Origin of the sequence: Moritella sp. 36 (assembly GCF_018219415.1) — a bacterium.
Taxonomy (GTDB): Bacteria; Pseudomonadota; Gammaproteobacteria; order Enterobacterales; family Moritellaceae; genus Moritella.
In genome coordinates this window covers 1,960,831-2,076,173 of record NZ_CP056120.1, presented here as the reverse complement: position 1 = coordinate 2,076,173, position 115,343 = coordinate 1,960,831, and the positions used below count along the sequence as shown (strand labels likewise).

Sequence of the window (115,343 nt, the reverse complement as noted above, 5' to 3'; positions counted from 1 at the left end):
ACGAACTATTCTCATTAAGACATAGTCTATTTTTAAAATAATGTAGTCTATATATAAAAATAAAAAGGATTTGTTGTGAAAAAATCTGCCCTTTGCTTTGCCATCTCTTCAGCGTTACTTACTGCTTCATTTGCATCACATGCTGCAAATGTAAAAGTACTTGATAAAACTCTTTCTCCTGCTGCAAACTTTCTTGCATATACAGAATTTGAATTATCAGGTGAACCACTTGCTGAAGCTCTCGGTTTAGACCTTGATGTTTTAGATCCGAACCAAGTTGATCAACCAACTGCATTCGATTACGCAGCGGGTATTGAAAGCTACGAGTATTCAGAAGAAGCGATGTACGCGTTAAACTACCAGTCTACTATGGGTCCTCACCTAGTTAATGGTCCCGTTAACCAAGCGCGTGGCGGCTCTCTTGCTGACTTAGGTAAACGCTTCATCTCACTTGCTGACGCAGTAGGCTTCCCAAGTGAAGAGATTCCATTAAACATGTATCCTATTTCGGTACCATACGTTTCAGGTAACCCTGAATTTGTAGGTAAAGTAGATATAACAAAAGTGGGTGGTGAAGAAATTGAAGTGTTATCTGCAACAGGTGTCGCAGCAACCCATAAAACAATTACTCCAGCATACTTCCGTGATTACAAAACACTAGCGTGGGACAGCGCAAGTTTCGATAAAGCCTTAAACCCAGGTGCAATCGGCAGCATTTTCCTTAAAGAAGTCATGTGGTCACAAGATTTCTTAGGCGGCATGCACGTTACAGCAACAGATGAAGAAGTTGAAGCAACATCAAGCACAATGGATCAAGACGGTAAACACAGTCTTGGTGTATCTGCTGCCGATGGTTTCAACGGCATGATATTAACTGAAATGTCAATCGATAAACTACTCATCCTTCAAGAACAGCTTGGCTTTGACGGTAAAAACTTAGGTGTTAAATTCGGTCCTAACTACGATGCATCTAAAAACCCAATCTGGTTTGCACACAAAGTAGCAGTTAAAGAAACACAAAAGAACAACGCAAATAACATCGGTAAATTAACAGTTACAGATGGTTCATCATCACTACGTGATACTTGGATGTTATTATGGCCTGTAAGTGAATTCTATGCATTTACTGACCAACGCACAGCGAATACTGCACAGAATCCAGCATTTAAAGCTGTATTTGATGGCAAGCCATTTGCTGCAGCACCGAAACAAAATATCGATGGTAAAACAAGCAACAATGTAGCTGCTGACGATGCATTTTCTCTTGCAAGTAACATTGCTAACCTATCGTTCCAAAATTTAGAAAATCTACACTTCAATAAGAAAGCTGGTACGTTTGTAACTAAATACGATGGCAAACAAAATGCAAAAGTTGAGACATTTGACGCTGCATACAGCATCGTAGCACTATCTATTTACCAACGTTCACAAGATGCACTACCTGTTGGTTATGCAGCTGCAGACGGCGGTGATGTTGACCTAGAAACACCTCAAGGTAAACAAGCACTAAGTCTAATAAAAGCACAAGCAAATTACATCGTTAATACATTAGTTGCGAAAAACGGTCTAGTATACGATGGCGCAACAGTTGGTAAATCAGTAGATAAAAACCAATCACTTGATGCACAATTTGCTGCAATCCGTGGTTTAGTTGCAGCTTACCTTGCAACACAAGATGACACTTACAAACAAGCTGCACGTTCTATCTTCCTAGCGGTAGAGAAAAACATGTTTGATTCAGAGTTAGGTACTTGGGCACAAACGCCAGGTAAAGCAACAATCCACACACCGTTAACTGCTGCGGCAATATCAGGTGGTTTACGTGAAACTATACTTCACCTTGCAAATGAAGAAGGCGAACATGTTCCAGCACTAGAACTACAACACTTAACAGAGCGTTATACAGCTTGGTTCAAGAAAGTAGTAAATGGTGGCCAACAATTAGCTGAATGGATTGGTGATTCAGGTGAAAATATGTTGGAAAACAGTACAACTACCGATTCAGATAATGACGGTGTACACCAAATCACAGGTGCTGGCGGTAAATACGGTACAGCACAAACAATGGCAGCAAAAGTATCGGTTAGTGCAAACTAGTCTCACCCTTTTGGCAATGAACGCCATCTCGCAACACACTTGTTAATTAACTTGTTTTGACTAATGAAAGTGTTGCGAAATTAAAATAAAAGTTGTAAAAAGGGATGAGAATTAACTCAGCCCTTTTTGCGTTTTCATTACGTCGATATGAATAAGGTTTTATCATGTCAGTTCAAGTAGCAACCCCAATCGGTGATAATATCTGGTCACGTTTACAGTGTCATTTTAAACGTCTCGCTTTTCATCATAAGAAAGCCGAAACGATATTATATTTGATGTTCCTGTCAGGACTTTTACTGTGGCCATTTATTACTATTCCATGGCAAATAGAGCGTACTGTATTACTGATGCATATGCTTGCAGGTATCAGTATCTTCCCTGTTTTTGTTGGTAGTTTCTGGCTCTCTCACCGAAACCTTATTCAAAACAGTAAAAAGAAATTCTTACGTCAAACCGGTACCATTATCGAATATTTGCTCATTGTTTGTACGCTTACCGGTATCTATCTTACTTTTTGGGGTAACACGGGTAATAATTTCAGTATACTCATGCAAGATGTTCATTTTTACAGCTCATGGCTACTTGCCCCGCTTGTTCTTCGCCATGCTTGGCGCTGGACTGTAATCAAATTCTTTAGGAAGTCTTAATATGTTTGCCAGTTTTTTAATCACTTTTCGTGAAGGACTTGAAGCCTTCCTACTCGTTGGCATTATACTTTCTTACTTAGCAAAGCTTGGCCAATCAAAACATAACAAACTTATCTATCTGGGTGTTGCGCTCGGTTTAATTGCCTCATTAATTGTCGCTTTCATTTTCCAGTTCGTTGTCGATCAGTTCGACTCGCATGAATACCGTAATTTATTAATGGCGGGTATTTTAGGCTTCGCGACCTTGGTACTCACCTACATGGCCATTTGGATGCAACGCCAAGCCAAAACCCAAGTCTCTAACATGCAAGAGAACATTCGCGAGATCTTAACCACAGGTAATGTCTTTGGTTTAATCTTTTTGGCTTTCCTTGCAGTAATGCGCGAAGGCTTTGAAACCGTGCTATTTTTCTCGGCGTTAATGTATTCAGGTCAAGGTAATTTCTCACTACAAGATGGGTTGATCGGTGCTGGCGCAGGTTTAATCGCATCGCTGGTATTGGTTGTCGTACTGATGCGTGGTAGCCGCAAAGTGCCACTACAAGCATTCTTTAAATGGACAAGCTTGTTGATTATCATTATTGCCGCAGGTCTATTGTCTTCGGCAAGTAACATGTTACAAAGCGCAGATGTATTACCGGTCTTCCAGACTGCCGTGTTTGATATTAGCCATATCCTTGATGACCAAGGCGTATTTGGTACTTTCTTGCGTGCTTTATTTGGCTATAATTCATCACCGAATTTATTACCGCTTGTTATTTGGTTCGCTTATTTAGCGATATTCACTGTGTTTTGGCATCGTGGATACCAAGCGCCAGCTAAAACAGCCACAACTTAGTTTTAAACAATAAAATGAGTGGCGAACATAAATACAATCTCTTTATGTTCGCCATGTAAGAATAAAAAGCATATTAATCATTGAGTAAATAATGTCGAAAGAAATTGTAATTTTAGGTGCTGGTCCAGCCGGACTAATGGCCGCATGGGAATTTAATCAAGCTGGTTACCAAGTAACTATCTTAGAACGTGAAGAGTTTGTTGGCGGCATGTGCGCAACGCAAACCTTCCAAGGTGAAAAAGGTGAATACCGCTTTGACTATGGTGGCCATCGCTTTATTACTAAAAACCCGAAACTATTACAGTTTATCGATGACTTAATGAGTGACGATTTGCTGTATGCAGAGCGTACCAGTGTGATCCGTTTTAAAGGACGTACCTACAACTACCCGCTTGCAATTGGCAACTTATTACGTAATGCACCGTTAAGTTTATTAGCTGGTGCGGCTGTAGACTTGGTATTCAAATTACCCTTCCAAAAACGCCCAAGTGAACAAAGTACCAGTAACTTTGCAGAATGGATTGAAACGCGCTTCGGTACCACCTTATACAAAAACTTTTTTGAAGGTTACACCGGTAAACTATGGGGTATCGACCCACGTCAATTATCAGCCGACTGGGCATCGCAACGCATTAGTTTGTTAGATTTAAAAGATGTTGCTCGACGTTTAATTCCAACGCGTGGCGCCACACCACGTACTTACGCAAAAAAATACCGTTATCCTAAACTCGGCTTTGGCCAAATGTACACCAAACTTGCAGAAAGACTGCAAGAACAAGGTGTAACGATTGTTCGAGGCGCTAACATCACCGCATTAGAACAAGGCCGAAATGCGCTTAAAAATAATCGTAGAATTGATGCCGTCACTTATGAACTTAACGGTGAGACATACTCAATTAACTGTGATCACGTTGTCGGCACTATTCCTTTACCTGTGGTTTGTACTTTAACAGGGTTTGATTCTGGCCTAACTTATCGTTCATTGCGCTTCTTCAACATGCCTATGGCAACAGAAAACGTGTCACAAAATACTTGGCAGTACCTGTCTGATCCAGAGTTAATCGGTACGCGTTTGCAAGAACCACGTCGTCGTTCGCCATTCATGGCACCCAAAGGACAAACATCGGTGATGATCGAGATCCCGTGTAATAAAGATGACGATGTTTGGCACATGGACAACGACAAACTATTAAAACGCGTAAAACAAGATCTTAATCACCTAGGAGTGCCAGATGTAAGTACCGGTGAGTTTTTTACCACTTACACCGAATACGCTTATCCAATGATGGACGTGAGTTATAACGCCAAACGCGAAGCCGCAATTACGCACCTTCACCAATTTGATAATTTAGTGATGACTGGACGCCAAGGTACTTTCCGTTACATCTTCACCGATACAGCAATGGAAATGGGCTTAATGGCGGCAGAAGGTATTATTAAGGGTGAAGATAATCGTCGCCAGATCTTTGATCACCGTAACGAAAAAACAGTGATTGAAGTACAAAGCATTATGGATGATAAAAAAACGCCAGAGGAAAAAAATGTCGCTTAAAACAATCAATAGAATTACGGTAAAATCATTTATCTTAAGCTTATTCGTATTATTATTTAGTGCGCAAAGCTTTGCTTATTCTTATGCTGCCGCAGGTAAAGAGCCATTAATAGAGGGTCGAGAAGCCTTGTTAAAAGCGTTATCGGCAAATGATTATACTGCAGTACAAACTGCCTATGATTCGATGCAGAAAGAATTCGTTTATTTCAACGAACACCATGGGCTCGCTGTCGATCAACAAATGCAAACAGCAATCACCAATAAAGATCAACAAGGTGTAACCACAGCATTAATCACCACGATAAAAGCAGAAGTTATGCGTCGTCTCAACGGTGCAGAGCAAAACATTAATGACTACCAAGTGGCTAAAGTCTTAGTGGTGAAAAGTAAATTATTTATTGATTTACTTGCTGCCGATTTAACCGCTGATAATCGTCAACAGGCCGATATTGCCATTCGCGGTGCCCTTGCGTCGATTGGTAATCCAGGTGTATTTGGTGTAGGTCAAAAGCCTGCAGATGTAACGCGCTACATTAAATACCGCACTAATTTACAAGCTGCATTACAATTTACATTGCCTGATGCTCCAACAAAGTAATAAACCTTGGCACCCTGGTTTAATCGTTAGTATTAGCTTAATAGCCTGCATTGCAGGCTATTTTGGCCTACTCAATTATTATAGCTTTGATATTAGCAGTGATGATGCGCTTTATTTTCAGCGTGCGCTGAGCCACTTTTCAGTATTAGAATTTAGCCCTCACTTTCCCGGTTACCCTGGTTTTGTTTGGCTAGAACGACTTATCAGTGCGATAAGTTCACATCCCAACAGTAATGTCTTACTCAGTTTCCTTTCTGCAATAGCGTTAACCTGCATTGTTTTTGTGTATTGCTATCAACGTATGCGAATAAAATCATTTGCATTATTCGCAGTTGTACTTTTTTTACTGCAAGGTAACATTGCAGAATTAGCCTTAAACGGTTTATCAGACGCTTCCGCTCTGTGGTTCTTTAGCTTATATTTATTATTAACCCGTTTTCATTTACCGCTCGGCTCAAACCTTTTATTAAAGACTAAATTACACCGTGTATTACAGCCTCTTTTACAAAGTCAAACATTCAGCGCGATTATCAGCGGATTATTACTGGCTGCATGCCTAGCAACCCGGCCTTCTTATTTACCCTTAGTCGCCAGCGCGCTCCTGCTCGCTCTCTGTTACAACAGCCAGCGATACTCAAACTACAAACGACTCGGTTGGCAGATATTAAGCATTACCCTGGTAGGCATCATTTGTGCGCTCTACGTATTCATGCAAGACGGTTGGGCGTATATAGAGGAAGGACAGCGATTCACCCAAGGTCACTTCACTATTTGGGGTAATACTACAAGTACAACAGATTCGCGACTGAGCCAGTGGCTGACGACATTAACAAATACCTACTCCACTCTCGGGGTAATATTATTAACTTCGATGCTTACCATTGGTTTATATCTACCAAAAACCCGTGGATTAAGTATTCTCGTGTGCTGTTGGTTTGCCTGGATCATCCGAGGCCAGAATCCAGAGAATATCCGTCACTTAGCTGTTTTTAGTTTATTACTACCGATTATCTGCGCGCAACTCTTGGAACACGTTTACCAAACGCAGCGTATTCGACCCGCTCTATATATATTAAGTATTACCTTACTCGTGACACTGGGTTATCACAGTATCAAACAATTCACCCAACAACAAAATGCCCCAGTATTACAAGCGACTCAGTTCTTTAACACAATAGAGAATCAGCAAATTATCATCAGTAATTATAATATTGATAATTTACGGTCTAACCTGCCACAACATGTTATCTTAGACCGTCATTATCAAAGTAGTAGCAATTACCAAGCCCAACAACAAGGCTACTGGCGACTAAGCAGTAATAAACTAAGCATTGATAAACGCGTTAACGACAATTTAGTGGCATTATTTAAAGGCCGCTTTCTTGGCGAACGAAATTTATACCTATATTACTTTGATCTAAATCATTTAAACACGCGATCATAGCTACAAATATTGCACTATGATCTCAACGCGATATAATGATAACCATTCTTAATCGTAATACCACTTTTCCCCACCAAGATGCCGTAGATCTATGAATATAAATATTTTTCCTAAATTAATGTTCGCCTTGCTACTCTTAGCAAGCCACTCGCTTTATGCTAGCACTACTTATTCAAATACAAAAAGTAACAGCTTATTACTATCTATAGATGGGACGCAGTTTATTAGTGCAAACATGGATGCAGGTAGCGTCAGTCTTATTAACGCAAAAACCGGTAAGCTAATAGCTGAACAAGCCCTCGGTAAAGACCTACGTCGACTTGCATTAGACCCTACTAACAATCAATTATTAGTCAGTGACTATCTTGCAGATCAACTGTACCTCATTGATGCTAAAAGCCTTAAACTCATTAAAACAATCAAAACAGGCTATCGCCCGTTTGGTATTGTTTATGATAAATATAACAAACAATACTACGTCACATTGTTTGAAGCGAAACAGCTAATAACCGTTTCAAGCGACGGTAAAATAACCGCGACAACACAAACGGCGGATACACCGCGTGGTCTTGCGTTAGCTAGCGATGGGCGTTTATTTGTTACTCACAGCATGACCGGCCAAGTGTCCATCTATAATACGCGCACACCAAACCTCGAATTAAACAAAATAATTCAACTTGCCGATACCCCAGAACATAGCTCTCGTGCAACACCACAAGGTAAACCGCGTGTATTAGATAACATTGCGATCTCTCCAGATGGCACACAAGCTTGGTTACCCCATGTACTGTGGTCATTTACACAAGACTTTCATTTTCAATCGACCGTCTTCCCAACGATTTCGTTACTTGATCTAACACCAGGTAAAGAAAAAGAACTAGTCGATAAACGTAAACAATTATTCAAACAAATAAACATCATTGAAAACAACAATACCACGCGTATTGTGTCTAACCCACATGACGTGGCGTTCCGTGAAGACGGCAAAAAAGTATTTATTACTCTATCTGGTTCAGAAGACCTGCTCGTGTTTGATTTATCTCGCCAAGGTAAAATAGGTAAAAAACCTAAACGCCATCGCCGTACCAAATTACAAGGCGGTGTGAAAGCGACACAAATTTACCGCCATATTCCCGGTACTAATCCGCGTAGCCTGATTGAAAAAGACGGTACACTCTATGTTCAAAACGCCATGTCTCACGACTTAGTGAGTTTTGATGTGAGTGGTAAAGGTCCATTTGCCAAAGTAAAATTAACGAACGCTCAATTTGCCAAATTAATTAATAAAGATCCCATCGCACCAGAATTACGTTTAGGTAAAACACTCTTTAATCTTGCCAACAGTGATAAATTTGAAAACAGCGCCATGGCAGGTGATTATTGGATGAGCTGTAACTCTTGTCATGTTGACGGATTTAACTTCACTAACAAATACTTATTAGCCGACGGCACCAAAGACGTTAAAGAAAATGCCATGACGGGACATGTAGGTTTAGCAACCATGATCGCTGGCGACCCTATCGAAGCCTATATCGATATGATTCAAAAAACCCAAGGTGGTATGGGGACCGACCCGAAAAAACCAGAACTACCTAAAGTTGATCCTAAATCACCGTCTGCAGAGATCGTACGCTTAATGTCAGCATTAAACATGTACGTGACAACAAAAGAAAACTTACCTTATCTATCAACCTGGTTACGTTTTGATGACGAACGTAAGTTCACTCACAAATCCGAATGGTTAAATTCAGCAAGCTGTGAATCATGCCATAGCACCCTCTACAAACAGTGGGCAGACTCTAACCATGGGATGCACATGGATAGCCCTTATTACCGCTTCCAAGAAAACTTAGCCGCAGAATCAGAAGGTGAACCATTTAGAAACTTATGCCGTGGCTGTCATGCACCGCAAACCTTACTTAACAACAATAAAGCACCCTTGACTCATCTTAACAACATGTATGAAAAAGAAGGACAGAGTCTACGTGATGCACTAAAGGAAGGTCTACCTGTTGATGAAACTGGCACCAGTTGTGTTTTCTGTCATCGAATAACTAAAGCGGAAGACGCTGGCGGTAATACCGACCTTACAGTTAACTTAAAAGATCGTGCTGAATACCTGTTTGAATTCTCAAGCAATCCAGTGCTAAAATTCGCTGCTGAAGCACAGATAAATGCATCACCACAGCAGCACAAAGACAGCTATTCGAACCCAGAACTGTACAAGAGCTCACTATATTGTGCAACCTGTCATAATGAATTCACCCCCGGCCAAGGTGCTAATGTGAATAACAATTATGGCGAATGGCAAGCGTCTAAATTTAACGCACCGGATAATCCAGAACAGAACAAAACCTGCATTGATTGCCACATGCGTATGGATATGACTGATTTTGATAAAAAGGTACCAGGACAAGCCACGGATAATGGGCCAATTAAACCAAACTTGATTGCGCATAACTTTATTGGTGGTAACTATTACTTCTCTGATATGCGCTCTAAAGAGCATGGAAAACTCAGTCGTGATATCTTGCGTAACGCCCTACTACTCGACGTTGAAACCAGCGAAGATGGCGGTACTATTGATGTAAAAATCACAAACCATAATACGGGTCACAAAATGCCTGGAGGCGCACGTCGTCAAGTATGGATCGATCTTGTTGTAACGGATAGCAAAGGCGTAAAACAATTGGTTAGTGGTCATCTTAATGATGGTTACCTGCCAAAAGACAGCCGCATATTCGTTAAAGAAGAGGGTTATATGCATGGCGAGTCTGTTGGTCTTAAACCTTGGCGGGTAGAAAAAATCTTAACTGATACGCGTATATCCCCAGATGAAACACGCGTGGAATCATTTAAATTACCAGAAGGAATGAGCTACCCAATCACAGTCGTCGCGAAAATCAACTATCGTGCATTTTCCAAGACACTAACGAGCAAGGTACGAGCAGCCTTCCCTAAACAAAACATTCCTTTTGCAGATGTTATTGAGATAAATAAAGTAACCAAGGTTTTCCCGTAACAAATAACATCTAACCACACGATTAGAATTGAGGCTGTAATCCTATTTTACAGCCTCAAATCAAAGCAGTAGTTTTACTGTATGATTCAATCACTATCTAACCTATGATTCTCCTCATCATCTAGGTCTATTTATAATATCCTTAATTTAGATGACCTTACTCGTGAAAAGTACTAACTAATTATTATTTTTATAACTTTATCTTCACGGTCCCGTAGAAAAATGAAAACAAATTTCATCAAGGTTTCTTATGTTTTATACAAAAATAAAAAATAAAAATTCATTTATATTGAAAAATACCACCAATAACTCCTCCGCTGAGTTCTATCTTGTAGCGCAACCCATTGTTCAACCTAAAAGTAGAAATGTGGTTGCAATTGAAGTATTGACCAATTTGATTAGCAGCTCGAATGGGACGATTCACGCTGAAGATTTTTTTAGTGACATTTCAAATGAATTTATAAAGTCATTAATCATGATTCAAATTGAAGAATTAAATAATATAAAGATTGCAATAAATAGTAAAAACATAGTTGCATCAATTAACATTCCATTTGATTTACTTTCTGATATCGAATTAATAAAATCAATCATTAATAAAAGTCAAGTTAAAATTGCGCTCGAGGTAACAAACTTCAAAAATTCAACCGTGATGACAGACAATATAAAAAAATCTGTCTCAATCATAAAAGAACATGGCTTTGAGCTGTGGTTGGATGATTTCACATCTGAAGATATACCAAGTAATGCGCTGTATTTATTAAAATGGGATCGAGTTAAAATAGATAAAACTTTCATCTATAGGCATATAAACAACCATTCTTTAATTTCAGATTTACTGAACTACATTTCTAATTTTTCATTTAATAGTATCGTATTCGAAGGTATTGAATCAGATTATCAGAATGATCAAATATCAAAATTTAACTGTCTCTGCCAAGGTTACCTTTATAGTCGTCCGTTAAGACTATCCCACATGGTACTGTAATTCTCTTATTAGGCTGCAACACCTAAAAATTGTAAATAATTATTTATACGCAATTATTGTTTGAAAACAGACTGTTAAGTTAATGCTAAGTTTTATGTAATTAAACACATCTATCATGTATAAATATGTATTTGCAGTATTTTTACTCTAGTACTCACCATTTATTTCAATAAAATACTTTAAACATTACTTATGTTTAGAATGAGATTTAATATGTCACACACTCAACACTCTAGCTTTGAAAAGTTAATGATTGATCAGTCAAACGCTTTAATGTCTAGTGACCCTAGAAAATTTATATCAACTTGGCGTAATACCTCTTTAAACGTTATGAATTGGTTTAATATTGATAGAATATGTCTACATCCGAATACAAAAGTATTAGTTACTAATTGTAAGGTAGAATCTGTCCAGCGGGATGGCATACCGCCTTTAAGCTTGGGTAATTTGATTGAAAGTGATTATTCCGACTATTTTAAATTATTTAGAGAAAAAAAAGATTGGGTAATTTTTAATGCCCAGGAGCTTAAAAAGCATAAAAACAATGTCTTAAGTAAGCTATATCAACAAGGAGGTCGTTGGCATTGCATCATTCTTTTACAAAGTTTCGGACAAAACTGGGGGCTTCTAACCGTGACTTGCTTTGAAAATAATAATAAAAAATTCAGCGCAATCGATCTACAACGTTTAAAATTATTATGTGAACTTTGGTTATGCTATTGGCAAAATTCAACATTAATACGAACTTTACATCAAGGTGAAGCCGTATCAATAAATGAAAGTGAGAAAATTTTTAGACTGACTAAAAAGCAACGTACTGTGCTTACATTACTGGCTCAAGGTAACACAGCAAAACAATGTGCAGATAAACTTAATTTGAGCTCTCGTACAATTGAATCTCATAAATACCGTATGCTCGATATACTGAACTTAGATAAGCACTCAAAATTAATCCAGTTTGCATTACGTAATGGATTAGGAATTTCAGAAGATTAAGTTATGCTGATGCGGTAAACTACTACTAGCGGATATAATTACCGCTATTACTCAAGCATAGTACCAACCAAGCGCTAACCCATAATGTTGAACTTTTACCTATATTTGCTAATTAATTCGCCTTTTTGATTATTATGCATAAGCTTATAGATATATTTGTAAATAAAGTAACCTCTATGCACGCATATATCGCTAAGCAACCGATCCTAAATAGCGCTCGTCACGTAGTGGCTTATGAACTTTTATATCGCGATAGTTTAGAAAATACATTTCCACTTATTAATGCAGAAGTTGCAACAGAGCGGTTGGTTTATGATCATTTGTTAAGTTCCAACATCGATAAATTAGTTGATAACAAGCCTTACTTTATTAATTTCACTGAAAAAAGCATTCTCAATGGTTTACCCAAAAAGCTCATAGATAAACCGATTGTAATTGAAGTACTTGAAGATGTACCACCTACACAGTCTGTATTATGGGCGTTAAAGAAATTAAAAAATGATGGATTTACGATTGCATTGGATGATTTTATTTATTCTGAAGACTGGCTACCATTTTTTGGTGTTGTCGATATTATTAAGTTTGATATTACCCTCACCTCATTTAACGAGATAAAAGAGTTAACACCATTATTAGAGAAATATGGAATCAGTATACTAATCGAAAAAATAGAGACTGAGGAGCAATTTAAACAAGCTAAAAAACTCCAAAGTACATATTTTCAAGGCTATCTGTTTGCAGAACCTGAAATTGTGCTAAACGATATTAATAAACCTAATTTAGAAATAATTAACGTTAATTAAATCGATTAACGGCTCGCATTACCATTCATGAAATGTTTACGGCACAGTGAGACGTAACGCTCATTACCGCCAATTTCAACTTGTTCACCTTCTCTTAGTACCACACCACTATCACTTACTCTAGCATTCATGTGTGCTTTATTTCCGCACCAGCAGACAGTTTTAAGCTCTTCAACTTTATCCGCTAGGCACATTAAGTGATACGAACCTTCAAACATCTCTAATTTAAAATCTGTTTTCAGCCCATAAACAATCACAGGAATATTAAGTTCGTCGACAACACTGGCTAATTGGTAAACCTGAGCTCGAGATAAGAATTGACCTTCATCAATAATAAATACATCAATCTTTTGATTTTCTAATCGTGTAGAAACAGTGGTAAATAAATTGGTCTCTTTCTCAAATACATCAACTTCTAGTTTTAATCCAACACGCGCACCTATAACACCCCTACCGTAACGACTATCACACTCAGGCGTCATCGCTAATGGGTGCATACCACGCTCAATATAATTAAAGTGAGCTTGGATCAATTGTGTTGATTTACCTGAATTCATTGCTGCAAATTTGAAATGCAAAGATGCCATTTTATACCCTCAAAAAAAACGCCTGTATCAACAGGCGTATATAATTACTTAACATTAATACCATTCATTATAAACAGCGTGTTATTAATGTCTTATTTATACTTTATGACTTAAGCGCGACATAATAGCAACCACAATTATAAATGCAATTGCTGAAGCGATAAAGCCCGATAGAACAGAACTTGTTATACCGAGTACCAAATAACCAATCGCACTTACTAACGCAATTGATAGCGCATATGGAAGCTGTGTCATTACGTGATCCATATGATGGCAGTTTGCCCCCGTTGACGATAGGATCGTAGTATCAGAGATAGGTGAACAATGATCGCCAAATACAGAACCCGCAAGCACAGATGCTAACATAGGTAACATCAACGAAATTTCAGTACCCGCAGCCATATCTCCCGCGATTGGTAACATGATACCGAATGTGCCCCAGCTTGTTCCCGTTGCAAATGCCATAAAGCCAGCTAATACAAACATGATAATCGGTAATACACTCATTGGGATTGAATCACCCACTAATGCAGCAAGGTATTTACCCGTTTCCATAGAACCAATAGTTGAACCAATAGCCCATGCGAAGAATAAGATATAAACCGCTGGTAGCATTGATTTAGCACCGTGGAAACTTGCTTGTGCGAGTAATGAAATAGACACACCAGAAATAAGGCTCAGCACAAGTGCCACAGCAAGACCAGATAAGGCACCATAAACTAAAGAACTACCTACATCTGTATTTTCAAATGCGCCGAGAATATCAAATGCTTTGCCATCCGCTGCTAGCGCCGATGCGCCCGAGTTCATCATAAAGAAGATAGTTGCAAAGATGAGCACTAAAATAGGTAAAATCAAACCTGAAATATGACCACCTTCAGCTTCTTCTAATTCTATTGTTGAACCCGCTGGGTTACCCTTTTTAGCATCAAACAACTCACCATTTGTTGCCGCTTTTTCTTCTTTTGCCATCAAGCCAAAATCAAGGTTGAAGCAAGCAACCGCAAATACCATGGCAATAGCAAAGATAGCGTAGAAGTTCATTGGTATCATTTGAACAAATGCCGCTAGAGGACTGATATCCGTAATAGCGTGACTGGCTAAAATACCACCGATAACAGCAATGATATAAGCACCCCAACTTGAGATTGGCATTAAAACACACATAGGAGCTGCGGTAGAATCAAGCAGATAAGCTAATTTAGCACGAGAAACTTTATAATGGTCTGTCAGTGGACGACTTACGCTACCCACCGCAAGGCTATTAAAGTAATCATCAACAAAGATGAAAACACCTAAAAAAGCTGTCAGTAATGTACTACCACGACGAGTCGTAATTCGCTGTTTTGCCCAGTCCGCAAACGCACTGGTTGCGCCGCTTACCATCATAATACTCGTTAACATACCCAGTATGAACAAGAATATGATGATTGATAAGTTCCAAGTATTGAACGAACCCACGTCCCAGAATGAGCCTTTGCTCGCATCACCCGATTCCCAAACCAAACTTAATGATAAGTCTACAAGGTGTTTAGCTGCACTAACAACATTAAAATCGGTTAGAAATAGTGCGCCAAGTAAGATACCACAACCAAGTGATAACAATACTTTACGTGTAAAAATTGCTAATGTAAGTGCAACTAGTGGTACAACTAGCGATAACGCTGAGTCTGAATAATTAATGAGTTCCATGATCCCTTTGACCTAATAATTTTTACAGGGAACGACTAAACAAGACAGATGAGATGTGCAATAAGGATATTTACAATATGATAGATGTAAAGATTACCCATATTCTCTTCTATTTCAGTAGCGCCCCATAGTTAATATAAAATTGACTATGACAGTGATGTCTCTATTCGAACACATCCCCAGAATGAATATCTTTAGCTTAAATGCTCATTCTTCGGCGCAATTCCCTTTTGTGTCGTTATTACCGGAGCTACCTAAACAACACTACTTATGAATTGCGCACCTCTACTTAGGAGGAAGCACAATAGTAGCAGGTAATTTCACCAATTCAAGACAATATCAGTTTCAACGTTCACAAAACAAACAAAAACCAATACAAAAATCCAATTGACAAACCCGTTATTACTAATGATAACTATATCGACTTTAAATAATAGACCATTAAATAGTTTAAAAAGTTACATGGCTAAACCTATTTAACTTACTTATTCTATTCTAGATAAGTTTAATAAATTAGTGTAAATAGATTATTGGTATTTATTTAACTATTGTATATTAACGGCATTAAAGTATATTAATATTATTGCAGTTTATTAATCCCACCATCTATATTTAGGTACTAATTATGAATGATTTTATTAAAGTGTTTTTAAATGCTCGTAGCCTACGCGCTGTAACAAAAGAATTAAGCGTTGTCCAACTTGAAGATGTTTTAATTAAATTCACAAAGATTGTTGAAGATAGAAAAGAGTCTGAAGCCGCTGAATTAGAAAAGCAGCAAGAAAAACAAGTAATGATGAACGAAATACTATTACAACTGAAAGAAAACGGTATCAGCCCTGAAGAATTAATGAATTTAACTGATTCAACAATTGAGAAAACAAAGACTAAACGTGGTCCTCGCCCTGCAAAATACTCGTATGACCTAAACGGTGAAACGAAAACATGGACAGGTCAAGGACGTATGCCCTTGCCACTTCAAGAAGTGATGAATGAGAAAGGTTCAATTGAAGAATTCTTAATATAGAGGGATTCGCGTGACTCAGTTTTTATTGCATCCACAACTTGCAGCTGATACAACCTTAATTGGTGAGTTCCCGCTATGTCAGGTACTGTTAGCAAACGACGGTAATTTCCCGTGGTTAATTTTAGTACCTAAAGTTAATGGCATCACTGAATTTCATGAATTAACAGATGAGCAGCAGGCTCAATTTTTAATTGAATCAAATACAGTAAGTCGGTTATTAAAAGATAGGCTAAGTGCAGATAAAATAAATATCGCAGCATTAGGGAATATGGTACCGCAATTACATATTCATCATGTTGCGCGTTTTAAAGAAGATGCTTGCTGGCCAAAACCGATTTGGGGTCAACTCCCTCCAATAAGCAGAACACAGCAGCAAGCAGCCCAGCTGATAACGATGATATCAACTACGCTGAAAGCTGGATTTATCAGCGAATCAAATTAATTGTTGGTATAACCATCCGGGTTATTTGATTGCCAGCGCCAAGTGTCAACCGTCAACCGTCATGTCTGATACTTGGCGTGTTGCTTTCCAACCGAGTTCTCGTCAGCTAGGTCTGTCGCAGCATAACATTTTGCCCTGCGGAGAATAACTCTAAAACTGTATGGCAACCAATATACCCAACCCCACCAGTTACTAAAATTGCCACTCTAAATTCCTTTTTAAAGCGTAAATATTAAATAAAGGTTTACTGCCCTTCGCTATTTAAATATTTCGATGGGCGCTTCAACAATGGCGCTAGCATAGACTCAAGTCCATTTAACTTCACTTCGTATATTAGTGCAAGTTGTTGGCCTAACTTAGAATCAGGAAAGCCGTTACTGTGAAACCAAACTAAATAAGGTTCAGGTAATTCAAGTAAAAGCCGTCCTCGGTATTTACCAAACGGCATCACAGTATTAATTGCTTCAATTAACTGTTGTTGTGACATATAAAATCCAATGTTAACGAATGATCTAGTGTAATACGACTCATTTAGCCATAATGTTTCACATTATTAAGCTGCTTATCTGACTGAGGTACTTTTATTTTATCTGAGAATATCTAAGACTATTTATAATTTTTATTAAATAAACCCGCTGGCATCTGTGCAATTTGAAAATTAATCATATATTCAAATGCAGTCAGCAAAGGCTGATATTTTATTTTATCTTTTTCTAATGTTGAAAGTAATAAGTAACCGGCTTCAACCGTCGATAACCCCCCTTCGATCGAGGTTTGTCTAATTGTATATTGGCTTTTTTCTTCAGCGCTCAATCGCACAGCAGGTATACCTTGTAAATTCATTGATGTTTGATACATTTTAAATGCTTTACGCCATGTACCATCCAATAAAATAAACGTGCGCTTCATGTTATGCTTTAAAATTGCACTGTTACTAACCATATCACTGCTTTTTGTAAGGCTCAATCGCTCCACCTCAATACTCTCTTCACTTGGGTAGAGTAAATAACATCGACGCGTTGGATCGTTTAATATTTCATTTAACTGCGTATTATCAGTAAAGTTCTCGCCAATTATAATTTGACATTGTGGTAATGAAAGATTGAGAATACGGGCGGTTCCGATCGCATTTTTAACTTCACCTGGGTGTTGTAATATAATTAATTCAATATCAGAATCAATAACCGTTATGTGCTGACATATACAGGCTGCTAATGCTTTATCACATACAGTACACTTTTTTCTTTTACTCACGACAAACCTAAATATTATGGATTGATAAGATATGCTAATTCAACATAGATGGCTAAGCTGGCTCATTCTCGGACTGTTATGCCTTATTATTTATGCCTTATCCACCGAAAATATAACCGCCTTAGATTATAACAGGGAATTGATTATCGATGGTGAATTATGGCGTTTAATCACTGGTAATTTTAACCATACAAATATCTATCATGTACTGCTAAACGTCTGTGCGTTGGCTGTTATTAGCGGACTACATTACCGTTATTATAGTGCGACGGTTTACCTTAGTTTAATTTTATTATTATCAATTGGCGTTGGCGCAGGTATATTCTTGCTATCGCCTAGCACGCATTTATATGTCGGATTATCAGGTATACTACATGGCATTATCATTGTCGGCGCGATTATTGACGTAACGAAAAAGTATTATTCCGGTTACATTTTAATTGCAGGTACGATTATCAAAATCATCAATGAACAATTTTTCAATAGCCCAATAGAGATGAGTAAGTTAATTCAAGCCCAAGTGCTCACCGAGGCGCACCTGTATGGTCTTGTAACAGGATTAATCATTGCCCCACTGTTTGTTTATCTAAACAAAAAAAAGAGCGCCTGAGCGCTCTTATCGAGATATATTGAATCAAATAAGAAGTTTAGCTCGCTAAACTTTCATTAATGTCAGTTAACACTTGCATTGGTGATTCAGCTTGTGTAATTGGTCGACCGATAACTAAGTAATCTGAACCAGCAGTAACCGCTTCAACAGGTGTCATTATACGACGTTGATCTCCAGCAGCACTACCTGCAGGACGAATACCTGGCGTGATCAATAAGAAAGAATCGCCCAATTCTTTTTTCAGCATTGATGCTTCTTGTGAAGAACACACTACACCGTCTAATCCACTTTTGTGTGTTAGCGTTGCTAAACGGATAACCTGTTCGGCTGGTGTAATATTAACACCCATTTGTGCGAGATCTTCTTGCTCCATACTTGTTAATACAGTAACAGCAATCAGAATCGGTGCTTTATCGCCATAAGGAACCAGCGCTGCTTTTGCCGCTTCCATCATACGTTGACCACCACAAGCATGTACATTCACCATCCACACACCCAACTCAGCAGCAGCAGCAACAGCTTTCGCTACTGTATTTGGAATATCATGAAACTTGAGGTCCAAGAATACATCAAAATCACGTGCAACTAATTTGCGAACAAATTCTGGTCCAAATAACGTGAACATTTCTTTGCCTACTTTCAGACGGCATTGGCTAGGATTGATTTTATCAACAAAATTCAATGCACTTGCTTCATCAGCATAATCAAGTGCGACAACTACTTTACTCTCTTGCAACATATTTTTTCCTAGGTCCGAGTTACTCATTATCGTATTACAAATTCGTTCTATATATACTATTCGCCATCTAAGCCTCGAATAGGTTTCACACTGCCCCAACGCTTACACGATGGACAATGCCAGTATATTCGTTTAGTACTAAAGCCACATTGGCTACATCGATAAATAGGCTTCAACTTAAGCTGTTCACCAACAAGATTGCGTAGCATAGCTAAACTTTCTTTTGCCTTACCTTCTTCTGCAGCTTGTTCTTGATACTGCATTAGATGATAAAAGCCTTTCATTGTCGGCGTGCGAACAATTTGATTTAACATCAGCTTTTCAGCTGGCTCTAACCCCACACTGCTCACTGTAAAATCAGCTAATGCAATCGCAACACTAATACCCGCTTTATTATTTTGGGCGTCGTTAAGAAAGTGAATAAAACCATCTTCATTATTAATTTCAGTGTAACAATCTTTTAGTTTCTGTAAAATCTCGGTGACAAAATCAATATCCTGAGTCATTACATGCTCAAGCCAGACAATGGCCTTTTTATAATCGTCTTGCTCAATGTAAAAATCTGCCAGCATGATACTCGCTCTGACACATTGCTTATCATACTGTAAGGCTTTTTTAAGACTCGCTAAACGTTTTTTAGGTTCATTTACTAATGATGTAGAGGCTGCTAGCGCACAATGAAAATGTGCAACTTTACGTTCAACTTTCGTATCGCCCATTTTCTTTAATCTAATTCCAATCGCAATGGCTTGCTCCCACTCCTTGGTCTGTTCATAAATAATAATAAGTTGTGATAAAGCGGTTTGACGGTGATCAGGTTCATCAATCAATTTCAAAAATAATTCTTCAGCGCGATCAACCAAACCCGCAGCAAGATAGTCACGCGCAAGTTGTAATAATGCAAGGTTACGCTGTTCATGCGTTAATGAAGGCCGTGCAATTAAATTTTGGTGGATCTTAATTGCACGTTGTACTTCACCACGTTGGCGGAATAAATTACCGAGTGCCAAATGCGTATCGATCGTTTCACTATCAACATCAAGTAAATCAATAAATAAATCCACCGCTTTATCAGGTTGGTCTGATAATAAAAAGTTAAGCCCCGTCACATACTCTCTAGACATAGTATGTTGCTTATCTTGTTGTAAATAGCGGCCATTTCTTCTACCCATATACCAGCCATACGCGGCGGCAACAGGAAGTAAAAGAAATAAAAGTTCAAACATACAGTAAATTAACCTTTAATATCAGCAGCACGTAATCGTTCAAGCTCTGTAACTTGACGTTTTGATTTACGTTTTAATTTCGACAGTGATAATTTTAATTTCATTAACAACAGCCCCATACAGACACCAGCCACGACTAAACCAGAAACGAATGCACCAACAAGCAGAGAAGATAATTTAAACGAATCTAGCGCAATTAGGTAATTAAAATCAACTAACTGATCGTTGCTAGAAGCAAATGCTGCAGCAAGCGCCAGTGTGCAAGCGATAATAATAAAAAAGATAAATGATTTCATCGACGTCCTCTGTGATATAAATAGCAATAAAGGGATTATCGCCAATTAATGGGCCAAGTGCTAGTAATATATGGTGTAATCCATAAACTATGGGTCCGTGTGAAAAAAAAGCAAAAAAAAACGACACACCAAAGTATGTCGTTTTTGCAAGTATCAACGGCTATAAAGAAGCGTTAACACGATCTCGAAGTTCTTTACCAGGTTTGAAATGAGGTACATATTTTCCCTCTAATTCAACCTTTTCACCTGATTTAGGATTACGCCCAATTCGAGGTTCACGGTAATGTAGAGAAAAACTTCCAAAACCCCGAATTTCAATTCGATCACCAGTTGCTAAAGTATCTACCATCTGATCAAGTATAGCTTTCACAGATAATTCAACATCTTTAGTCGCCAGCTGTGAATTTGCAGAGCAAAGACGTTCGATAAGTTCTGATTTTGTCATATAATCTCCATATAAGAATATTGTCGACATCGTACTAATGAGGGATGAATAAACATCCCTCCGGCTGATTATTCGCCTTTAGCAGCTTTAAATGCTTCTGCCATAGCAGATAGACCAGACTCTTGCGGTTGGCTGTTAACACTAGCCATTGCTTCTTTCTCGTCAGCTTCATCTTTAGCTTTAACTGAAAGACTAATTACGCGGTTTTTACGATCAACACCAACATATTTAGCTTCAAGTGATTCGCCTACAGATAATACTAGGCTTGCATCTTCGATACGGTCACGAGAGATATCGCCAACACGGATGTAACCTTCAACACCTTTAGCTAGTTCAATCGTTGCGCCTTTAGCGTCAACAGAAGAAACTGTACCATTAACAATAGCATTCTTCTTGTTATTCGCTAGGTATTCGTTGAACGGGTCTTCATCAATTTGCTTGATACCTAAAGAAATACGTTCACGCTCTGGGTCTACTTGTAGAACTACAGCTGTGATTTCGTCGCCTTTTTTGTACTCGCGAACTGCTTCTTCACCAGTAGCATCCCAAGAGATGTCTGAAAGATGAACTAGACCGTCGATGCCGCCGTCAAGACCGATGAAGATACCGAAATCTGTAATAGATTTGATCTTACCAGTAACTTGCTCGCCTTTGATACGTGAAGTTGAGAAGTTTTCCCAAGGATTAGCAATACATTGCTTAAGACCTAGAGAGATACGACGACGTTCTTCGTCGATATCAAGAACCATAACTTCAACAGAATCGCCAACGTTAACAACTTTAGAAGGGTGGATATTTTTGTTAGTCCAATCCATTTCTGAAACGTGAACTAGACCTTCAACGCCTTCTTCGATTTCAACGAAACAACCGTAGTCAGTTAGGTTCGTAACTTTACCCGTAAGCTTAGTGCTTTCAGGGTAACGTTTCGCGATAGCTACCCATGGATCTTCACCTAGCTGTTTAAGGCCTAGAGATACACGTGTACGTTCACGATCGAATTTAAGAACTTTAACATTGATTTCGTCACCAACATTAACGATTTCACTTGGGTGCTTAACGCGTTTCCAAGCCATATCAGTAATGTGAAGAAGACCATCAACACCACCAAGATCAACGAATGCGCCATAGTCCGTAAGGTTCTTAACGATACCTTTAACTTCTTGACCTTCTTGAAGGTTAGCAAGAAGTTCTTCACGTTCTGCACTGTTTTCAGTTTCGATAACTGCGCGACGAGAAACAACTACGTTGTTACGTTTTTGGTCAAGTTTGATTACTTTGAACTCTAACTCTTTGCCTTCAAGGTGAGTAGTGTCACGTACAGGACGAACGTCTACTAGAGAACCTGGTAAGAATGCGCGAATTGTGTTCACTTCAACCGTGAAACCACCTTTAACTTTACCGTTGATAACACCGATAACAGTTTCTTGATCTTCGTATGCTTTTTCAAGCTGAATCCAAGACTCATGACGTTTAGCTTTTTCACGAGAAAGTTGAGTTTCACCGAAACCGTCTTCAATTGATTCTAGTGCTACATCAACTTCTTGACCAACTTCAACTTCAAGTTCGCCAGCAGCGTTCTTGAATTCTTCAGCAGGAATAGAAGATTCTGATTTAAGACCAGCGTCAACTAAAACGTAACCGTTTTCGATTGCAACAACAGTTGCTTTGATGATGCTACCAGGAGCAGCAAGTTCTTGTAGTGACTCTTCAAAGAGTAAAGCGAAAGATTCATTCATAATGAGTTATTTGTACTTATAAAACGTTCACATAAGCAATCCGGCTAATGTGGGTTGTTAATCAAAAGTCATCATCATCCTTGATGCTTGACCGCTAAATAATCGATAGAATACCGACTACTTTAAATTTTACCTTCTGCAAAAGCCAACACACTAGCAAGTACGTCTTCGATCAACATAGATGTCGAATCGATAACAAGTGCATCATCTGCAGGCTTTAGTGGAGCGACCAATCGGTTGCGATCTTGATGATCACGTTTCTCGATCTCCTCCAGAAGGGCTGGCATGTTAACATCGAAGCCTTTGTCTTGCAACTGATTAAACCGGCGAATGGCTCTTTCTTCAGCAGAAGCATCTAAAAATATTTTCACACTGGCATCAGTGAAGACAACAGTGCCCATATCACGGCCGTCGGCAATTAAGCCAGGCGCAACACGGAAGTCACGTTGACGTTGTAACAACGCTGCACGAACTGCCGGATATACCGCTGTACGAGAGGCTGCAAAACCCGCTTCTTCTGTACGAATTTCACGTGATACATTCTCGCCTTCAAGGATCACTTGCAAGCCATCATCCGTTGGGACAAAACGTACGTCTAAGTTTGCAGCTAATGCAGTGAGTGCTTCTTCGTTATCTAAATTCACGTTATGGTGCATCGCAGCTAAGGCTAATACACGATAAATAGCGCCACTGTCTAGTATATGCCAACCTAGCTTAGCCGCAAGTAATTGGCATAAAGTACCTTTACCAGAGCCACTCGGCCCGTCAACTGTAATAATTGGTGCTACTGCTGTCATAAATTCTCCAAACTCGATATTTAACATACAACTTTAAACAGTGCTGTATGGATCTGGCCGCGATTATAACGGATCTTCATGAAAATAGTATGAAATAATAACCGCAAATAAAAAATAGCGAGGCATCACCTTATCAGTAATACCTCGCTATTTAAGAACAACGCTAATAACAGCATCAAATAGGGCAACGCTCAATTTAAGCTTGAACTAAACCTTTAAATTGCTCAAAATAATCTGGGAACGTTTTTGATGTACAGCCTGGATCATTAATCGTTACAGGAGCATCACTTAACGCAACTAATGAGAAACACATAGCCATACGGTGATCGTTATAAGTATCAATAGCAGCGTGAATCAATTTCGCAGGAGGGGTGATTTTAATGTAGTCATTACCCTCTTCTACTTCTGCACCCACTTTACGTAATTCAGTCGCCATTGCCGCTAAACGGTCAGTTTCTTTCACACGCCAATTGTATACATTACGAATAACCGTTGTACCTTTTGCAAACAATGCGGTTGTCGCGATTGTCATTGCTGCATCAGGAATATGGTTCATATCCATATCAACGGCATTTAATTCGCCGACTTCAGCTTCGATATAACTATCAGCCCAAGTGATTTTACCACCCATTGCTGCAATTACATCTGCAAACTGGATATCACCTTGGATTGATTTTTTACCAATACCCGTCACACGGATCTTACCACCTTTAATTGCCGCTGCAGCAAGGAAATAAGACGCAGAAGAAGCATCACCTTCAACTAAGAAGTCACCCGCGGCTTGATATGTTTGCTTACCTTTAATACTAAACGTCTGATAATTGTCATGACTTACCGTTACACCGAATTGCTGCATGATATGCAATGTAATTTCAATGTAAGGTTTAGAAACAAGCTCACCAAGGATCTCTATCCTTGTATCATTTTCTGCCAGTGGTGCAGCCATTAAAAATGCAGTTAAGAACTGGCTAGATACGCTGCCATCAATCTTAATATTACCACCTTTCAAGCCAGTGCCTTTAATAAGCACTGGTGGGTAATCTTCATTTTTCAAATAAGAAACATCTGCGCCAGCTTGACGTAAACTGTCAACTAAGCTGCCAATTGGACGCTCTTCCATACGTGGTTCGCCGGTCAATTCAAACTCACCTTCGCTCAAACATAACGCTGCGCATAATGGACGCATTGCCGTACCTGCGTTACCTAAAAATAGCTCAAGTTTTTCTTCTACAGAAAATGCACGACCCAAGCCAGTTACTGTACAAATTGTTTTACATGTAGACAGATCATACTGCACACCTAATTTTGTCAGTGCGTTTAACATATGACGAATATCATCACTGTCTAATAAATTTGTTAAACGCGTTGTGCCTTCAGCCAGCGCAGCAAGTAGCAATGCACGGTTTGAAACACTTTTAGAGCCTGGTAAGTTAATAGTACCTGATACTTTACCAATTGGTTGTAATGTTAATTTTTCCATAAATTTATTCACTTAATTTTTGATTAATACAACGAATAGTCGCTAGCGTTACTTGCTATGCGTCTAACTCAACCAACACTGTCAGTAGCGCCTTCATGAAGGTTTTATTTTCCCGTTCAGTGCCAATGCTCACTCGCAAATGCTTTGTTAAACCATAACCCGCAACAGGACGAACAATTACGCCCTTATGCAATAATGCTTGGTACACAATAGCCGGATCTTGAACAAGTTCCACGGTAATGAAATTACCTTTAGACGGTATATAACCAATACCCTGCTCACTGAAAAATGTTTCTAACACAGTCCGTTGTTCATTATTTAACGCCACACTCTCGGTTAAAAAATCATGATCAGACAATGCCGCTTGCGCAGCCGCTAATGCAAAACTATTACAATTAAATGGCTGACGAACGCGGTTTAAAATATCCGCTATATCCGGATGTGACATGCTATAACCAACACGTAAACCCGCAAGGCCATAAGCTTTAGAGAAAGTACGTGTGATAATTAAATTTGTAAACTGATTTAACCAAGTAATTGACGGCGCTTGTAGCTCTTTATCTACGTATTCAAAATACGCTTCGTCCAATACAACAATCACGTCTTCTGGCACTTTGCTTAAAAAGTCATATAAGGCTTCAGCTGTTAAAAACGTACCCGTCGGATTATTTGGATTTGCAATAAAGATAAGACGTGTACGCTCGGTAATTGCGGCCAGCATTGCAGGTAAATCATGCCCCCAATTTTTTGCTGGTACAGCCACTCCCCTTGCTCCAATCGCTTGTGTCACTAATGGATAAACCACAAATGCGTGCTGCGCAAAAATAACTTCATGCTCTGGCGTAACAAAGCTGCGAGCGATGAGTTCCAGTACATCATTTGAACCATTACCTAAGGTAAATTGTGCTGGCGCAAGATCGTATTTATCTGCTAACGCTTGCTTTAGATAGAAGCCATTCGCATCTGGATAACGGGTGATACCCGATAGTTCTTTCTCTAATGCTGCTTTAACTAATTCACCAACACCCAATGGATTCTCATTCGATGCCAATTTAACAATATCTGTTAGCCCTAGTTCACGCTCTAATTCATCAGTCGGTTTTCCCGCTTGATAAGGGTGTAAACCTTGTACCCCTGTATTTGCTAAAGCAAAAAAATCACAACTCATAATAAATCCTTGTAGACGGCACTCTTATTTAGTTGGCACGCTTGTCATCGACATTAACCATGCTCAACACATTTTTCCATTGCCTTTAAATACGTATTAATTGTTCTATTGCTAAGAACGCTTTCTTATCTATTCGCGATTAACGCTGTTGACGTTCAAATTTTTCCATAAAGCCAATAAGTGCTTTCACACCTTCGATTGGCATCGCATTATAAATACTTGCGCGCATACCACCGACAATACGGTGACCTTTTAATGCCATTAAATTCGCATCTTGAGATTGTTGTAAGAACGCCGCATCCAGATCACTTGATGCTAATGTAAACGGCACATTCATTTTTGAGCGGTTACCCGTCGCTACGTTGTTACTGTAGAAATCGCTGCTATCAATATAGCCATAAAGTAGCTTGGCTTTTTCTGCGTTAATTTCTTCAATAGCAGACAGACCACCTTGTGCTTTTAACCACTTGAACACAAGTCCTGCTAAATACCAAGAATAGGTCGGCGGCGTATTAAACATCGAGTCATTTTCAGCCATCAGCTTATAGTTAAAGATTGATGGGGTTTCTTGTTTGGCTTTACCGAGCAGATCATCACGTACAATCACGACACCCAAACCTGATGGGCCGATGTTCTTTTGCGCACCCGCATAAATAATACCGAACTTGCTAATATCTAATGGTTTAGAAAGGATATTTGATGACATATCAGCAACAAGCGGGATATCACCTGTGTCAGGGATATCATTAATCTCAATGCCTTCGATAGTTTCATTCGGGCAGTAATGTACATAAGCCGTGTTTTTGCTTGATACTTGCCATTGTGATGCAGGTTTAACTGCAACAATACCATCGGTACTTGGCATTAGAATATTGGATTCATTAATCTGGCAGTATTTCTTACCTTCAACAACCGCTGATTTTGACCACTGGCCAGTTAATAGGTAATCAGCTTCAGTTTTATCACCAAGGATATTCAGGGGCACAGCAGCAAACTGACCGCGACCGCCACCTTGTGAAAAGATAACCTTGTAGTTGTCTGGAATGGCTAATAGATCACGTAAGTCTTGCTCTGCGGCAGAAGCGACAGCCATGTAGTCTTTACTACGATGACTGAGTTCCATTACCGATACGCCGGTATTATTCCAATTAATAAATTCTTTTTGGGCTTGTTCCATCACTGCATGTGGCAACATTGCGGGACCAGCGCAAAAATTATAAGTCTGACTCATATCCATAATCCTTGTTAACAAAGCAGCTTAAACGTTTTAAACCCTTATTGAATGACTATCTAATGTAAGCCATTAATGTTGTTTTTCAAAGCAATTATTTAATTACCTTTATCGCCTTCTTAGGCAAAGCTGATCTCGCGAAAAAGATAACTATTGTGCCGATAGCCATTGATAACATAGCCAATCCAAACTGAGCGTCACTCCCTATTCCCATTATGAGTAAAAACAGACCGATAACAATAAGTAATGAGCCAGTGAACATAGATACACGAGGATGTGTACTAACAAAATCAGTCTGTTTAGCCGATGCCTTTAAACCTTGATGTTTATGCGAATGCTTTGCTGCTTTACGTTTATGCTTTCTTGTTGACATAACACACTCCAAAATTAACGAATTTAATATGCTATTAATTACTTAAAATAATGATTATTTAAGATAGTCATGGTCTTTACAGTCCTTTTACTCCCTCGATGATATCCATTGGTGTTAAAGCGTAATTATTCTTAGTATAGGTTTTTGCTGACATAGCGTGAGCGAGACTTGCCGTAATTGTCGCATTTATGACACTGTACCTTTGCGCTAACAATGCCGAAATCAATCCCGTTAACACATCTCCAGATCCACCTTTACTCAGAATATTACTTCCCAAAGGATTGATGTAAATAATATTATTATAGGTGATAAGCGAGTTCGCGCCTTTTAACAACAGCACAGTTTTGGGATAATTTATAGCAAAGAGTCTTACATACTTGAATCTATTATTTTGCAGCTCTGCTACGGTTATTTCTGCGAGATTGATTAACTTCAGCAGAGAGCAGAACTCTTTAGGGTGTGGCGTCAACACCACATTTTCATGATTTAAAACCGTTAGAATAATCTCGTCATGAAATAAATCTGCATCAACAACTTTTGGAATATCAATATCTAAAATCTGTTCTATTTCCGCTTTTATAAATTGGCCAAGTCCCATACCAATTGCGATCGCAGTGCATTTTTCAGGCAGGGTATGCTGTCGCATAATATGAAACGGTATATTTACATTGTCGTCTGTAATCACAGTGACCAAACCTGCACCAAATGCAAAAGCGGCTTCAGCTGCAATGATCCCCGCCCCTGTTTTATTACCGACAATGACGCTTAAATGCCCAAATGACCCTTTGTGCGAGTTTTGTTTTGTACGTAATGGCAATTGCATATCAAAGGGATCTAAAAGATAGGTATTAGTTGTCGTTTCATAAATACTGCGATGCACACCTAAGTCGCTGACAATAATATCTCCGGTATAATCCTTCGCGACATCACTGTAAAGTTGCGTTTTTAACGCCCCCATAGTGATGGTTATGTTCGCGCAAAAGCCGACGGTGGTTACTTTTCCCTGCTTATTTATCCCTGAAGGAATATCACATGCAATTTTATGCCCAGGCCAAGAATTTATTCGTGTGATCAGACGCTGCGACTCGTTATCCAGATCTCTGTTTAATCCGGAGCCAAAAAGGCAATCGACAATAACATCGGGCGTGTGTTCAAGTGCTAGTTCAGATAAGCTCTCGATGATCTTAACACCTAAAAGCTTGGCTCTTTTATATTGCAATTTTGCCATCGCAGATTTCACATGATACGGCATAAGCATACAGACATCGTATTGAGAGTATAAAAGTCTGGCAAGCGCGATTCCATCTGCACCATTATTTCCTGAACCGCAAACGATAAGTACCTTTTCATTACTTGAAAACTTACCGTGTATATATTGCATCATCGACGCAGCGGCATGCTCCATCAGTAAATCTTCACTTAACCCAAACAGATCAACACATCGCTTATCTAAAGCGTTCACATCATCAAATACCTTTTGCATTCGTTACTCCATTATTGAACGTCTTTAGACAAGTATGCTTTATGATCAGCCTGCTTGCTTGTGTTTTATTGATCTTCGATTAAGGCTACCAAATGCGTTAATTAACGCACCCAGAATAATTAAACTGCCTCCAAACCAAGTCCACAGGGAAGGTACTTCACTAAACAATAACCAACCGAATATAATTGAGAAAACAACTTGCACATAAGAATATGCCGTCGCTTTGCTCGCTACTTCTGTTTGCATTGCTTTGGTTAACCCCAGCTGCCCTATTTGAGTGAAAATACCAATAAAAATCAACAATACAAACGCTTCTGTATTGGGCAGAACAAAATCATCACCAAGTAAGATTAATGACAGGGGTAATGCAACAAGTGGAAAATAAAATATAATCACAGAACTATCTTCGGTACTACTAAGACGCTTAACAATCACATAAGCAATCGCACTCCCCAACGCACCCAGCAGTGCAACTGCAACGCTGAATAAAGGTAACTCGGCAGTCCCTGAAAATGTCAGGCTTGGGCTAACAATAAGTAATAGCCCTATGATGCAAAACAGAATGCAGATAATAGTCGAGCGTTGAATACGTTCTTTAAGAAAAATTAAGGCTAGTATTGCCGTAAATACGGGATGTAAATATTGTAGAATAGTGGCCTCAGCTAAAGGCAAAGTCGTTACCGCGAAATAAACACAGATGAGGGCTAATGAACCAACAGTACCACGCGCCATAAGTAGTTTTTTATTATTGCCCCAAACGGATATGCGTTTACGACGCACGTCCACGTAACTAATAATTAATGAAACAATTGCTCTTGCTGCAACAATTTCAAAAACAGGAATACCATAAGTACTGACTAATTTAACAAAGCTCGTCATAATCGAAAAAGCCAATGCTGACATCAGCATGAACCTTACACTAACAGGAATATTTTTTATAAATTGAGCTGGCATAGGGAGTGATTAACTTCAGATGGTTAGAAAAAATGATCTTATAAAAGAAATTGCTTAAATGAAAGTAGTTTTAAATATTCACGACTACAGTTTAGCGTTATGTTTGCGTATACTGCGCGATTAAATTAATACCAACACTAATACAAAGATGGTGCAACAGAATGATTATTTTTACCACAAACTTAGGTGACATCGAAATTGAACTGAATATGGAGAAAGCGCCAGTCACGTCAAAGAACTTTCTACGCTATTGCAAAGAAGGTTTTTATGAAGGCACTATTTTTCATCGCGTGATTAAAGACTTCATGATCCAAGGTGGTGGTTTTACTGAAAAAATGCAGGAAAAGAAGACTCGTCCAGCCATTGCTAACGAAGCTAATCGAGGCCTTAAAAATGTGATTGGTTCAATCGCAATGGCACGTACAGATTCGCCACACTCTGCGACAGCGCAGTTCTTTATTAACTTAGATGATAATGATTTTCTTGATCATACCGCAACGACAAACGCTGGCTGGGGCTACACGGCATTTGGTACTGTTACCGCGGGAATGGATGTAGTTAACATGATTGCATTTTCAAGAACGACAACAGTAAAAGGTCATGAAGATGTACCGAGCGAAGCTATCATTATTAAGAAAGTAGTTATTAAATAATGCATTAGGATGCCATAAATCGTTTATGGCATCCTTGTTATGAGTTCGAACGGACGCAGCTAAATCTTTATTACAGCATTCACAATTCGGTCTCAGTACTAACATTTTGACGTCCTTATCTAAATATCAATCAAATTCAAGTTGCTGAGGTAGATCATCAGTGATGTCATGCCATGCAGCCTTACTCCCCACGTAAACATGTCGTGTTGCTTTGACTTTTGGATCGGTATCGAGCGTCCCAAAAGGGAAACCAAGTATGTCAGGGTAAGCATCAAATTTTGTAAACAGACTCGAACCACATTCAGCACAAAAACCTTTATGTTCACCAGGTGAAGATTCGTAAAACTTAATGAATGCTTCACCTTCAAGAGTTTTCCAACTCTCGGTTTTTATCTTTGCTCTGGTTCTAAATGCCGACGCGTGTAATTTACGGCACATACTACAATGACAATTGAGTACATCGTCAAATTCGCCATCAATTTCGTATTGCACTATATTACACAAACAACTTCCTTTGTTGATCATCATTCTTCCTTAAATTTATAGATTACATAATTCACTGAGGTGTTTAATTTGTTGATAATTATCACTAACCTCTACCCCTGAGGCATCAGGCCTATACCAAATCGCATTCAATCCAGCCTCAATAGCTGGCACTATATCGCGATGTAACATATCACCGACCATGGTAACGTCGCTTGCATCAACACCAAGCGCTTCTACCACCGCTTGATAATAAGCCGCAGTTCCCTTACCAATACCTAAATTTGATTGGCAAAAAAATTCTAATATGTACCCTGCAAGCCCAACGCGTTCAAATGCAGCTTTAATATCCTCTTCACTTGAGTCCGCAGCACCAGTCGCGACATAAAGTTTACAACCCTGTTGCGACAGTAAAGCCAACGTATCATGTGCCCCGTTTATCGCTTCAACATGCTCCCAATTACACATCTTACCTTTCATATGCGCTGGATTAACCATTAAGGTATCACCCCAATCAAACAGATAAATCTTAGCCATCATGCACTCCTTTCCGTTTAATCGTTTTGTGCTTATTCTTTACGCTAGAGGGTATATTAAGCTTTACATACAATAACATGCACAAGCTTATCGACACTCTCACCAGTATTACTTAAACCATGTTCAGTAAATTCATGGACACTTTCAATGTTAAAACCCACTTCGCGCAGAAGATTACAAGCACTAGAGTCATCATACAATTCAAAACCATACTTCACAAAAGGAAGGTTTTTCATAAACTCTCGGTTTCCGAAAGCAATACAGAAAGTGCCGGATGGCTTCAATACTCGTCTAACTTCAGAAAGGTGTCCATAGGGGTTGTCCCAAAAATATAAGGTGTGAACCGTAAACACCTTGTCAAAGTAACCAGCTTCGAAAGGAAGATCCGCTGAGTCACCACACTCAAATTTGGCAACCCCTTTTCTAACCTGAGAGTCATTAAGCCTGCTAGCCTCGGCAACGAGCGCTGTTGAAATATCAATTCCCACATAATTAATGCCTTTGGCTTCTTGCAAGACTTCCTGCACGAATGCCCCATTACCGGGTCCAATTTCTAGCACCCTATTGTCGTCATTTAATTCTAATAGGTTTATGCATTCTCGATTAAGGTTATAATTTGCCTTATTCATACTAATACCAACTTCAAGCGCTTTATCTCCGCTCGGACATCGAAGTTGAGATGCTAAATGTTCAGGTTCCATATTGAACGTCCTTATAAATCATCAACAAAGTTTAAGTCTGCTTCACCGCGGATTCAGTGCTTGGTCTATGTTTACGTATTAACGCCTTTTCGTAATATTGACGCCAAATATCTGCATTTTTTTCCATAAAGTCTGCTTATTTACTCTTGCTCAAGGCCATTATCATGATTAAAAGATCATGACGTGATCGACTAAATATTTAGACCCGTCCATCAAGTTATCCATGATAGGCGTTGCTATCTCCCACAATTCTGCTTCTGACATACTTTCAAACGTCATGTTATATCCTTATTTTTGTGTCAGAATCATTGAACTGAAATATATCATGGCAGTGCCCGAAAGCCTTTGAACCCAATTTCCCATTCTGGTATTTTTAGCCGATGATTTTATTTTCTCTATTGCTAAGGTTACACCGACAAACCACATGAATATGATGCTTGCATGAATTGAAACTAACGAAAATGCATTCAAATACGAGAAATTGTCGGGTGATATAAATTGAGGAAAAGCTGCTAAGTAAAACATCGATACTTTTGGATTTAGGATTTGAGTGATGAACCCTTCATTAAAATAACCAACTCCGTTCTTCTGAGCATTGATTTTTTTATTCGTTTCGGTATCGCTGCTCTTTGTTTTGTAAGAGCTAATAATTGCCTTTACGCCGATATAAAACAGATACCCAGCACCGAGTATTTTAATGATGAAAAATAACTCTGCTGATTGCATCAATAATGCAGAAAATCCGAAAATAGACAGCGCGCCATGAAAGAAGGTTGCCGTGGTTAATCCGAAAATATTCAAGATGGAAGCTCGCTGTCCCTGTGACGACGCAGTTTTTAAAATTAACACGCCATTTGGGCCTGGTGATACAACTAAAAGTAACGCGATCAAGCTAAAAGCTAATATATCATTCACTATTATTTACTCCTTTTTAGTGACTATAAAAATATTCCTTCAATAACCAGTACACTTTGTAATATCGGTCTTCTAAGATAGGACGTTAACTAACGTCTTTACAGCCGGACTCAGCTGCAAGTTTCAACCCCCTAAGGGTATGAGGTAAGCCTTTGCTAATTCCAGTTCCGATCAAACGGCCAAATATTGGGGATAACAACCCTGTAAAAGACACCTTATGTAAAACAGCTGTATCTTTACCATTAGGTTCCAGTACATGCTCAAAGGTCATTTTACACAATGGCAAACGGCTAGTTACTGTGAATAATTTATCTTTCACAACTTCCGTGAGTAATATTTTAGATTCAGGACCGTTTATAGGTTTTAATTTACCCATTGCTCCAGCTTCAAATAGTCCATCGATAGATGCACTTTTAACATCAGGATCCCATGATGACCAAGCGTCCACATTTTCATAAATCGCGAATATATTTGCAGCCGATGCATTAATACTTATTTTATGTTCAAATTCCATTTTGATTTAACCTTATTCATTTTTTAGTTCGTCGATAAAATTAACAACTTGCGTAAGTAAAACATTCACCGTCAATTCAATGCTATCACTTTGGCTCTGACTAACATGGAAAAAACCACCTTGGATTGATAACTGTCTTACCTCGAGTTCTTTTACAGATAACTTATTTAACCAATATGGCGCTAATGAACATTGAGCTGACCCCGTGGCAATATCTTCATTAATCCCGATTTTAGGAGGAAAATACCTAAGTACATAACCACCAGCGCCTTTTTGAGCCGTTATGATTACGGCATGGTACTCACTGATACTTTTTATAACATCAAAGTCAGGTTCGAAGTCACGAACTTGCTCTTCACTATCTAGCACTAAAACCAAATCCCTTGTGCTGAATACATCAATAGCTTCCAAACCAAGTAATTTACTGTATTTTTTCAATTCGGGATTATGTTCTGACTGCCAGCTTGGCATAGTCATCGTATAACCATAAGTATATTTCTTGACTGAAATCACACCGTGCTTACTAACAAACTGGATATCAAGATCATGGTCAGGATCCATTTCGAAAATAGCGGCTGCAGCGGCTAAGCTACCATGTCCACATAGATTAATTTCGACACAACCCGCAAACCAACGGATTTCATAACTGTGTTTGATATAAACAATAAATGAAGTAATAGGTTGACCCAAGTTACGCGAAATAGTTTGTAACTCATGCTCTTGTAACCACGAAGTGAGTTTTACAACAGCTGCAGGATTACCCGTTGCGTTGTCACCAGTAAATACATTCAGTATATGTGCGTCGATAATCAATTCCTCCAATACATTAATGCCCAGTTAAATTATAAATCAGATACAAGCTTCCGATCAGCTGGATGGTTAACCCCATCATTAGTGACTATATCCTCGATATCAAAAGGATTAACGCCCTCGAGGCAACCAATGTTAAAACCATATTCACTTGGGTTAGAACGGCGTTGATGATGTGTATAAATACCACAATTAGAACAGAAATAGTGTTTAGCCGTATTGGTATTAAATTGATACAATCGCAGATCCTCAGCACCTTTAATAATACGAATACCATTAAGATCGACAGACCCAACAATTGCACCTTTCCGACGACAAATAGAACAGTCGCAACGCCTAGGTTTTTCAATGCCATTAGGTAACGACAATTCAAGCTCAACAGAACCACAATGACAGGTTAATTTATGCTTAGGCTGAATCTTAGCCTTCCCTACTTGCTTCAACATATTTAGAACTTCCCTATAAAATTAATACCGATGACTTTATTAACTAACGACTTCCATATTTAGACAACAGTCAAACAACAACGCATCACGCAATATTTAATCCAATATGATTTAATAACTTATCAGCATGCTCTTTTTCAATAAAGTCATCTTCACACGAGCAGTAAAGCATTTTTTGATAAGCCATACCGAGATATGCTATTGATACATGATGAAACACCAACGGTTCTCATTGGCCCCTACCTGTAACACTTGTATTTTTACGATAAAAGCCCCTCAGTAACAATAATCTGAGGGGCTATGTCAGTTTTCGTTACTGACTTTTAGCCTGAGGATATGTATTTGGTGTTATAAATGCGGGTGACGTCGTCACAAGTCGATTTGAGCCATCTTCATAGACAAACTCAATAAAACGTGAGGTGTAACCTGTCTTAGTCGTAATTGGTGCTAATTTATAAACACATTTTTGTTCAATACAAACACCTGCAATTTGTGTTTGTTTATACTCCATTTTTGCTGGATAAATACGGAAATCTCGATCCTTTGGATTATAACCTTCCCATAACGTTGCTTTAATTGGCTCAAAGTCTGTCGTTACGCTAATAACCTGATGATCTTTACTTGCATTCCAACGCACATCAGGCCTAGGAAGTTTATTAATAAACAAGGTGTAATATTCAATAAGCGCCGGATTCACGATCGAATAATCAATATAATGACGCTGATTAGGTAAAATCCGAAGTACGGTTTCTCCAGGTAAATCTTTCGCGTACTGTAAGTATGAATCCGGAACAAAAAAATCATCTGACGATGCGTTAATAATATATTTAGGCACAGCCAAACGTGAGGCATATTTTGAATAAGATAAATAAGCAATCGGATCTTCGATGCTCATTAATTTGTCGAATTCAAGACTCCCCATACGGTCCGTTACACCTTGCGCTTCATAATCATGAAATGCTAATGGCCAACCGTTTAGACTATTTTTTATATGAAGTAGGTTTTCTTTGGTGTTCAGAATATCGATAACAATAGGGATAATACCATTGACTCGGTCATCTACGATCGTTGTTAGCCACGCTGTCCAACCACGTTTGCTGGCACCCGATAACACAAAATCAGTCGGTTTTTGGTAATGACGTATATCGGCTTCCGATTGAATCATGTCCATTGCCTTAACAACCGCTTTCGTCATCGGTAAATGTGCAGGCCAATAAGCATTGTTTTCCGGATCATCCATGTATTGATTCCAAGTATAAGCAACAATATCGTCTTCACGTCTTGCTATGTCATCATCAAAACTTAAATACTGATCGGGGACATCTTGTAGATCTGCAACAACAGATTGAGTTGCCTTTACAAGCCCCTCAAAATCCACCTTTGCTGGTTTAGGGTTAGATTTACCCTTTTCTTCAAACCGCGTGCCACCATTAATATAAAGGAATGATTGCGATGAAGTGACATGATCTGGTACATAAAGCACTAGCGTGTGCTTCCAGTCACGTCCAGAGTTGCTTATTGTTTTATCAGGCCAAAATTGGCTCGTTAATGTATAGGTATATACGGTTAAAGCCGCTTCCTTTCTATATTCACTCTTTTCTAGCTTCCAGCTCGCCGGTGTCGACGAATCTGAATTTACAAAACACGACAACACATTTTGGGGATGCGTTTTTAACTCTGATTTTAAACATAACGTATTTTCATCCGCAAATACTGCGCTAGATATTAAACTAAGTGCACACCCAAATAGGAAACCTTTACTCGCTTTTTTTGTAAAACCAATGCTATACATTTCTGCATCCTTTCAAACATCAAAAAATAAAATAATTATCTAGCTCGGTGAACTAGAGCATTACGTTAACTTAAATCCAAAGACTAGTGATAAATAACCATATCACTAACGGAATAATAGAATGCTAAGATTGCACTGAATAACGATTTTAATCAATCAGTTATTTACTATTGTTGAGGTTCACCCATTCGTACATCTCCCCTCTTCAAACTTTATATTATTCTTTAAAACGTATCCAACCTGGTCTTATGTGTTAAGTTCGCATCACGAAAGCCATTTGAATCTCACCATTTTGACTACTGATTACGTCAAACCCAGCATCTTGGTATACTTTTATTGCACTTAAATTCGTTTGATACACAGTTAAAATAAGCGAATTACTGTTAAAGTGTTTGAGATAACACTTTGCTAAATCAAGTAATTTAAAAGCAATCCCTAGTCCTCTGTTCTTTTTTACTACGTACATTTGGATTATTTCGATTTTTTTCGATGTTGAAGGAGTTAGTCCACATAAACCAACCAACTCGTTACCAATAAATGCACCTAACATAGCGCTTTTTGTACTTCCTTGTTCAAGACAATCCTCAAAGTACAATTTAGGAAGCTTAGATTGTTCTGTATATCCCGAACCAAAACATTCAGGATGCAATTTCAAACTTTCTAATCTCAGTTCGCGATATGCTCGGCTATCCTCAGCCTTCAGTACTCTACAATATATTTCCATATAACCTCGTTAAATACTTACCAACTCAACCTTATCACCATCTACCAATATCACTTGCGCATTACTGAAAGGGATAAGATTAATCGCATCCATGTAATTTGACATTATTTTTTGCGTACTTTCTTGAAACGGAAAGTTTGTATAATGCGGTAACGGGTAAAAATCAATGACACTTAAAGAAGAAAAAGAGACTAGGTCTGCAACAGCGTTAAAGTCATCCATCTCTTTTACATATTCAATATTTGGAGACAGGATTACTGAACCCGCAGATTCGCCAATATACGGTTTACCTCGGTTAATTTGTTCCTTTATTAATTCATCGGCACCCGTTCTTCTTAGCTCTTTAAGCAAGAAAAATGTATTTCCTCCACTGATATAAATAAAGTCATTACTTTCTAGCTTACTTGATATTTCGTTTTTTGTAGCTGTAGAAATTTCTAACACATCAATAATTAAACCTAGATCTTGCAACACCTTTTTACCTGCATCCACATAAAAAGTGACTTCTTCATGAATACTCGCTGTAGGGATGAATGTAACAGTCTTCCCCTTTAGCTCAGTTTTTTCCGATTGAACAAATAACTCGACTACATCAGTAAACGATGATGCTAAAAACAATTTTTTCATTACTTTTCCCTAAAACTAAACAAGATAATCCAGATTAAAACCGAACGCATGACTAATTGAAATGATTACTTCGCACACAACCATGAATATTATCAATAAATTCAGACACTTGCTATACTGTTACATTACTTTCTATAATTTCATTTAATAACGCTGGGAGCCACTCAGGTTTAAAGCTGTCGTGACCTGCTACGCACATCTATTCTAAAGACCACCACTTCCATTTTTGAATCGTGCTTTTTTCTTCTTCAGTCCACAGTGCTGCAAAAAAAACCTTAAACACTCGGTACAACGGCTTCTTCACTCTTTTGCCAAATTTGATAGCAATAGTTAATATTCGATTCAAATTTTTGCTCAAACGCTAAACTAAATGAACCAGGGATTTCAGGAAAAACAATATCCCCTTCAGTTTCAATATCAATTGTTGATATATGCAAAGTATCAACTTTAGAAATCAAACTTCTATAAATCTCGCCGCCACCCGAAACAATAACGTGATCGGTAATATCTTCTAACTCTTTTAAAGCCCCCTCAATTGAAGAGAAAACCATTACATTTTCATCCTCTGAAACGAAATCAGATCGTGATATCACGGCGTACTTACGATTTGGTAGCGACCCCATAGACTCAAAAGTTTTGCGTCCAACTAAAAGCCATTGATTATATGTCATGGCTTTGAATAAAAGTTGCTCACCTTTAGCTCTCCATGGAATATCAGGACCATTGCCAATGATGCCATTCAGAGACTTTGCAGCCATTAATGATAACTTCATGATTAACTCCTTTGGTTAATACCTAATTATGCTCTACTAGAATTTTTTGATAACAACATGGGCACTTTTGAATTAAAAAAGAAGGAATTACAAAAATACACCTTTACTTACAGTACCTTACTCTACTTTAACCTAGTTGTATTGTTTTAAATTTAGTGTCATTTATAATCCAGCCATCAAAATAATCAATAATAAATATAAAGGTAAATAATGAAATCTATAACTGTACTTGGTGCCTTAGCTGCAATCGTATTAACGACACATGTTCAAGCAAACCAAGACGTCTCAGGCTTCTACATTGGTGGTGGTTTAGGCTCGACATTTAGTGATTCTGATAGCAGCTCATTTTATTCTGATACCCATGGTAATACACTAAAATTTATTGGTGGTTACCAATTTAACCGTATCGTTGCAATTGAAACTCAATATACAAAATACGGGGATGTCACACCACTTAACAACAAAAATGGCTATAAATGGGCGCCTACTACTCTATCTCTAACCGCTAATCTTGGTTACACTTTCCAAAATGGCTTACGTCCTTTTACTACCATTGGTTTGTCATCACTGGATCTACACCAAACAACGAAAAAAATAGACGATAGCAGTGCTACAGCCGCACGTTTAGGACTAGGTTTAGAATATACACCAGCGACTTTATCTAATATAAACTTCCGTGCAGGCTATGAAGCTGACGCTTTCACACTTAAGACTCCAGGTAAATCTGATACTGATGTTATTTTAAGTTCGCTATACCTAGCTGCATCTTACAAATTCTAACCTTGTAAATTTATTGTGTTGGGCTATATCTAGCTAGTCCGATTAAAATGATATGATAGTCTACAACGACAGTAGACTATCACTCTCCAGCTCCTTAAGCCTCCTCTTATTCTTTTTATAACCCATTTATAGCCCCCATAAATTTCATCCCCCTTCCATGACGATGAAGCCAACTAGGCTCACATTTAAAGCTATCTTGAGAAGGTATGTAAATAAAGTAAACAATGTAAAGTAGTGTAATGTAAATAATGTAAATGATAACAATTACCATTTAGATATGGTGCTAGAATGCGCGTCTCAAATATGACATACAACGAGACAGATAATAATATGAAATTAAAAGTATTACCTTCGGCAATAGCCATTGCGCTAACATCATTTTCAGCATTTTCAGATGATGGAAGTATGGTTGTCACAGCAACAGCTTTAGATCAGCTGGTTCAAACTGAGATTAACGCAACAACATTAGAGCAAAAACAAGCTTCCGACATCAAAGATATTCTAAACACTATGCCAAGTGTTACTGTTGATGGTAATGCTAGGTACTCACGTAAAGTATTTATTCGAGGAATGGAAGACAAGTTCGCAGTTGTAACCATCGATGGCGCTCGTCAGGAAGGTCAGCTTTTCCATCACTCCGGTGACCAAACTATCGACCCATCCCTTTTGAAAGTGGCTAAAATTGAGCTAGGGGCCAACTCTGCACTTAATGGCTCAGGTGTTGTCAACGGTTCGTTCAGCTACGAAACAAAAGACCCTGATGATTTACTTCAAGGCGATGATAAATTTGGTGCTCGTATCAAAACGAGTTACCAAAGTGCATACGAACGAAAAGGTGTTGACGTTGCCGTATATACAAAGCTGAATGACAAGCTTCAGTTTATGGCTATCGCAAACTATTCAGAAGATGGCGACCTACATATTCCAAACAAAGACGATGTTAGCTCTAAACAAGGCGAGCTAAAATCAGGTTTGGCAAAAGTCGTCTTTATTCCAAATAACAGCAACGAATTCAAACTAATGATAAACCACTATAGTGATGGTGGTAAACGTCAACTTTCAGGTGAAAAAAACGGCGCTTTATATGCAGACAAAGAGCATAATTACAATTCTATCAACCGAGATACAGTAACGCTTCAACACGCCTACAATCCAGACAATGATCTCGTTAATTTAAAGAGCAATCTATACTATAACCGCCAGTACATGAAACGCGACCCGCTGACAGATAGCATTTGGAAAAAAGATGCTAATGGAAAATGGATCAAAGATGGTCAAGTATCAATCCCAAATCGCGAATATAATGTAACAACTATCGGGGGTGATATTCGTAATGTTTCTTGGGTTTCTGATCACGAGTTAACATATGGCGTTGACGGTTACACAGCAAAACAGTGGATTGACGCCGAGAATGGCGAAATACTCTCGGGCCCACAAAAAGGTGAAACTAAAAAATATGGTTTTGATGGCGGTAAGATTACAGCTTATGGTCTTTACATTCAGGATTCATTCGAAATTAACGACTTCCGTTTAACGTCGGGACTACGTTACGATATTCATCAACTTGGTGGCATGTACTCTGGTACGCTAGACCAACTTTCACCAAAGTTCAAAGGTGAATACCAAGCAACAAATGATCTACGACTACGTGTAGGCTATGGTCGTTTATTCAAAGGCGCTTCATTACCAGAAGCCTTAATGATAGGAGACCCGAGTAAGGTAACTCAAGGTGATACAAAGGCCATGACGGGTAACAACTATGAAACGGGCTTCGATTACGATTTATCTAACTTACTTGGGGCTGACAACTCAATCATTGGGTTCACGGCGTATAAGTATAACCTTGATAACCAAATGCACCCAACTAAGAACACTAGTTTAACTAACAAGAACGATGCTGAAGTATGGGGTATCGAAACTGTATTCACTTACAAATTAGAAGACCTTAGCATTTATGCTAACCACTCGTATTCAGATGGCGATCAGAAGAACCTTAAAGACAACACGACTAGCGATATGAATAAAACAGGTATTCATAATATCAAGGCTGGTTTCAATTATGGCCTGAGCGAAGAGATCGTGCTTGGTTGGGATTCACGCTTCGTTCTAGGTAACGAATATACAGATGAAGAAAATGAAAAGATTAGTCGCCCGGGATTCGGTGTGCATAACATGTGGGCAGCCTATAACCCTACGTTTGCGAAAGATCTAACTATAAATCTTGGCGTAGACAACTTATTCAACAAGCAATATGCAGAACATACAGGCTTCGGTATTTCTTGGGGCTCAGATAAATACACCAGCTACGAAGTCGGTCGTAACTTCAAAGCAAGCCTTGCTTACGCGTTCTAATAGCGAAAGGTCTTAAATACAAGTGTGATGAAAAACTAAGTTTACAGACATATGTATACTTATAAGTAAGTTAATACTTGAATTTGAGTTAATCCCCCCCTTCTGCTTATGCAGAAGGGGGATTTCATTCATTTCAATACGGTCTAATTTTTTATTTCAAAGACAACACATAGACATCTTCTGCAGGTACTACTACCAACAACTTTCACTTATTTTCTTTGACATATTATAACCACTAATAGCAAAACCAACTTCCTGATATAACTTTAAAGCCCTTTGATTGTGGTAAGCAACTCTTAGTTTTATTTGTTCAATGCCAATTGATTTCAATTGTGATTCAAGCGCCTTAATTGCTAACTTTCCATAGCCTTTATTACGGCTATTAGGGAATATGAAAAAGTCATAAATAAATGTGGATTTATCACTTACCTTAATCGAGTGCCATAAATAGCCAACAAGGTTCGATTCTGATTCAATACACAACAGCTCGTGTTCATTGGTTTCCAATCCATTAGGAAAACAACGTATTAGGTCTTGCTGAGCTAATTCGACAGCCCGGTCCATTGCGTGACCATAGTTTTGAGAAATCTCATGACTGTAATCGTCAATGAAATAATCACAATACGCGGGATATTCATCTGATGTCATTGGCCTAAGTTGGATCATGCCCGCTCCTATTAAAAAGTGATTTTCTGCAAGTCTTGCAGTGGCAATGTACTATATCACCGACTTTTCCTGATATTTCGTCTTTAACTAAGCCACTCCCCGACTGCGTCACCCATAGTTAATCCTTGCGCACCTTTCATCCACAGCATGAAATTACGATCAAACTTAAAATTTTCGCCACACTTTAACTTAAAGAACCGACGAACATTTTGAGTGTTCTTATAAGACGATGTAATCAAAGTACTGTTAGAAATAGCATCTTTATGCCAATCAAATTCATTCACGTTACATCCTTAGGCTTTTCACCCAAGTGTTGAGTAAACCGTAATAAATAACCATCTGGGTCTTGAATCAAAAATTCACGCTCTCCAGAAAGCTTACTCCCGATGTCATACCACGTTTCTTTCAATTCACGATAATAAGAAACCTGATACTGTTCAAGACGGCCTATAAGCGGGGCTAGATCAGGTAGTTCGATTTGAAGGTTAATACCTCGGCCTAAGGGAGCAACGAGTTCACCCGTTACCCAAGCCGTCTCATTAATCTGCTCAAGCATAATTTGAACCTGGCCTTGCTCTAGATACACAAAATCGGGTTTGTCTCGCCTAATTCGAATAGAGAAACCTAACACTTGTGTATAAAAAGCTAACGACTTATCAAAATCAGTAACGAGTAATTCGGGAACCATCGGATTCCAATATTCTTCCATATCAATACCCTATTATTAAACTGATTCAAAACGCTATGCGCATAACATCATGTGTATTCAATTAATCCTATTCTTATAGACTATATCCGTTGTTCAACATTGAGTTCCATAGGCACATAACGAATGCCATTTATACTCAGCTCCTCCGACATTGCTTTAAACCCGACTTTCCCATAAAAACCAAGTGCATAAATAGATGCTTTGACTCGAATCAACCTTGCGCTACTAATTTGCTTCATTTCTTCGACTAGTCGTTTCGCTACACCAAAACCATGATATTCAGTTTTAACATAAAGATGACCAATGTAGTTCTCTTCCCGCCAAGCTATATAACCGATAATTTCGTTACCAATAGTTGCTTTAACTGCCGAATAAATGTCGGGATTTTTCACCTGTTCAATATCAGCCTTAAACGCAACTCTAATCGCCTCCTGACCTTCTGCATTAAGTAGAGGCACGACATGTTCTTCATTAACTGACTCACCTAATTTAAGGATTAAATCTAGATCCCTGAGAGTCACTTTTTCAAAAGTAAATTCCATTTTTTTCCTAGTACATAACGTCCAAATACCCACAATCAATATCATATTCCACCGACCAACACAACCACTTTAGAGGTAGTCTATGTTAATCCAATTCTAGTTAGAGTCCGCGAACACCTAGCCGAAAGGCGAATATAATAAGGATAATATAAATAACAAAATAAAAAGATTTATGACAAAAACAATTCCGTTATTAAGTTTCATATTAGGAATATCGGCTGCGATATAGTTCAGCATGTTCGATGCAATACTCACCTGTAAGTTCAACTTGAACCTCTCCAGGAACGACCATTTCCGGTAGTTTTACATAAGCAAAAACACTCAGTTCCTCACCGGATACTAAACAAGTAACCCATATCGTAATTTTACGATAGCCATCAGGTTCGTTAATTCGCTCCAGTACATCCATTAACTCTAGAGCATCGTTTGTCACTTCAAAAACTTGCCCTCTAACAGGCTGACCTTTACCTGGATTTAAAATCAACCAAGGCGAAAAACGCACACCGACTAAATAAAGTGGATAACTTTCCTTAGTATCAAAGTTTTGGCGATAACGAATTCCTTTATTGTTTTTAAAATTTGGGAAACCTTCTTTCAAAGTTCCAAATACGAAGACTTTGTGCACGAAATGCTCCCTACTCCTAGCACCAAAATAGCGGGCTAAGTAGTGCTTGCTAAAATGTTGAAACCGAGCAAGCTCTATGTGTCCCAGTTAATTGTCTTTGTTCGGCAATCACAACTTGTAGTCATTTTTATAAGAAACCTTATCTGATAAAACTTAATAACGCCTTGTTGAATCTTAATTCAGAAGCTTGTTAGCAGACAACTTACAACGCCAGTTTGAACCCTTCGTGAGTTGCTATAAAACCAAGTTTTTCATAAAACCTAATAGCATCAGGACGTTGTTTATCGCTAGTAAGTTGAACAACCTTACAATTCTTAGTTTTCGCTAGCTTAATGGCATGTTCAAACATTTGCTCACCGAATCCTCGACCACGAAAAGACTCATGGATTCGAACTCCTTCGATAAGACAACGCCAACTACCAATATGAGTGAGGTAAGGGATAAAAGTTAGCTGGAGCATACCGACTAGCTGCTCATCAACCTCGACTATTAGGAGCTCATTATTAGGGTCAACATCTATCGCTTTAAATGCGTCAACATAAGAGTTTTTCAATGGTATTGATGCGTCCTCCCTTTGGCTTCCAAGCGGATCTTCGATAAGTAATGACACGAGATTTTCCAAGTCATTCATCTTTGCTGAACGATACTTTAATTCCATAGATACATCCTTTTTACCTCGGTCTACTAACCAATAGTAACGATTAAATTTTCTTTATGAACAACACCTTACCAATTTTAGACTGCAAGGTAAACAACCCTATAATCGTCATAGTCGCATGAACTAAGCACCTTAGATAACTGTATCCATATACAGCACTAAGATCTAAACTTAGACTCTATGTGCAAATATAGCAATATTAATAACAACACAGAGTGCTTATTGCTACGCAATAATGACTTACACCACCGCCCTCAAGGGCAGTGTTTTTCGTCAGAGGTGATAAAGCTTAAATAACAGGCTTAAAACTGTTGATGAAAATTAATGACTAAGGAGAAAAATAAACTTTTTTTGCCCTTGTTTAACGCTTTATTAGGCATTACTACAATTTTGTAAAAACGGTTCAACCTCAGTTAGAAACAACTCAGGAGCCTCTGCAAAAGACGCATGCCCACAAGGTAACACAACGAACTCTGCAGACGGCATAGACTTAGCAGCAACTTTTCCATCTTTATTGGCTGAGACTGCTAGATCATGTTTACCGAATAATAAAGCAGGCGCTTTAATGTTAAGTGCAAGTTCTCGTAAATCGCTCTCCGGGCGAGAAAAACTACGCCACATGGAGCGATTGAGTGTAATACATGCATTAGTAGCTTGAATTGTAGAGGCTCGTTGCAACATAGCCTTTGCCGTAGAAGTACGCCGTTTAAGGTACATACTGGCAAAACGATGTGGAGAAATTGAAAATCGACTGCCTTGGATTTTGCAAAAAGAACGGCTCATTACGTTGTGCGGAGTAAACCCACCAGGAGAAACCAACACCAGACCACGCACAAGTTCAGGCGACTCACTAGCTAAACGAGCAGCAACATTACCACCAATGGAGTTACCTATAAAAAAAGCTGAAGGTAATGCTAACTCAGCCAAAAATTCGCGCAGAACGTCGTAGAAAAAAAGAACGGTTGCTAACTCAGGACGTTCTGGTTTTGTAGATTCACCATATCCAGGCCAATCTAGTGCAAGTACTCTATAATTTTTTGAAAGCGCCGGAATAACAGCCTCAAAATCCAGGCTATCACCAGGATTTGCATGAAGTAAAACCAAAGGCTCGCCCTGCCCATACTCAGAGTAATGAACTGAACCAGAAGAGATAGTAATTGAAGGCATAAACTACTCCGTTTTTAGGCCTAGACATAATGACTCCCACAAGGTGCTAGCCTCCAACTTCGTGGGTTAGTTTTAAAAACCAGAGCCATAATATATTTGTCAAAAATATAAAACTGGAGACTAGCATGAGTAAACATAACATAGTTTTTATTGGCATGGACACACACAAATCATTTATTGAGGTCGCTTATATTGAAGATGTGCGGGGCGTCAAACCTATTCACCTAGGTAAGAATCCATCAACTAAACAATCAGTTACAAAATTGGTGCGTCGGTTCGAATCAAAATACCCACATGCAACCCTACACTTCGTTTATGAAGCCGGTCCTTGTGGTTATTGGATCTACCGTTTGATCACATCACTCGGCCATTGTTGTTATGTCATCGCGCCTTCGCTTATCCCCAAGAAACCAGGCGATAAAATAAAAACCGACAAGCGTGATGCAATGAACCTCGCTAAATTGCTTAAATCAGAAGACTTAACCGCTATTTACGTACCCGAGCCTGAAGATGAAGCGGTACGAGATTTATCTCGTGCCAGAGAAACTGCAATGAAAGATCTTAAAGATGGTAAATATCAACTTAAAGCCTTGCTGCTGCGAAATAATGTTACAGCAAAAGTGAAAGACAATTGGTCAAAACAACATTTACGCTGGTTAACCGAATTGATCTTGCCGCACCCTGCTCAACAGATTGTTTTGCAGGAATACATACAAACAATAACTGAGCGTATGAATCGATTAAAACGGCTCGATAATGAACTTGAGCATCATGTGAAAAACTGGCGCTATTACCCCGTGGTAAAAGCGATCCAAGCGATGCGAGGTGTACGCTTACTTGTAGCAACTGGTGTTGTAGCAGAGCTCGGAGATCTAACCCGTTTCGACCATCCAAGAAAGCTCATGAGTTATCTTGGACTTGTCCCCAGTGAGCACAGCAGCGGTGGCAGCCGTAAGATTGGTTCTATTACCAAATGTGGTAATAGTCGAGCAAGACGCTTACTTGTTGAAGGAGCACACACCTATCGTTTTGCCGCAAACATCTCCACAGAACTGCAACTTCGACAGGAAGACCTAGGTAAAACCATTGTAGATATCGCATGGAAAGCACAGCTTAGGCTGTGCCGCAGATATCAAACCATGTTACGTCGAGGCAAACACTATAACGTGATTGTCACGGCAATAGCGCGAGAAATGATTGCCTATATCTGGGCGATATCGCGTGAAATAGTGCTGACACCCGTAGAGCCAAAATTACGGCTATCGAGAGTGCCTGCATGATAAAAGTTGTTGAGTTAGCGTATAGAATCAAGCATCGGGTGTGGCACAATCACCGACGGCGTTAGGATGGTAGCTAATGAAAGTTAGCTGATCCACGAACATAGACTGAAGACAGGTGTCACGACGAAATAAGTAAGGTAGGCGCTGCTTGCGAAAGCAAGTAATCCACGAATATCAGCATGATAACCGACGAATATACTTGCTTCATTCTTACGTTAACTCACTTTATTTAATGAAAGTGAATTTATGGCTATATTTTTTAGCAAGGATCTCTGCGTTTTACTTGACGTGGGGAGTCATACCAACGCCCATTTAAGGGGCAAAATAGGGTTGGCTAAAATTGGTGAACGGAGTGAACAAAAAGCCAACTGTATTTTGTCCCTCTTTAAATTATTGTTAGCAGGTTTACTACCAAGGTTGAACCGATATTGACGGCTCACGCTCTAATAAATTATTCCATATCAACTGAGTGATTGAACCACCCGCAATATAGAAATTCGGTAAACCAATACTTTCACATACCTTAGCTGTCTCTATTAATTCGGGAACTGATTCTATTAAAATTTTTAAACTATGATCCATATGACCCACTAACTGCTAACCTCGCGCTAAGCGGAAAACATTTTCACCACCGTTTTACATACTCACAGTGGCGATTAGCTGCTTAATAGTTATGTACTTCGGCCTTGAATCCGCTGGTTTTGAACCACTTTATTTTGCTTGTTGATAAAGGGAGTTCTATCGGATATGGTTCTGGAATGTATGGTTCTACGGGATGTGGTACTTCTATCGGATATGGTTCTAAAGTGTCAGATTCTATGGGATATGGTACTTCTATCGGATATGGTTCTGGAATGTATTGTTCCACGGGATGTGGTACTTCTATAGGATACGGTTCTAAAGTGTCAGATTCTATGGGATATGGTACTTCTACCGGATATGGTTCTGGAATGTATGGTTCTGTAGGATTTGCCAGTCTAATAAAACCTATATGTCTTTTAGAACGTACAGACGAGCTATCTTGCTGATTAACTAATTCATTTAATTTTTCTAACATTTCTTTTTTAGTAAATGACAAGTGATTTGAATTCATGATTATTATCTCCAAAAATACCATATGCTTAAAATTGTTAAAAGAGTAGTTGATGTAATTAAAACTACATCAAGACTATGTTTATATTGCATCAACCACACTACTACACCTTTACCTTTTTGTAACAAATAGTTAACAATAAAATTGAAAAAGCTATCGACAAAGACATCATCGGTACGAGCCATAATACCGTGACATTCAAATACAAAGACGGGAAAACACAAGCAACGAAAACCAGAACTTTACCAACGTTGAAATTTCTCTGGCTCATCTTGCAACATGTGCTTCCCAAAGGATTACAGCGAGTGCGGGATTATGGTTTTTTACATGGTAATGCCAAACGGCTGAGAGTGCGAATTCAAGCTATATTGCTGCATTTGTTCAATTGGAAAATACCTAAACTCGTCGCAACGTTCACTGCGAAAGCCATTAGAATTTGCCCTTGCTGTCAGCATGAAATGAAGTGCGTTGGTATTACACGAACGACCTAGCCGAAAGGTGAACATAATAGGAATAATGGCATTAACATTACAGTTGGAGATATTAAACTTATGGTAAACACTGGCTAGTTAATTGATAAGTAACAAGTCTGTTATTTATCTCAATTTCGCTCGTCTTGGGTTTAACCCCAAGACGAAGTCCCCACCAAGATCAAACACGTAATTTACTATATAAAGAAGGGCTTGGGCTTGCTCAACACTCGAATAAGATGTCGGCTGAACGACACCTATTCTTATATGTTAGCAAGTTGTAATTAACAGCCTGAACTAATGGTTGTTAATAAAGGCTCACCGGAAGCTTTCCAATGATATATAAAATAGCAATTGGTTGTTTTAACTTCACTTTCAGTCGGTTCAGCTTTATCGAGTACATTTCTCGGTGTGGCAACAACAGCATAACTACCACTTGATACATGAATACGATAAGCCCAGTCATCAACATTTAGCCCCGCCCCCTCGAATATTTCAGGAGGTGATGAGTAGTCTGCCGAAAAGCCTGTTGCAGTTGCTGTCGCCGCCCAAGGTTGATAATTACTACCTTTAACTCCTGAAAATTCTACTTGAGTTTTAAACTCATTTCCAGAAGTAAGCGTCTTACTCTTAAATAAAGAAACTGATGATTTAATTGCACCAATAGCACCTGATATTTTAGCTATATTGGCATCTGACTTTATATTTATATATTTAGGTAGAGCAGTAATAGACAGAATACCCAAAATGACAATTACAACTACCAACTCTATTAATGTAAAGCCAGAGCTTTTGGACAATAATAATTTGTTCTTAACTTTAAACACACGACTTCCTAAAATTAACGAGTAGAACAGAAATAACCTGACTAGCTAACGCCAACATAATATGTAGAGTAAGCTTGGCAGTTTTATTGCGCCTTTTGCAATAAGATTTGTCAAACTTAAGAAATCATAATTTATGTTCTTGTTAGCTCTGACTCAAGATTTACGTTTTAATGCTTTTGCAGCACAATAAAACAATATGGTTATAATTATCGCCGAGACAACATATGCAGGAAACGTTGTTTTCAACATCAATAAACTACTATCAATCCTCTGCTCTTCATGTAGAAAAGGGGTCGCTTGTGAATTAAATGAATAGTTATAGATAGTGAAATTAACGATAAAATTGACGACAGCTAAAGTTATATAAATTAAGAGTGATTTCATTCGCATCTATTTAACCTCCCAAAACCAAACTTCTCGGGATTCATTTAGATCACTTACGCGCCCAAGAAACTCAAGAATACCTCTTGTAAACATTGATGAACTAGTTATTTCATCTTTGTTCCACAGATCAATATGATCTCCACTTCGATTCGGGAAAGATTCATTTCCACGTTGCCAGTAGTCTTTAAAGAAAATAATGCCTGTTTTACTATCAAGATCATCTTGAAATGAAGCTGGGCTAATCTTTTCAACTTTACCTAACCAGTTAAAGCTAGATTTATTAAGCCAAACAGCCATCTCTTCAGCAAGAAGAATATGTTTCATACCCTCATGTCCCCAGCATTTTTTGACTTTGGCTCCGACGGTTGATACACCAGACTTAATTAAGGCATCGCTCAAGTTAATTGCGCAATAGTTTCCAAATGGACTAGATCTGGTCGGCTGCTTATTCTGACACCTTGCTCTTATCAGGCTTTTCTCAGGAAAGTTCTTCCATAATTCATTAAATTGAGACATCGTATATCCTTATACTTTAGATTTATGGTTGCTAACGCCGTTTTAAGCGGCGAGAAATAGTTGGCTAAAATAGTGAGGAACGGTAGCCAACTGTTAGCAGTCCTACTTAAAAACCCTTGTTGAACGAAGCCACTATGCGGCAGAGTAAGCAAGCCAGCATTCATACTAATAGCACCGCCATTATGGTGATATCTTATTGGAGTATTCAGTATGAATTATTCACAACAACGATTTAATTTTCTTTATGAACAACACCTTATCAATTTAAGGTTGCAAGGTAAATGCTCAGCGACCATTGATGCTTATTCTCGTGCAGTTCGACGGATTAGTGCGTATTTCGATAAATCTCCCGATGATTTAACTACCGCTAATCTAAAAGACTATTTCAATAGCCTGCTCCAAAGGCTAAACATAACAAGGATAATGGTATCAGCAGATTAAATTGGAGACATGGAATTATGATTAACATTGAATAACTAATTGATAAATAATAGGTCTATTATTTATCTCAATTTCGCTCGTCTTGGATTTAACCCAAAGACGAAGTACCCACCAAGATAAACACGTAATTTACTATATAAAGAAGGGCTTCGGCTTGCTCAACACTCGAATAAGGTGTCGCCTGTGCGATACCTATGCTTATTTGTTAGCATTCATTTGCACGGAACTAGAAAGTCTACATGGTAATGCTCGTCATGCCTTACCCACGAACGCTTTTTTGAAAACTGAATATTAGCTTTTAAATAGCTACCATATTTGGTTTTCAACAACTTAGGCTGCAACTTTGGATCAAATATAACACGCCAAAGTTCGAAACCTAACTTTTTAGCCTCTTTATGTAGCGTAACAATATGTGCAGCTAATGCAACATAGTCAATTGAATAATCATCATATTTATCCGTTTTATCAAACTCGATGTTATAACCAAATTTATTCAAAGGGTGCGTTGGTAAATGTACAGATATTCCTTGTTTGTTAACAACAGGTGTCATAAAGTCAACAGAAAGACCATTTCTATGTGTTTTGTGAGGTTTAAATTGCCCACCTTCCTCAAATCCTGTTTCAGCATATTTATATAGTTTATTAGGCTCAAGTATCTCTAATCGTTTATATGCGCCAATGACTATATTTCTAACTGCAGAATGCACATAAGTTCTTCCTGCAATTCTTGCAACAGTACTATAGCCCTCGAAATTTTCTCCTGAACTCGGCAATTTAACTCCGTTTTTCAGAGAACCACTTGATGTTGTTCCATAACAAATACTCTCAGCAGAATGAGAAGAAAAAGAAATCAAAACTAGCAGGATACAGATAAATTTCATATGAATGCTTAACGCCAATTTAATTAGTGAAGCACGTTAGCTAAGCTTTTTGCGGGTCTTCGTAAAAAGTGTGACAACTTGCTGAGTGCTTTTAAGTGACTTGTTGAACGAAGCCGCTGCGCGGCAGAGTAACCAAGCCAGCGTTCATACTAACCAATAGCATCACCATTAGGTAGTGCCTTATTGGAGTTATTAGTATGAATCATTCACAACAGCAACGATTTAATTATCATTATGAACAACACCTTACCAATTTAAGGCTACAAGGTAAACGCCCAGCAACCATTGATGGCTATTCTCGTGCGGTTCGACGCATTTCGGATTATTTTGATAAGTCCCCAGACACATTAACTACTGCTGATTTAAAAGTTTATTTCAATAGCCTGATCCAGACCCACTCTTGGAGTACCGTTAAATTAGACCGTAACGGTTTACAGTTTTTCTATCGTTATACGCTTGATAAACAATGGGACTAAGAAGCAGCGCCAGCTCCATCAAACTATTTTCAATTTCTAGTCTGGTTTTGATCCGCCAAATCTCCTCAAGCCGAAAAGGCTTTTTTACGCCGCTTCGTTTCTTTTTGTTGAAAGCTTCCATGATGACCTCCTTCTTTATTTGGTCATCACGATTGTAGTTGGAAGGAAATGAACAAAGACGTGTTTTAAGTTGACCTAATGAATGTCCGGAAATAACTTTAGCAACTAAATCTCTACTACATTCTCCCCTAATAGTGATAAAATCTCCGCACCAAAATAACCGAGAAACTCTATGTTTATCCATCATGTTAACGGCATCGACTGGCTGGTGATTACAGCTTTTGAAGAGCTGAAAACTATATTTATCGAAGAAGCTGGTGCGATCCCCTTTTGCTTATCTACCGCCAGCGACTTAAACCTGATTGATCAAACCAAGCGCACTTATGGATATTTGCCTACACTCAGCGGCGTAATCACCGATACCGGCACTTTTCAAAGTCAGGATAATGAAGAAGATTTGAACCCACAGCTTGCCTGCCTAGTCGAGGGGCGTGGTCGGGTATTTATCTATCACGGCGGCTTTGTGGCTTTTGTGGATGACGAGCAAACCTTTATTACCCGAATGGACTGAAAATTATTCAGTAAGTTGAAATCGGCGAGCTGCATCTCTAGCAAGGAATTGGGCAATTTTGAGTTAGCTAGGCTAGCTAACTCGTTCGTGGACAGAAATGCGTTAGATTTAATACTCTAACGCACTAAACTTAGATTAGGAAAAGTATCCTGAAGTATTAAATTTTGTTAGCTAATACTAATTGCGGGAAGCACTTCTGCGAAATCATTATCCAGCATATCTAATACACTCTCATAACCATATTTCGGCTGCCACCCTAATTCTAATTGCGCCAAACTAGAGTCATAAACTCGGTCGAGACTTTTAGGTAAATGCCAAGTTCGATCTGCGAAGTCTTTTACAAGCTTCGCAGCATACTCTTTTACGACATCATCAGCGTTTAAATAAAGCTGCTCACAACATGTCTTATTAAATGGTGTTTTTCCAGAAATAATATAACGCCTGAACCCCGAAAGACGTTTTTCGATGGCACAAGCATGAGCATTCGCTACATCTCGAGCATCAATACCACGCGTAAGACGATAGAGAGCCATTAAATTTGCAGGTTCAGGAAAGCAGCGAGACATTTGAAGTACAGTGACAGGTAAATTAAACAAGTTTGAGATATTTTCCAAAATCTGCTCTGCTTGTATCTTGGATTTGTGGTAAATCGTTTTAGGTCTAGGAGTAACCGTTTCATTGACCCATCCTGCAACGCCATCAGGCGTTGAAGAAAAACCATAGAGGGCTGTAGTGCTCGTAAACACAAAATGTTTAACCCCTTTTTTTACTGCTAATAGTGCTAGTTGCTCCGTTGCTTTTATGTTGATATCTTCGAATTCGAGGTCAGATACCAAGCCTACATGCGGCGCATGCAATGCAGCTGTATGAACAATGACATCCACATCCTCTACAGCCTCAGTTAACAAACCAATATCACGAATGTCTCCAACATAGTTTACTGTAGAGCAAGGAGTTTTATCTATTCCTACGACTTTGTGAGTCTTCATCAATTTTATATAAATTGCACGTCCTACTCGACCGGCTGATCCTGTAACTAAAATTTTCAACTTTTACTACCTGTTTGAATCCAAGAGTCTATTCTATCAGTTTACGAATGGTATGGTCTTCCTCTTCGGTATTGCATTGACCAAAAAATACCGCAAACAAGTATTTATGAATTAGAAAAATTCAGTCAAAATGCTGTTACTGGATAATGTGTGAGTTTTAACCCTAAGACTAAATGGGGCAATTTTGAGTTAGTAAGGCTAGCTAACTCATTCTTGGACATAAACGTGTTAGTTGGATCCGATGTGGGCCACTATGTATATAAGACTCTGTTGTATTTGTGTTGCTATGGAATAGTACAACTAAATTATGCGCTTTAATGTCAGGAAAGGATGTTGTGGATTTAAGGTTCGCTGTATAGTTTTGTCTATCTCTATCGCTGAGATTTCCATCTCCAAGCTATGATACATAATAGTTTACATTACTCTCAAATGTATTTTGATCTGATTCCGCACTAGCCAAATTATAATATGGCATATACCCCAATAAGAATTCGTTCGAAAGATCTGCCGGACATACGTTATTATAGCTTTTATTTGACTGGCCAACTTTTAAAATCAACCACATATTGGCCTAACGCCCCGCTAATAAGTGACCAAATGCTGGCGGGGGATTTGCTCCGCAAATGGCATGACAGTATTTGTGAATCTTGATTTATTTTCTTGTTAGCTATGTTAACTTCTTAGTGCATAACCTGTTAAACACTTTTTTATATAAAAATAATGACAGAATCGAGATCAGAATAAAGCAAGGTAATACATATAAAAATATATAGGGTGCATTTTCCACTCTTTGTTCCACAGATCAATATGATCTCCACTTCGATTCGGGATAGATTCATTTCCACGTTGCCAGTAGTCTTTAAAGAAAATAATTCCTGTTTTTCCATCAAGGTCATCTTGAAATGAACTTGGGCTGATCTTTTCAACTCCACCTAACCAGTTGAAGCTAGATTTATTAAGCCAAACAGCCATCTCTTCAGCAAGAAGAATATGTTTCATACCCTCATGTCCCCAGTATTTTTTGACTTTGGCTCCGACGGTTGATACTCCAGATTTAATTAAGGCATCACTCAAGTTAATTGCGCAATAATTCCCAAATGGACTAGATCTGGTTGGTTGCATATTCTGACACCTGCTCTTATCAGGTTTTTCTCAGGAAAGTTTTTCCATAATTAAATTGAGACATCGTATATCCTTATACTTTAGATTCATGGTTGCTAAAATTGTGTAGCGAAGCGAAGCGAAGTGAAACTGAGCAGACTGTTATCAGTCCCACTTTAAATTCTTGTTAGCAGAACTTTAACCGCGAACTGCTGTAACAGTTACCTCAATTAAAACTTGTCCTTCGAGATCTACACCTAAACATGCTCGTTGAGGCCAATGCTGCGGATTTATTCCAAGCCAAGTTTTCCAAACAGAATCCATGATTGGTTTATCCGACATATTAGCAATATACACTTGAGCGGAAACTATTTGAGTTTTATCTGAAGCAAGCTCCAACAAGTTGCTTTGAATTGCATCTAAGGTGAGCTTTGTTTGCTGCTCAATACCAACTGAAGTATCTGAAGAAGTTGCGACAGTCCAAACTAAATCTTTATAAGCAGATGACTTGCTACGTCCATCGTAAATCCCACCTTTTCTCTCGATCATAGAGACTTCCTTGTGCTGCTAACGCCCAACTAACCAGTGCGGTTTGCAAAACGCGTTATTGTAAACTGAATCTGCGTTCAGTTGCTTGTTAGTAGGTCAACTCCAAGGGAGCACCTTTACTTGCTGCCACCTAGCCTTATAGCCAGCGGTCATTTTGTTGTAATTTGCTTCCGTCATTGCTCGCTTATTTGGTTTTATCAACATATCAAATGCATCCTCTACTCCATATGGTGCAAACAACTTGATACTGCTCGAACTATCCAGAGTAAACCCGATGGCAAATGCAGAAAGCCAAGATTCTATGCCTTGTTCGACACGTTCGTATGCCTGAATGGAGCAATCGAACTTCTTGGAATAGCGCTCATGAATGATCGCTTGGTTCTTTACGTCAACGTCTACACAATGACTTAACCGCGAACTAATACGGCTTTTGAACTCATCTTCGGTGAAGATGCAAGTACTGTCGAAATAAACAACATCAAAGTCTTTAACTTGCTCAAGAAGCGGTTTACTTTCGATACTATTCCAGATTATTTGAGTAATAGCACCGCCTGCAATATAGAAGTTTGGCAAGCCTACTTCACGACATGCTTTGGCTGTTTCGATTAGCTCAGGAACTTGTTGAATTAGGTGCTTTAGTTTTTGTTTAATCATCCTGACCTACTAACGCCTGCCTCATGTGTCGCAGGTAAATGCAGGCACTTGTTATGTGTAAAACTCTTGTGAATCGCCATGTTCGACATAACCCCAAACCCTGACTCCAGAATTAGTTAAAGTAAACTTTGCCTTATTAGTCAGACAAATACCAATAATTTTCTCGGTTGCATCGATTAGATCAGGTTTCACTAGCTGGCCTACCGGTTTTTCTAATTTAGTGACAATTTCAAACCACATCATAGATTTAAAATCACCATAATATTGTTCAATTTCAGGTGTATGTGTATAACTAAATTCTTCGTCTGGAAAAATGATCCATCAACATTTTTAGACCGAAACAAGAGCATTTCATCAACGTTTTTCAAATCTTCAAACAATGATATCCATCTTGAATTGTTTGATAACGAAATCAAATTTTTCAAATTACAGTCCACTCCAAAATTACGTATAACGCCAGCTTCAGAGGCATATTTAGATAGACTATTTTTTGCGCTTTTGCTTTATTTGCAAAAAACGGGCTGGCTAAATATGTCCTACAGCAAGCTTTTGTTAGCCACTTTTTCAATTACGGAATACAAAGAATTCGAATTAGAAAGGTCAATACATTGCATAATGCTAAGATCTCTATTGTGCTTGCTTACATATTTATTCTTAACATGGTCATTAACAAAATTTCTTATTGATTCATACACATGCAGACCATAGCTACCTTTTTGTAAATATGCCCCTGAAATATAACCAGCATCTTTTGCAAATACTGAATCTGGGTAAGTGGTACTTAAACAGTAAGAAATAGCATATTTAATTTCATTGCTGTTATCACTAGCCGACATAGCAGTTACGCTAAAGCTACAAAAAAGTGAAAAAATAATTACTTTAAAGTCCATAACATAACCTTTTTTGAGAGCGGAAAATAACATTTATCAGAACAAAAACTACCATCCCATAAAGTCGTATGACCAGATGCATCATCCCAACCGTCAACTTCAAATACAATGATGCCTTTTTTACCCCTAAGCTCAGGTTGATACGGTTTACTTTTAACTACTATATCTGGCGGCCCAAACTTTTTGGTTAAGTATTTCACCATTTCTGTAACTCTATAGATATACCACTTTTTGTCATCCCCTGACACAGTTAAATTGGGTGGAATATAGCTGACAGGGTGTCCACTATAATTCAAAGATCGGCTCAATCTAATTGCACATGAATTTGTAAAATTATTTGCTTTTACTTTACCTCCAATAAGATCAAAAACATCTTCAGCACTACCTTTTGGGTATGCAGATAACATATTTATAAACATCGGTCTTGGTATACTCATCAATTTATCCTTATCGATTGGTAGTGGCTAACGCTTGGTTCAGGTGCGCCGTAGGTGTCACCTGAACCACTTGTTATGTTTCCCCACCTAGATGTGGAGGTAATATTTTAAATTTTGGAACACTGGCAGGGAAAACAGCGTTTTTTGGTGCAGACGCTGTATAAATTAGCATTGCAGGTAAACTGGTTTTATTATTTTTGAGTGTTGAGGCAGAAACTGAGTAGAAGTTTCCTACTGTAACTTCAGCACAGAGAACATCTCCGCACTCTTCGCAAGACATTTGGTGCATATCTTGACCAGAATCCCCTTTGCGTGTTGAGACAAATGGAGTTCCTTTTGTAAAAGTAAACGAATCCTTTGGAAACCATATGCCAAACCATTTATCTGAGCCAGATAAACTCTGGCATTCTGTGCAGTAGCAAAATACTGAATTAATAGGCTTGCCTGAGCAGGAGTACTCTATTGCACCACATTTGCAACCACCTTCCTGTGTATCCATAAAAATATATTCCTTATTTATTTGATGTTGTAAATATGTATTTGCTTTGAAACTATTTGTTCAAATTTTACTTAGATGTTGATTGATGCTGAAACATAGACATAATGACTCCCACAAGGTGCTAGCCTCCAACTTCGTGGGTTAGTTTTAAAAACCAGAGCCATAATATATTTGTCAAAAATATAAAACTGGAGACTAGCATGAGTAAACATAACATAGTTTTTATTGGCATGGACACACACAAATCATTTATTGAGGTCGCTTATATTGAAGATGTGCGGGGCGTCAAACCTATTCACCTAGGTAAGAATCCATCAACTAAACAATCAGTTACAAAATTGGTGCGTCGGTTCGAATCAAAATACCCACATGCAACCCTACACTTCGTTTATGAAGCCGGTCCTTGTGGTTATTGGATCTACCGTTTGATCACATCACTCGGCCATTGTTGTTATGTCATCGCGCCTTCGCTTATCCCCAAGAAACCAGGCGATAAAATAAAAACCGACAAGCGTGATGCAATGAACCTCGCTAAATTGCTTAAATCAGAAGACTTAACCGCTATTTACGTACCCGAGCCTGAAGATGAAGCGGTACGAGATTTATCTCGTGCCAGAGAAACTGCAATGAAAGATCTTAAAGATGGTAAATATCAACTTAAAGCCTTGCTGCTGCGAAATAATGTTACAGCAAAAGTGAAAGACAATTGGTCAAAACAACATTTACGCTGGTTAACCGAATTGATCTTGCCGCACCCTGCTCAACAGATTGTTTTGCAGGAATACATACAAACAATAACTGAGCGTATGAATCGATTAAAACGGCTCGATAATGAACTTGAGCATCATGTGAAAAACTGGCGCTATTACCCCGTGGTAAAAGCGATCCAAGCGATGCGAGGTGTACGCTTACTTGTAGCAACTGGTGTTGTAGCAGAGCTCGGAGATCTAACCCGTTTCGACCATCCAAGAAAGCTCATGAGTTATCTTGGACTTGTCCCCAGTGAGCACAGCAGCGGTGGCAGCCGTAAGATTGGTTCTATTACCAAATGTGGTAATAGTCGAGCAAGACGCTTACTTGTTGAAGGAGCACACACCTATCGTTTTGCCGCAAACATCTCCACAGAACTGCAACTTCGACAGGAAGACCTAGGTAAAACCATTGTAGATATCGCATGGAAAGCACAGCTTAGGCTGTGCCGCAGATATCAAACCATGTTACGTCGAGGCAAACACTATAACGTGATTGTCACGGCAATAGCGCGAGAAATGATTGCCTATATCTGGGCGATATCGCGTGAAATAGTGCTGACACCCGTAGAGCCAAAATTACGGCTATCGAGAGTGCCTGCATGATAAAAGTTGTTGAGTTAGCGTATAGAATCAAGCATCGGGTGTGGCACAATCACCGACGGCGTTAGGATGGTAGCTAATGAAAGTTAGCTGATCCACGAACATAGACTGAAGACAGGTGTCACGACGAAATAAGTAAGGTAGGCGCTGCTTGCGAAAGCAAGTAATCCACGAATATCAGCATGATAACCGACGAATATACTTGCTTCATTCTTACGTTAACTCACTTTATTTAATGAAAGTGAATTTATGGCTATATTTTTTAGCAAGGATCTCTGCGTTTTACTTGACGTGGGGAGTCATACCAACGCCCTAATAATAGGCAAAAAATTGTTGGCTAAAATGTTGAGGAACGAAAACAGCCAACTGTTTTTTGTCCTTATTAATTAGCTTGTTAGTTTGCTATTCTTCTACGCCGATTGAGGACTCCTGTTAGCATGTAAACTAGATACCCCTTCTATTTATCTATAAATACTTTATTTTTTAATTTTTACACCCCCGATTGAATTATTATCGCAATCATAAATAATACTCACAGATTTATCGGCAGCTAAAGCAGTTAAAAATGAAGACTTCATAGCTCCACCTCCTGCCTTCGCCACATCAAAAACATACCACTCGACAACCCCACAAGGTTTCCAAACTACATTACCTTTAAAAAAAAGCACTTCAACATTACCACCTATATGACTAATAATTGATGATACTTTTACAGATGAAAAGTCACCCCATGTAGGTGCCGCGAGAAGAGGCGAAGAAAAGGCCATTAAAATGAGACCTTGAGCTATTTTTTTCATGTTTATTACCTCGATACGACTTGTTCGCCGTTTACCAATTTAAATTTATAAGTTACACAGGCTTATCTTAAAACCTTACCTATGAAAGAAATTAAGTAACCTAAAATACAGCCCTTGCACTAGATTTTAACTTCTCACTTAGTGCAAAATAGACTTAAAGCTACATCAATATTGCCTAAGCCAACTAACAATGTATTTTACAGAATTCCGTAAAACACTTTTTTAAATTAATTAAAGAGCTAAAATACTAACAGTATAGTCTATTATTTACAATTACTTACAAAACAATTAATGCAATTTAACTTGTATCACATACACAGAATGGAATTATTTATACGGGTCCGTAAAAGTAAATTACGAGTACAAATAAAAATAAAATAATCAACACATTAAAAATATGACAAGGTTCAAAGAAAGCCAATTTCACTCCGTTAAAACCTCATATTGCTCCTCATATAAATAATCACACGCTATAACTGTATATAACACCAGTTGAAAAGCGTATTTTATATGACAGCATCACCTTTCTTAAAATCTATACGAACAGAAATAAAAACGAAACATTACAGCTATAAAACAGAGAAGGTTTACATTTATTGGGTTAAACAATTTATTATTTTTAACAATAAACGACACCCTGAAACGATGGGAAATACCGAAATTTAAGGCTTCCTCAAACATATGTCAGGCCAGTACTATTTGATTACAGCATTACTTTATGGAGGTGGGTTCAGACTAAATGAAGCTTTATCACTTAGAATCAAAGATATTGATTTAATAAATAAATCTATATTTATATTCAAAGGGAAAGGGAATAAAGATCGCTATACACTATTACCTGAATCATTAATTCCAATGATAAAACAACAGATGGAACACGCAAAAGCTATTCATGAAAAGGATATATCTCACGGTTTTGGAAGTACGTCTTTACCAACATCATTGCATCGAAAATATAAGTCATCATTACATACATATACTTGGCAATATCTATTCCCTTCAACCACAAGGTGTATCCACCCACACGACAATTATGTCTGCCGTCATCACATTCATGATACAGCCTATTCAAAAAAATTAAGAGCAGCAGTAGTCACAAGTAAAATAACGAAACGCGTAACAGCACATACATTCCGTCACTCATTTGCAACGCAGTTACTCAGCTCTGGTAGTGATATAAGAACAGTGCAGGAGTTGCTAGGTCACTCTGACATCAAAACCACAGAACTGTTACCCATGTGATCGGTAATAAACGAGCTGGGACACCAAGTCCAATAGATACATTACGATTTTTATAAAAAAGGCCTGTCACTCTAGGAGTAACAGGCCTTAAGAAGTTAATTTCGTTTAGTACATTACTGCACTACCCTTAATTACTCTTCAGTAGCTTCTTCTGCGCTGTCTGCAGCATCAGTTGGAGTAGCTGGAACTTCTGTTGGTGCTTCTGCATTTTCTGCATCAATAACAACTGCGTTCTCGTCTTCTTCAACTTCATCGATACGTTGTAAACCAACAACTTGCTCATCTTCACCAGTACGGATCAAACGAACACCTTGTGTATTACGACCAACCATAGATACTTCAGTTGCACGTGTTCTTACTAGCGTGCCGCCATTAGTAATAAGCATTAGCTCATCACCATCAAGTACCTGCGTTGCGCCAACAACTTTACCGTTACGTTCACTTACTTTAATTGATACAACACCCTTAGTACCACGACTCTTCGCAGGGTATTCTTCAAGTGCAGTTCGTTTACCGAAACCGTTTTCTGTTGCTGTTAAGATTGCACCATCGTTCTTCGGAACGATTAGCGATACTACTTTTTGGCCTTCATCAAGTTTGATACCACGAACACCCGTCGCTGTACGACCCATAGGACGTACACCTTTGAACTTAACTTCAGGTTTACCGTTTTCATCTAGAACCGGGTTACCGTCTTCATCAAGTACAGGTGTTTCTTCAAACTCGCAGAAACGTACTACTTTACCTTCATCCGAGAACAACATTATGTCGTTAGTACCATCAGTGATATCAACACCAATTAGTTCATTCCCTTCATTTAGGTTAACAGCGATGATACCGCCAGCACGAGGCTTGCTGTATGCACTTAGTGCTGTTTTCTTCACTGTACCGTTAGCCGTTGCCATGAAGACAAACTTATTATCTTCAAACTCAGACACAGGTAGGATAGCAGTAATACGCTCACCTTCTTCCAGTGGTAGTAAGTTAACAATTGGCTTACCACGGGCTTGACGACTAGCTAATGGTAATTGATATACCTTCATCCAGTACAAGCGGCCACGGCTTGAGAAGCACAGAATATGATCATGTGTATTAGCAACCAACAGACGTTCAATGAAATCTTCTTCTTTCATCTTCGTTGCTGACTTACCTTTACCACCACGACGCTGCGCTTCATAATCAGTAAGAGGCTGATACTTAACATAACCTTCGTGAGACAATGTTACTACAACATCTTCACGTTCAATTAAGTCTTCCAAATTAATGTCAGCACTGCTTGCCGAAATCTCGGTACGACGTTCGTCACCAAAGGCATCTTTTGAAGCTTGTAGCTCTTCAGTGATAACTTCTAGTAAACGCGAAGGCGTATTAAGAATATGTAATAGTTCAGCAATAACTTCGAGTAGTTCTTTGTATTCGTTAAGAATTTTCTCGTGTTCTAGACCTGTTAGTTTGTGTAAACGTAAGTCTAAGATCGCTTGTGCTTGTATCTCTGTTAAGAAATACGAACCTTCACGAATACCGTACTCAGGTTCTAACCATTCAGGACGCGCAGCATCATCACCAGCACGCTCTAGCATTGTAGCTACATCACCTAACTGCCAGCCGCGGCTGATCAAGGCTTGTTTTGCTTCTGCAGATGTTGCTGATTGCTTAATTAGCGCAATGATGTCATCAATATTTGCTAATGCAATCGCTAGCGACTCAAGGATATGAGCACGTTCACGAGCTTTACGCAGTTCAAATACTGTACGACGTGTAACAACTTCACGACGATGGCGTAAGAACGCATCTAGCATTTCTTTTAAAGTAAAGATTTTTGGTTGCTTGTCGATCAGTGCAACCATGTTGATACCGAATACAACTTGCATTTGCGTTTGAGCGTAGAGGTTGTTTAATACAACTTCGCCCACCGCGTCACGCTTAACTTCAACGACCATACGCATACCATCTTTATCAGATTCATCGCGTAGGGCACTGATGCCTTCAATTTTCTTATCTTTTACAAACTCAGCAATACGTTCAATCAAACGTGCTTTGTTTACTTGGTACGGTAGTTCATGAACAACAATCGTTTCACGACCACGGTCATTGGTTTCAATATCGGCGCGAGCTCGGATATGAACTTTACCACGACCAGTACGGTAAGCTTGCTCAATGCCCGCTTTGCCATTAATGATACCGTTCGTTGGGAAATCTGGGCCTGGAATGTATTCCATTAATTCTTCAAGACTTAGGTCTGGATTTTGAATTAATGCTAAACAACCATTGATAACCTCATTTAAATTATGAGGTGGGATATTCGTTGCCATACCCACGGCAATACCTGACGAACCATTAACCAATAGGTTAGGGATACGTGTAGGCATAACTTCCGGAATAAATTCAGTACCATCATAGTTAGGTACGAAATCTACCGTTTCCTTGTCTAAATCAGCAAGTAATTCATGCGCGATTTTTGACATTCTGATTTCGGTATAACGCATTGCGGCTGCAGAATCACCGTCAACAGAACCGAAGTTACCTTGACCATCAACAAGCATGTAGCGCAAAGAGAAAGGCTGCGCCATACGTACAATAGTGTCATAAACAGCTGTATCACCGTGTGGGTGATATTTACCGATTACGTCACCAACAACACGTGCTGATTTTTTATATGGTTTGTTCCAATCATTCTTCAATTCGTTCATCGCGAATAAAACGCGGCGATGAACTGGCTTCAAACCATCGCGAACATCAGGAAGAGCACGACCAACAATAACGCTCATAGCGTAATCTAAATAGGAATTTTTTAATTCTTCTTCAATATTGATAGGTGTGATTTCTGTGGCTAAATTACTCATATAAGCCTTTACCCCTAAGTTTTAAAGTGCTTTCTATTATATTTTTTAGAGAAAGCATTCTAGCATAATATTTACCAGCAAATACAATATATAAGAAAATTAACTCACTTGAATACAATTTTATTAGCTATTTATTCACTCATCTATAAATAATACTTCTGAAATCGTTTTCTCGTTATATACTATGCCCATATTTTTATGTTTCACCTTATTACTTTTCACCTTATTAACGTATCAAGAAGACATTGTATGAATGTAGATAAACAGGAAATCGCTAAATTTGAAGCCATGGCCAGTCGTTGGTGGGATCCAGCTGGTGACTTCAAGCCATTACATCAAATCAATCCATTACGCTTAGATTACATTGATGAGCGCTGTGGCGGCTTATTTGGCAAGAGAGTTCTTGATGTTGGCTGTGGCGGCGGGATCTTAACTGAGAGCATGGCTCGCCGTGGTGCAAAAGCGCTGGGTGTTGATATGGGTAAAGAACCCCTCAATGTGGCAAAATTGCATGCGCTTGAATCTGGTACTGAAGTTGAATACCGTCAAGTATTAATTGAAGAGTTAGCTGAAGAGCAACCAAACAGCTTTGATGTGATCACTTGTATGGAAATGCTAGAACACGTGCCTGACCCTGGTTCTGTGATTAACGCTTGCATGCGTCTTGTAAAACCAGGTGGCCATGTATTCTTCTCGACAATCAATCGTAATTTAAAATCGTATTTGTTTATGATTGTTGGTGCTGAGAAAGTCTTAAAAATGATGCCTAACGGGACCCATGACCATAAGAAATTTATTCGTCCATCAGAGCTATTACATTGGGTTGATCAATCGGGTCTATTCTGTCACCACATGACTGGCCTGCATTACATTCCATTAGTAGACCAGTTCAAGCTAGGCGAGAATGTTGACGTTAACTATATGCTACACACACAGCTTATCGATTAATGTAACAATTAATATAATTCTCCTTTTACCTAACAGCGCCTTTGCTGTTAGGTAAATAACTCAACACCTTTTTTCCTGCTTTAAATTCACTACCTCTATATAGCCATTTACAGTCATTTAACCCAAATAACTGGGCCTACTCTAATCAACACGCGCAAACAAAGTTATCTACTTTATAGGTAATATGAAACTTACTGCGTATAAAATGACGGTATTGTTTGCAATAACAGCCAGCTCAAAAAATAATAAATTAGTACTTGCGTGGTAGTTTTATAATCGAATTAGCTGTAAATATAATCAAAATTATTGAGGATCTCCTCACAACCTTGGCAACACTTTTTTTTCTTTTTTTTTTCACTTTTACTGTTGATTTTTGCTAACCGTAATTGATCACTGAGGCCAGAATGAAAGTCGCCACTAACTCACTAAATTATCCACATGTTGTTCAGTTTAGTGCTACTTGCCAAAACACGATTATCACACTATCTTGTATGCATAAATACAGGACAACACTACATCTTGTGTATTAACAAGAATATCAATACTAGTGTTGGTGGAAATGTTCTTAACATTGTTTTAAGGTCAGTCAGCTAAATGAATAAGAATTTACTAGTTACAAAACGCAGCGGTAAGCAAGAAACGATCGATCTTGAAAAGATCCACCGCGTGATCAAATGGGCAGCCAAAGGGTTGAATAATGTATCTGTTTCACTGGTTGAGTTAAAATCTCACATCCAGTTTTATGACGGCATACGTACTGAAGATATACATGAGACCATGATCAAAGCTGCAGCTGATTTAATTAGTGAAGAAGCACCAGATTACCAATATCTGTCTGCGCGTTTAGCCGTCTTCCACCTACGCAAGAAAGCATACGGTCAATTTGAACCACCTGCGCTTTATGAGCACGTAAAACTCAATGTTGATGCGCTTCGCTATGATGCACACCTACTTGCAGATTACACCGCGGAAGAATTCGCAGAAATGGATGAGTTAGTTGATCACTGGCGTGACATGAACTTCTCTTATGGTGCAATTAAGCAGTTAGAAGGTAAATACCTACTACAAAACCGTATTTCTGGTGACATCTTCGAAAGCCCACAATTTCTATATATCTTAGTGGCAGCGAGTTTATTCGCGACTTATGATAAATCTGTTCGTATGGACTACATTCGTCGTTTCTACGAAGCAACGTCAACGTTTAAAATTTCACTACCGACACCAATCATGGCGGGTGTTCGTACCCCTACTCGTCAATTCAGTTCGTGTGTACTGATTGAGTGTGACGATAGCCTAGATTCTATCAATGCAGTATCTAACTCTATTGTTAAATATGTATCGCAACGTGCTGGTATCGGTATCAATGCAGGTCGTATTCGTGCCCTAGGTAGCTCAATCCGTGGTGGTGAAGCATTCCACACTGGTTGTATCCCATTCTACAAGCACTTCCAGACAGCTGTTAAATCTTGCTCACAAGGCGGCGTACGTGGTGGTGCAGCAACATTATTCTATCCATTATGGCACTTAGAGGTTGAATCACTATTAGTACTTAAGAACAACCGTGGTGTTGAAGAAAACCGTGTGCGTCACCTTGACTATGGCGTGCAAATTAACCGTTTAATGTACCAACGCTTAATTGATAACAAAGACATTAGCTTATTCAGCCCATCAGATGTTGATGGTTTGTATGATGCATTCTTCCAAGATCAGGATGAATTTGAGCGTCTGTACACACTTTATGAACAAGACCCATCAATTCGTAAGCAAACAATTAAAGCCAGCGAACTGTTTGCTTTAGTAATGCAAGAGCGTGCAAGTACTGGTCGTATCTACATTCAACATGTAGATCACTGTAATACACACAGCCCGTTCAACCCAGCGGTTGCGCCTGTAAGACAAAGTAACTTATGTCTTGAAATTGCATTACCAACAAAACCAATGCAACACCCTGGTGATGAAAGTGGTGAAATTGCGCTATGTACATTATCAGCGTTCAACCTTGGTGCAATTAAAGACCTAAGTGAATTAGAAAACCTTGCAGACCTTGCAGTTCGCGCACTAGATAGCTTACTTGATTACCAAGACTATCCTATGCCTGCGGCTGAAAAGTCAACAATGGCGCGTCGTTCATTAGGTATAGGTGTGATTAACTACGCATACTACCTAGCGAAAAACGGTGTTAAATACTCAGACGGTAGCGCAAACAACCTAACGCATAAGACATTTGAAGCAATTCAATTCTACCTATTAAAAGCGTCAATGAACCTGTCGAAAGAACAAGGTCCGTGTTTAGCATTTAACGAAACAACTTACGCACAAGGTATCTTACCAATTGATACGTATAAGTCAGCGTTAGATGAAATTTGTGATGAAGAGTTACACCTAGATTGGGAAACATTACGTAGCGAAATTAAAGAACACGGCTTACGTAACTCAACACTAACAGCATTGATGCCATCAGAAACATCAAGCCAGATTTCAAATGCGACAAATGGTATTGAGCCACCACGTGGTTTAATCAGTATTAAAGCAAGTAAAGACGGTATCTTGAAACAAGTGGTACCTGATTACGAGAATCTGCGTGATAACTACGAACTACTTTGGAACATCCCAAATAACACGGGTTACTTACAACTTGTTGGTTTAATGCAGAAATTCGTAGACCAAGCGATTTCATCTAACACTAACTATGATCCACAACGTTTCCCGGGGCAAAAAGTACCGATGACAACGCTGTTAACGGACCTGATGTTAGCGTATAAGTACGGCTTAAAGACGCTTTACTACCATAACACACGTGACGGTGCATCAGACGTAGATGTAGTTAAAGAAGACGAGGGCTGTGAAGGCGGCGCATGTAAGATCTAAACAATCTAATTACATACACCAATATAAAAACCTACGCCCTTTCATTTGGCAGCTTAGGCTGCCAATTTAATGTATAAAATAGAGATGACCAATGAGTTACACTACTTTTTGCCAAACTAAAAATGATCAATTAAAAGAACCAATGTTTTTCGGCCAGCCTGTTAACGTTGCCCGTTTTGACCAACAAAAACATGAAATTTTTGAAAAATTAATTGAACGTCAGTTGTCATTTTTTTGGCGCCCAGAAGAAGTTGATGTAAGTAAGGACCGTATTGATTATCAGCAATTACCTGATCATGAAAAACACATTTTCATCAGTAATCTGAAATACCAAACATTATTAGACAGTATTCAAGGCCGTTCACCTAACGTTGCTTTTTTACCATTGGTTTCATTACCAGAACTAGAAACATGGATTGAAACCTGGTCATTCAGTGAAACAATTCACTCACGTTCATACACGCACATTATTCGTAATATCGTGAATGACCCATCAGAAGTATTCGATGATATCGTTGCTAATGAAGAAATTCTAAAGCGTGCTAAAGACATTGCTGGTTATTACGATGACTTAATCCATGCGACTCAGCAGCTACACCTACTTGGTGAAGGCACACACGTTATTAACGGTGAAAAAGTTGTTGTTAACCAACGTGCCGTGAAGAAAAAGCTATACCTAGCAATGGTATCGGTAAACGTGCTTGAAGCAATCCGTTTCTATGTTAGTTTTGCATGTTCTTTCGCGTTCGCTGAACGTGAATTAATGGAAGGTAACGCTAAAATCATCAAGCTTATTGCCCGTGATGAAGCATTGCATTTAACCAGTACACAGCACATTCTAAACTTGATGGCTGACGGTAAAGACGATCCAGAAATGCAAGAGATCTCAATTGAATGTTTCCAAGAAACACTGAAAATCTTTACTGATGCAGCACAACAAGAAAAAGACTGGGCAGAATATCTGTTCAAAGATGGTTCAATGATTGGTTTGAATAAAGATATTCTTGCTGATTACATCGAATACATCACCAATACACGTATGGCAGCAGTAGGCTTACCAACGGCATTTGAAGTGAAAAGTAACCCACTACCGTGGATCAATGCTTGGTTAGTGTCTGATAACGTACAAGTTGCACCACAAGAGTCTGAAATCAGCTCATACTTAGTTGGTCAAATTAACGCCGAAATCAACCACGCAGACATAGGTACATTCGTTCTATAATGTCGATTACGCTGACAACTGATTCAGGACGCTATCAAGTTTCAACACAAGATAGCTCCCTGCTTGATACGCTTGAGCGTACTGGACATCAAATTGAATACCAGTGCCGTCAAGGCTATTGTGGCGCTTGCCGCACTACGCTCTCAAGTGGCACGGTTACTTATACAACCGAACCACTTGCAGCGGTTGCAGCGGGATCGATATTACCCTGTTGCTGTAAAGCAGATAGTGACATAACACTTGCCGTCATCGCAACAATAACGGTTTCAGCATAATATACTTATGATTAATTAAGTAACGTGTATTAACCCCCGTAAAATAACAAGCCTTAACAATATTCACTATGTTAAGGCTTGTTCATATTGTGATCCAACATCCATTTTGTCATCTCACAAAATCCAACTCTCAATAGCTTACGATATAGAATGTGATTTACTTTGCAAAACGAGTAAACCTTACCCATACTCCTTTCAATAACGTATAAAAACTTCAATAGCGTATAAGCACTTCAATAACGTATAAGTACCACGGCTTTAAAATAGGACAACTTTATGTTAGATGATTTAGTTGGGATCGGCATGCGTCCTGCACATTATGAGAAACTCACTAATAGCCAAGTCGATATTGGCTGGGTAGAAGTACACAGTGAGAATCACTTCGAGATAAACTCAGAAGCTACGTATTACCTGGATAAAGCCTGTGATCGCTACCCCATCAGCTTACACGGTATTGGTTTAGCGCTCTCTTCCAATGAGCTACTTGATACTATCCACATTCATAATATTAAAAAACTGGTTGACCGTTATAAGCCATTTCGAGTATCAGAACACTTGGGCTGGAGCTCCATTGCTGGGCAGCATTATAGTGATACACTAGCCATTCCCTACACAGAAGAAAACCTCAAGCGTGTGATCCGACGGGTTGAACAAGTACAACACATTCTAGGTCAAACAATTGCAATCGAAAATCCGGCCTGTTATTGCCAATATAAAAATAATACCCTGACAGAAGCCGTCTTTTTGACTGAACTACAAGCCGCTACAAACTGTAAAATACTGCTCGATATTAATAATGTTCATATTAGTAGTCATCAGCTCGAATTCAACCCTTATGATTACTTAACGTCAATACCAAGCAGTATTGTCAGCGAGATCCACCTATCTGGTAGCAATAAACAATTAAAGAATAACCACATAACCTTCGACCAAGAACATAGCCAAAAGGTAACGCCCGAAGTATGGCAGCTATTTGAGTATTATTTGCAGCATTGCAACACAATCCCGACCCTTATTGAATGGGATACTAATATCCCACAGCTCAATGAATTACTGCATGAAGCACATATAGCTCAAAAAATGATATTGAAATCACAGCGTTTTAAAAATACATGTTAATCAAATAGGTTCTCAAAATCACAATCGCAAAAATAATCTAAAAACCAGCGGATTCCCCCCGGTATAAACCATGTTCATGCCCATAACAAATACCATGACATATTTGTGATAACGCATGCTCAGAACGGCCATTACTGCTTAGTTGATGTGGTATACGCAAAATAACTTCAACCCCCTCTTTATTACCCGCTAACGCTAAAAATAGCGCGGTTGTATTAAAATAAGGTGGAATAAAAAAAACACTCGAACAATTAAAACCAGCAGCACTGTACTCATCAACCTTAAGGAAACCCAAATTAGAAATAATGGCGGAAGTACGATATTGTCCTGTTTCTTGTCGTTTAAGCGCTAATTTGTCATTGCATTTTTTTAACCATGCCAACGGCACCCAATTTAATACATTGAGTGCAGGCACACCGGTAAAGCGAGGCATTCTTGCATGTTCATTATCCGCAAGTTTTAATTTAATTTGCTTAGCCCAATCAGCTGTAGTTGTTTCTGGGGATACTTGCATTAGTAGTCCACCAGTCAAATTACCCGTTGAGATAATATCGGTGTCATGCATACGTAAATCAACAGGGAGTTGAATACGTACTGTCGAGTCAGAATAAAGATTTGCTAACTTAGCAATACTAATACCCGCGTTAGCTAATATTTTCTTATAACTACCTGGCAGAGTTCTGCGTTGCCAAGAGGAACCAAAGTCTTGCCCAGCGGGAACTCCCGTTGGGGCTGAAACGGTATCGTTAATTTTTTCACTTTTTATCGACGTGACTGATTTAGCCAAATCAATATCGCGTACAAAACTATTATCTCCTTGTAACGGCTGCTGACGCAGGGCACGTAATACTTCATCAGCAAATGTTTTTGTACCTCGTCCATCCATTACCGCATGATGCGTTCTAAAAATAATATGGTGCTTATCACTTTTCTCACCAAGTACCAGCAATACTTCACAACCCGTACTGGTTTTTACATCGAGAGGTCGATTTAAAAATGGCGCTAATTTATCGCTCATGCCATCCCAACTTAGCCCTCGAATAACTTCAAGCTCTGTCGTTTGACCTGCATCAGCCCAATGGCTAAAACCAAGCTTACCCGCGAGTTTAAACCGCGTTCCTTGTAATACAGCTGAAGCCTGGGTGACCGCTTGTTGCCACGCGGATATATCAATATTACCGTGGCCTTCGAGTACCATTTGATTGGCAACACAAGTTGCGGTTTCTTCGGCATTAAAATCATCACAACTAATATAAAAACGCTCTGTTGGTGAAAGTTTACGTTTAAACGTCATCGTTCCTCCTTGAACTGTTCGACGGTTATGCTGCGCTATCTGTCGCGCGGTTATTATGGCTAGCCATGTCTTGATGGTCATCAAACACTTAGGCTTCAGCACTTTGTTTTTTAAAAACTAGTGTCGTGACAGCGTTCACTACATCTTGAATTAATAAATACACGGCAGGCACTAATAACAAACTCACCAACGTGGCAAACAACACACCAAACGCGAGCGATATAGCCATCGGAATTAAAAACTGTGCCTGTAAGCTAGTTTCACTCATGATCGGCACTAAGCCAATAAAGGTGGTTAACGATGTAAGAATAATGGGGCGAAAACGGCGAATGCCCGCACTGGTAATCGCGGTTTCTAAGTCTTCACCTTGACTGCGTTTTTCGTTGATATAGTCAATCAAGACTAAATTATCATTGACCACGATCCCACTCACGGCAACCATGCCAATAAAAGACCACAAAGTGACATCAACCCCTAACAATAAATGCCCTAATAACGAACCAACAAGGCCAAACGGGATAGCGAACATGACCAAGAATGGCTGCGTGTAAGAGCTAAACAAAATAGCCATCACTAAGTACATCGCAATCAATACAAGCAAATAACTGCTTGTTAATATATCCACAAACTCCACAATACTTTTTTGCTTGCCAGCCTTTGACCACTTAACGGCGGTAGTCTCTGTTAATTGCTGTAAAAAGCCAGCTTCTAAATCAGCGATAACGGCCTTCGTCCTGTTCTTCCCTGTATCAACAAATGCCGAAACTGAAATAACCCGATTTCGCTCATAACGTTTAATGTTATTATCAGCCGATTTATAACTCACATCTGCAATCGTAAAGAGAGGAACCCCTTCACCATTAGGTAGTTGAATATACATATTTTCCAAATGCCATAATGAGCTGGTTGCCTCTTTTGGATAACTCACCTGCACTTTTACTTCATCCTCACCACGCGGCATGCTTTGCACTTCAACACCAAGGTAAGCCTGCTGAACTTGCTGGCCAAGCGCACTCAATGTTAATCCCATATCACGCGCCACAGGCTTTAGCGCGAGTTGAACCTGTCTTGAACTGCGCTGCTGAGAATCTTGAATATCGTAGACACCTTCAAACCGAGCTAACACTTGCTTTAAGTTTTCTGCTTGCAGCGCTAAATCATCTAAGTTACGGCTCGACAGCTCAATATTAATATCTGCACTTGGCGGGGTTAGATCCGACACAAAACTTAATTCGATACTGTCTTCAATTTCGCCAACATCTTCTCGCCAGCGACGAATAATATCATGACCAGACATCACACGATCATTCGATACTGATAACTCCAGATACACTCTGCCAATATGATCATCGGCAGCCGCTTGTGCTTCACGTGAATATTTACTGATTGGCGCAACGACAGAATACACATGCGCAATCGCAGAAGCCCCGTTTTCATCGGTCAACTCTTGTTGCAGTAGTAATGCTTCCTGCTCAATCTTTAATATCGCATGCTTGGTTTTATCAGGGTTACTGCCTTCTGCAAAAGTGACATTGGCATACGCAACATCCCCTTCAATGGCCGAAAATAAGACCGTTCGTAACCAGCCACTAGAAAGTAAGGTTAAAGAGATAAAAAACAAGCCTATAAACCCTAAAATATAGCTCCAACGCCACACCAGCACATGATCAAGAAAAGGCTTATATCGGCGTATCACAAAAATTTCTAACGCGGCTGAAAATTGGGTTTGAATCCCTTCCAATATTCCACCAATTGCTTTTATTTTCCTGATTAATGATTTTTTATTGGCGGTATTCAGATTCGTTACCTTGGTCATATTTGGCTTTTCATTAGCATCGCGCTCGACAGGTTGATGACTTAAATGAGCGGGTAAGATAAACAATGATTCAAACAATGAAAACAATAATGTCGTGATCACAACAACAGGAATAACTTGCATGAGCTTACCCTCAGGTCCAGGTAAAAACAGCAACGGCATAAAGGCGATAACACTTGTTATAATGGCAAATATGATTGGCTTAGCGACTCTATGTGTCCCCTCAATAGCCCCCTCAACCCCCTTATTACCTGCTGCTTGCTCAGTATAAATACTTTCTCCCACAACAATGGCATCATCAACAACAATCCCAAGCACCAATAAAAATGCAAATAACGAAATAATATTAATCGAAGCATCAAACACCGGTAATAACCAAAAAGCACCCATAAATGAAATAGGAATACCCAGGCTGACCCAAAAGGATAAACGCCAATTTAAAAACAATAATAAAATAGCAAACAGCAAACATAACCCGCTAAATACATTGTTAACCAATAAGTCGATACGACTCATAAATAACTTAGAATCATCTTGCCAGACATACAAACTGACCCCCTCGGGCAGATACGTCGCAGGTGCTTGTACGTACTTATTTATCGCATCAGCAACATCAAGAATATTTTGCTCACCAACACGATATACGTCTAAAGACACAGCCCGTTTACCGTCGAGTTGTGCCATTGTTCCTTCATCACGAAACCCATCGGTGATCGTCGCAATATCACTCAGTAAAACTCGCCCACCATCTTCATCCGCTTGCAGAATAATACTGGCAAAATCATCCGCACTTTCAATCAGACCTAAAGTTTGGATCAGTATATCGCCCTGCTCTGTCGCGAGACTACCACCGGGTAAATCAAGCGCTGTCGCTTTGAGTATATTAACGACATCTGCAAACTTTAAATTATATTGCGCCAAACTGTCTTCAGATAATGCAATACTGATTTCGTATGGTCTGACATTTTGCAGTTCAATAACCGAAATAACAGGTTCTTCTAACAAGTCTAACCGGATATTTTCAGCTAAACGTTTTAACGCCCATTCATCACCTGCGCCAGCGATAATCAATTTGGCAACGCGATAACGCTCAATCAATTCGCTGACGACTGGCTTTTCAACTTCATCCGGAAATGAGTTGATACTTTCAATCCTTGATTTGACTTCATCTAATACAGCCTTGGTGCTATAACCGTCAGCAATATCAATGGTGGTATAACACGAGCCTGAACTAGCGAATGAGGTGAGATCGAGTGTACCTTCAATATCAAAAACGACCGCTTCAATACGCGTACAAACCATGGTTTCAACATCACGAGGACCAGCACCAGGATACAAGGTCGAGATCGCAATTCGCTCTAGCGACACACCAGGAATTAACTCTTTACGTGTTTCTGGTAACGCTAAACAACCGAGTGCGACAATCACCATCATGATCAGGTTTGCTGCAACCCTATTATGCGCAAACCAAGCGATCATTACTTTCATGAGCGTACCTCATGCTGCACAATCACATTTTGTAACCCTGTATCTAAGCGGATCACGTTTAACTTCATACCATTAACCGCAACATCAAGTGGAGTTAATATCAGCTTATCGCCCTTATCTAGACCAACATTGATATAAACTTGGTGTTTACCTTGATGTAATACACCGACCTTCACAATCTGCAAGCGTTGCTGTTCATCTAACAACCACACTTTATTATCGTTACGTAATGCCAAGCGAGGGATGATCACTATGTTCTCAAATTCACGTCCTGATATTTCAGCTTTAACAAAACGACCTGGTTGTAAATATAACGGTTGCTCAGGATCGTTAAGCACTTCTGCAACCACATACTGCAATCGGTTCTCAGCAAGTCCCCCCTCAGTTCCCGTGATTGTTCCTTGCCATTGATAACGTTTGTTATTGACGCTAACAGAAAGTGTCACTCTTGGACTTGCAACGGATACAAGCGTATTTGAATCATAAACAAACGCATTTATTTGCTGTGGTAAATCCATCAGCGTTAAGTACTTGTCGGCGACAGGCAAACGCACATGCATTTTATCTAACGAGAAGATTTCACCGATTACTTCGCCCGAATTGACTAACTGACCACGCCCAACACTCACCGCTTTAACTCGACCAGAAAATGGGGCTTTAATCACGGTATGATCTAGCTTTAAATTGGCTAAACGTAAATCAGCTTCTGCCGCTTTAACCCGACTTTTTGCATCATTAATTTGAGGGATGTGACGGGCGAAACTGGTCGCTTTACTCGACACGCCTCGTCGTGCAACATGCGCTTTAGCTTTACTTTCAGCTAAGTGTAATAATGCACCATCAACAGCTTGCTGCTTTTTAATTACTTCGAGTTTATAGGCTTCATCATCCATCGATAGCAGTACATCTCCGGCATTAAAATAGCCACCTGCGGTGAAATTATCTGCAACAGATTTAACTCTTGCAGTCACTTCAGAATTAAGGTTTATTTGTGTTTTTGCAGTAACGATCCCGCGACTAAAAATAGGAATAACGACATCATCAAACGTTACGTTCATATAACGCACAGAGGGAAAACGATTAATCTCAGGACTGACTTGGCTTTGCGGTCTAATGGCTGATAGCAACGCTATACAGATAAAGGTAAGCACAATAATAGAAAGCGGAATGGATACTTTTTTATGACGGGAAAATAGCGCCAGCCCCTGTTGCCAATATGGCATTAATAGCCTTTTAGCTTGCTGGATTTTAGATAATAGCACTTGCTTAAATTTGTTTTTTTCTTTTGCGTCAGTGTTACCCTCTCCGACAATCATAGCCGCGGCCGTTTCTTTCGGCGTCAGTAAGTCACCTTGTAACAAATGTTGTTTCCAACACTGCATCGTCGCTTGCGTTGTTTGAATATCTTTTGCAACATAAGGGTGTAATTTAAGTCCTAGCGACAATTGTTCATGCCACAATAATATACCTGTGGAGACAGGGTAATTCTTGGTGCCGATACCACAGCAAACCCACATATCATCTTGATTAATGGGTGGGTTATTATCGTCTTTAAGTGGCCAATTACCTAAAAAACTGAACGAACCCGCATAGAATTGGCGCTCACTGACATATTGATAAATACGGCGTACACCATTCTCACCAATTATTTTACCAATATGTGCTTGCCACCAAAGTTGCCAATGACTTTTCGCTTTGATTTGTTGCTTCACTTGCCGCTGAATATCACGAGCCGTAATGGTGTTATTTAGCAATACATTAATCCCAGAAGAGCAGTTTCCCGTTTCTGATATATTGGGTAGTGCACCACGTAGATTAACGGGATATAACCAATAATAATCTTGCTGAGAGGCAAGCAGTTTCTCTGCAACTGCTCTGTTTAACGCCCAGAATAGATAAATATTCAGTGCAACTCGATGCTTCCTTGCTAGCTTCTTAATTTCAATCGTTTCGGATTCAGTAAAATAAGCATTAACGATAGGCGCATCATTACTGTATTGAGTACGGTTTTCAGTATCAGAAAAATTTGTTGCGGCGTAATCTGGATAAGTCGTTTTCCAACGAATCATTTTTGGGGCTTTAGATTTGCCACCAGCAAAAAGCATTTTTATTTGCTGCCAATGCGATGGCGCAATTTTGTCTGCTGTTTTTGGTAGGTTTTCACACGGGTAATCATGCTCACGTAAAATAGTGGTTAATCCACCTAGCCCATCCATTTCACTGTGTGAAAATTCAAACCAATTAATTTCATCCGTGTTTTTTTTTAGTAACCCAACATTCATTCGGTCACCGATCCCAAATGCTTTACGCGCTTGAAACCACATAGCTATATAGTCTTTCTTTTGGCTACTACTCATCGGTTAGCTTCCTTGTTAACCAAACTGAATGCCTCGATTAAATCGAAACTGTCCCTCTTCTCTCATTCAAATAATTAATCTGAAATTAGAGCCTTAAATACGGTTCATTCAATACCGCCGTATTTACAGTCTTGCGGGTTCTAAATACAGCGGATATTGAGTATCAAACTCGCCACGAGGATCATCATGATAACTGGCAATAAAATGCTTGCTTTGTAGTCTCTTAGAGCGATACTGCTCAAGAATTTGCTGACGTCTATCGAGCGCAGGTAAACCGCAGACTAATGCCTGATAATTTTGAGCTAAACAGGCATTGTAAATATGTTGTAATAACACTGAAAAAAGCTGTTCATCATCATTAACAACAAGCAAACTGTGTAATGAAACATAACTCAATTTCCCCCCTGCTTTAGGTAACAGCATGCCGCCAAATAACTTGGAATAAAGGTTATTAAATAAACGCGCCACAGACATTAATTTACTATAAGCAACAAAACGGGTCTGTTTAAAGCTGCTCTGATCCCAAATGCCTGCCATCGCCACTAACTTATTATCTTCAAACATCAAATAATAGTTACTGATCACCAATCCTCGATAATATTCATCACCGTGTAATAATTTAATAAAATCATAATGAGGATAAAACTGCTTTGTCTTAGCTTGTTGCTCAAAAAACGTTTGCATCAGTTCAATGTCGTTATGATGCGCGTTACGAATATGAAACTTATGCCCTGTACTTGGGCGAGATTTTGTTAAATACAGCATATGTGTTGTCATCTCACCAAAGTCATAATATGTAGGGGTAATACTTCGCCCACTTCCCATCGAATTTAATGATGCTTCGTTATCGCTCAAAATTACCGTTTGCATCCAATCTTTGCCCATCACTTTACGATAGCATTTAAGAAGATTGAATAAAGTGCGCCCACTTTTAAAATCAGGATGAATACGTAAATCATTACCATAGCGTACATTCTGACGCTCACCATTCACATAAACATCACGGCGACCAATACTAAAAATAGCCGCAACACGCTCGCTTTCACGCTCCACTGCGACCCATACATCCGGTGTTTGAGTCACTATTTTGGTGGCCATAAAAAAATCAGGCGTACGTTCAAAATTGATTGTAATTGCACCAGATTGTGGCGTAGCTGCGATTAAATCAATCAATTCATCAGAATCATTTTCTTGAGCTGGCCTTGTATAAAATCGACTTGCCATTTACCTTACCTCTACAGCTTATGAAGTTTCATGCGCTACGATTGCGCCACACGACAGCATGGTTACGCCGCAATTGCCTCTAAAAATACATTTGGCATTTCAATATCCCAAAGTATTAAAGGCTCTATTTTGATATTGCCAACAACCATGCCACGCGCTTCACAGCGTGAGTAATAAAGCTCACGGGCATTCTGGCTACAACATATTTTCAAAGTATCCAACTGACCAAGGTCTCTGGCCAATTGGTAGTGAAAGCAAGTGTTTAACTCGGTTTCTACATTCGCTGCAACCTGCTTAATTTCCAGTTCAGAAATATCGGCATTCGGTTCACAAAGTAACAGGTAAAATGGTTTATTATTTGACGTGTTAGCCGGGACAGCAAAAACAGTTATCGCGGTTAAGTCTTGGTTTTGCTCTGCCATTTTCATCACGCCTAGCGCGATCTCAGGACTCATCTTTTCACCGACAAGATCAATACCATCTAAGCGGCCTAAAAATTCAAAACAAGGGCAATCTTGCAGAAAGCCACTCACACGTAATTTGTCCTTCATTGCATAGCGCAGCAAGCCACTGCCAGTCGTTAATATAGGACGTACCAGTTGATCTTGTTTTAGTTTCCAAGCAGGTAGTACTTCTTCCGTTTCAAGATCAATAAATTCGTAAAAATGACTACATATAGCTAATGGATACTGATTTTGGAAAGGAATCGTCACCACACCTTCTGTTGCCCATAAACCTTTTCCTTGAAAGTCAGCCTGCGGCAGTAAACACTGGAGTGTATTTGCCCACGTAGCAGATGACGATGTATCCCATGCACTAACCAGCGAGAGCTTGGGCCAAATAAGTTGTAATAACTCAGCTGAAATCCCCCCTTTCCATTGTAATAAAATCTCAGCCACTCGATGCGATTTAGGACATCTTAAACCCGGTAATGCGGGCTTTCGTTCCCCCCACTTTCCTGTTGCAAGCACAGAAACAAGCTCCAATTTATGTTTAATAATATTATCAAACAATGTCAGTGCAAAAGTCGGACTCCACACCGACAAAAACGAGAGTGACTTATCTGCAAGCAAATAACACAAGGTGGCAAACTGAGAATCTTCCGATGTATCAGCTAAGGAAACCCCTTCTGGTACTGCACTTGTCAATCCCATAAAGATTCGTTTCCACCAAGGCAATAACTTCAAATCATCATTAACGGCACCAGACATGGTACGTCGTAATTCGGTTGGAACCCAAGATAATGACCAGTAATGAGTACCCTTTAACATCCCTGGATTATGTTTATACATATCCATCATCCAAGGCGAAATAGCAGCATCAAGTTCATTCAAAAATGACTGAGTATAAGGTATCCATTTAATTTTTGATGTTGAACCACTTGTTGGTTGAAAACGTTCATTTGCTTCCATACTCAATTCATAACGGCTGCCCGCTCTCGCTTTGTCTATTTGCGGAGCCCAATCATCATACTCAGTGATAGGGACCTGACGAATAAACTCTTCATAAAATAGCGAACTTGATAAATTATATTTTTTACCCGATACACTGGGGGCAATCACTTTAAGTAATGAATTTAATTTTTCACGCTGTACCGCTTGTGGGTATGCTAACGCTTTACAAAATTGCTTGTAACCACGAGCACTCACGCTCTGCGCCGATTTATGGGTAAATTTATGTGCCATTTTACGGGTGATGCCATTTAATAACGTCATAACATGCTCCCTATTTAACTAAACGTCGAGTTAAACTAATCAGGCCAAAATCCCAATTGATATTATTATTTTGTAACCTTTTACGTAATGCTTTTTGCGCAAAGAATGTAAACATTGATACGCTAATTTCCCCAACACAAGGTAATTCTTTACCCTCTCGCCATTTGGGGTTCCGGTCTTCAAAGAATTCGATTTTAGGTACGCTGCTCTTCATTTCAGCAGTGATCTCTGCTACTTCACCGCGCAGCTTTTGATAATCGCCACCAAAGTCTAGAATTTGCTGCTGTTCATCGTAATAACTCGGGTAAAGGTGCTGGCAGTATTGCTCTACAACTGATGATAATTCACCAAACTGACCTTGATGGTGTGGATAATGTTTAGGAAAGTTATTGGCTAATAATAAATAGGTCTTATAGCCTTTAGAGATGAGCAACCAGAACAGAGGTGTTAATGGATCTTTTAACTTTTCTTTTAATAAGACTTTAACAAAACAGATCATCGCCTTATTCGAGCCCCAGTATTTACGTTCAATGATCGTATCACCACTAAAGATACCTTTAACTTCTTTCCCTTTGAGTTTGAAACGTAGTTTTTTAAGCGTACTAAAACCAACAATACGCTTAGATTTATTTTCTCGAATTAATATCAAGCCATCTTTTTCAGATAAGTCATCAAGAAATGTTGAAAAGTCAGCGTTATGATAATACTGAATAAACAGATTATGCATATCCTTAACTTGCTGTATAGAGAGACGATCTAACGTGATGTAATTTGCAAATATTTTCTTTTTTGTAGTGTCCATTTGTGATCCAATCCTTGGCAAATGTGTGAGAGTAAAGCGTGCACTCATCCAGTCTCAAGCTATCCTTAGCTTGCTGCGTTTCAGAAAATCAGTTCATCGGATTAATCTGAAAGTAAAATTAATGTATCACTAAAATATAACCGCTTGAAGTAAGTAAAACAGCCATAAATTAATAACTAAATACAAGAAAACTGGATAATAACGTTAAAATAAAAAGTAAAATAAACATTAAGTTTCAAACGAACAAATTATATAAAAACAATATTTCAACTTAGACGATTTTAAAATTGTAGTTCCGACCATTATATCTGTGGAAGAGTGACCGATATCACAGGAAAATATTGATATGGATAGAATAAACGATCTAACTTTTAAACCATTAGTATGAGTATCTACTCGTGCTTTAAATTCTGGCATTAAAACAATTTAAGTCGTTGTAACGAAAGAGCATATCCAACGACTATTAATTATTTAAGCTAGGCCATAGGGTATACCCAGGAACGATTTTAATCACTAAGACTAGGCGTTCATTTGTTCATCATTCTCAGATTGGCAATTCCAACAAACATCGAATGAGGCATCAATTTCATTACAGACTCCATTACTTAAGGTTTAGCCCTTATCACGAGGGGCTCCTTCATCACATTTTTTACAGTTAAGTTCAAAGCCTAGCATTGATTTTCGCCCCTCTAGTGTAACCACCCAAGGTCGACAAAACCAAGGTGGGTTGTGACGAACATGCTGGAAATGATCGCAGACCAGCTCGGCAACCCAATCATCTTCTTCATCTTTGTGATAACCAACTATTGGCTGCTTCATTTTACTCTCCATACTGACTCGACGAGTACTACATCGACAAGTAATAACAATACCGATCTTACTCATAAATTGAGTATACTAAAAAAGGATAAAAACATATTTAAGGTTCACATTAATTCCCCCCTATTTTACATTGAATAACACGCTATCGACGTAGAATGATTGAGTAATAGCTACATTATCAGTACAATAACACCCTACTTTCGAAAATGTTAAGTAATTACACATAACAGCGCATTAACGCTAGTTTTAATGGGTAAATGCCGCGTAATCGTATCAATTCCCTAGGATATAAATACATAATGCTTGTTGAAACTTTATTGCCTTTTATGGCGATTATTGCTGTGGCTACCTACGTACAGAGTATCGCAGGTTTTGCCTTAGGCATGATCGTAATGGGGACTGTCACAACTTTTAACCTAGTGCCTATCGCTTTTACATCCGTTGTAATTAGTAGCGTCACGCTAATGAATAGTATATTCATACTTAAAGGCTGTTTCGGGCAATTGAATAAGCGAATAGTCATTATTACTGTAGCAGGCATGTTACCAGGCATGTTTATAGGTTTAACATTACTGGAATATCTCAGCAGTTCTTTTAATGAGGTATTACAAACGATACTGGGCATTGCGATTATCGGTGCAGGGATCAGTATGATCTTAAAATCGCCACATAAAGACCGTAAGCACTCTAAAGAACCCACGTTTTTCTGTGCAGGTACTGCATCGGGTATTTTAAACGGCATGTTTAGTATGGGTGGTCCACCACTCGTCTATATTTTCTATCGCCAACCTTTTACGCTTAATCTCATTCGTTTATACCTGCTAAGTATATTTTTTGTTAGTTCAATTAGTCGTATAACGATGGTTGGGCTACGAGGTGAACTCACATTAGATATGTTACTTTTTTCCGCTGTATGTATTCCTATCGTGCTCGGTGTTAGCTGGCTTGCTAAACATTATCCACCACCGATCAGTTTAGACATTATGCGTAGAATAGCTTTTTGTATGCTAATGGTTATCGGCTCTAGTTTATTGTTTAGATAACAAGATACGTTTTAGATATAACCTTTTGTATTTCAAATTAATACCCTAAATTATGTGCGAATATTGTATCGACCAACAAAACTAAGAATAATTCAGAATTATTCGAAATGAGTAAACTCACCAGTGATCAGTTTAAGAACATTACTCTGTTAGTGCTTCCTTTGCTTTTTCCATATCAATAGCATCAGAAGCTTTTTCCTTATCAAGCGACTCATAGGCTTTTTTGTAATCAACGTTAGTACCGTCAACTGATGACTTCAATTTTTCTTTGTCGACCGAATCAGAGGCTTTTTCTTTGTCTACAGACTCTGTCAGTTTATTAAAATCGACTGCCAATGCGAGTGCGGGCATGGTTAGAGATATTGCGAATAATACAGATATGGTTTTCATTAGACCGATTCCTTGAGGATCCTATGGGTGACACAGTAAATATAGATTAGTGTTTCAAATGCTACAAAAATAACTTGAAGCACGACAACCTAAGTTGAAAGCTAGTCGGTATATTCGTTCCTCACAAGAAAAAGTAAATAAAGTAGAATAATTACTCACATTAATAATCGTTAAATTAAATATAAAATATAAAATATAAAATATAAAATATATATTGACAATTAAAACCCAACATTTCGGTTTGTTTTATTTATTAAATATGCGTTAAAACATTTAAAAGAAATAAAACCAATACAAAATACTTAAATTCAACTTCGTTCAAAAAACAACCAAACAAAACTACATAATTAAATTATCATTTATGCTAGCTTGTGCATGAAAACACATAAATGATTTTTCCATTATAAATTAGTAAGTTAAAAGTGTATTTAACTACGTAATTAATATTGAAAATAATATAGCCAGACGGCTCTAAATATAGATACGCCTAAGTATCTTAAAATATCGAGTATAAAATATATAACATGAAGAATTTTTTAAATTTATTTTTTGTATTAATGACTTCTTGCCACGTACAAGCTAATCCTCTTTCGTCTAATTTGCGACAGTACATATTGAGTAGTGACTTAGGTCAATATCATGCGACTCTTTCTGCAGAAGATTCTGATAAGTTAATTCAGACACAACTGCAAGTCGCGACTGAATGCCTTACGGATGAGGGCCAATGTGAACATGCATTATATTCACTACGGACGACAGCCGAGATAAAAGCGAACCAATTGGGATCTCCGTTATACCAACAAATGTTCTTATTTTTGCAGGATTCATATACTCAGTTAGCGCAAGGTAATGGCGTTTTTACTCCGTTAAGAATACCTGTTGCGTTTGCTCAACAACGTATTGAATTAATGCGCCAAGCAATTATAAAAACAACATTAGCCCGTAATGGTCAAACAACGCCATTAAACTATCCAGGCTCATACCCCCTTCTATTGCAGCTATATCAGGCTAACAATCCCAGTATTCTGTATGTCAGTGAATTTGATGAATCATTAGATTTAGCTAACCCCATCACTCAATCCTATAAAACACTATTAATAGCGTTGTTAAAGCATCATGCCGAAAAAGGGGTTGGACGCACGGCACTACTAAGCCTAATGGGAGACATATTTAAAGATATTGTAAATAAACAAACTGGGCGTCAGTTATGTGAACAGTGCACCACAACTTTTATTGTTGAGTACTACAGCAGTATCACGGAGCAAAAGTGGTATGAAGAGGTTGATGCGCTAGAGTATATCGCCTATCAAGTACCTGAAATTATAGAACTGGAACATCATAGAGTTGCTTTTCCACACTATTACACCCGTAATGTTGCTCAGTTCATTCTCTATTTTAAAGTGTTCTTTCATGAAAACGAATCGCTTTTTATGGTTGACCTTAATAACTTTAGTTCCTTAGATAAAACCGAACAAGATCTTATTCTTGATGATGTAGCACATCAGTTTAAACACAGATCAGTGTCTCCAAATTTTCTGCGAATATTACATACTACTTTTAGGTGGTTAACCGCAACGGGACAAATCGAGTCTATGCTATCCTCAGGTGCGGTTTTGAATGGACTTGCATCAAATCAATTTAATGCAGGTTCTCACAATAAAATCTTCGCGGTGAACATTGCAGCAAATGTCATATTAACTAAAATACCCAATATAATCTTAGGCGAAACACAGAGATATGGTTGTGCTTCTGATGAATGGGCACCACCTCAGCCATTCTATATGTTGCTGGAAGATAAGTGTGTTTACAGTCCGTCTTTTCAAACAGGTAAATTCTCAATCACTGCTTCGACGACCTATGGAGCACAAGATCAGTATGATTATGAAATATCTATTTATCATAAGCCAACTAACCAAACTCTGATGAGTAGAAAAGTCAGTAATCGGGAAGAAATTACATTGAAATATTCGACACTTGCGCCATTTAATTTAGACCAAATGGTCATGTATATTTCCAGTACCAATCCAGCTACACGCGGTGACATAGCTTCTATCCAGCTGTCTCCACAAATATTTGAAAAACAATATGGGGGGGTTATTAAAAACAATCGTTTTTATTTTGTGCAGGAATTACCAGAGCGTAAATTTTATCGACCTCGTGGGGATGAACTAGGTTGTCCAATGAGCCCACTCAATGAGTCACAGCAACAGGCATGTTTAAGTGAAAAGTTTGACCTCTATAACGCGCTCCCTGATTATTTTTATCAAAACATGACGCCTATCGGTTACATTGCGCCGTTACCAGCGATTTCTATAGAACAAGTTTTACAGCAGAGAGAAGCTGAAAGACTCGCGCTAGAGCAACAAGCCATAGAGGACGCAATGTCAGGTCAAGGATGGGGACCAGGTTCATGCCTAAGTTGTTAAACGCGAGTAGTACCAATACAAGTCTCCTCTAACGCAGACTTAAAACGGCATACAACACTATATTCGTATCTCTTAAACATGAGGCAACTCGGTAGCTATTAGCTACTGAGTTGGACTAAGAGATTACAACCCACATATATTTTATTATCGGGTTTTCCACATACGCGAATAACAATCGGCACTAAGCTATGTGTTAATATCCTGTGAACTAAAATATATAGGACTCAAATTTTCTTGTAAAATATCTTCAATTTCATTGCTTGGCACGGGCTTATAGAACAGGTAGCCTTGTCCATACTCACAACCTTCTAGATAAAGATCCTCATAATTTTCAATAAGTTCGATACCTTCAGCTACCACCTTCATACCCAGCCCATGAGCCAAATTGATAATAGTTCGAATAAAGCTCATATCTTTAGGAAGATTACTTAATTCTTGGATAAAGACTTTATCAATTTTTAGTTTCTGAAATGGCATATTTTTAAGGTGACTAAGAGAAGAATAACCAGTACCAAAGTCATCCAGTGCTAACTCAACTCCCAGATGACGTAACTTATGTAGTATTCCAGGTGAGCTTTCAATATCTTGCATTGTGGTGTCTTCAGTTATTTCGATTACCAACTGGTCTGCAGGCAAGCCAGTGGCGGATAACGTACGACTGACTATAGCCACAAGATCATATCGCGTATACATCGCAGGAGATATATTCACAGAAACTTGAATCCATGGTAGACACGCCTTTCTCCAGAGCATATTTTGTGAACATGCTTTTAGTAATACCCACTCATTTAATTTCTCTGCTAAGCCAGCCTTTTCCGCGATAGAAACGACCTCGGGCGGTGAAATGTAACCATATTGCTCATGATGCCATCTCAATAAAGCTTCAACCAAAACAATTTTTTTCGTCTTGAGGCAAACTATAGGTTGGTAGACTAACTGAAGCTGATCGTGGAGTAGTGCGACCTGTAAATTTTCTGCTAATACCCTATAACGTAAAACACTATCATTCATTTGTTGCTCAAACAATCGATAGCACACATCAGCATCTTTTTTGGAAAAATACATGGCCGTATCAGCGTTATTCAATAGCTTATCAGGATGCTCTGCATCATCAGGAAAAACACTGATACCTATGCTAACATTCGGATATACTCGGTAACCGTGGATATTTATCTCACAATTAATCTGTTCGTGAATATGCTGCGCCAACCGAACGCATTCATCAGAACTTGTAATATGCTTTTGAATAATACCGAACTCATCCCCCCCCAACCGCGCGACAACATCTGACGAGCAAACACTCTGTGCTAAACGTGAAGAGATCTCCTGAAGCAGCGCATCTCCAACAGCATGCCCTAGTCGATCATTTACCTCCTTGAATCCATTCATATCGATCATGTGAACAGCCGCACGTGAATTATTACGTTGAGCATGAGTAATAGTTTTTTTCAGGTCACGCTGAAAAAAGTGGCGGTTTGCAAGGCCTGTCAAGCTGTCATGTAATGCTTGCTTACGATTAACAGCACTCTCACGAATTAGCAGCAATACTAGAATGCAACCGCTCAGCAATAGACCGAGCAAAAAAATGTTGGCGTCATTATGAAGACTATGAACATATTTTAGACCGGCCCAAGCTCTATCCCCGGAGAAACTATTTACGTTAAATTCTCTCACTCGTGTTTGTAAAGGCTTAAGCTCTTGCACTATCCTTATCGCATTTTGATTACCCATTTTGAGGTTTAGTACCTCTGATTCTATTTCAACTAAGCGCTGTTTGATATTTCTCAGCAGTTCAATTGCACCGGGCTGACTGCGAAAATCGCGGGTTTCCTCTCCTACCGATAACACCCCAACCCTGCTCCAGAGCAGTTCGAAACGTAAATGTAAGTCTTCAGCACTCATATCATTTAAGGCTGTTCTTCTTAATGCTTGCATGAATTTGAGCATTTCTAGTTCCAACTCAGAAGCTGTCCAGCCGACAGTTTTCATCGAATGAGTTAGAATGTCAGTAACCTGGGTATAACGTTGAGTGCTGATGACAGAACTAACAGCAAACATAAGTACAACAAAAATAAGGACAAAAAGTTTAATCCTCTTCATCAATACACTTCCAAGCTGCTAAGCTGCCAAATCATCTCTTCATAGCGTTTGGTAATATCGAGCTCAGAATAATCAGATAGAGGGTAGATAATCCAGATTGGTCCCTTATCACGCACACGCATAAGAGCCCCATCAGTTCTTATTGCTAGAATTATTGGGTAGTCCTTGAGTGCTTCCAGATCAATTTCAGCATGGTAATCGTTCAAAGCTTTCCCGACTAACTTATGGCCCGAAGCCCCCACTTGTTCTAGAAGATCATTTAGTAACACACCTTCATAAACATGTAACCCTTCTGTCCAAGGTGTATAAGTAGTGATCTTAGTTTGTGGAAGTTTTTCCAGCATCTGACGATCAAAAAGAGCCTCACGATTAGCATTTGTATTTCTGATATTACCACTAATAGTAAGAATAACGGCGCCTTCTGGATTAGGTAAATCAGTGGCCATGCTTATCACCGGAAATCCTAGTAGTCCAATTAACAAAAATACCGTCACAATTTTTATCTGCATGCTGTTGATTCCTGACTACTTCAATTTCAAATAAAAGTGAGAAAAATCATACCAATGATATAGCGAAATACACTTTCATGGACTAAATGATAGAGTTAACATCCATTTATCCTTGATATTAGGAGTGTTCCGCTAGTGTATGAAAAACAGGTAACATTTTTTCATACAAGAAAAAGTAAGGCAAATCTAAAACACTAAACTGTGAATAAGGGCAAGTTTGAATTAGCCGTAGAGCGCTCGGTTCCAAGCCAGCGCGACTTGACGAAAAAAGAGTGTAATTCATTCGTTATAAGATTTTTTATCGGCCTGTAAATGTACCATAAATGCGTACATACACATTCCACAAATACCTCCCACAATCACCCCAATGGCAGAACGAACTGCGTACTCAATAATAACCGTCGAACCATGCACAATATTTGCCAATAAGACAAAAAAAGCAATGCTTATAGAATACATAAGCACACCTGCGAGTAACCGACCCTGATATTTTTCTTGGCGATTCTGACTGACCGCAAACACGTACCACACAAACAAAGCCGCGAGTCCAAATATACCCCCGCCGTATTGGTTCAACTTGTACATGGGCAACGAAAATATTTTTCTGTTCCAGAACTCACTGTTCACAACTAACGAACCGTCAAAATGACTCGTCGCATCCCACAGCACATGACTGTATGCACCGAGCAATACCCCAAACACGACTAAAAGATACGAAGACTTTCCGAATGACCAATCCCTTCGCGGCAACCGAAACAGCTCAAGAGTTGGCCCCTCGATCCACCGATACCAAACAAGTAACATTAAAAGTGACGGAAGAAGACAATAAATAAGCACCCCGAGCTCTGAATGCCCAGGCGCTTCTGTTGGACTAAGAGCGAAAAGATATGGGAAGTCTGGTGACATGCTTCCAACAACCATTGCAGCAAGCGGAACCTTTCCCCGCGCAATGACTGATACAGGTAGTGCGACTACTGCGTGTGATAATGTGTATGGCATCGTTTTATCTACCTAACAGGTTGTTATTCGGAATGACGTATAACGTGAGTTCCAGTTTAATTTCATTATCATAAACAGTACCAAATACACGATTAATTACAAATAATAACCTCAAACTGCAGATAATAAAAAACCGCAAGTAAGTTACCATTCCAAGTAACCTAACCAGCGGTTTTTATTCTAAGTGTTTATTGCTTATTTAAGTATTTATAACCCAAATATTACTTCGCGTTTTGCTCAGCTTTTTTCTTTGCTTTTTCTACGCGACGTTCATCAATGATGTGTTTAATTTCACCACCAATATGTGACTCACCACGTTTTTCAGCGAGCTCCATTTGACGTTCACGCTCAGCAAAACGGCTACGCTGTTCATCTGTCACTTGATCATGACAACGGTGACAGCTAAGACCTTTCACGTAATGCTCACTTTGCAGTTCATCTTGTGTTAACGGGTAACGACAAGCGAAGCATTGGTCACATTCACCTTGTTCTAAGTCGTGGTTTACAGAAACACGGCCGTCGAATACAAAGCACTCACCTTCCCACATCGTTTCTTCTTTTGGCACTTCTTCAAGATACTTAAGAATACCGCCATCTAAGTGGTAAACTTCGTCAAAACCTTGCTCTTTTAAATAAGCTGTCGATTTTTCACAACGGATACCACCTGTACAATACATCGCTACTTTCTTGTGTTTTTCTTTGTCCAAGTTGTTTTTCACATACTCAGGGAATTCACGGAAAGTCGCAGTATTCGGGTTTACAGCGTTTTGGAATGTACCGATCTCAATTTCATAGTCGTTACGTGTATCAATCAAAATCACTTCAGGATCAGAAATAAGTGCATTCCAATCTTTCGGTTTTACATATGTACCAACAACTTGGTTAGGATCAATACCTTCAACACCCATGGTTACGATTTCTTTTTTCAGCTTAACCTTAGTACGTAAGAACGGATTCTCATCGTTATAAGATTCTTTGAAAGAGATTTCGCCCAGACTTGGGTCTTGAGATAAAAAGCTTAATACAGCATCAATACCTGCTTGTGGCCCAGCAATTGTACCGTTAATACCCTCGGCCGCTAATAACAGCGTACCGCGAACATCTTGGCTTTCCATTTTTGCTAATAAAGGCGCGCGTAACGCTTCGAAATTCTCTAAACGTACGAATTTATATAATGCACAAACTGTAATTTGAGCGGTATTTTTTGTAGTAATTGGTGCTGACATTTGGTTATTCCCCATTGAGCTAACTAGAACGTAAATCCAGAGCTGTAGATTAAGGCGGCGATGTTAACAGAAATACCCTATAGCGACCAGAAAAATTGATGTAGATCAATAAATATCACCTAACATCCCTTATTGAAAAACTTAACCTTACACCTTAGAGGTATTTTCTATTAAATTAATCAATATGTGGCACAGTTATTGATTAACTTATTATAAGATTCGCTCATTCAAGGATGGCTATTATGATAACAAACCCGCAACTAACCGCATTTATTGAGCGTAATAAGCTAGAAACCGCTTATTTAACCGACGCTGCAAAATGGTACACAGGGCTAATATCGGCAATCAGAGCGCACCAGCATAGTGCAATAAACAGTGCAGCAACAGATATTGACCGCATAAATAAAAAACAAGCACCTGTTTTAATTGGTATTAATGGTTGCCAAGGCTCAGGTAAATCAACACTCGCCGATTATCTCGCGACCTATTTAACCAGTGTCTATAAAATGAATGTCGCGGTTCTCTCTCTCGATGATTTTTATTATAGCCACCAGCAACGTAAAAACTTATCTGAGCATGAGCATCACTTATTACAAACTCGGGGAGTGCCAGGAACACATAATTTATCACTCGCGCACAGTACCTTAGATAAGTTGCGATCTGCTAACAATAAATCAACACCAGTTGCTCTGCCTCGGTTTAATAAAACTACCGATAACCCGTACCCAGAATCAGAGTGGCCAGTAATTCATGGCGCTGTCGATGTCATTATTCTTGAAGGTTGGTGCTTAGGCGTACAAGCACAAACAGATGAGGCACTATTAGAACCTGTCAACAACCTTGAAGCGGCGAAAGACAAATACGGTGTTTGGCGTCGCTATGTGAACAACCAAATCAAACATCACTACGCTGCGCTTTATGAACGACTTGATATGTTAGTCATGCTTAAAGCGCCGAGTTTCAATACCGTTTACCAGTGGCGACTTGAGCAAGAGTTAAAATTAAAGCAGCAAGCACTGACACTCAATTCCCCACTTGACCGGGTCATGAACAAATCTGAGATAAAACTGTTTACAGCTTATTTCGAACGGCTCACCGAGCATGGATTAACGACATTACCCGCATTATGCAATTGGGTTTTTGAAATGGACAGTAGCCGCAACATAGTGCATTCATACAGTCCTCAGTCAATGCAGCTTAATCATTACCCTGCCATTTTTACAGATCTTGATGGTACTTTGCTCGATCATGACAACTACAGTTTTACGCCCGCATTAAGTACGCTCGCCAAATTAAAGCGCGCGGCAATACCCGTTATTCCAAATACCAGTAAAACTTATGCCGAATTACTCGAACTAAGAAAACAGTTAGATTTGAATGGGCCTTTTATTGTTGAAAATGGCGCTGCTATTTACATCCCAGTTAACTACTTTAGCCACCAACCTATCGGTACAATACAACAAGATGGTTACTGGGTTAAATCTCTCGTACATTCACGTGACCATTGGTTATCACTACTTCCGACTGTGCCTGTCGAATTAACCGCGTTGTTTACCGGTATGAATACCATGACACTTAACGACATTGTTGATGCGACAGGATTGGATGAGGCAAGCGCAGCGCTTGCAAGTCAAAGAAAATATGGCGAACCCGTACTCTGGAAAGGTAATGCAGCTCAGAAACAAATGTTCATCCAACACTTAAAGAAACAAGGCGCGACGATTTTAGAAGGCGGACGTTTCCTGCATGTTTGTGGCGATTGTAACAAAGGCAAAGCAATGAATTGGTTAATGAATCAATTTAAATTATTTAACCCACAGCAAACACCTTACTCTATTGCAGTCGGTGATGGGAACAATGATATTGCCATGTTAGAAGCTGCGCAATATGCCGCAATCATTTTATCTCCAGTGCATACCCCACCAAAATTAAAACGTAAACAGCACTTAATCACGAGTAAAAATACAGGGCCAACAGGCTGGGCTGAAGTGCTAGCAAAATTATTACCCAAGCTATTACCTGAGCGGCCACCCAAACTATTACCGAAGGTATTACCTGAGTTTGAACTAACAACAGTTTGAATTTTGAAACATCAATTCAATTCTTCGATTCAAATATTTAAGGAAGGTTTATCATGGCTGATTTTTATCAAAATGGTGTAATTACAACACTGCATAACCTAAACCAGCGTCCATTAGAAGCAATGGAAGCAGAACTCACTGAATTTTCAAAACTGCGTCCTATGTCGTTAATTCTCCCATCACTATTCTCAGAGTTGGAAGGGAAAGCACTGCCTAATATTATTAATCATTTACAAGATGTGCCGTATTTAAACGAAATTGTGATCGGCTTAGACCGCGCGAATGAAGAACAATATAAACACGCGTTAAAATTCTTCGGCGCATTGCCACAACATCACCGTATTTTGTGGAATGATGGCCCTCGCCTGCAAGCACTTGATGCTGAACTCGCAACACTGGGCTTAGCGCCCAAAGAATTAGGCAAAGGCCGTAATGTCTGGTACTGCATGGGTTACACACTTGCATCGGGAAAATCAGAATCAGTGGCGTTACATGATTGCGACATTCTAACGTACGACAGATCACTACTAGCACGTTTGATTTATCCCGTAGCTAACCCACAATTTAACTATGAGTTTTGTAAAGGTTTTTACGCTCGCGTTGCTGACGGTAAGATTAATGGTCGTGTTTCTCGGCTATTAATAACGCCATTATTACGTTCGCTTAAACGCGTTGTCGGCCATAACGATTACCTTGAATACATGGATAGTTTCCGTTATCCGCTCGCTGGTGAGTTTTCATTCCGTAAAGACGTACTTAACGATATTCGCATCCCAAGTGACTGGGGATTAGAGATCGGGGTATTGTCAGAGATGCACCGTAATTATTCTCATAATCGATTATGCCAAGCTGATATTGCTGATGTATACGATCACAAACATCAAGATCTATCATTGGATAATAAAGATGGCGGTTTGTCAAAAATGTCTATTGATATTACCAAGGCATTCTTCCGTAAGTTAGCTACCCAAGGTCATACCTTCACCAATGAAAATTTCCGCACTATCAAAGCAACCTATTACCGTATCGCCTTAGATTTTGTTGAAACTTATTATAACGACGCGGTGATGAATGGCTTAACTCTCGATATTCACTCAGAAGAAGAAGCGGTTGAAATGTTTGCGCAGAACATCATGATCGCAGGGCAAAACTTCCTCGAAAATCCAATGGAAAAACCATTTATGCCTAGCTGGAACCGCGTAATATCGGCAATGCCTGACGTATTAGAACGCCTCAAGGAAGCCGTTGAATTAGATAGAGCAGAGTTCATCTCTTAACTATAAGTTGTATCAAAATTAGAACATGGATGGTGACAATGTTAAATCCAAACGGCGACTTACAGCTACGACAGCGAGTAGAACAACAGATCAGTACAATTTATGCGGATATTAATTTATCCGTATCAATCGAAGTGCTGGCTGCAGAATTGATCAGCACAATGCAGCTAACCGACCAGTTTCATACGCCAACACCACAAATCAATCATTGGTCTGAAAAAGATACCATTTTGATAACTTACGGTGACAGTATCTTCAATCAGGATGAAAAACCCCTGCAGACATTACATCATTTTCTACACAGTTACTGCGCAAATACGATTAACAGTGTGCATATTCTGCCATTTTTTCCGTATAGCAGTGACGATGGTTTCTCGGTTATTGACTATGCCAGTGTAAACGATGCACTAGGTGATTGGGATGATATAAAACAGATAGCACAAAGCCATCATCTTATGTCTGACTTAGTCATCAATCACTGCTCTAGCCGCAGTAAATGGTTTGACAATTTCATCCGTGGCGAAGGTACTGGCTATGATTATTTTTATACAGACTCAACCTATTCGCTTTCAAACGCGACACTCTCGACTAATGGCGATAGCAATACCGAGCGTCACGATATAGAAGCCGTCGTTAGACCACGTACATCGCCCTTATTCAGAAGCACACAAACCGCCTCTGGCGAACAGCAAGTATGGTGTACTTTTAGCCATGACCAAGTTGATCTGGATTTTACCAACCCCAAGGTACTCATCAATTTCGTGTCCATTATCCGTCAATACTTAGATAATGGCGTGAAGATATTCCGCCTCGATGCGATCGCCTTCTTGTGGAAGAAAGCAGGCACACCTTGCATTAACTTACCCGAAACTCACGAAATTGTGCGTTTACTCCGAACCTTAATCGAACATGCACGTCCAGACGCGGTGATAATTACTGAAACCAATATACCCAACAAAGAAAACCTCACCTATTTTGGTAATGGCAACGAAGCACATTGTATTTACAATTTCGCCCTACCACCCTTATTGGTTAATACCTTGATCACCGGTAATTGCCAATACTTGAAACAATGGATGATGAGCATGCCACCAGCACAAAATGGCACTGCTTATTTTAACTTTATCGCATCGCACGATGGTATAGGCTTACGACCAACAGAAGGTCTATTGTCAGATCAAGAGATAAATCAGTTAGTCACTACGATGCAAGAATTTGGTGGAAAAATATCTTGGCGAACAGTGACAACAGATACTAAACATACCGCGAATTCGAAGTCCGAAGAAGTGCGTAAGCCTTATGAGTTAAATATCACCTTATACGATGCATTAAAAGGAACAACAGCAGGTAAAGACGAATGGGGGCATAGGCGTTTCATCTGTGCTCATACGATCATGTTCGCACTGGAAGGTATCCCCGGGATCTACATTCACAGTTTACTAGGCACGAGTAATGATTATAAAAAGCTCGAACACACCAGTCATAATCGTTCTATCAACCGACATCGCTGGGCACTTGATTCACTCACGGAACAGCTTGATGATCCCGAAAGCCAACATGCTCGTTCATTACATGATATTAATTACCTGATCACATTAAGAACTGCGCAACCCGCATTTCACCCAAATGCCACTCAATTCACCTTACAGTTAGGCGATCAAATTTTTGGCTTTTGGCGACAAAGCATAGACCGTAGCCAAAGCATATTTTGCATCAGTAATATTTCGAATACGCAACTTACATTGCCGCTAGCCAATGTGAACTTAATCAGCAGTGATTTTTGGTATGATTTAATTACCGGCGATACTATCAAGAATATTAGCCAAATATTAACACTCGAACCCTACCAGACATTATGGTTGAGTAACCGATAAAGTGAACATAATTTAACGCTAGGGTTGCCTTACAGTAGCCCTATTATTGATAACATTTATTTAAATAACTAAAGCATAATAAGGGTTTTATAAGTCACTAACACCTCATCGAAAGCATAATAATAACAAAACAGTTAACCTCATAACTTTTAACGTCAAATTAACCACTATCACAAATACTTTCATTTACACCTTCAAATGTAACCTCCGATTGAAACCAAACTATTTTTTAAGTATTTACACTAGTTAAAAAACGTTTCGATTGATGAATTTTCAACCGAATAGAAACTTTATTTGAACATTTTTACTTTCGAATAGTGATAATTGTATCTATGTCACATTTCGTTTATATAATCTCCCCTATTATCCCGTCACAATTTTAGTTGCAAGAAGGTTAACAATGAAAAGATTGATTGCTCATCGTGGAATGTCATCGCTGGCACCAGAAAATACATTAGCCGCATTTTCTTTATGCAAAAAGAATAATATTCAATGGTTCGAATGTGACGTTGATATTTTAAAAGACGGTACGATTATTGTCTCACATGACGATACTTTAGATCGTTGTACTGACAAGAGTGGTCAATTATGCAAAATCAGTCATGACGATATCGCGAATATCGATGCTGGCAGTTGGTTTGCAGATGAATTCATTGGTGAAAAACTTCCGACCCTCCAAGAGTTAATTTCATTAGCAAATGACCTTGAGCTAAACATGAATATCGAAATTAAATCATGCGCAGCAAGTGCAGAGCTTAGCTATACCCTGATTGATAATTTAATTATTGGTTTGAAAGATCTAAACCCTGAGCGCGAATTAATCGTATCAAGCTTCAACCACCTTGCGCTAACCGAATTTAAACGTCGTAGCCCAGAAACCCAAGTTGCTTGTTTATTCGAAAGCCATACCTTATGGGACGATTGGAACTCAATTTTAGATTGGTGTAACGCAGATTACATCCATCCAGAAGACAAAGGCTTAACACAAGAAATGGTTCACAAATTTAAAGCCGCTGGTTTTAAAGTAAACGTGTGGACTGTAAACGATCTTGCGCGCGCTAATCAATTATTCAACTGGGGTGTCGACGGTATTTGTACCGATGTCGCCCATAAATTCCCGTCAAAATACAAAGTGTTAGGTAATAAATAATGAGTTTATTAGGAAAAATTGGCTTCGATTCAAAAACCCGTTTTTACGGTTTCTTATCTGTCGTGCTATCAGGACAAATCATTTACTCTGCTTTCGAAGCATTTAAAGGTACGTTTTATAACTTACTACTTGAAGTTTTAAACATAGATAATACACAGATGGGTGTGTTGTTTACCTTAATCGGTTCTGCAATGTTCTTCTACATTCCTGCAGGTTGGGTAAATAACCGTTTCTCTGTACGCTCGATTTTGATGACCAGTATGTTCATACGATTCTTAAGTATGATGGCTATCATCATCTTTCAACCTGAATTTACCTTCTTAATCATCATTGCCGGACTTTGGGGTCTGATTGACGCGATCTTCTGGCCTGCGGTTGTGAATGGCGTTAACTTAATGTCAGGCGATGACAACAAAGGCATGGCTTTTGGTTTATTAGAGTCAATCCGTCGTGCAACAGAAATGAGCATGAACGCAATTATCGTTGGTATCATGGCGCTAGTGAGTGGTTCAATCTTGATTTTCCAAGGTGCTATCGTATTCTATACCTTACTTATCCTGCCAATGATCTTCTGTGTATGGAAATTTGTACCAGACAATCAATTAGAAGTTAAAGCAGGCGAAAGTAAAAACAAAGCAGCATTACAAGGTTTATTCTATGTATTAAAAATGCCGACAGTATGGCTAGCTGCACTAACATCTCTAACAGTTTACTGGACTTACATTACGCTTATCTACACAGTGCCATACTTAGAAGCTGTGTTTGGTTTAACAACTGCAGAAGCGGCTATCTTCGGTATCATTAATACGGGTGCTATGGGTGTTGTTGCAGGTCTTGTTGCTGGCTCAATTGCTGACTTTGTGTTCAAATCCTCAATTAAAATGATGTTGTGTGCACTGGGTCTGACTGTTATCTGTTTAGGTATTACAATTTTACTACCAAAATCAGCTGAAATGTTAGTAATGAACATGATTCTACTAATGTGCTTCTCGTTTAGTATCTTCCTAGCAAAAGGCATCATCTTAGCGCCGATTGCTGAAGCTGGTGTTCCAAAAGAATTCAGTGGCGCTGCGATGAGTGTTGGTTCATTCGCTGCATACGCATCTGTATTCTGGGCTTACGCACTAAACGGTTGGATCATCGATACTTATCCTGCAATTGAAGCGTATCAAATGATCTTTGGTATTGGTCTAAGCGTATCAGCATTTGGTATGTTCACCGCGATTTGTTTACTGCTATTAAAACGTAAGCAAGCAGGTAATATCTCAACTGATGATGCAACACCAGCATAATCAAGGTGATTAAGACTCCTAATTAAGGTCGTCTAAGCACTGTATAATACAAACAAAATAGCCGCATCAATTGCGGCTATTTTTTTAATAAGCATACCCATCACTGAACAGCTATTTATAACACTCTATTTTTCGCTACGCAGCCATAGCTATATGTACTGACGTTTGAATTAACAGTAATAGCAGCACAAACAAAGACAGTGAAAACGCACGTAATCTATGCGGTACATAGTTAGTCCCCACATGCACATAAGCATGAATATAGCGAAACACAACATAAATAACTGACAGTCCAATAGCAAAACTATTCACCGCCCCAACCAACACAGTGATAATGCACAAGCCATAGAACACCAAAGGTGATTCAAACTGATTATCTAAGTTATTAGATACTTGAACAACATCTTCTGGCCATGCCTTGTTATTCAACGCCGTTTTATTAAAATCGACAGCCTTTGCTTTTATTGCTTTTGATTTGCGTATTACCAACAAAACATACAGAGATATCACTAAAAGCACATGCGCAAGTAACGGGTATAAAATACTGATTCCATCCATCTCTTTCTTCCTTTATTTAGTACCTAAGTTACTTCAAAATGAACAATCAGAATTTTGACGTAGTTTAGGTATCTAATGTAATTAATCTATCAACTAGGTATAAAGCAAATAAGGAAAAATAGGAAATGTATGTTTTATGATTTGTGAATAGAAACACCATCAAACTCTTTCTTTGATGGTGCTTAGCTAAAGTGACTATTTACTCCGTGAACAAAGATCTAACATCCTGTGCTGACAAGGCTTTATGATAAATTTTGACACTATCATATGCTTGTTCCAATGCGGATACACAAATTTTAGGGTCTGCCGAGGTCGCACCATCTTCACAGGTAACACGTGTATGCCCGCCCACTTTAAATGGCGAACCACCACCGTAACCTGAAGTATTCATCGCGGCAGTGATCGGGCTATTTCCCATCGGTAAATCACCTTGTAGATCAAACGGTGCACCATCAATATAACCCAGTAATTGCTTATTTTCCCGATCGATGACAACGGCTACATGGTGCCAACTGCCATCAACAATTGCATCAGGCTGAACTATCGTCACATTGTTCGGATACATAAAACGGTCGCGGAAATTAACTTGAATTTCTAAATCTTGTCCACTCGCACGGATCTCCCAACCACCATAATTCATATTATTTGGGGTTTTTGACGATTTACCAATAAGTAGTTTATCACCGTCAGTTACCGTGTATTTAAACCACATAGCCGCTGTAAAGCTTTTATGACCCGGATCTAATTTATGCTCCAATAAACGATCGCCTAAAGGATCATTCGTCATCTCCTTAGGTGCTAACAATGGAATAGTAATACCTTGAGCTGTTATTCCCACCGTTTGCATTTCAGTCAATGTAACACCTGCTGTTTCAGCCTGTAAGTCATTACTAAAACCGGACAGGTCTGTCACTTTATTATCGCGTAGGCTATCCATATCCCAATACGCGGTTAACTCAGGGGCTAAAACTTGAATCATCACTGGGCCACGGGTTTGATATTCACCATCTGTAGCAACATAACTAAATTGATCGACCCCGACAAAATCGACAGGTGGTGTATAGCGTAATGAATCACCATAAGCAATAACAGTGCCTCCAGCGAATGTTGCTGCGTCAAAACTCTCAATGGTTAATAGATCGCCATTTGCGTCATAATCATTTGCCAGTGGATCAACTAAACCAGATTCATTTTTATATACAGTTAAATAATCTTTAAATGTGGCTGGTAACATCGGGTCTGTTAATGCCTTCGCGGGTTTAAAGCGAGAGCCTTTTTGAATCCGACGCGTCGTATTCCATGCTTGCATATTACCCATATGCGTTCTTGGCTCTTGGATTTGATTATTATTATCGGTTTGTTCGCCATGGCCTAACCCTAAGTTATGCCCAATTTCATGAGTGAAGCCCCAACTCATGGTATAACCTGCGGTACAGCCAACCCAATAACCACCACCCCAACACTGCCCGCCATTCACCGGGTCTTGAAAATCAATGCTAAAGTTAGTTGCATCAGGCGCACTCGGACGAGTTTGCGTAGCCTTACCGATATCTCCCTTTAATTCGATAACTGCTTTACCGATATCCCAACGTAAGCCTGTCTTTTGTGCCCACATATAGTCGAGTTCATTAATGTGCCCTTCCATTTGCGCAACACCGTTGATAATGTTATTCCCTGCTGCTTTATCAAATTGATTTTCTTCAAATTTAAAAGCAACACGCGATAAACTATTATGGAAGTCATTTCCTGGTTGCGGTTGATATAAACGGCCATTCTCAATAGCAGGCAACTCGAAATCAATAATTAACTCTTGAGTATCTGTTTCATCATTACCTAACGCCGTTGGGGTTATAAACTCACTAACATCGACATTTTTCTGCCAAAATAGCATATCACCCTTCCACGCCGAGATATGAATAGTACCTAACGCATCGATCACACCAGTAACGGTTACCGCAGCATTGTTCGTTACAATGCCACGGTAAGTTCTAATTTCCGGCATTGGTGATACGGATTCATATTCTTTGACTCGACGAGAATCAAAGGTAAGTAATTGAAAATGAGGAGAACGAACCGAATGCTTAGTAAATTCTAATGCATAGTCAACATCATTAATGCTAACGTCGATATCAATCTTTTGCGGTAATGATTCGCCAGCAGTTTTATTTGGATCAATAATAACCGTACGTACAGTCGTCGCATTTTGGCTCCAACGGCTGCCCGTAGGTCCAACAGTCTCAGTTCGAATATAATACGTTTTGCCGGGATCAATTGGTGACAGTGTAATGCTATGTTCACCCGCTAACAAATCCCTTAACTTAACGCGATACTGCCACCCTTCAGCATTACTACCTGCATCCATTTCACCATAATAAACCCAAATAGGGTAACCCTCAGCGCTTTCATCCACACTAATATTAAGCTGAAGTTGATTCCCTTGACTGTCAAAACCAGTTTGTATTGCAGTATCAACTTTTACCGCAGCAGGATGAAAACGACTATAAGGTATCAAGAATTCTCCTGTCATTAAAGTACGACTCGGAATACCAGCCCCTTGCCATGCCACTGACATGTGATCACCACCACCGCCTTCTTTATGAAGCACTTCGATATAATAATACTGACCAGCATTTAAATTAATATTCGTTTTAACCTGGCTTCTATTACTCCACTGATCTTCACGAGTATAACCAGTAATATGCGCGACTAAATCAGCTTTATCACGCGTCATATCAGCACTAATACGTAATTCACTATTATCATCAGAAGCTAGCCAAAAACTGTAATCCCCACTCACAGGTACAGTGAAATAACCATATACTCGTTGGCCATAAGAAGAACCCATATTGGTGAGTGATTTAAAGTCTGTTAATGTACTTTGTTGGTTAATCGGCGCTAAGGTATTAATAACAGCAACACTCGAGCCAGATATTCCAGTCCATATTTCCTGTGACACACCTTGATAAAGTAATACATCACTGGATAAAACATTCACTTTCACTAGTGTAGAACTTGTTTTATTATCTTTACTTATCGTAACCTCAAGATTGAACGAACGTAATTCGCCCTCAATAATATGACGTTTCAAGCTCAACTGGCCTTGCTCATTGATGGCAAACAAGTCCGCATTATCACCAGATGCTATCTTAAACACCAATCCTTGCTGCTCAATAAAACTCAATGTCGCAAACGAATTATCTATAGAGTGATTAGCAGGAACCGCAAACTCATAATACGGATATTCGAATACAGGAGTATCTGCAACCAAGGTGTTAGTCTGTACCGATAGTCCATTTGATAAACCGCTACTGTTACCAACAATATCAATTGCTTCCAATGTAATATCGTAGTTTGTAGCAGGTAATAATTGCTTCAATTTATAATTCGTATTATAAGTTTGTGCGACATATTCACCGCCTTGATAAATACGGTAAAGTATTTGCTGCTTATCTTCATCTGTTGAAGCATCCCAAGCCAGATCAATAAAATTAGTCCCCTTGCCATTAACCCTAATGTTAGTCACCGCCGAAGGGGCTATAAAATCATCAATCACGATCATCAAGGGATCACTTTCCAGCGACTTATTACCGGCTTTATCCTGTGCTCGAATAGTGAAATCATAACGAGTGGCACTTTCCAAGCCCGTTAACGCAATCGATAGTTCGTCCTTACCTGTCGTTGCTAGTAACTTATTGTTTGTATTAATTAAGTAACGTTCTACATCAACATTATCGGTTGTCGCATTCCATTGTAAGATCAGCGTATCTTCTGACGTTTTTAGCCAATTAAAGTTAAATACAGGCTTAGGTTTTATTATATCAATAGGTAAACGTAGATATTCATTGCTAATAACGCCCTTTGAAATACCGGGCCCTTCCCAAGCGACCGCTAATAAGTCAGATCCATAGTATTCTGCCATTAACGCCTTTACGGCATATACTTGACCCGCTTCAAGATAAATGATGTCAGAAGCTTGACTATCATAACGCACAGGGTCCCATTCACGTTTTTTTGTAGCTCGATCTGTATAAGCAATTCGTCTTAACCCTTTGGTACTAACACTATCGCTTAATAACAGTTCAGATTGGTCATCTGAAGCGATCCAAAATTTATATTCACCAGTAACAGGTGGGACGACATAGCCTTCCAGAGTCTGACCATATTTGTTTGCAATATTACTTGGTGATTCGAAGTCGTCTACAACATTAATAGAAGTCGGTTTATCAGGAAATGTCGATAATGCTTTAAGCTCAGAAAGTAAGCCTCTAACTTTATTATCTCGATAATACTTGCGTAACAGCCCCTGGTTTTCTAGTTTTGCCGCATACGGTATAAATGCCACCTGAAGCGGCACAGTTACCGAACTTAAACCGTCACTCACCTGTACAGAAATATCCATAATTTTTGATGACAATGCATTAACCGAAGCCGACACTGTTAATAAACCATGTTCATCAATCGCAAAATAATTTAATGCTTGCTCACTGGCAATTTGATAATGCAATGTATCACCATTAGCATCGCTTGCATTTATTTGAACGACAGGAGCACCTAATGTTGCGGTATCGTTTATCAACAAAATATCTGTAATAGGCGAGATTACTGGGCTGTCATTCTTCACTGTTAAAGCAGTGATATTACGCGGTTCTGATTCTCTGCCTTCCTTATCCAAAGCCAACACTGCATATGCATAGCTATGATTTTCTTGTAGGTTCGTATCAACAAAGCGATATAAACCACGACTAACCGTCGCGATTTTATTACCATCTCGACGAATAATATAACCATCTGCATTGTGGTTACCATCCCAGCCTAGCGTCAGACTTGTTTGAGTAGTCGCGATTAATCGAACATTTTCGACCGCCATAACTTCTTTTTCTGGCGGTTCCGGTATAGGAATAGGTTGAGGTTGAGGTTGAGGTTGAGGGATAGGTTGAGGGATAGGTTGAGGGATAGGTTGTTGAGTTTCGGAATCTTCATTACAGCCTGAAACAGATAAGATCAATACAATCCAGAATATATACTTCATTCACTTTCCCTAAGTCCATTTAATAAAAACCATCATTTTTTGATGATTCAATACAAAATCACATTAAAATTTTAGAATTAATATTTAAAATACCAATTTAAACGATAAAATACACAATTGATAACAGATTAAGAAGCGCGGCGAGTATAAACTATATTCAATATCAATAAACGACACAATAAACGACACAATATTGCTTATAATTCATTCAAAATAGGGAGGAAAGTATGAGGATTAAAACCCCAGCAATGACTGAGGTTAAGGAAATAATAATGAACAGATATTATTACATTGTTTTAGAGAACGTACGGCTGATAACGTCTTGCTGTTGTTCTGATGTTAATGAATTAAAACGCACCGCATAACCCGATACACGGATCGTAAGTTGTGGGTAAGCACTCGGATTTTTAATTGCATCTTCAAGAGTTTCACGTGTTAATACGTTCACGTTTAGATGCTGGCCACCTTCTACTTTAGCAGGCTCTTCGATGGCAATATCACGTGACTCAAAGTTACCTAGCTCAGCTAAGTTAACAACCGCGTCTTGTGCAATCACATCATTAACAGTACCGATACACCTTGCTTGCTCTGCACTTCCATCAATGAGCCAAATTGAATTATTAAGACGCTGATCATCAGCTTTAGTGATTTGAATACCTTTTAATTTACTCATTGTATTACCTTCTATGTTGTAGATTTGAATCAACCATACAACAATAAACCTTATAAATACAAGGGTTATATAAATAATAATTAATACTTTATGGGTATGTGAAACCTATGTTAGAACAAGGTTAAATAAGTGGGAAAATGAACTTGAAAATCGATATGTAACTGGCTCTTGTTCAGGTTGGTCAACTTCCTTTCGCATCGTTATAACGCTGCCGTACTCGCTTAAAATCTTCAAATAAGAGATCCGATGATAATATTGCATTACCAAAAGGGTTGGTTTCAGGTTCGAGTACGGCTTGTAATTTCCCTTCAGGATTAATAACCATAAAAGCAAAACTGTGGCTAACGCTATAATTGTCATTAGTGGTTTCATATTCATAAATGGCAATAATATTTAAGCTATTTACAAACCCTAAATAAGTCACCTCCTCAACTTGCCTTAGCCCTATTATCTCAGGAGCGAAAAATGCCAAGTATTCAGCCAATACTTGGGGCGTATCACGCTGAGGATCAACGGTATAAAAAATAATATCAACGTCATCCTCAAATGCGCTTTGCTCTAAGTTAAGCTGGAACTGACTCAGTGCTAATAACGTCATAGGACAAATATCGCCGCAGTGCGTATAACCTGCAGCAACGATATGCCACTTGTCTAACAAGTCATCCTGAGTAAAACGATTGCCATGTTGATCTTGTAATACAAAGTCCGTAATCGGCATCGCGTCATTCAAGGCAACCCCATTAATTTTCGCGACGGGTTGAGATTGATACAACCCAAACAAGGCCCTTAGCACAATAAAAAAAATAAATATGATGCTTAAGCCCAAGCCTGTATATAATAATTTATTTATAAATGCCTACTTATAAACACATAACTGGCTTCTACATTCATTAAGGTAATAAAAATCAAGATCGCAATAGGAGGAATAAATAACAGTAGCTTGACTGCAAACCGTTCCCATTTTAGATGCATAAACACAGTTAAAATCAACCCCGCCTTCATAACCATAAAAAACAAGATAAGTGCCCAGCGTAAATAGCCTTGAACATGAAAATAATCCACCATATATGAGCAAGCACTTAAGATAAATAACAACAACCATGCTTTAAGGTAAAGGCTTATAGGGTGCACTTGACCAATTTTTTGTGTTTGTGTGGACTTCATTATCACACCTCACCAAAGATAGAAAAAAGCAAAAATAAATACCCAAACTAGATCAACAAAATGCCAATACAGTCCCGATATTTCAACCATTTGATAACCTTTTTTTTCATAATCCCCCGCACGAACACGCTTGGCAATCACTAACAAGTAGATAATCCCAGCGCTAACATGCAAACCGTGAAACCCAGTGATCATAAAAAAGGTGGCACCAAACTGTGCCGCGCCTAACGGATTACTCCATGGTCTCACCCCTTCTTCAAAGATCAACTTGCTCCATTCAAAAGCTTGCATACCAACAAAAGATATACCTAATAAAGCGGTAATAAACATCAGATAACTGGCTTTGCGTTTATCGCCTTGATAGGCAAAATTCACCGCCATCGCCATCGTGCCGCTACTGGTAATAAGAATGAACGTCATAATCGCAATCAGCACTAAGGGCACGTGTTCCCCTGCGATCGTTAACGCAAATACTTCACTCGAATTAGGCCACACATCGACCGTACTCATTCGCACGCTCATATAAGCGGTTAGAAAAATACCAAAAATGAAAGTATCACTGAGTAAAAAGACCCACATCATAAACTTAGGCCAAGGCATATCAAACACGGTGCGATCATTCGACCAATCAGATACCACACTTTGCCAGCCTTTCTTTTCATCATCATTGTGGCTGTTATTATTCATGACCTTCTCCTAAAAACCACAAAGCAATGCAATCGTTTTGTAGGTATCTGGTGTTGCCGTTAACAACGCAAACAGCAACATCCATACAATAAACAAATAATGCCAATACCAAACACATAAACCTAAGTTAGCCGTCAATCTTTCACTATCAGTATGTTTAACAAATGTAATAACAACCCGAATTAATGCAATAAAGCCTCCCGCCAAATGTAATCCATGAATACCCGTAAACAAATAGAAATAACTGTTGGCTGGATTCCCATTTACCGCAAAGCCCGATACAGTAAGTTGCTGCCACACTAATAATTGCCCGATTAAAAACAAGCAACTAAATAACCCCGTCAGGCATAACGCCAACACCATACGTGTTTGACCTACCCCCTCATTAATCGGCTTAGTGTTAGCCGCAAAGCGAATAGAAATAGATGCTAATAATAAGAACGCGCTGTTCACCCAAAGGGTAATTGGATTACTAAAAGGTAACCAAGGGGGGCCCGCTAACGCCGTAAAATCGGGATATTGTGACCGAGATAAAAAAGTGATTGAAATCAAGAAGAAAACAACGGTCACCACCATCAAGAAAAACACCAGAGCCGTTTTTGTTGATTCGGTCTGGGTCACTTTCAAACATTTCGTCTGATTATATGATTCGGAAATATCAGCATCGTCTGATAACCAAGGCTTACTGAGTAATTGACGAACAATGTTCATTATTACCGCCCTCCCTTATCTGTTAATAAACACTCTGAATCCATTATATTTTGTGGGGTAAAATCAGTTTTGTGTCCAGGTACACTGTAATCATAAGCCCACCGGTAAACGACAGGCACGTTATCCCCCCAATTACCATGCACAGGCGGGCATTGCGGCGTCTGCCATTCCAACGACGTCGCTTGCCAAGGGTTAGCAACGGCCAGTTTACCCCGTCGTAAACTCCAGATTAGATTGAAAATAAAGATCAGCTGACCCACACCAACAATCAAAGCAGCAACAGTAATACCGGCATTGAGTGTTTGTGTTGAATCGGGAATGAAAGCAGTATCGCCCAGCGCAAAATAACGGCGCGGCACACCAAGAAAACCAAGATAATGCATCGGTAAATAAATCGCATAGGTGCCAAGGAAAGTGACCCAGAAATGTAATTTACCCAGCCCCGTATGCAACAGACGACCCGTCACTAACGGGAACCAATGATAGATGGCTGCAAACAGCACCATGATCGGCGACACCCCCATCACCATATGAAAATGCGCGACTACAAAAAATGTGTCCGACAACGGTAAATCAACCACCACATTACCTAAGAACAAGCCTGTTAGACCACCGTGCGTAAAGGTAAAGATAAAACCAATAGCGAAAAACATCGGCACCGTAAAATGAATATTGCCACGCCATAACGTAAGCAGCCAGTTATAGACTTTCAATGCTGTCGGTACTGCAATAATCAAGGTGGTGGTAGCAAAGAAAAAACCAAAATAAGGATTCATCCCACTGACATACATATGATGTGCCCACACCACAAAACTAAGCCCACCAATCGCGACAATCGCCCATACCATCATCCGATAACCAAATATATTTTTACGGGCGTGAGTAGCTATCACATCCGACACCATGCCGAATGCAGGCAAAGCGACAATGTATACCTCCGGATGACCAAAGAACCAAAATAGATGTTGAAATAAGATGGGGCTCCCGCCGGTGTAGTCTAAGTTCTCACCTAAGGATAAGATCGCAGGCATAAAGAAGCTGGTACCCAGTAATTTATCAAATATCATCATGATCGCGCTGACCAGCAACGCAGGAAATGCCAACAAGCCTAAAATAGTAGCAATGAAAATGCCCCACAATGTCAGTGGCATTCTCATCAGGGTCATACCACGAGTACGCGCTTGCAATATAGTGGTCACATAATTAAGTCCACCCATGGTAAAAGCAATAATAAAAATGGCCAGCGATAACAACATCAACAATATGCCGTTATCAGCCCCCGGTGTACCTTGTAAAATAGCTTGTGGTGGGTACAAGGTCCACCCTGCACCAGTCGGCCCTCCGGTAACAAAAAAACTGGATATCAGTACGATAACCGATACCAAATAAGTCCAGAAACTCAGCATGTTAAGATAAGGAAACACCATATCCCTAGCGCCAATCATCAATGGGATCAGGTAATTACCAAAGCCACCGAGTAATAATGCGGTAAGCAAATAGATCACCATAATGATCCCATGCATGGTGACATATTGCAGATAAGAGCTTGGGTCAATAAAAGAGAAATGATCAGGAAAACCGAGCTGTAAGCGCATTAGCGCAGATAATACTAAAGCGATCAAGCCGACAAAAATAGCCGTGATTGAATATTGAATCGCAATCACTTTATGATCCAGACTCCACACATACTTAGCAAAGAAGCCTGATGGTTGGTGGTCGTCTGCTATAGGCTGCATTTCTTTCACTAAAACCTCCTGCCAAACCTTATTTAACTGGCTGTAATATAGCGATATACGCGAGAACATCGTCGATAGCGCGATCGTCGTGCAGCAACTTAGACATCAGAATCATCTGAGAACCATACATATCTTGTGGATGTGTACCGCGAATACCTCTTTGATAATTCTCTAATTGACGCTTGAGGTAGCCTGTATGCTGTCCCGCTAATTTAGGTGCTTTCTGGGCATAATTGCCTTGAGCAAGTTCACCATGACAAACGGCACAATTCTGATATAGTTCTCGTCCAACCGACACATTACCTCGATGTTCCGTTGACTGAGTCACAGTCACAGGCGGCAACGAATTAAGGTAACGACTGATATTAGCCACTGCAGTATCGTCAGCTAACATTGCTGCAAACGGTAACATTTGACGGCCATAAATATCATCATCACTGCTACCACGAATATTATTACGGAAATAATGTAACTGCCGATTAAGGTAATCACGTTCCTGACCCGCTAATGCTGGCGCACCTATCGTGCTATTCCCTTCACCATTCGCGCCATGACAGGCAATGCACGTGGTATACATCTGCTGACCTGCCGAAATTTCACGACTAATACGAGCAAGGCTTTGGCTAAATGTTGGCTGTTGGTTAAGCCATGTTTGATAATCACGTTCAGATTCAACAACAACGTGTCCACGCATTGTATAGTGAGCAATACCACATAACTCGAGGCATAGAATTTCGAAACGACCAAGTAAAGTAGGTGTGAACCAAAGGTAAGATTGAGTGCCTGGCACCAAGTCCATTTTCACTCTAAATTGAGGCACGGTGAAATTATGTAGCACATCTTTAGAGCGCAATAACACTTTAACAGGATGTTCGATAGGCAGATGTAATTCATTACTATTGATCAACACGTCATCTTGCCCATGGGGATCTTCTGGGTCGATACCAAACGGATTATTCTGATTAATTAACGGAATGGCTGTACGACCAAGTTTGCCGTCCTCACCAGGTAAGCGAAAACTCCAATGCCATTGCTGGCCAACCACTTCGACCTCACTCGCATCTGCTGGCACATTGACAAAATCAGCCCAAACAAACAGCCCGGGTGTTAGCATAGCGATAATACCAATCGACGTTAATACCGTTAACCAACCTTCTAATTTACGATTCTCCGGATCATAATCTGCTTTTCTTTTTTTGTTGTAACGGAACCGATACACCACATAAGCGAGAAACAGATTCACGGCAACAAATACGATACCCGTGACCCAGAAGGTAATATTGATAGTTTGATCTATTGCTGTCCAATTAGAAGCGATAGGCGTAAACCACCATGGACTAAAGAAATGAAACAATAAGGAGCTAATAACCAGTAAGAGAATTACTACCGCAATAACCATAATTGAACCATCAATTATTGTCAGTTTTACAAAATATAAAACTAACTAGTGACCTGAAAACCAGTGTAATTAGTAAGCATAGCGCAAGAAATTTGAATTGCGTTGCGAAATAACTAAAGCCGTGTTTAAGGTGGTCACTTCATCATGCGGTTATATGTATCCTGACAACTCACGACCCAATGTGGAGAACCCGCGCCACAACCGACCGGTTTAACATCGGGGTGCGATCGCATGATCACGCCAAAATTATGCTCTTGTACCGGGTCCACATCGACAAATAAGATATGTTTCCCTTTTATTAATAGCGATTGAAAGCGAACAAAATTCGCATTCGGCTTCTGAAAACCAATGAATCCGCCTTCCCAAATACAAAACCCAAAGCTCAAAATAGACAAAAATATAAAGGGTAACCAACCAGCCCCACCATTCGTCCATCCCATCATATAGGGTATCACTAACGCAAACATCGCAATGATAACGCCAACACCAGCCCCTATTTCTCCCCCTCGAATAACATCTTGTTTAAGTAATGATTCAACTTCATGTAAATGGTGCTGCTCAACATGGCAATCATCAAGACTTAATACATGAATTTGAGGTTCAGTAAATCCTTCTGCTTCTAGCTCCTTTTCAACAATCTCTAACTCATCAAGATCATCAGATACATAATAGTGTCTTAGCATAGTTACTACCGCCTTGAAAACTGTCGTAATTAACATACAGAAATACACAACCATGCTCAAACCATAGTCTGGTTATCTAAATAAGTGAATATAAAAAAGGTAATTAACAGTTTCATCTATCACTAATTTACACTTTAAAATTGCATAAATTTTACAAATTAGCGTTATTTTAGATATTTATTCCTTATTTATCGCATTGTTCTTCCATACTCATTAATTAGACTAAGTAATTCGAAAAACAAATTACAAGTGAGTGGGATCTGATATGATATTTAAAATAAAAAAATCATTAGCACTGATTATGATGCTATCTCTCGCATTGACATTATCAGGATGTCACCGCAATGATGGTAATTTAGGGGGGGCTGCAGGTGACTCTGATGACGACAGTACACAACCAACTGAACCAACTGAACCAACTGAATTAGACATATTGCTACAAACACTCATCACCGAAAAAAATCTTGGCCGCTCAGCGACCGCAAACCGTGATATTCCCTCGATTAACTCCCCGCTTGCTAATTTAGGTAAAAAATTATTCTTTAGTCAAAGCCTCGGCGGTAATTTTGATAGCGCCTGTGCTAGCTGTCATCACCCGACACTTGGTGGTGCAGACGAATTAAGTCTCCCTATTGGTGTCGAATCAATAAATACGCAAGTACTTGGTCAGGGACGTAACAATAGTGAAGGTATACCCTTTGTGCCACGTAATAGTCCTACCATATTTAATATCGCTTTATGGGACGGTAGTTTATTCTGGGATTCTCGCGTCGAGAGTTTAGGGAAAGAAGTTGACAAAAATGGTACGGAATCGGGCATTAGTACACCAGACAGCGGCTTTGGCGTAACAGATAAGAATGCTGGATCTAACTTGGTTGTTGCACAAACTCGATTTCCCATTACGTCAAATCACGAAATGAAAACGGCTGATTTTGAAAATGGCAGTAGCAGAGATGTTATTCGTCATCACCTTGCCGCGCGTCTGGGCGATTATGACGAAGGCGCTGGTGAATTAACCCGTAATCAATGGCTAACCGAATTCCAAACGGCATTCAATAGTAATGCCGATACAGAGGATCTTGTCACCTTCGCAAACATCGGCAAAGCCATAGGGGAATATGAGCGATCTATGGTGTTTATCAACTCACCATGGCGTAATTATCTCGATGGTGATATTAGCGCGTTAACAGAACAGCAAAAACAAGGTGCGTTGTTATTCTTTAATACAGCTAAAGACAATGGTGCAGGCTGCTCGGCGTGCCATAGTGGTCCGCTGTTAAGTGACGAACGCCATAACATTATTGCCTTTCCACAAATCGGCGTTGGCAAAGGTGATGGCAGTAATGGCGATGATGATTTTGGTCGTGAGCGCGTAACCGGTAATACTCAGGACAGATATAACTTCCGAACACCAAGCTTATTAAACATTGCTGTAACATCACCTTATGGACACGCCGGTACATTTGATTCATTAGAAAGAGTGCTGCGCCATCATATCAACCCAGTCCGCAGTATTGATGATTATGTTAATGACTATGAGTGGTGTCAATTAGCACAATTCAAGAATATCGCAAATTGTACAAGCTTATATCCAAACGTTGAAGCTAATGGCGAACTTGCATTAGATAAACTTGAGCAAGAGCGCCAAAATGGAACATCACGATTACCAATCTTGAACTTAAATAATGAGGAAGTTGATCAATTGGTGACCTTCCTTAACAGCTTAACAGACCCTTGTGTCAAAGATCGTGATTGCCTCGCCCCTTGGATAGCAGATGAAAGCACGGATAACCCCGATGACCAAGTGCTTATTGGAACGGACATAAATGGCAACCATTTATAGGCTCTCAGTATATATCTTTAAGATCGTTGGCAACATCTAATAACCAGCCTTTAAAGGCCTGAACCTTTTTTAACGCATCATGTTCAGGTCGCCAGACGATATAATAAGCCAATTCTGTACTGTTATTCAGCTCTGGAAATGGCCTCACTAATCGTCCACAAGCAAGATCATCTTTGACTAATACACTGCGGCCTAATGCGACCCCCTGCCCAGCCACCGCTGCTTGAATTACTGATGCTGAGTTGTTAATTTTCAACCCCTTATTAGTATCTACATCATCTATACCCTGCTCACTCAACCAGCTAAACCAAGTCGGAAACCCTGAACTGATCGGCATAGAATGATCGTGTAATAACGGATAATGAGCTAAGTCGGTCGGTAACTTCAGCCCTTGTTCAACCAGATCTGGGGAGCACACTGGAAATATATCCTCATCCATCAGCAATGTTTGTGACAGCCCCGGCCAATTGCCTTTGCCATAACGCACTCCAATATCAATATCCTCAGCAAAGTAATCAACAGAACGAGAATTGGTATTTAAGCGAAGGTCATAATCAGGATACTTAAGCTGAAAATCATCAATGTGCATCAATAGCCATTTTGCAGCAAACGCAGGACTCACTGACACTGTGATGGCATTATTTATAATCGGTTTTTGCAATAATGCTAATCCCTGAGAAATGTGCTCTAAACCTAGGCTTATTTCCGGCAGTGCAAGCTTAGCCTGATCCGTCAACGTTAAGCGTGAAGCTCCGCTAGTGGCACGAATAAACAAAGTGATATCTAACCACTCTTCCAATAGACGTACTTGCTGGCCGATTGCGGCAGGCGTGACATTCAGTTCTTTTGCCGCCAAAGAAAAACTAAGATGCCTTGCTGACGCTTCAAACGCACGAACTGCATTTAAATGGGCTATATTTTGCATTTTCAGCGCTACCTCACTTTCACTTACCACTAAAGAAAAACTATACTAACAGTATAGAAGTAGTGCTTTGTTATATGCAAAGAATAAATCCATAATTACAACATAAAGACACTTAATCTGTGGAATAACGATATGAACATTAATAACGACCTAACCCAATCAGCGAAAGTATTCTTTAATGAGTCAACTTGGCAACCCTCTCCGCTT

General features: G+C 39.2%; 108 protein-coding genes, 2 pseudogenes and 1 riboswitch (1 of these 111 running past the window's edge). Of the genes and pseudogenes, 38 read left to right on the top strand and 72 right to left on the bottom strand.

Features of this window, described 5'->3' with window-relative positions; all coding sequences use genetic code 11:
* The first annotated feature begins 75 nt into the window (after positions 1-75).
* The 10 genes from HWV03_RS09390 (at position 76) to HWV03_RS09345 (ending at position 12,985) form a co-directional block, all read left to right on the top strand.
* Positions 76-2,097, top strand: a complete 2,022-nt coding sequence (locus tag HWV03_RS09390) for a hypothetical protein (protein WP_211679456.1) — start codon at positions 76-78, stop codon at positions 2,095-2,097.
* Between the two features lie 164 nt (positions 2,098-2,261).
* Positions 2,262-2,744 carry a hypothetical protein gene (locus HWV03_RS09385; protein WP_211679455.1) on the top strand — a complete coding sequence of 161 codons (483 nt, stop codon included), beginning with the start codon at positions 2,262-2,264 and terminating at the stop codon, positions 2,742-2,744.
* A gap of 1 nt (position 2,745) precedes the next feature.
* Positions 2,746-3,582, top strand: coding sequence for an FTR1 family iron permease (locus HWV03_RS09380; protein WP_211679454.1), 837 nt, complete (start codon positions 2,746-2,748; stop codon positions 3,580-3,582).
* Positions 3,583-3,673: 91 nt separating this feature from the next.
* Positions 3,674-5,134 carry an FAD-dependent oxidoreductase gene (locus HWV03_RS09375; RefSeq protein WP_211679453.1) on the top strand — a complete coding sequence of 487 codons (1,461 nt, stop codon included), beginning with the start codon at positions 3,674-3,676 and terminating at the stop codon, positions 5,132-5,134.
* Positions 5,124-5,732, top strand: a complete 609-nt coding sequence (locus HWV03_RS09370) for a hypothetical protein (RefSeq protein ID WP_211675122.1) — start codon at positions 5,124-5,126, stop codon at positions 5,730-5,732. Before HWV03_RS09375 ends, HWV03_RS09370 begins: the two co-directional genes overlap by 11 nt.
* Positions 5,716-7,176, top strand: coding sequence for a hypothetical protein (locus HWV03_RS09365; RefSeq protein ID WP_211679452.1), 1,461 nt, complete (start codon positions 5,716-5,718; stop codon positions 7,174-7,176). Before HWV03_RS09370 ends, HWV03_RS09365 begins: the two co-directional genes overlap by 17 nt.
* A gap of 91 nt (positions 7,177-7,267) precedes the next feature.
* A complete protein-coding gene (locus HWV03_RS09360) occupies positions 7,268-10,198 on the top strand; it encodes a multiheme c-type cytochrome (protein ID WP_211679451.1) in 2,931 nt (976 codons plus the stop codon).
* Positions 10,199-10,448: 250 nt separating this feature from the next.
* Positions 10,449-11,186, top strand: a complete 738-nt coding sequence (locus tag HWV03_RS09355; RefSeq protein ID WP_211679450.1) for an EAL domain-containing protein — start codon at positions 10,449-10,451, stop codon at positions 11,184-11,186.
* Positions 11,187-11,399: 213 nt separating this feature from the next.
* The gene (locus HWV03_RS09350) at positions 11,400-12,182 is read left to right on the top strand and encodes a helix-turn-helix transcriptional regulator (RefSeq protein WP_211679449.1); all 783 of its coding nucleotides are present in this window, start codon (positions 11,400-11,402) and stop codon (positions 12,180-12,182) included.
* A gap of 176 nt (positions 12,183-12,358) precedes the next feature.
* A complete protein-coding gene (locus HWV03_RS09345; RefSeq protein ID WP_211679448.1) occupies positions 12,359-12,985 on the top strand; it encodes an EAL and HDOD domain-containing protein in 627 nt (208 codons plus the stop codon).
* Between the two features lie 5 nt (positions 12,986-12,990).
* Here the strand turns inward: HWV03_RS09345 and HWV03_RS09340 are convergent, their stop codons facing one another.
* A complete protein-coding gene (locus HWV03_RS09340; RefSeq protein WP_211679447.1) occupies positions 12,991-13,572 on the bottom strand; it encodes a thymidine kinase in 582 nt (193 codons plus the stop codon).
* A 96-nt stretch (positions 13,573-13,668) separates the two neighbouring features.
* Positions 13,669-15,264 (bottom strand): Na+/H+ antiporter NhaC family protein, encoded by a 1,596-nt coding sequence (locus HWV03_RS09335; RefSeq protein ID WP_211679446.1) that lies wholly within the window; start codon positions 15,262-15,264, stop codon positions 13,669-13,671.
* 110 nt (positions 15,265-15,374) lie between these two features.
* Positions 15,375-15,560: riboswitch (Lysine riboswitch) on the bottom strand.
* A 329-nt stretch (positions 15,561-15,889) separates the two neighbouring features.
* Here HWV03_RS09335 and HWV03_RS09330 point away from each other — a divergent pair.
* Together HWV03_RS09330 and HWV03_RS09325 are read left to right on the top strand one after the other, a co-directional pair.
* Positions 15,890-16,291 (top strand): H-NS family histone-like protein, encoded by a 402-nt coding sequence (locus HWV03_RS09330; protein ID WP_211679445.1) that lies wholly within the window; start codon positions 15,890-15,892, stop codon positions 16,289-16,291.
* Positions 16,292-16,301: 10 nt separating this feature from the next.
* Entirely contained in the window at positions 16,302-16,733 is a 432-nt protein-coding gene (locus tag HWV03_RS09325; protein ID WP_211679444.1) for an HIT domain-containing protein, read from the top strand.
* A gap of 244 nt (positions 16,734-16,977) precedes the next feature.
* On the opposite strand, the gene HWV03_RS09320 is transcribed toward HWV03_RS09325, so the two are convergent.
* Positions 16,978-17,220 (bottom strand): DUF3820 family protein, encoded by a 243-nt coding sequence (locus HWV03_RS09320; RefSeq protein ID WP_211679443.1) that lies wholly within the window; start codon positions 17,218-17,220, stop codon positions 16,978-16,980.
* Positions 17,221-17,339: 119 nt separating this feature from the next.
* Positions 17,340-17,987: a tRNA-uridine aminocarboxypropyltransferase gene (locus tag HWV03_RS09315; RefSeq protein ID WP_211679442.1), complete on the bottom strand. Its 648-nt coding sequence runs from the start codon at positions 17,985-17,987 to the stop codon at positions 17,340-17,342.
* 31 nt (positions 17,988-18,018) lie between these two features.
* Here HWV03_RS09315 and rrtA point away from each other — a divergent pair, with 31 nt between their 5' ends.
* A complete protein-coding gene (rrtA, locus tag HWV03_RS09310; RefSeq protein WP_211679441.1) occupies positions 18,019-18,597 on the top strand; it encodes a rhombosortase in 579 nt (192 codons plus the stop codon).
* 37 nt (positions 18,598-18,634) lie between these two features.
* Here the strand turns inward: rrtA and pyrF are convergent, their stop codons facing one another.
* From pyrF to HWV03_RS09250, 12 genes are all read right to left on the bottom strand, one after another.
* Positions 18,635-19,336: an orotidine-5'-phosphate decarboxylase gene (pyrF, locus tag HWV03_RS09305; protein ID WP_211679440.1), complete on the bottom strand. Its 702-nt coding sequence runs from the start codon at positions 19,334-19,336 to the stop codon at positions 18,635-18,637.
* 56 nt (positions 19,337-19,392) lie between these two features.
* Entirely contained in the window at positions 19,393-20,562 is a 1,170-nt protein-coding gene (gene lapB / locus HWV03_RS09300) for a lipopolysaccharide assembly protein LapB (RefSeq protein ID WP_211679439.1), read from the bottom strand.
* Between the two features lie 8 nt (positions 20,563-20,570).
* The gene (locus tag HWV03_RS09295) at positions 20,571-20,858 is read right to left on the bottom strand and encodes a lipopolysaccharide assembly protein LapA domain-containing protein (RefSeq protein WP_211675108.1); all 288 of its coding nucleotides are present in this window, start codon (positions 20,856-20,858) and stop codon (positions 20,571-20,573) included.
* A 160-nt stretch (positions 20,859-21,018) separates the two neighbouring features.
* Positions 21,019-21,303 carry an integration host factor subunit beta gene (gene ihfB / locus HWV03_RS09290; RefSeq protein ID WP_211679438.1) on the bottom strand — a complete coding sequence of 95 codons (285 nt, stop codon included), beginning with the start codon at positions 21,301-21,303 and terminating at the stop codon, positions 21,019-21,021.
* A gap of 68 nt (positions 21,304-21,371) precedes the next feature.
* Entirely contained in the window at positions 21,372-23,039 is a 1,668-nt protein-coding gene (rpsA, locus tag HWV03_RS09285; RefSeq protein WP_045110730.1) for a 30S ribosomal protein S1, read from the bottom strand.
* Positions 23,040-23,161: 122 nt separating this feature from the next.
* Complete coding sequence (cmk, locus tag HWV03_RS09280) at positions 23,162-23,836, bottom strand: (d)CMP kinase (RefSeq protein ID WP_211675107.1); 675 nt, start codon at positions 23,834-23,836, stop codon at positions 23,162-23,164.
* A gap of 196 nt (positions 23,837-24,032) precedes the next feature.
* Positions 24,033-25,316 (bottom strand): 3-phosphoshikimate 1-carboxyvinyltransferase, encoded by a 1,284-nt coding sequence (gene aroA / locus HWV03_RS09275; protein ID WP_211679437.1) that lies wholly within the window; start codon positions 25,314-25,316, stop codon positions 24,033-24,035.
* A gap of 55 nt (positions 25,317-25,371) precedes the next feature.
* Positions 25,372-26,484, bottom strand: coding sequence for a histidinol-phosphate transaminase (gene hisC, locus HWV03_RS09270; RefSeq protein ID WP_211679436.1), 1,113 nt, complete (start codon positions 26,482-26,484; stop codon positions 25,372-25,374).
* Positions 26,485-26,623: 139 nt separating this feature from the next.
* A complete protein-coding gene (serC, locus tag HWV03_RS09265; RefSeq protein WP_211679435.1) occupies positions 26,624-27,715 on the bottom strand; it encodes a 3-phosphoserine/phosphohydroxythreonine transaminase in 1,092 nt (363 codons plus the stop codon).
* A gap of 94 nt (positions 27,716-27,809) precedes the next feature.
* Positions 27,810-28,088 (bottom strand): hypothetical protein, encoded by a 279-nt coding sequence (locus HWV03_RS09260; protein WP_045110735.1) that lies wholly within the window; start codon positions 28,086-28,088, stop codon positions 27,810-27,812.
* A gap of 76 nt (positions 28,089-28,164) precedes the next feature.
* Positions 28,165-29,571: an NAD(P)H-hydrate dehydratase gene (locus tag HWV03_RS09255; RefSeq protein ID WP_211679434.1), complete on the bottom strand. Its 1,407-nt coding sequence runs from the start codon at positions 29,569-29,571 to the stop codon at positions 28,165-28,167.
* Positions 29,572-29,616: 45 nt separating this feature from the next.
* A complete protein-coding gene (locus HWV03_RS09250; RefSeq protein WP_255547141.1) occupies positions 29,617-30,474 on the bottom strand; it encodes a DMT family transporter in 858 nt (285 codons plus the stop codon).
* Between the two features lie 212 nt (positions 30,475-30,686).
* Between HWV03_RS09250 and HWV03_RS09245 the strand changes: the two genes are divergently transcribed.
* Positions 30,687-31,178, top strand: coding sequence for a peptidylprolyl isomerase (locus HWV03_RS09245; protein ID WP_211675101.1), 492 nt, complete (start codon positions 30,687-30,689; stop codon positions 31,176-31,178).
* A 126-nt stretch (positions 31,179-31,304) separates the two neighbouring features.
* Here HWV03_RS09245 and HWV03_RS09240 read toward each other — a convergent pair whose 3' ends face one another.
* From HWV03_RS09240 to dfrA, 11 genes are all read right to left on the bottom strand, one after another.
* Positions 31,305-31,703, bottom strand: a complete 399-nt coding sequence (locus HWV03_RS09240) for a GFA family protein (RefSeq protein ID WP_211679432.1) — start codon at positions 31,701-31,703, stop codon at positions 31,305-31,307.
* Between the two features lie 15 nt (positions 31,704-31,718).
* A complete protein-coding gene (locus tag HWV03_RS09235) occupies positions 31,719-32,198 on the bottom strand; it encodes an HAD family hydrolase (RefSeq protein ID WP_211679431.1) in 480 nt (159 codons plus the stop codon).
* A gap of 56 nt (positions 32,199-32,254) precedes the next feature.
* The gene (locus HWV03_RS09230; protein ID WP_211679430.1) at positions 32,255-32,899 is read right to left on the bottom strand and encodes a class I SAM-dependent methyltransferase; all 645 of its coding nucleotides are present in this window, start codon (positions 32,897-32,899) and stop codon (positions 32,255-32,257) included.
* A gap of 288 nt (positions 32,900-33,187) precedes the next feature.
* Positions 33,188-33,814, bottom strand: a complete 627-nt coding sequence (locus tag HWV03_RS09225; protein WP_211675097.1) for a LysE family translocator — start codon at positions 33,812-33,814, stop codon at positions 33,188-33,190.
* Between the two features lie 85 nt (positions 33,815-33,899).
* Complete coding sequence (locus HWV03_RS09220) at positions 33,900-34,328, bottom strand: SRPBCC family protein (protein ID WP_211679429.1); 429 nt, start codon at positions 34,326-34,328, stop codon at positions 33,900-33,902.
* A 12-nt stretch (positions 34,329-34,340) separates the two neighbouring features.
* A complete protein-coding gene (locus HWV03_RS09215) occupies positions 34,341-35,141 on the bottom strand; it encodes a PhzF family phenazine biosynthesis protein (protein ID WP_255547140.1) in 801 nt (266 codons plus the stop codon).
* Between the two features lie 29 nt (positions 35,142-35,170).
* Positions 35,171-35,584 (bottom strand): GFA family protein, encoded by a 414-nt coding sequence (locus HWV03_RS09210; RefSeq protein WP_211679428.1) that lies wholly within the window; start codon positions 35,582-35,584, stop codon positions 35,171-35,173.
* A 313-nt stretch (positions 35,585-35,897) separates the two neighbouring features.
* Positions 35,898-37,376, bottom strand: a complete 1,479-nt coding sequence (locus HWV03_RS09205; protein ID WP_211679427.1) for a PhoPQ-activated protein PqaA family protein — start codon at positions 37,374-37,376, stop codon at positions 35,898-35,900.
* A gap of 253 nt (positions 37,377-37,629) precedes the next feature.
* Positions 37,630-38,100, bottom strand: a complete 471-nt coding sequence (locus HWV03_RS09200; protein ID WP_211679426.1) for a GNAT family N-acetyltransferase — start codon at positions 38,098-38,100, stop codon at positions 37,630-37,632.
* 9 nt (positions 38,101-38,109) lie between these two features.
* Positions 38,110-38,727, bottom strand: coding sequence for a Type 1 glutamine amidotransferase-like domain-containing protein (locus HWV03_RS09195; RefSeq protein ID WP_211675090.1), 618 nt, complete (start codon positions 38,725-38,727; stop codon positions 38,110-38,112).
* A 275-nt stretch (positions 38,728-39,002) separates the two neighbouring features.
* The gene (dfrA, locus tag HWV03_RS09190) at positions 39,003-39,500 is read right to left on the bottom strand and encodes a trimethoprim-resistant dihydrofolate reductase DfrA (protein WP_211679425.1); all 498 of its coding nucleotides are present in this window, start codon (positions 39,498-39,500) and stop codon (positions 39,003-39,005) included.
* 210 nt (positions 39,501-39,710) lie between these two features.
* Here dfrA and HWV03_RS09185 point away from each other — a divergent pair, with 210 nt between their 5' ends.
* Complete coding sequence (locus tag HWV03_RS09185) at positions 39,711-40,280, top strand: porin family protein (RefSeq protein WP_211679424.1); 570 nt, start codon at positions 39,711-39,713, stop codon at positions 40,278-40,280.
* A 288-nt stretch (positions 40,281-40,568) separates the two neighbouring features.
* Positions 40,569-42,632, top strand: coding sequence for a TonB-dependent receptor domain-containing protein (locus tag HWV03_RS09180; protein WP_211679423.1), 2,064 nt, complete (start codon positions 40,569-40,571; stop codon positions 42,630-42,632).
* A gap of 192 nt (positions 42,633-42,824) precedes the next feature.
* Here the strand turns inward: HWV03_RS09180 and HWV03_RS09175 are convergent, their stop codons facing one another.
* From HWV03_RS09175 to HWV03_RS09145, 7 genes are all read right to left on the bottom strand, one after another.
* Positions 42,825-43,298 (bottom strand): GNAT family N-acetyltransferase, encoded by a 474-nt coding sequence (locus HWV03_RS09175; RefSeq protein ID WP_211679422.1) that lies wholly within the window; start codon positions 43,296-43,298, stop codon positions 42,825-42,827.
* A gap of 83 nt (positions 43,299-43,381) precedes the next feature.
* A complete protein-coding gene (locus tag HWV03_RS09170) occupies positions 43,382-43,582 on the bottom strand; it encodes a DUF6434 domain-containing protein (RefSeq protein WP_211679421.1) in 201 nt (66 codons plus the stop codon).
* Positions 43,579-44,007: a bleomycin resistance protein gene (locus HWV03_RS09165; RefSeq protein WP_211679420.1), complete on the bottom strand. Its 429-nt coding sequence runs from the start codon at positions 44,005-44,007 to the stop codon at positions 43,579-43,581. The genes HWV03_RS09170 and HWV03_RS09165 overlap by 4 nt, the downstream gene beginning before the upstream one ends.
* An 80-nt stretch (positions 44,008-44,087) precedes the next feature.
* Positions 44,088-44,549: a GNAT family N-acetyltransferase gene (locus HWV03_RS09160; RefSeq protein ID WP_211679419.1), complete on the bottom strand. Its 462-nt coding sequence runs from the start codon at positions 44,547-44,549 to the stop codon at positions 44,088-44,090.
* Between the two features lie 205 nt (positions 44,550-44,754).
* Positions 44,755-45,174: a gamma-glutamylcyclotransferase family protein gene (locus HWV03_RS09155; protein WP_211679418.1), complete on the bottom strand. Its 420-nt coding sequence runs from the start codon at positions 45,172-45,174 to the stop codon at positions 44,755-44,757.
* 202 nt (positions 45,175-45,376) lie between these two features.
* Positions 45,377-45,832, bottom strand: a complete 456-nt coding sequence (locus HWV03_RS09150) for a GNAT family N-acetyltransferase (protein WP_211679417.1) — start codon at positions 45,830-45,832, stop codon at positions 45,377-45,379.
* 372 nt (positions 45,833-46,204) lie between these two features.
* Positions 46,205-46,999, bottom strand: a complete 795-nt coding sequence (locus HWV03_RS09145; RefSeq protein WP_211679416.1) for an alpha/beta fold hydrolase — start codon at positions 46,997-46,999, stop codon at positions 46,205-46,207.
* Between the two features lie 125 nt (positions 47,000-47,124).
* On the opposite strand from HWV03_RS09145, the gene HWV03_RS09140 reads away from it, so the two are divergent.
* Positions 47,125-48,279, top strand: a complete 1,155-nt coding sequence (locus tag HWV03_RS09140; protein WP_211675068.1) for an IS110 family transposase — start codon at positions 47,125-47,127, stop codon at positions 48,277-48,279.
* A gap of 664 nt (positions 48,280-48,943) precedes the next feature.
* On the opposite strand, the gene HWV03_RS09135 is transcribed toward HWV03_RS09140, so the two are convergent.
* Positions 48,944-49,372: a hypothetical protein gene (locus HWV03_RS09135; RefSeq protein ID WP_211679415.1), complete on the bottom strand. Its 429-nt coding sequence runs from the start codon at positions 49,370-49,372 to the stop codon at positions 48,944-48,946.
* 158 nt (positions 49,373-49,530) lie between these two features.
* Between HWV03_RS09135 and HWV03_RS09130 the strand changes: the two are divergent.
* Positions 49,531-49,863, top strand: a pseudogene (locus HWV03_RS09130) (transposase); the annotation flags it as partial.
* Between the two features lie 263 nt (positions 49,864-50,126).
* On the opposite strand, the gene HWV03_RS09125 reads toward HWV03_RS09130, so the two are convergent.
* Together HWV03_RS09125 and HWV03_RS09120 are read right to left on the bottom strand one after the other, a co-directional pair.
* On the bottom strand, positions 50,127-50,669 hold the full coding sequence (locus tag HWV03_RS09125) for a type II secretion system protein (protein WP_255547139.1): 543 nt from the start codon (positions 50,667-50,669) through the stop codon (positions 50,127-50,129).
* Positions 50,670-51,059: 390 nt separating this feature from the next.
* Complete coding sequence (locus HWV03_RS09120; protein ID WP_211679414.1) at positions 51,060-51,569, bottom strand: type VI secretion system amidase effector protein Tae4; 510 nt, start codon at positions 51,567-51,569, stop codon at positions 51,060-51,062.
* Positions 51,570-51,779: 210 nt separating this feature from the next.
* Between HWV03_RS09120 and HWV03_RS09115 the strand changes: the two genes are divergently transcribed.
* The gene (locus tag HWV03_RS09115) at positions 51,780-52,010 is read left to right on the top strand and encodes a phage integrase N-terminal SAM-like domain-containing protein (protein ID WP_211679413.1); all 231 of its coding nucleotides are present in this window, start codon (positions 51,780-51,782) and stop codon (positions 52,008-52,010) included.
* 212 nt (positions 52,011-52,222) lie between these two features.
* Here HWV03_RS09115 and HWV03_RS09110 read toward each other — a convergent pair whose 3' ends face one another.
* Positions 52,223-52,891 carry a penicillin-insensitive murein endopeptidase gene (locus tag HWV03_RS09110; protein ID WP_211679412.1) on the bottom strand — a complete coding sequence of 223 codons (669 nt, stop codon included), beginning with the start codon at positions 52,889-52,891 and terminating at the stop codon, positions 52,223-52,225.
* A 197-nt stretch (positions 52,892-53,088) separates the two neighbouring features.
* Between HWV03_RS09110 and HWV03_RS09105 the strand changes: the two genes are divergently transcribed.
* Positions 53,089-53,367 carry a site-specific integrase gene (locus HWV03_RS09105; protein WP_211679411.1) on the top strand — a complete coding sequence of 93 codons (279 nt, stop codon included), beginning with the start codon at positions 53,089-53,091 and terminating at the stop codon, positions 53,365-53,367.
* Position 53,368: 1 nt separating this feature from the next.
* On the opposite strand, the pseudogene HWV03_RS09100 reads toward HWV03_RS09105, so the two are convergent.
* Positions 53,369-53,488, bottom strand: a pseudogene (locus tag HWV03_RS09100) (integrase); the annotation flags it as partial.
* A gap of 171 nt (positions 53,489-53,659) precedes the next feature.
* Between HWV03_RS09100 and HWV03_RS09095 the strand changes: the two are divergent.
* Entirely contained in the window at positions 53,660-53,998 is a 339-nt protein-coding gene (locus HWV03_RS09095; RefSeq protein ID WP_211679410.1) for a cytosolic protein, read from the top strand.
* A 167-nt stretch (positions 53,999-54,165) separates the two neighbouring features.
* Here the strand turns inward: HWV03_RS09095 and HWV03_RS09090 are convergent, their stop codons facing one another.
* The 8 genes from HWV03_RS09090 to HWV03_RS09055 form a co-directional block, all read right to left on the bottom strand.
* Entirely contained in the window at positions 54,166-55,047 is an 882-nt protein-coding gene (locus HWV03_RS09090; RefSeq protein ID WP_211679409.1) for an NAD-dependent epimerase/dehydratase family protein, read from the bottom strand.
* Between the two features lie 735 nt (positions 55,048-55,782).
* On the bottom strand, positions 55,783-56,169 hold the full coding sequence (locus HWV03_RS09085; protein ID WP_211679408.1) for a T6SS effector amidase Tae4 family protein: 387 nt from the start codon (positions 56,167-56,169) through the stop codon (positions 55,783-55,785).
* Between the two features lie 177 nt (positions 56,170-56,346).
* Entirely contained in the window at positions 56,347-56,697 is a 351-nt protein-coding gene (locus HWV03_RS09080) for a Rid family hydrolase (RefSeq protein ID WP_211679407.1), read from the bottom strand.
* 96 nt (positions 56,698-56,793) lie between these two features.
* The gene (locus HWV03_RS09075) at positions 56,794-57,351 is read right to left on the bottom strand and encodes a nucleotidyltransferase family protein (RefSeq protein ID WP_211679406.1); all 558 of its coding nucleotides are present in this window, start codon (positions 57,349-57,351) and stop codon (positions 56,794-56,796) included.
* Between the two features lie 51 nt (positions 57,352-57,402).
* Positions 57,403-57,594, bottom strand: coding sequence for a DUF6678 family protein (locus HWV03_RS09070; protein ID WP_211679405.1), 192 nt, complete (start codon positions 57,592-57,594; stop codon positions 57,403-57,405).
* A gap of 293 nt (positions 57,595-57,887) precedes the next feature.
* Positions 57,888-58,241: a T6SS amidase immunity protein Tai4 family protein gene (locus HWV03_RS09065; protein WP_211679404.1), complete on the bottom strand. Its 354-nt coding sequence runs from the start codon at positions 58,239-58,241 to the stop codon at positions 57,888-57,890.
* Positions 58,226-58,678 (bottom strand): type VI secretion system amidase effector protein Tae4, encoded by a 453-nt coding sequence (locus HWV03_RS09060; RefSeq protein WP_211679403.1) that lies wholly within the window; start codon positions 58,676-58,678, stop codon positions 58,226-58,228. The genes HWV03_RS09065 and HWV03_RS09060 overlap by 16 nt, the downstream gene beginning before the upstream one ends.
* Before the next feature lie 73 nt (positions 58,679-58,751).
* Positions 58,752-59,177 (bottom strand): GFA family protein, encoded by a 426-nt coding sequence (locus tag HWV03_RS09055; protein WP_211679402.1) that lies wholly within the window; start codon positions 59,175-59,177, stop codon positions 58,752-58,754.
* A 200-nt stretch (positions 59,178-59,377) separates the two neighbouring features.
* Here HWV03_RS09055 and HWV03_RS09050 point away from each other — a divergent pair, with 200 nt between their 5' ends.
* Entirely contained in the window at positions 59,378-60,532 is a 1,155-nt protein-coding gene (locus tag HWV03_RS09050; RefSeq protein ID WP_211675068.1) for an IS110 family transposase, read from the top strand.
* 473 nt (positions 60,533-61,005) lie between these two features.
* Here the strand turns inward: HWV03_RS09050 and HWV03_RS09045 are convergent, their stop codons facing one another.
* Positions 61,006-61,326 carry a hypothetical protein gene (locus HWV03_RS09045; RefSeq protein ID WP_211679401.1) on the bottom strand — a complete coding sequence of 107 codons (321 nt, stop codon included), beginning with the start codon at positions 61,324-61,326 and terminating at the stop codon, positions 61,006-61,008.
* A gap of 510 nt (positions 61,327-61,836) precedes the next feature.
* On the opposite strand from HWV03_RS09045, the gene HWV03_RS22745 reads away from it, so the two are divergent.
* Both HWV03_RS22745 and HWV03_RS09040 read left to right on the top strand, forming a co-directional pair.
* A complete protein-coding gene (locus tag HWV03_RS22745; protein ID WP_446724898.1) occupies positions 61,837-61,992 on the top strand; it encodes a phage integrase N-terminal SAM-like domain-containing protein in 156 nt (51 codons plus the stop codon).
* Between the two features lie 15 nt (positions 61,993-62,007).
* On the top strand, positions 62,008-62,568 hold the full coding sequence (locus HWV03_RS09040) for a tyrosine-type recombinase/integrase (RefSeq protein ID WP_446724897.1): 561 nt from the start codon (positions 62,008-62,010) through the stop codon (positions 62,566-62,568).
* A 131-nt stretch (positions 62,569-62,699) separates the two neighbouring features.
* Here the strand turns inward: HWV03_RS09040 and gyrA are convergent, their stop codons facing one another.
* Positions 62,700-65,411 carry a DNA topoisomerase (ATP-hydrolyzing) subunit A gene (gene gyrA, locus HWV03_RS09035; RefSeq protein ID WP_211679400.1) on the bottom strand — a complete coding sequence of 904 codons (2,712 nt, stop codon included), beginning with the start codon at positions 65,409-65,411 and terminating at the stop codon, positions 62,700-62,702.
* 249 nt (positions 65,412-65,660) lie between these two features.
* Between gyrA and ubiG the strand changes: the two genes are divergently transcribed.
* The 5 genes from ubiG (at position 65,661) to HWV03_RS09010 (ending at position 71,843) form a co-directional block, all read left to right on the top strand.
* Complete coding sequence (gene ubiG, locus HWV03_RS09030) at positions 65,661-66,359, top strand: bifunctional 2-polyprenyl-6-hydroxyphenol methylase/3-demethylubiquinol 3-O-methyltransferase UbiG (protein WP_211675059.1); 699 nt, start codon at positions 65,661-65,663, stop codon at positions 66,357-66,359.
* Positions 66,360-66,953: 594 nt separating this feature from the next.
* Positions 66,954-69,227, top strand: a complete 2,274-nt coding sequence (nrdA, locus tag HWV03_RS09025; protein ID WP_211679399.1) for a class 1a ribonucleoside-diphosphate reductase subunit alpha — start codon at positions 66,954-66,956, stop codon at positions 69,225-69,227.
* A gap of 91 nt (positions 69,228-69,318) precedes the next feature.
* Positions 69,319-70,449 carry a class Ia ribonucleoside-diphosphate reductase subunit beta gene (nrdB, locus tag HWV03_RS09020; RefSeq protein ID WP_211679398.1) on the top strand — a complete coding sequence of 377 codons (1,131 nt, stop codon included), beginning with the start codon at positions 69,319-69,321 and terminating at the stop codon, positions 70,447-70,449.
* The gene (yfaE, locus tag HWV03_RS09015) at positions 70,449-70,724 is read left to right on the top strand and encodes a class I ribonucleotide reductase maintenance protein YfaE (protein ID WP_211679397.1); all 276 of its coding nucleotides are present in this window, start codon (positions 70,449-70,451) and stop codon (positions 70,722-70,724) included. Before nrdB ends, yfaE begins: the two co-directional genes overlap by 1 nt.
* Positions 70,725-71,000: 276 nt before the next feature.
* Entirely contained in the window at positions 71,001-71,843 is an 843-nt protein-coding gene (locus HWV03_RS09010; RefSeq protein WP_211679396.1) for a DUF692 domain-containing protein, read from the top strand.
* Positions 71,844-71,880: 37 nt separating this feature from the next.
* Here the strand turns inward: HWV03_RS09010 and HWV03_RS09005 are convergent, their stop codons facing one another.
* From HWV03_RS09005 to HWV03_RS08975, 7 genes are all read right to left on the bottom strand, one after another.
* Entirely contained in the window at positions 71,881-73,137 is a 1,257-nt protein-coding gene (locus HWV03_RS09005; protein WP_211679395.1) for a peptide synthetase, read from the bottom strand.
* A gap of 88 nt (positions 73,138-73,225) precedes the next feature.
* Positions 73,226-76,441 carry an efflux RND transporter permease subunit gene (locus tag HWV03_RS09000; RefSeq protein ID WP_255547138.1) on the bottom strand — a complete coding sequence of 1,072 codons (3,216 nt, stop codon included), beginning with the start codon at positions 76,439-76,441 and terminating at the stop codon, positions 73,226-73,228.
* Positions 76,438-78,798 (bottom strand): efflux RND transporter periplasmic adaptor subunit, encoded by a 2,361-nt coding sequence (locus HWV03_RS08995; RefSeq protein ID WP_211679394.1) that lies wholly within the window; start codon positions 78,796-78,798, stop codon positions 76,438-76,440. Before HWV03_RS08995 ends, HWV03_RS09000 begins: the two co-directional genes overlap by 4 nt.
* 123 nt (positions 78,799-78,921) lie before the next feature.
* Positions 78,922-80,022, bottom strand: coding sequence for a hypothetical protein (locus HWV03_RS08990; protein ID WP_211679393.1), 1,101 nt, complete (start codon positions 80,020-80,022; stop codon positions 78,922-78,924).
* 62 nt (positions 80,023-80,084) lie between these two features.
* Positions 80,085-81,737, bottom strand: a complete 1,653-nt coding sequence (locus HWV03_RS08985; RefSeq protein ID WP_211679392.1) for a GH3 family domain-containing protein — start codon at positions 81,735-81,737, stop codon at positions 80,085-80,087.
* A 10-nt stretch (positions 81,738-81,747) separates the two neighbouring features.
* The gene (locus HWV03_RS08980) at positions 81,748-82,539 is read right to left on the bottom strand and encodes a hypothetical protein (protein WP_211679391.1); all 792 of its coding nucleotides are present in this window, start codon (positions 82,537-82,539) and stop codon (positions 81,748-81,750) included.
* 612 nt (positions 82,540-83,151) lie between these two features.
* Positions 83,152-83,358 (bottom strand): DUF3565 domain-containing protein, encoded by a 207-nt coding sequence (locus HWV03_RS08975; RefSeq protein WP_211679390.1) that lies wholly within the window; start codon positions 83,356-83,358, stop codon positions 83,152-83,154.
* Positions 83,359-83,660: 302 nt separating this feature from the next.
* On the opposite strand from HWV03_RS08975, the gene HWV03_RS08970 reads away from it, so the two are divergent.
* Positions 83,661-84,404 (top strand): sulfite exporter TauE/SafE family protein, encoded by a 744-nt coding sequence (locus HWV03_RS08970; RefSeq protein ID WP_211679389.1) that lies wholly within the window; start codon positions 83,661-83,663, stop codon positions 84,402-84,404.
* 141 nt (positions 84,405-84,545) lie between these two features.
* Here the strand turns inward: HWV03_RS08970 and HWV03_RS08965 are convergent, their stop codons facing one another.
* The gene (locus tag HWV03_RS08965; RefSeq protein ID WP_211679388.1) at positions 84,546-84,794 is read right to left on the bottom strand and encodes a hypothetical protein; all 249 of its coding nucleotides are present in this window, start codon (positions 84,792-84,794) and stop codon (positions 84,546-84,548) included.
* A 524-nt stretch (positions 84,795-85,318) separates the two neighbouring features.
* Between HWV03_RS08965 and HWV03_RS08960 the strand changes: the two genes are divergently transcribed.
* Entirely contained in the window at positions 85,319-87,220 is a 1,902-nt protein-coding gene (locus tag HWV03_RS08960) for a hypothetical protein (protein ID WP_211679387.1), read from the top strand.
* A gap of 186 nt (positions 87,221-87,406) precedes the next feature.
* Here the strand turns inward: HWV03_RS08960 and HWV03_RS08955 are convergent, their stop codons facing one another.
* The 4 genes from HWV03_RS08955 to trhO all read right to left on the bottom strand — a co-directional run bounded on the left by HWV03_RS08955 (position 87,407) and on the right by trhO (position 92,054).
* Positions 87,407-89,320, bottom strand: a complete 1,914-nt coding sequence (locus HWV03_RS08955) for a putative bifunctional diguanylate cyclase/phosphodiesterase (protein ID WP_211679386.1) — start codon at positions 89,318-89,320, stop codon at positions 87,407-87,409.
* Positions 89,320-89,829 carry a hypothetical protein gene (locus HWV03_RS08950; protein WP_249185492.1) on the bottom strand — a complete coding sequence of 170 codons (510 nt, stop codon included), beginning with the start codon at positions 89,827-89,829 and terminating at the stop codon, positions 89,320-89,322. The genes HWV03_RS08955 and HWV03_RS08950 overlap by 1 nt, the downstream gene beginning before the upstream one ends.
* Positions 89,830-90,108: 279 nt before the next feature.
* Entirely contained in the window at positions 90,109-90,828 is a 720-nt protein-coding gene (locus tag HWV03_RS08945; protein WP_211679385.1) for a DUF4184 family protein, read from the bottom strand.
* 221 nt (positions 90,829-91,049) lie between these two features.
* Positions 91,050-92,054 (bottom strand): oxygen-dependent tRNA uridine(34) hydroxylase TrhO, encoded by a 1,005-nt coding sequence (gene trhO / locus HWV03_RS08940; protein ID WP_211675041.1) that lies wholly within the window; start codon positions 92,052-92,054, stop codon positions 91,050-91,052.
* A gap of 242 nt (positions 92,055-92,296) precedes the next feature.
* Between trhO and HWV03_RS08935 the strand changes: the two genes are divergently transcribed.
* From HWV03_RS08935 to HWV03_RS08915, 5 genes are all read left to right on the top strand, one after another.
* Positions 92,297-94,135 (top strand): HAD-IIB family hydrolase, encoded by a 1,839-nt coding sequence (locus HWV03_RS08935; RefSeq protein WP_255547137.1) that lies wholly within the window; start codon positions 92,297-92,299, stop codon positions 94,133-94,135.
* A 53-nt stretch (positions 94,136-94,188) separates the two neighbouring features.
* Positions 94,189-95,412, top strand: a complete 1,224-nt coding sequence (locus HWV03_RS08930) for a glycosyl transferase (RefSeq protein WP_211679383.1) — start codon at positions 94,189-94,191, stop codon at positions 95,410-95,412.
* A 38-nt stretch (positions 95,413-95,450) separates the two neighbouring features.
* Positions 95,451-97,286: a sugar phosphorylase gene (locus HWV03_RS08925; RefSeq protein WP_255547136.1), complete on the top strand. Its 1,836-nt coding sequence runs from the start codon at positions 95,451-95,453 to the stop codon at positions 97,284-97,286.
* Between the two features lie 400 nt (positions 97,287-97,686).
* Positions 97,687-98,436 (top strand): glycerophosphoryl diester phosphodiesterase, encoded by a 750-nt coding sequence (locus HWV03_RS08920; RefSeq protein ID WP_211679381.1) that lies wholly within the window; start codon positions 97,687-97,689, stop codon positions 98,434-98,436.
* The gene (locus HWV03_RS08915) at positions 98,436-99,728 is read left to right on the top strand and encodes an MFS transporter (protein ID WP_211679380.1); all 1,293 of its coding nucleotides are present in this window, start codon (positions 98,436-98,438) and stop codon (positions 99,726-99,728) included. Before HWV03_RS08920 ends, HWV03_RS08915 begins: the two co-directional genes overlap by 1 nt.
* Positions 99,729-99,863: 135 nt before the next feature.
* On the opposite strand, the gene HWV03_RS08910 is transcribed toward HWV03_RS08915, so the two are convergent.
* The 10 genes from HWV03_RS08910 to HWV03_RS08865 form a co-directional block, all read right to left on the bottom strand.
* Positions 99,864-100,286 (bottom strand): MAPEG family protein, encoded by a 423-nt coding sequence (locus HWV03_RS08910; RefSeq protein WP_211679379.1) that lies wholly within the window; start codon positions 100,284-100,286, stop codon positions 99,864-99,866.
* 199 nt (positions 100,287-100,485) lie between these two features.
* The gene (locus tag HWV03_RS08905) at positions 100,486-105,315 is read right to left on the bottom strand and encodes a fibronectin type III domain-containing protein (protein ID WP_211679378.1); all 4,830 of its coding nucleotides are present in this window, start codon (positions 105,313-105,315) and stop codon (positions 100,486-100,488) included.
* A gap of 286 nt (positions 105,316-105,601) precedes the next feature.
* Positions 105,602-105,988, bottom strand: coding sequence for an autonomous glycyl radical cofactor GrcA (grcA, locus tag HWV03_RS08900; RefSeq protein ID WP_211679377.1), 387 nt, complete (start codon positions 105,986-105,988; stop codon positions 105,602-105,604).
* Between the two features lie 181 nt (positions 105,989-106,169).
* Complete coding sequence (locus tag HWV03_RS08895) at positions 106,170-106,760, bottom strand: SCO family protein (RefSeq protein WP_211679376.1); 591 nt, start codon at positions 106,758-106,760, stop codon at positions 106,170-106,172.
* Positions 106,761-106,834: 74 nt separating this feature from the next.
* Positions 106,835-107,152 (bottom strand): cytochrome C oxidase subunit IV family protein, encoded by a 318-nt coding sequence (locus HWV03_RS08890; RefSeq protein WP_211679375.1) that lies wholly within the window; start codon positions 107,150-107,152, stop codon positions 106,835-106,837.
* Positions 107,153-107,161: 9 nt separating this feature from the next.
* Positions 107,162-107,839 carry a heme-copper oxidase subunit III family protein gene (locus HWV03_RS08885; RefSeq protein ID WP_211679374.1) on the bottom strand — a complete coding sequence of 226 codons (678 nt, stop codon included), beginning with the start codon at positions 107,837-107,839 and terminating at the stop codon, positions 107,162-107,164.
* Positions 107,840-107,848: 9 nt separating this feature from the next.
* Positions 107,849-108,550 (bottom strand): cytochrome c oxidase subunit 3, encoded by a 702-nt coding sequence (locus tag HWV03_RS08880; protein WP_211679373.1) that lies wholly within the window; start codon positions 108,548-108,550, stop codon positions 107,849-107,851.
* A gap of 2 nt (positions 108,551-108,552) precedes the next feature.
* Positions 108,553-110,286 (bottom strand): cytochrome c oxidase subunit I, encoded by a 1,734-nt coding sequence (locus HWV03_RS08875; protein WP_211680129.1) that lies wholly within the window; start codon positions 110,284-110,286, stop codon positions 108,553-108,555.
* Positions 110,287-110,314: 28 nt separating this feature from the next.
* The gene (locus HWV03_RS08870) at positions 110,315-111,685 is read right to left on the bottom strand and encodes a c-type cytochrome (RefSeq protein ID WP_211679372.1); all 1,371 of its coding nucleotides are present in this window, start codon (positions 111,683-111,685) and stop codon (positions 110,315-110,317) included.
* A 134-nt stretch (positions 111,686-111,819) separates the two neighbouring features.
* On the bottom strand, positions 111,820-112,368 hold the full coding sequence (locus HWV03_RS08865) for an NAD/FAD-utilizing enzyme (protein WP_211675027.1): 549 nt from the start codon (positions 112,366-112,368) through the stop codon (positions 111,820-111,822).
* Between the two features lie 265 nt (positions 112,369-112,633).
* Between HWV03_RS08865 and HWV03_RS08860 the strand changes: the two genes are divergently transcribed.
* Positions 112,634-114,211, top strand: coding sequence for a cytochrome-c peroxidase (locus HWV03_RS08860; RefSeq protein WP_211679371.1), 1,578 nt, complete (start codon positions 112,634-112,636; stop codon positions 114,209-114,211).
* A 4-nt stretch (positions 114,212-114,215) separates the two neighbouring features.
* On the opposite strand, the gene gcvA is transcribed toward HWV03_RS08860, so the two are convergent.
* Positions 114,216-115,136, bottom strand: a complete 921-nt coding sequence (gene gcvA, locus HWV03_RS08855) for a transcriptional regulator GcvA (RefSeq protein WP_211679370.1) — start codon at positions 115,134-115,136, stop codon at positions 114,216-114,218.
* Positions 115,137-115,268: 132 nt separating this feature from the next.
* Between gcvA and HWV03_RS08850 the strand changes: the two genes are divergently transcribed.
* A protein-coding gene (locus HWV03_RS08850; protein ID WP_211679369.1) for a cupin domain-containing protein crosses the window boundary here: on the top strand, positions 115,269-115,343 show its 5' portion. Its footprint extends 594 nt past the window's final position; 75 of the gene's 669 nt are visible here — the first part of the coding sequence; its start codon is at positions 115,269-115,271; its stop codon lies beyond the right edge, outside the window.

Coding starts and splice junctions, on each gene's coding strand:
- HWV03_RS09385 (WP_211679455.1), top strand. CDS start 2,262: ATGTCAGTTCAAGTAGCAACCCCAATCGGTGATAATATCTGGTCACGT.
- HWV03_RS09380 (WP_211679454.1), top strand. CDS start 2,746: ATGTTTGCCAGTTTTTTAATCACTTTTCGTGAAGGACTTGAAGCCTTC.
- HWV03_RS09375 (WP_211679453.1), top strand. CDS start 3,674: ATGTCGAAAGAAATTGTAATTTTAGGTGCTGGTCCAGCCGGACTAATG.
- HWV03_RS09370 (WP_211675122.1), top strand. CDS start 5,124: ATGTCGCTTAAAACAATCAATAGAATTACGGTAAAATCATTTATCTTA.
- HWV03_RS09365 (WP_211679452.1), top strand. CDS start 5,716: ATGCTCCAACAAAGTAATAAACCTTGGCACCCTGGTTTAATCGTTAGT.
- HWV03_RS09360 (WP_211679451.1), top strand. CDS start 7,268: ATGAATATAAATATTTTTCCTAAATTAATGTTCGCCTTGCTACTCTTA.
- HWV03_RS09355 (WP_211679450.1), top strand. CDS start 10,449: ATGTTTTATACAAAAATAAAAAATAAAAATTCATTTATATTGAAAAAT.
- HWV03_RS09350 (WP_211679449.1), top strand. CDS start 11,400: ATGTCACACACTCAACACTCTAGCTTTGAAAAGTTAATGATTGATCAG.
- HWV03_RS09345 (WP_211679448.1), top strand. CDS start 12,359: ATGCACGCATATATCGCTAAGCAACCGATCCTAAATAGCGCTCGTCAC.
- HWV03_RS09340 (WP_211679447.1), bottom strand. CDS start 13,572: ATGGCATCTTTGCATTTCAAATTTGCAGCAATGAATTCAGGTAAATCA.
- HWV03_RS09335 (WP_211679446.1), bottom strand. CDS start 15,264: ATGGAACTCATTAATTATTCAGACTCAGCGTTATCGCTAGTTGTACCA.
- HWV03_RS09330 (WP_211679445.1), top strand. CDS start 15,890: ATGAATGATTTTATTAAAGTGTTTTTAAATGCTCGTAGCCTACGCGCT.
- HWV03_RS09320 (WP_211679443.1), bottom strand. CDS start 17,220: ATGTCACAACAACAGTTAATTGAAGCAATTAATACTGTGATGCCGTTT.
- rrtA (WP_211679441.1), top strand. CDS start 18,019: ATGCTAATTCAACATAGATGGCTAAGCTGGCTCATTCTCGGACTGTTA.
- pyrF (WP_211679440.1), bottom strand. CDS start 19,336: ATGTTGCAAGAGAGTAAAGTAGTTGTCGCACTTGATTATGCTGATGAA.
- lapB (WP_211679439.1), bottom strand. CDS start 20,562: ATGTTTGAACTTTTATTTCTTTTACTTCCTGTTGCCGCCGCGTATGGC.
- HWV03_RS09295 (WP_211675108.1), bottom strand. CDS start 20,858: ATGAAATCATTTATCTTTTTTATTATTATCGCTTGCACACTGGCGCTT.
- ihfB (WP_211679438.1), bottom strand. CDS start 21,303: ATGACAAAATCAGAACTTATCGAACGTCTTTGCTCTGCAAATTCACAG.
- rpsA (WP_045110730.1), bottom strand. CDS start 23,039: ATGAATGAATCTTTCGCTTTACTCTTTGAAGAGTCACTACAAGAACTT.
- cmk (WP_211675107.1), bottom strand. CDS start 23,836: ATGACAGCAGTAGCACCAATTATTACAGTTGACGGGCCGAGTGGCTCT.
- aroA (WP_211679437.1), bottom strand. CDS start 25,316: ATGGAAAAATTAACATTACAACCAATTGGTAAAGTATCAGGTACTATT.
- hisC (WP_211679436.1), bottom strand. CDS start 26,484: ATGAGTTGTGATTTTTTTGCTTTAGCAAATACAGGGGTACAAGGTTTA.
- serC (WP_211679435.1), bottom strand. CDS start 27,715: ATGAGTCAGACTTATAATTTTTGCGCTGGTCCCGCAATGTTGCCACAT.
- HWV03_RS09260 (WP_045110735.1), bottom strand. CDS start 28,088: ATGTCAACAAGAAAGCATAAACGTAAAGCAGCAAAGCATTCGCATAAA.
- HWV03_RS09255 (WP_211679434.1), bottom strand. CDS start 29,571: ATGCAAAAGGTATTTGATGATGTGAACGCTTTAGATAAGCGATGTGTT.
- HWV03_RS09250 (WP_255547141.1), bottom strand. CDS start 30,474: ATGTCAGCATTGGCTTTTTCGATTATGACGAGCTTTGTTAAATTAGTC.
- HWV03_RS09245 (WP_211675101.1), top strand. CDS start 30,687: ATGATTATTTTTACCACAAACTTAGGTGACATCGAAATTGAACTGAAT.
- HWV03_RS09240 (WP_211679432.1), bottom strand. CDS start 31,703: ATGATCAACAAAGGAAGTTGTTTGTGTAATATAGTGCAATACGAAATT.
- HWV03_RS09235 (WP_211679431.1), bottom strand. CDS start 32,198: ATGGCTAAGATTTATCTGTTTGATTGGGGTGATACCTTAATGGTTAAT.
- HWV03_RS09230 (WP_211679430.1), bottom strand. CDS start 32,899: ATGGAACCTGAACATTTAGCATCTCAACTTCGATGTCCGAGCGGAGAT.
- HWV03_RS09220 (WP_211679429.1), bottom strand. CDS start 34,328: ATGGAATTTGAACATAAAATAAGTATTAATGCATCGGCTGCAAATATA.
- HWV03_RS09210 (WP_211679428.1), bottom strand. CDS start 35,584: ATGTTGAAGCAAGTAGGGAAGGCTAAGATTCAGCCTAAGCATAAATTA.
- HWV03_RS09205 (WP_211679427.1), bottom strand. CDS start 37,376: ATGTATAGCATTGGTTTTACAAAAAAAGCGAGTAAAGGTTTCCTATTT.
- HWV03_RS09200 (WP_211679426.1), bottom strand. CDS start 38,100: ATGGAAATATATTGTAGAGTACTGAAGGCTGAGGATAGCCGAGCATAT.
- HWV03_RS09195 (WP_211675090.1), bottom strand. CDS start 38,727: ATGAAAAAATTGTTTTTAGCATCATCGTTTACTGATGTAGTCGAGTTA.
- dfrA (WP_211679425.1), bottom strand. CDS start 39,500: ATGAAGTTATCATTAATGGCTGCAAAGTCTCTGAATGGCATCATTGGC.
- HWV03_RS09185 (WP_211679424.1), top strand. CDS start 39,711: ATGAAATCTATAACTGTACTTGGTGCCTTAGCTGCAATCGTATTAACG.
- HWV03_RS09180 (WP_211679423.1), top strand. CDS start 40,569: ATGCGCGTCTCAAATATGACATACAACGAGACAGATAATAATATGAAA.
- HWV03_RS09175 (WP_211679422.1), bottom strand. CDS start 43,298: ATGATCCAACTTAGGCCAATGACATCAGATGAATATCCCGCGTATTGT.
- HWV03_RS09165 (WP_211679420.1), bottom strand. CDS start 44,007: ATGGAAGAATATTGGAATCCGATGGTTCCCGAATTACTCGTTACTGAT.
- HWV03_RS09160 (WP_211679419.1), bottom strand. CDS start 44,549: ATGGAATTTACTTTTGAAAAAGTGACTCTCAGGGATCTAGATTTAATC.
- HWV03_RS09150 (WP_211679417.1), bottom strand. CDS start 45,832: ATGGAATTAAAGTATCGTTCAGCAAAGATGAATGACTTGGAAAATCTC.
- HWV03_RS09145 (WP_211679416.1), bottom strand. CDS start 46,999: ATGCCTTCAATTACTATCTCTTCTGGTTCAGTTCATTACTCTGAGTAT.
- HWV03_RS09140 (WP_211675068.1), top strand. CDS start 47,125: ATGAGTAAACATAACATAGTTTTTATTGGCATGGACACACACAAATCA.
- HWV03_RS09135 (WP_211679415.1), bottom strand. CDS start 49,372: ATGAATTCAAATCACTTGTCATTTACTAAAAAAGAAATGTTAGAAAAA.
- HWV03_RS09120 (WP_211679414.1), bottom strand. CDS start 51,569: ATGTCTCAATTTAATGAATTATGGAAGAACTTTCCTGAGAAAAGCCTG.
- HWV03_RS09115 (WP_211679413.1), top strand. CDS start 51,780: ATGAATTATTCACAACAACGATTTAATTTTCTTTATGAACAACACCTT.
- HWV03_RS09110 (WP_211679412.1), bottom strand. CDS start 52,891: ATGAAATTTATCTGTATCCTGCTAGTTTTGATTTCTTTTTCTTCTCAT.
- HWV03_RS09105 (WP_211679411.1), top strand. CDS start 53,089: ATGAATCATTCACAACAGCAACGATTTAATTATCATTATGAACAACAC.
- HWV03_RS09095 (WP_211679410.1), top strand. CDS start 53,660: ATGTTTATCCATCATGTTAACGGCATCGACTGGCTGGTGATTACAGCT.
- HWV03_RS09085 (WP_211679408.1), bottom strand. CDS start 56,169: ATGCAACCAACCAGATCTAGTCCATTTGGGAATTATTGCGCAATTAAC.
- HWV03_RS09080 (WP_211679407.1), bottom strand. CDS start 56,697: ATGATCGAGAGAAAAGGTGGGATTTACGATGGACGTAGCAAGTCATCT.
- HWV03_RS09075 (WP_211679406.1), bottom strand. CDS start 57,351: ATGATTAAACAAAAACTAAAGCACCTAATTCAACAAGTTCCTGAGCTA.
- HWV03_RS09070 (WP_211679405.1), bottom strand. CDS start 57,594: ATGATGTGGTTTGAAATTGTCACTAAATTAGAAAAACCGGTAGGCCAG.
- HWV03_RS09065 (WP_211679404.1), bottom strand. CDS start 58,241: ATGGACTTTAAAGTAATTATTTTTTCACTTTTTTGTAGCTTTAGCGTA.
- HWV03_RS09060 (WP_211679403.1), bottom strand. CDS start 58,678: ATGAGTATACCAAGACCGATGTTTATAAATATGTTATCTGCATACCCA.
- HWV03_RS09055 (WP_211679402.1), bottom strand. CDS start 59,177: ATGGATACACAGGAAGGTGGTTGCAAATGTGGTGCAATAGAGTACTCC.
- HWV03_RS09050 (WP_211675068.1), top strand. CDS start 59,378: ATGAGTAAACATAACATAGTTTTTATTGGCATGGACACACACAAATCA.
- HWV03_RS09045 (WP_211679401.1), bottom strand. CDS start 61,326: ATGAAAAAAATAGCTCAAGGTCTCATTTTAATGGCCTTTTCTTCGCCT.
- HWV03_RS22745 (WP_446724898.1), top strand. CDS start 61,837: ATGACAGCATCACCTTTCTTAAAATCTATACGAACAGAAATAAAAACG.
- HWV03_RS09040 (WP_446724897.1), top strand. CDS start 62,008: ATGTCAGGCCAGTACTATTTGATTACAGCATTACTTTATGGAGGTGGG.
- gyrA (WP_211679400.1), bottom strand. CDS start 65,411: ATGAGTAATTTAGCCACAGAAATCACACCTATCAATATTGAAGAAGAA.
- ubiG (WP_211675059.1), top strand. CDS start 65,661: ATGAATGTAGATAAACAGGAAATCGCTAAATTTGAAGCCATGGCCAGT.
- nrdA (WP_211679399.1), top strand. CDS start 66,954: ATGAATAAGAATTTACTAGTTACAAAACGCAGCGGTAAGCAAGAAACG.
- nrdB (WP_211679398.1), top strand. CDS start 69,319: ATGAGTTACACTACTTTTTGCCAAACTAAAAATGATCAATTAAAAGAA.
- yfaE (WP_211679397.1), top strand. CDS start 70,449: ATGTCGATTACGCTGACAACTGATTCAGGACGCTATCAAGTTTCAACA.
- HWV03_RS09010 (WP_211679396.1), top strand. CDS start 71,001: ATGTTAGATGATTTAGTTGGGATCGGCATGCGTCCTGCACATTATGAG.
- HWV03_RS09005 (WP_211679395.1), bottom strand. CDS start 73,137: ATGACGTTTAAACGTAAACTTTCACCAACAGAGCGTTTTTATATTAGT.
- HWV03_RS09000 (WP_255547138.1), bottom strand. CDS start 76,441: ATGAAAGTAATGATCGCTTGGTTTGCGCATAATAGGGTTGCAGCAAAC.
- HWV03_RS08995 (WP_211679394.1), bottom strand. CDS start 78,798: ATGAGTAGTAGCCAAAAGAAAGACTATATAGCTATGTGGTTTCAAGCG.
- HWV03_RS08990 (WP_211679393.1), bottom strand. CDS start 80,022: ATGGCAAGTCGATTTTATACAAGGCCAGCTCAAGAAAATGATTCTGAT.
- HWV03_RS08985 (WP_211679392.1), bottom strand. CDS start 81,737: ATGACGTTATTAAATGGCATCACCCGTAAAATGGCACATAAATTTACC.
- HWV03_RS08980 (WP_211679391.1), bottom strand. CDS start 82,539: ATGGACACTACAAAAAAGAAAATATTTGCAAATTACATCACGTTAGAT.
- HWV03_RS08975 (WP_211679390.1), bottom strand. CDS start 83,358: ATGAAGCAGCCAATAGTTGGTTATCACAAAGATGAAGAAGATGATTGG.
- HWV03_RS08970 (WP_211679389.1), top strand. CDS start 83,661: ATGCTTGTTGAAACTTTATTGCCTTTTATGGCGATTATTGCTGTGGCT.
- HWV03_RS08965 (WP_211679388.1), bottom strand. CDS start 84,794: ATGAAAACCATATCTGTATTATTCGCAATATCTCTAACCATGCCCGCA.
- HWV03_RS08960 (WP_211679387.1), top strand. CDS start 85,319: ATGAAGAATTTTTTAAATTTATTTTTTGTATTAATGACTTCTTGCCAC.
- HWV03_RS08955 (WP_211679386.1), bottom strand. CDS start 89,320: ATGAAGAGGATTAAACTTTTTGTCCTTATTTTTGTTGTACTTATGTTT.
- HWV03_RS08950 (WP_249185492.1), bottom strand. CDS start 89,829: ATGCAGATAAAAATTGTGACGGTATTTTTGTTAATTGGACTACTAGGA.
- HWV03_RS08945 (WP_211679385.1), bottom strand. CDS start 90,828: ATGCCATACACATTATCACACGCAGTAGTCGCACTACCTGTATCAGTC.
- trhO (WP_211675041.1), bottom strand. CDS start 92,054: ATGTCAGCACCAATTACTACAAAAAATACCGCTCAAATTACAGTTTGT.
- HWV03_RS08935 (WP_255547137.1), top strand. CDS start 92,297: ATGATAACAAACCCGCAACTAACCGCATTTATTGAGCGTAATAAGCTA.
- HWV03_RS08930 (WP_211679383.1), top strand. CDS start 94,189: ATGGCTGATTTTTATCAAAATGGTGTAATTACAACACTGCATAACCTA.
- HWV03_RS08925 (WP_255547136.1), top strand. CDS start 95,451: ATGTTAAATCCAAACGGCGACTTACAGCTACGACAGCGAGTAGAACAA.
- HWV03_RS08920 (WP_211679381.1), top strand. CDS start 97,687: ATGAAAAGATTGATTGCTCATCGTGGAATGTCATCGCTGGCACCAGAA.
- HWV03_RS08915 (WP_211679380.1), top strand. CDS start 98,436: ATGAGTTTATTAGGAAAAATTGGCTTCGATTCAAAAACCCGTTTTTAC.
- HWV03_RS08910 (WP_211679379.1), bottom strand. CDS start 100,286: ATGGATGGAATCAGTATTTTATACCCGTTACTTGCGCATGTGCTTTTA.
- HWV03_RS08905 (WP_211679378.1), bottom strand. CDS start 105,315: ATGAAGTATATATTCTGGATTGTATTGATCTTATCTGTTTCAGGCTGT.
- grcA (WP_211679377.1), bottom strand. CDS start 105,988: ATGAGTAAATTAAAAGGTATTCAAATCACTAAAGCTGATGATCAGCGT.
- HWV03_RS08890 (WP_211679375.1), bottom strand. CDS start 107,152: ATGAAGTCCACACAAACACAAAAAATTGGTCAAGTGCACCCTATAAGC.
- HWV03_RS08885 (WP_211679374.1), bottom strand. CDS start 107,839: ATGAATAATAACAGCCACAATGATGATGAAAAGAAAGGCTGGCAAAGT.
- HWV03_RS08880 (WP_211679373.1), bottom strand. CDS start 108,550: ATGAACATTGTTCGTCAATTACTCAGTAAGCCTTGGTTATCAGACGAT.
- HWV03_RS08875 (WP_211680129.1), bottom strand. CDS start 110,286: ATGCAGCCTATAGCAGACGACCACCAACCATCAGGCTTCTTTGCTAAG.
- HWV03_RS08870 (WP_211679372.1), bottom strand. CDS start 111,685: ATGGTTATTGCGGTAGTAATTCTCTTACTGGTTATTAGCTCCTTATTG.
- HWV03_RS08865 (WP_211675027.1), bottom strand. CDS start 112,368: ATGCTAAGACACTATTATGTATCTGATGATCTTGATGAGTTAGAGATT.
- HWV03_RS08860 (WP_211679371.1), top strand. CDS start 112,634: ATGATATTTAAAATAAAAAAATCATTAGCACTGATTATGATGCTATCT.
- gcvA (WP_211679370.1), bottom strand. CDS start 115,136: ATGCAAAATATAGCCCATTTAAATGCAGTTCGTGCGTTTGAAGCGTCA.